The 111,227-nt window shown below is 64.0% G+C and carries 113 protein-coding genes (2 of these 113 only partly in view); 56 read left to right on the forward strand and 57 right to left on the reverse strand.

Translation table 11 applies throughout. The features are described from left to right. From ACLFLU_RS11080 to ACLFLU_RS11105, 6 genes are all read left to right on the forward strand, one after another. Positions 1-286, forward strand: the final stretch of a protein-coding gene (locus tag ACLFLU_RS11080; RefSeq protein WP_426412222.1) for an ABC transporter ATP-binding protein. The gene continues 800 nt to the left of window position 1, outside the view; 286 of the gene's 1,086 nt are visible here — the last part of the coding sequence; its start codon lies off the left edge, out of view; the stop codon is at positions 284-286. After that, entirely contained in the window at positions 286-1,260 is a 975-nt protein-coding gene (locus ACLFLU_RS11085) for a carbohydrate ABC transporter permease (RefSeq protein ID WP_426412223.1), read from the forward strand. The genes ACLFLU_RS11080 and ACLFLU_RS11085 overlap by 1 nt, the downstream gene beginning before the upstream one ends. After that, positions 1,260-2,066: a carbohydrate ABC transporter permease gene (locus ACLFLU_RS11090; RefSeq protein ID WP_426412224.1), complete on the forward strand. Its 807-nt coding sequence runs from the start codon at positions 1,260-1,262 to the stop codon at positions 2,064-2,066. The genes ACLFLU_RS11085 and ACLFLU_RS11090 overlap by 1 nt, the downstream gene beginning before the upstream one ends. A gap of 9 nt (positions 2,067-2,075) precedes the next feature. Next, entirely contained in the window at positions 2,076-2,402 is a 327-nt protein-coding gene (locus ACLFLU_RS11095; protein WP_426412225.1) for a DUF2160 domain-containing protein, read from the forward strand. 70 nt (positions 2,403-2,472) lie between these two features. After that, positions 2,473-4,266 (forward strand): ABC transporter substrate-binding protein, encoded by a 1,794-nt coding sequence (locus ACLFLU_RS11100; protein WP_426412226.1) that lies wholly within the window; start codon positions 2,473-2,475, stop codon positions 4,264-4,266. A 221-nt stretch (positions 4,267-4,487) separates the two neighbouring features. Beyond that, the gene (locus tag ACLFLU_RS11105) at positions 4,488-5,126 is read left to right on the forward strand and encodes a hypothetical protein (protein WP_426412227.1); all 639 of its coding nucleotides are present in this window, start codon (positions 4,488-4,490) and stop codon (positions 5,124-5,126) included. On the opposite strand, the gene ACLFLU_RS11110 is transcribed toward ACLFLU_RS11105, so the two are convergent. The 4 genes from ACLFLU_RS11110 to ACLFLU_RS11125 form a co-directional block, all read right to left on the reverse strand. After that, positions 5,115-5,921: a tetratricopeptide repeat protein gene (locus ACLFLU_RS11110; protein ID WP_426412228.1), complete on the reverse strand. Its 807-nt coding sequence runs from the start codon at positions 5,919-5,921 to the stop codon at positions 5,115-5,117. The two genes, ACLFLU_RS11105 and ACLFLU_RS11110, sit on opposite strands and share 12 nt — an antisense overlap. A 208-nt stretch (positions 5,922-6,129) precedes the next feature. Continuing rightward, positions 6,130-7,230 carry an alkene reductase gene (locus ACLFLU_RS11115; protein WP_426412229.1) on the reverse strand — a complete coding sequence of 367 codons (1,101 nt, stop codon included), beginning with the start codon at positions 7,228-7,230 and terminating at the stop codon, positions 6,130-6,132. 178 nt (positions 7,231-7,408) lie between these two features. Next, on the reverse strand, positions 7,409-7,912 hold the full coding sequence (locus ACLFLU_RS11120) for a DUF1993 domain-containing protein (protein WP_426412230.1): 504 nt from the start codon (positions 7,910-7,912) through the stop codon (positions 7,409-7,411). A 314-nt stretch (positions 7,913-8,226) separates the two neighbouring features. Next, a complete protein-coding gene (locus ACLFLU_RS11125; protein WP_426412231.1) occupies positions 8,227-9,528 on the reverse strand; it encodes a lytic murein transglycosylase in 1,302 nt (433 codons plus the stop codon). Between the two features lie 183 nt (positions 9,529-9,711). Between ACLFLU_RS11125 and htpX the strand changes: the two genes are divergently transcribed. Further along, positions 9,712-10,668: a zinc metalloprotease HtpX gene (htpX, locus tag ACLFLU_RS11130; protein WP_426412232.1), complete on the forward strand. Its 957-nt coding sequence runs from the start codon at positions 9,712-9,714 to the stop codon at positions 10,666-10,668. Positions 10,669-10,802: 134 nt separating this feature from the next. After that, entirely contained in the window at positions 10,803-11,444 is a 642-nt protein-coding gene (locus ACLFLU_RS11135; protein ID WP_426412233.1) for a tetratricopeptide repeat protein, read from the forward strand. A 160-nt stretch (positions 11,445-11,604) separates the two neighbouring features. On the opposite strand, the gene ACLFLU_RS11140 is transcribed toward ACLFLU_RS11135, so the two are convergent. Next, positions 11,605-11,964, reverse strand: a complete 360-nt coding sequence (locus tag ACLFLU_RS11140; RefSeq protein ID WP_426412234.1) for a hypothetical protein — start codon at positions 11,962-11,964, stop codon at positions 11,605-11,607. A gap of 178 nt (positions 11,965-12,142) precedes the next feature. Further along, the gene (locus ACLFLU_RS11145) at positions 12,143-12,955 is read right to left on the reverse strand and encodes a hypothetical protein (protein ID WP_426412235.1); all 813 of its coding nucleotides are present in this window, start codon (positions 12,953-12,955) and stop codon (positions 12,143-12,145) included. A 363-nt stretch (positions 12,956-13,318) separates the two neighbouring features. Between ACLFLU_RS11145 and ACLFLU_RS11150 the strand changes: the two genes are divergently transcribed. After that, entirely contained in the window at positions 13,319-13,612 is a 294-nt protein-coding gene (locus ACLFLU_RS11150) for an antibiotic biosynthesis monooxygenase (protein WP_074120044.1), read from the forward strand. A 98-nt stretch (positions 13,613-13,710) separates the two neighbouring features. Here the strand turns inward: ACLFLU_RS11150 and ACLFLU_RS11155 are convergent, their stop codons facing one another. After that, entirely contained in the window at positions 13,711-15,156 is a 1,446-nt protein-coding gene (locus tag ACLFLU_RS11155; protein WP_426412236.1) for a helix-turn-helix domain-containing protein, read from the reverse strand. A 207-nt stretch (positions 15,157-15,363) separates the two neighbouring features. On the opposite strand from ACLFLU_RS11155, the gene ACLFLU_RS11160 reads away from it, so the two are divergent. The 3 genes from ACLFLU_RS11160 to ACLFLU_RS11170 all read left to right on the forward strand — a co-directional run bounded on the left by ACLFLU_RS11160 (position 15,364) and on the right by ACLFLU_RS11170 (position 17,975). Continuing rightward, positions 15,364-16,998 carry an isocitrate lyase gene (locus ACLFLU_RS11160; protein WP_426412237.1) on the forward strand — a complete coding sequence of 545 codons (1,635 nt, stop codon included), beginning with the start codon at positions 15,364-15,366 and terminating at the stop codon, positions 16,996-16,998. A 23-nt stretch (positions 16,999-17,021) separates the two neighbouring features. Continuing rightward, entirely contained in the window at positions 17,022-17,231 is a 210-nt protein-coding gene (locus tag ACLFLU_RS11165; RefSeq protein ID WP_008137787.1) for a DUF4170 domain-containing protein, read from the forward strand. 189 nt (positions 17,232-17,420) lie between these two features. Further along, a complete protein-coding gene (locus ACLFLU_RS11170; RefSeq protein WP_426412238.1) occupies positions 17,421-17,975 on the forward strand; it encodes a hypothetical protein in 555 nt (184 codons plus the stop codon). 27 nt (positions 17,976-18,002) lie between these two features. On the opposite strand, the gene ACLFLU_RS11175 is transcribed toward ACLFLU_RS11170, so the two are convergent. After that, positions 18,003-18,896: a metallophosphoesterase family protein gene (locus tag ACLFLU_RS11175; RefSeq protein ID WP_426412239.1), complete on the reverse strand. Its 894-nt coding sequence runs from the start codon at positions 18,894-18,896 to the stop codon at positions 18,003-18,005. 92 nt (positions 18,897-18,988) lie between these two features. Here ACLFLU_RS11175 and ACLFLU_RS11180 point away from each other — a divergent pair, with 92 nt between their 5' ends. The 9 genes from ACLFLU_RS11180 (at position 18,989) to ACLFLU_RS11220 (ending at position 27,191) form a co-directional block, all read left to right on the forward strand. Further along, the gene (locus ACLFLU_RS11180) at positions 18,989-19,480 is read left to right on the forward strand and encodes an NUDIX domain-containing protein (protein ID WP_426412240.1); all 492 of its coding nucleotides are present in this window, start codon (positions 18,989-18,991) and stop codon (positions 19,478-19,480) included. 47 nt (positions 19,481-19,527) lie between these two features. Then, complete coding sequence (locus ACLFLU_RS11185) at positions 19,528-20,679, forward strand: hypothetical protein (RefSeq protein WP_426412241.1); 1,152 nt, start codon at positions 19,528-19,530, stop codon at positions 20,677-20,679. After that, on the forward strand, positions 20,676-21,611 hold the full coding sequence (locus ACLFLU_RS11190) for a glycosyltransferase family 2 protein (protein ID WP_426412242.1): 936 nt from the start codon (positions 20,676-20,678) through the stop codon (positions 21,609-21,611). The genes ACLFLU_RS11185 and ACLFLU_RS11190 overlap by 4 nt, the downstream gene beginning before the upstream one ends. A 57-nt stretch (positions 21,612-21,668) precedes the next feature. Next, a complete protein-coding gene (locus ACLFLU_RS11195; RefSeq protein ID WP_426412243.1) occupies positions 21,669-22,184 on the forward strand; it encodes a GNAT family N-acetyltransferase in 516 nt (171 codons plus the stop codon). Positions 22,185-22,234: 50 nt separating this feature from the next. Beyond that, positions 22,235-22,702, forward strand: coding sequence for a hypothetical protein (locus tag ACLFLU_RS11200; protein WP_426412244.1), 468 nt, complete (start codon positions 22,235-22,237; stop codon positions 22,700-22,702). 126 nt (positions 22,703-22,828) lie between these two features. Next, on the forward strand, positions 22,829-23,599 hold the full coding sequence (locus tag ACLFLU_RS11205; protein ID WP_426412245.1) for an IclR family transcriptional regulator: 771 nt from the start codon (positions 22,829-22,831) through the stop codon (positions 23,597-23,599). A gap of 247 nt (positions 23,600-23,846) precedes the next feature. Next, positions 23,847-25,166, forward strand: a complete 1,320-nt coding sequence (locus ACLFLU_RS11210; protein ID WP_426412246.1) for an MFS transporter — start codon at positions 23,847-23,849, stop codon at positions 25,164-25,166. Positions 25,167-25,176: 10 nt separating this feature from the next. Then, positions 25,177-26,787, forward strand: coding sequence for an N-acyl-D-amino-acid deacylase family protein (locus ACLFLU_RS11215; RefSeq protein ID WP_426412247.1), 1,611 nt, complete (start codon positions 25,177-25,179; stop codon positions 26,785-26,787). A gap of 20 nt (positions 26,788-26,807) precedes the next feature. Further along, entirely contained in the window at positions 26,808-27,191 is a 384-nt protein-coding gene (locus ACLFLU_RS11220; RefSeq protein WP_426412248.1) for a RidA family protein, read from the forward strand. A gap of 55 nt (positions 27,192-27,246) precedes the next feature. Here ACLFLU_RS11220 and ACLFLU_RS11225 read toward each other — a convergent pair whose 3' ends face one another. The 6 genes from ACLFLU_RS11225 to ACLFLU_RS11250 form a co-directional block, all read right to left on the reverse strand. Beyond that, positions 27,247-29,514 carry a TonB-dependent receptor gene (locus ACLFLU_RS11225; protein WP_426412249.1) on the reverse strand — a complete coding sequence of 756 codons (2,268 nt, stop codon included), beginning with the start codon at positions 29,512-29,514 and terminating at the stop codon, positions 27,247-27,249. A 149-nt stretch (positions 29,515-29,663) separates the two neighbouring features. After that, positions 29,664-30,074 (reverse strand): DUF2946 domain-containing protein, encoded by a 411-nt coding sequence (locus tag ACLFLU_RS11230; RefSeq protein ID WP_426412250.1) that lies wholly within the window; start codon positions 30,072-30,074, stop codon positions 29,664-29,666. A 139-nt stretch (positions 30,075-30,213) separates the two neighbouring features. Beyond that, a complete protein-coding gene (locus tag ACLFLU_RS11235) occupies positions 30,214-32,277 on the reverse strand; it encodes a hypothetical protein (RefSeq protein ID WP_426412251.1) in 2,064 nt (687 codons plus the stop codon). Positions 32,278-32,284: 7 nt separating this feature from the next. Further along, positions 32,285-35,098, reverse strand: coding sequence for a DUF4159 domain-containing protein (locus ACLFLU_RS11240; protein ID WP_426412252.1), 2,814 nt, complete (start codon positions 35,096-35,098; stop codon positions 32,285-32,287). Beyond that, positions 35,095-36,039 (reverse strand): DUF58 domain-containing protein, encoded by a 945-nt coding sequence (locus ACLFLU_RS11245; protein WP_426412253.1) that lies wholly within the window; start codon positions 36,037-36,039, stop codon positions 35,095-35,097. Before ACLFLU_RS11245 ends, ACLFLU_RS11240 begins: the two co-directional genes overlap by 4 nt. Next, entirely contained in the window at positions 36,039-37,037 is a 999-nt protein-coding gene (locus ACLFLU_RS11250; RefSeq protein ID WP_426412254.1) for an AAA family ATPase, read from the reverse strand. The genes ACLFLU_RS11245 and ACLFLU_RS11250 overlap by 1 nt, the downstream gene beginning before the upstream one ends. Positions 37,038-37,315: 278 nt before the next feature. On the opposite strand from ACLFLU_RS11250, the gene ACLFLU_RS11255 reads away from it, so the two are divergent. From ACLFLU_RS11255 to ACLFLU_RS11280, 6 genes are all read left to right on the forward strand, one after another. Then, complete coding sequence (locus ACLFLU_RS11255; RefSeq protein ID WP_426412255.1) at positions 37,316-37,927, forward strand: DUF1285 domain-containing protein; 612 nt, start codon at positions 37,316-37,318, stop codon at positions 37,925-37,927. Further along, on the forward strand, positions 37,924-38,616 hold the full coding sequence (locus ACLFLU_RS11260; protein ID WP_426412256.1) for a CoA pyrophosphatase: 693 nt from the start codon (positions 37,924-37,926) through the stop codon (positions 38,614-38,616). The genes ACLFLU_RS11255 and ACLFLU_RS11260 overlap by 4 nt, the downstream gene beginning before the upstream one ends. Continuing rightward, a complete protein-coding gene (locus ACLFLU_RS11265) occupies positions 38,613-38,876 on the forward strand; it encodes a DUF6111 family protein (RefSeq protein ID WP_426412257.1) in 264 nt (87 codons plus the stop codon). Before ACLFLU_RS11260 ends, ACLFLU_RS11265 begins: the two co-directional genes overlap by 4 nt. A gap of 22 nt (positions 38,877-38,898) precedes the next feature. After that, positions 38,899-40,155, forward strand: a complete 1,257-nt coding sequence (locus ACLFLU_RS11270; RefSeq protein ID WP_426412258.1) for a CCA tRNA nucleotidyltransferase — start codon at positions 38,899-38,901, stop codon at positions 40,153-40,155. Continuing rightward, positions 40,152-40,922, forward strand: coding sequence for a TSUP family transporter (locus tag ACLFLU_RS11275; protein ID WP_426412259.1), 771 nt, complete (start codon positions 40,152-40,154; stop codon positions 40,920-40,922). The genes ACLFLU_RS11270 and ACLFLU_RS11275 overlap by 4 nt, the downstream gene beginning before the upstream one ends. 318 nt (positions 40,923-41,240) lie before the next feature. Continuing rightward, a complete protein-coding gene (locus ACLFLU_RS11280) occupies positions 41,241-41,504 on the forward strand; it encodes a hypothetical protein (RefSeq protein ID WP_426412260.1) in 264 nt (87 codons plus the stop codon). A 14-nt stretch (positions 41,505-41,518) separates the two neighbouring features. On the opposite strand, the gene ACLFLU_RS11285 is transcribed toward ACLFLU_RS11280, so the two are convergent. Next, positions 41,519-42,340 (reverse strand): outer membrane protein, encoded by an 822-nt coding sequence (locus ACLFLU_RS11285; protein WP_426412261.1) that lies wholly within the window; start codon positions 42,338-42,340, stop codon positions 41,519-41,521. 222 nt (positions 42,341-42,562) lie between these two features. Between ACLFLU_RS11285 and ACLFLU_RS11290 the strand changes: the two genes are divergently transcribed. The 4 genes from ACLFLU_RS11290 (at position 42,563) to ACLFLU_RS11305 (ending at position 46,588) form a co-directional block, all read left to right on the forward strand. Further along, positions 42,563-43,420 (forward strand): tetratricopeptide repeat protein, encoded by an 858-nt coding sequence (locus ACLFLU_RS11290; protein WP_426412262.1) that lies wholly within the window; start codon positions 42,563-42,565, stop codon positions 43,418-43,420. Positions 43,421-44,356: 936 nt separating this feature from the next. After that, positions 44,357-44,542, forward strand: a complete 186-nt coding sequence (locus ACLFLU_RS11295) for a hypothetical protein (RefSeq protein WP_426412263.1) — start codon at positions 44,357-44,359, stop codon at positions 44,540-44,542. Positions 44,543-44,569: 27 nt separating this feature from the next. Then, positions 44,570-45,379: an arylamine N-acetyltransferase family protein gene (locus tag ACLFLU_RS11300; RefSeq protein ID WP_426412264.1), complete on the forward strand. Its 810-nt coding sequence runs from the start codon at positions 44,570-44,572 to the stop codon at positions 45,377-45,379. Between the two features lie 243 nt (positions 45,380-45,622). Further along, positions 45,623-46,588, forward strand: a complete 966-nt coding sequence (locus ACLFLU_RS11305) for a TauD/TfdA family dioxygenase (RefSeq protein ID WP_426413967.1) — start codon at positions 45,623-45,625, stop codon at positions 46,586-46,588. A gap of 633 nt (positions 46,589-47,221) precedes the next feature. Here ACLFLU_RS11305 and ACLFLU_RS11310 read toward each other — a convergent pair. The 3 genes from ACLFLU_RS11310 to ACLFLU_RS11320 all read right to left on the reverse strand — a co-directional run bounded on the left by ACLFLU_RS11310 (position 47,222) and on the right by ACLFLU_RS11320 (position 48,482). Further along, positions 47,222-47,473: a DUF3551 domain-containing protein gene (locus tag ACLFLU_RS11310; protein ID WP_426412265.1), complete on the reverse strand. Its 252-nt coding sequence runs from the start codon at positions 47,471-47,473 to the stop codon at positions 47,222-47,224. A 216-nt stretch (positions 47,474-47,689) separates the two neighbouring features. Beyond that, positions 47,690-47,962 (reverse strand): DUF3551 domain-containing protein, encoded by a 273-nt coding sequence (locus ACLFLU_RS11315; RefSeq protein WP_426412266.1) that lies wholly within the window; start codon positions 47,960-47,962, stop codon positions 47,690-47,692. Positions 47,963-48,125: 163 nt separating this feature from the next. Then, entirely contained in the window at positions 48,126-48,482 is a 357-nt protein-coding gene (locus tag ACLFLU_RS11320) for a hypothetical protein (protein ID WP_426412267.1), read from the reverse strand. A gap of 346 nt (positions 48,483-48,828) precedes the next feature. Between ACLFLU_RS11320 and ACLFLU_RS11325 the strand changes: the two genes are divergently transcribed. Further along, positions 48,829-49,695: a L,D-transpeptidase gene (locus tag ACLFLU_RS11325; RefSeq protein ID WP_426412268.1), complete on the forward strand. Its 867-nt coding sequence runs from the start codon at positions 48,829-48,831 to the stop codon at positions 49,693-49,695. A gap of 150 nt (positions 49,696-49,845) precedes the next feature. Here ACLFLU_RS11325 and ada read toward each other — a convergent pair whose 3' ends face one another. The 6 genes from ada to ACLFLU_RS11355 all read right to left on the reverse strand — a co-directional run bounded on the left by ada (position 49,846) and on the right by ACLFLU_RS11355 (position 53,033). Beyond that, positions 49,846-50,937 carry a bifunctional DNA-binding transcriptional regulator/O6-methylguanine-DNA methyltransferase Ada gene (gene ada, locus ACLFLU_RS11330; RefSeq protein ID WP_426412269.1) on the reverse strand — a complete coding sequence of 364 codons (1,092 nt, stop codon included), beginning with the start codon at positions 50,935-50,937 and terminating at the stop codon, positions 49,846-49,848. A gap of 143 nt (positions 50,938-51,080) precedes the next feature. After that, on the reverse strand, positions 51,081-51,533 hold the full coding sequence (locus ACLFLU_RS11335; RefSeq protein ID WP_426412270.1) for an ester cyclase: 453 nt from the start codon (positions 51,531-51,533) through the stop codon (positions 51,081-51,083). A gap of 136 nt (positions 51,534-51,669) precedes the next feature. Then, complete coding sequence (locus tag ACLFLU_RS11340) at positions 51,670-51,999, reverse strand: GcrA family cell cycle regulator (protein ID WP_426412271.1); 330 nt, start codon at positions 51,997-51,999, stop codon at positions 51,670-51,672. 37 nt (positions 52,000-52,036) lie between these two features. Continuing rightward, entirely contained in the window at positions 52,037-52,213 is a 177-nt protein-coding gene (locus tag ACLFLU_RS11345; RefSeq protein WP_426412272.1) for a hypothetical protein, read from the reverse strand. 143 nt (positions 52,214-52,356) lie between these two features. Further along, entirely contained in the window at positions 52,357-52,674 is a 318-nt protein-coding gene (locus ACLFLU_RS11350; protein WP_426412273.1) for a hypothetical protein, read from the reverse strand. Positions 52,675-52,817: 143 nt separating this feature from the next. Further along, entirely contained in the window at positions 52,818-53,033 is a 216-nt protein-coding gene (locus ACLFLU_RS11355) for a dodecin family protein (RefSeq protein ID WP_426412274.1), read from the reverse strand. Positions 53,034-53,302: 269 nt separating this feature from the next. On the opposite strand from ACLFLU_RS11355, the gene ACLFLU_RS11360 reads away from it, so the two are divergent. Continuing rightward, entirely contained in the window at positions 53,303-53,710 is a 408-nt protein-coding gene (locus ACLFLU_RS11360; protein WP_426412275.1) for a hypothetical protein, read from the forward strand. A 139-nt stretch (positions 53,711-53,849) separates the two neighbouring features. Here the strand turns inward: ACLFLU_RS11360 and ACLFLU_RS11365 are convergent, their stop codons facing one another. From ACLFLU_RS11365 to ACLFLU_RS11380, 4 genes are read right to left on the reverse strand one after another with little or no spacing between them, the layout of a single operon-like run. Beyond that, a complete protein-coding gene (locus tag ACLFLU_RS11365) occupies positions 53,850-54,464 on the reverse strand; it encodes an isochorismatase family cysteine hydrolase (protein ID WP_426412276.1) in 615 nt (204 codons plus the stop codon). 51 nt (positions 54,465-54,515) lie between these two features. Then, positions 54,516-55,193, reverse strand: coding sequence for an alpha/beta fold hydrolase (locus ACLFLU_RS11370; RefSeq protein WP_426412277.1), 678 nt, complete (start codon positions 55,191-55,193; stop codon positions 54,516-54,518). Between the two features lie 23 nt (positions 55,194-55,216). Further along, complete coding sequence (locus tag ACLFLU_RS11375) at positions 55,217-55,912, reverse strand: dienelactone hydrolase family protein (RefSeq protein ID WP_426412278.1); 696 nt, start codon at positions 55,910-55,912, stop codon at positions 55,217-55,219. Between the two features lie 9 nt (positions 55,913-55,921). Further along, positions 55,922-56,725 (reverse strand): enoyl-CoA hydratase/isomerase family protein, encoded by an 804-nt coding sequence (locus ACLFLU_RS11380; RefSeq protein WP_426412279.1) that lies wholly within the window; start codon positions 56,723-56,725, stop codon positions 55,922-55,924. 230 nt (positions 56,726-56,955) lie between these two features. Here ACLFLU_RS11380 and ACLFLU_RS11385 point away from each other — a divergent pair, with 230 nt between their 5' ends. After that, positions 56,956-57,861: a helix-turn-helix domain-containing protein gene (locus ACLFLU_RS11385; RefSeq protein ID WP_426412280.1), complete on the forward strand. Its 906-nt coding sequence runs from the start codon at positions 56,956-56,958 to the stop codon at positions 57,859-57,861. Positions 57,862-58,155: 294 nt separating this feature from the next. On the opposite strand, the gene ACLFLU_RS11390 is transcribed toward ACLFLU_RS11385, so the two are convergent. Beyond that, positions 58,156-59,862 carry an adenylate/guanylate cyclase domain-containing protein gene (locus ACLFLU_RS11390; protein WP_426412281.1) on the reverse strand — a complete coding sequence of 569 codons (1,707 nt, stop codon included), beginning with the start codon at positions 59,860-59,862 and terminating at the stop codon, positions 58,156-58,158. Positions 59,863-60,034: 172 nt separating this feature from the next. Here ACLFLU_RS11390 and ACLFLU_RS11395 point away from each other — a divergent pair, with 172 nt between their 5' ends. Further along, positions 60,035-60,193, forward strand: coding sequence for a hypothetical protein (locus ACLFLU_RS11395; protein ID WP_426412282.1), 159 nt, complete (start codon positions 60,035-60,037; stop codon positions 60,191-60,193). Positions 60,194-60,320: 127 nt separating this feature from the next. Here the strand turns inward: ACLFLU_RS11395 and ACLFLU_RS11400 are convergent, their stop codons facing one another. The 6 genes from ACLFLU_RS11400 to ACLFLU_RS11425 form a co-directional block, all read right to left on the reverse strand. Then, positions 60,321-60,539, reverse strand: coding sequence for a YodC family protein (locus ACLFLU_RS11400; RefSeq protein ID WP_426412283.1), 219 nt, complete (start codon positions 60,537-60,539; stop codon positions 60,321-60,323). Positions 60,540-60,855: 316 nt separating this feature from the next. Further along, the gene (locus tag ACLFLU_RS11405; protein ID WP_426412284.1) at positions 60,856-61,602 is read right to left on the reverse strand and encodes an HAD family hydrolase; all 747 of its coding nucleotides are present in this window, start codon (positions 61,600-61,602) and stop codon (positions 60,856-60,858) included. Continuing rightward, complete coding sequence (gene hemF / locus ACLFLU_RS11410; RefSeq protein WP_426412285.1) at positions 61,599-62,498, reverse strand: oxygen-dependent coproporphyrinogen oxidase; 900 nt, start codon at positions 62,496-62,498, stop codon at positions 61,599-61,601. Before hemF ends, ACLFLU_RS11405 begins: the two co-directional genes overlap by 4 nt. A gap of 4 nt (positions 62,499-62,502) precedes the next feature. After that, the gene (locus tag ACLFLU_RS11415; protein ID WP_426412286.1) at positions 62,503-62,868 is read right to left on the reverse strand and encodes a 6-pyruvoyl trahydropterin synthase family protein; all 366 of its coding nucleotides are present in this window, start codon (positions 62,866-62,868) and stop codon (positions 62,503-62,505) included. Positions 62,869-62,885: 17 nt separating this feature from the next. After that, complete coding sequence (gene queE, locus ACLFLU_RS11420; RefSeq protein ID WP_426412287.1) at positions 62,886-63,518, reverse strand: 7-carboxy-7-deazaguanine synthase; 633 nt, start codon at positions 63,516-63,518, stop codon at positions 62,886-62,888. An 18-nt stretch (positions 63,519-63,536) separates the two neighbouring features. After that, positions 63,537-63,995, reverse strand: coding sequence for a tRNA (cytidine(34)-2'-O)-methyltransferase (locus tag ACLFLU_RS11425; protein ID WP_426412288.1), 459 nt, complete (start codon positions 63,993-63,995; stop codon positions 63,537-63,539). Positions 63,996-64,274: 279 nt separating this feature from the next. Between ACLFLU_RS11425 and petA the strand changes: the two genes are divergently transcribed. The 7 genes from petA to ACLFLU_RS11460 all read left to right on the forward strand — a co-directional run bounded on the left by petA (position 64,275) and on the right by ACLFLU_RS11460 (position 71,252). Next, positions 64,275-64,805 carry a ubiquinol-cytochrome c reductase iron-sulfur subunit gene (gene petA, locus ACLFLU_RS11430; RefSeq protein ID WP_027529194.1) on the forward strand — a complete coding sequence of 177 codons (531 nt, stop codon included), beginning with the start codon at positions 64,275-64,277 and terminating at the stop codon, positions 64,803-64,805. Positions 64,806-64,867: 62 nt separating this feature from the next. Next, complete coding sequence (fbcH, locus tag ACLFLU_RS11435; protein WP_426412289.1) at positions 64,868-66,931, forward strand: cytochrome b/c1; 2,064 nt, start codon at positions 64,868-64,870, stop codon at positions 66,929-66,931. A gap of 149 nt (positions 66,932-67,080) precedes the next feature. Continuing rightward, positions 67,081-67,755, forward strand: a complete 675-nt coding sequence (locus ACLFLU_RS11440; RefSeq protein WP_426412290.1) for a dienelactone hydrolase family protein — start codon at positions 67,081-67,083, stop codon at positions 67,753-67,755. 57 nt (positions 67,756-67,812) lie between these two features. Continuing rightward, positions 67,813-68,028, forward strand: a complete 216-nt coding sequence (locus ACLFLU_RS11445) for a hypothetical protein (protein ID WP_426412291.1) — start codon at positions 67,813-67,815, stop codon at positions 68,026-68,028. After that, positions 68,025-68,318: a type II toxin-antitoxin system RelE/ParE family toxin gene (locus ACLFLU_RS11450; RefSeq protein WP_426412292.1), complete on the forward strand. Its 294-nt coding sequence runs from the start codon at positions 68,025-68,027 to the stop codon at positions 68,316-68,318. The genes ACLFLU_RS11445 and ACLFLU_RS11450 overlap by 4 nt, the downstream gene beginning before the upstream one ends. A 219-nt stretch (positions 68,319-68,537) precedes the next feature. Continuing rightward, positions 68,538-70,703, forward strand: coding sequence for an anthranilate synthase component I (locus tag ACLFLU_RS11455; RefSeq protein WP_426412293.1), 2,166 nt, complete (start codon positions 68,538-68,540; stop codon positions 70,701-70,703). Positions 70,704-70,712: 9 nt separating this feature from the next. Next, the gene (locus tag ACLFLU_RS11460) at positions 70,713-71,252 is read left to right on the forward strand and encodes an adenine phosphoribosyltransferase (RefSeq protein WP_426412294.1); all 540 of its coding nucleotides are present in this window, start codon (positions 70,713-70,715) and stop codon (positions 71,250-71,252) included. Positions 71,253-71,303: 51 nt separating this feature from the next. On the opposite strand, the gene ACLFLU_RS11465 is transcribed toward ACLFLU_RS11460, so the two are convergent. The 12 genes from ACLFLU_RS11465 to ACLFLU_RS11520 form a co-directional block, all read right to left on the reverse strand. Next, entirely contained in the window at positions 71,304-73,304 is a 2,001-nt protein-coding gene (locus tag ACLFLU_RS11465) for a methyl-accepting chemotaxis protein (RefSeq protein WP_426412295.1), read from the reverse strand. A 295-nt stretch (positions 73,305-73,599) separates the two neighbouring features. Continuing rightward, positions 73,600-73,932, reverse strand: coding sequence for a GIY-YIG nuclease family protein (locus tag ACLFLU_RS11470; RefSeq protein WP_426412296.1), 333 nt, complete (start codon positions 73,930-73,932; stop codon positions 73,600-73,602). Between the two features lie 89 nt (positions 73,933-74,021). Next, positions 74,022-74,690: a hypothetical protein gene (locus ACLFLU_RS11475; RefSeq protein WP_426412297.1), complete on the reverse strand. Its 669-nt coding sequence runs from the start codon at positions 74,688-74,690 to the stop codon at positions 74,022-74,024. 60 nt (positions 74,691-74,750) lie between these two features. Continuing rightward, complete coding sequence (locus ACLFLU_RS11480) at positions 74,751-75,503, reverse strand: hypothetical protein (protein WP_426412298.1); 753 nt, start codon at positions 75,501-75,503, stop codon at positions 74,751-74,753. A gap of 196 nt (positions 75,504-75,699) precedes the next feature. Continuing rightward, positions 75,700-76,944, reverse strand: a complete 1,245-nt coding sequence (locus ACLFLU_RS11485) for a M48 family metalloprotease (protein ID WP_426412299.1) — start codon at positions 76,942-76,944, stop codon at positions 75,700-75,702. A gap of 32 nt (positions 76,945-76,976) precedes the next feature. Continuing rightward, entirely contained in the window at positions 76,977-77,537 is a 561-nt protein-coding gene (locus tag ACLFLU_RS11490) for a LemA family protein (protein WP_426412300.1), read from the reverse strand. A gap of 135 nt (positions 77,538-77,672) precedes the next feature. Continuing rightward, on the reverse strand, positions 77,673-78,650 hold the full coding sequence (locus tag ACLFLU_RS11495) for a small ribosomal subunit Rsm22 family protein (RefSeq protein ID WP_426412301.1): 978 nt from the start codon (positions 78,648-78,650) through the stop codon (positions 77,673-77,675). Between the two features lie 57 nt (positions 78,651-78,707). Continuing rightward, positions 78,708-82,172 (reverse strand): chromosome segregation protein SMC, encoded by a 3,465-nt coding sequence (smc, locus tag ACLFLU_RS11500; RefSeq protein WP_426412302.1) that lies wholly within the window; start codon positions 82,170-82,172, stop codon positions 78,708-78,710. Positions 82,173-82,389: 217 nt separating this feature from the next. Further along, positions 82,390-83,061 (reverse strand): DsbA family protein, encoded by a 672-nt coding sequence (locus ACLFLU_RS11505; RefSeq protein WP_426412303.1) that lies wholly within the window; start codon positions 83,059-83,061, stop codon positions 82,390-82,392. A gap of 138 nt (positions 83,062-83,199) precedes the next feature. Further along, complete coding sequence (locus ACLFLU_RS11510) at positions 83,200-83,691, reverse strand: DUF721 domain-containing protein (RefSeq protein ID WP_426412304.1); 492 nt, start codon at positions 83,689-83,691, stop codon at positions 83,200-83,202. 12 nt (positions 83,692-83,703) lie between these two features. After that, the gene (locus ACLFLU_RS11515; protein ID WP_092029072.1) at positions 83,704-84,027 is read right to left on the reverse strand and encodes a HigA family addiction module antitoxin; all 324 of its coding nucleotides are present in this window, start codon (positions 84,025-84,027) and stop codon (positions 83,704-83,706) included. Then, the gene (locus tag ACLFLU_RS11520) at positions 83,999-84,283 is read right to left on the reverse strand and encodes a type II toxin-antitoxin system RelE/ParE family toxin (RefSeq protein ID WP_426412305.1); all 285 of its coding nucleotides are present in this window, start codon (positions 84,281-84,283) and stop codon (positions 83,999-84,001) included. Before ACLFLU_RS11520 ends, ACLFLU_RS11515 begins: the two co-directional genes overlap by 29 nt. 83 nt (positions 84,284-84,366) lie before the next feature. Between ACLFLU_RS11520 and mutY the strand changes: the two genes are divergently transcribed. Continuing rightward, the gene (mutY, locus tag ACLFLU_RS11525; RefSeq protein ID WP_426412306.1) at positions 84,367-85,464 is read left to right on the forward strand and encodes an A/G-specific adenine glycosylase; all 1,098 of its coding nucleotides are present in this window, start codon (positions 84,367-84,369) and stop codon (positions 85,462-85,464) included. A 136-nt stretch (positions 85,465-85,600) separates the two neighbouring features. Next, a complete protein-coding gene (locus tag ACLFLU_RS11530) occupies positions 85,601-86,020 on the forward strand; it encodes a PaaI family thioesterase (RefSeq protein ID WP_426412307.1) in 420 nt (139 codons plus the stop codon). A gap of 212 nt (positions 86,021-86,232) precedes the next feature. Here ACLFLU_RS11530 and ACLFLU_RS11535 read toward each other — a convergent pair whose 3' ends face one another. After that, on the reverse strand, positions 86,233-87,510 hold the full coding sequence (locus tag ACLFLU_RS11535) for a flavin-dependent oxidoreductase (protein WP_426412308.1): 1,278 nt from the start codon (positions 87,508-87,510) through the stop codon (positions 86,233-86,235). Positions 87,511-87,637: 127 nt separating this feature from the next. Between ACLFLU_RS11535 and ACLFLU_RS11540 the strand changes: the two genes are divergently transcribed. Next, positions 87,638-88,258 carry a glutathione S-transferase family protein gene (locus tag ACLFLU_RS11540; RefSeq protein WP_426412309.1) on the forward strand — a complete coding sequence of 207 codons (621 nt, stop codon included), beginning with the start codon at positions 87,638-87,640 and terminating at the stop codon, positions 88,256-88,258. A 41-nt stretch (positions 88,259-88,299) separates the two neighbouring features. On the opposite strand, the gene ACLFLU_RS11545 is transcribed toward ACLFLU_RS11540, so the two are convergent. Both ACLFLU_RS11545 and ACLFLU_RS11550 read right to left on the reverse strand, forming a co-directional pair. Further along, complete coding sequence (locus ACLFLU_RS11545; protein ID WP_426412310.1) at positions 88,300-88,998, reverse strand: FkbM family methyltransferase; 699 nt, start codon at positions 88,996-88,998, stop codon at positions 88,300-88,302. A 91-nt stretch (positions 88,999-89,089) separates the two neighbouring features. Further along, positions 89,090-90,004, reverse strand: coding sequence for a LysR family transcriptional regulator (locus ACLFLU_RS11550; RefSeq protein WP_426412311.1), 915 nt, complete (start codon positions 90,002-90,004; stop codon positions 89,090-89,092). Between the two features lie 91 nt (positions 90,005-90,095). On the opposite strand from ACLFLU_RS11550, the gene ACLFLU_RS11555 reads away from it, so the two are divergent. Both ACLFLU_RS11555 and ACLFLU_RS11560 read left to right on the forward strand, forming a co-directional pair. Further along, on the forward strand, positions 90,096-90,527 hold the full coding sequence (locus ACLFLU_RS11555) for a nuclear transport factor 2 family protein (RefSeq protein ID WP_426412312.1): 432 nt from the start codon (positions 90,096-90,098) through the stop codon (positions 90,525-90,527). Positions 90,528-90,802: 275 nt separating this feature from the next. Beyond that, positions 90,803-92,812 carry a methyl-accepting chemotaxis protein gene (locus ACLFLU_RS11560; protein WP_426412313.1) on the forward strand — a complete coding sequence of 670 codons (2,010 nt, stop codon included), beginning with the start codon at positions 90,803-90,805 and terminating at the stop codon, positions 92,810-92,812. Positions 92,813-92,863: 51 nt separating this feature from the next. On the opposite strand, the gene ACLFLU_RS11565 is transcribed toward ACLFLU_RS11560, so the two are convergent. After that, positions 92,864-93,544, reverse strand: a complete 681-nt coding sequence (locus ACLFLU_RS11565) for a glutathione S-transferase family protein (RefSeq protein WP_426412314.1) — start codon at positions 93,542-93,544, stop codon at positions 92,864-92,866. A 336-nt stretch (positions 93,545-93,880) separates the two neighbouring features. After that, positions 93,881-95,011: a site-specific DNA-methyltransferase gene (locus tag ACLFLU_RS11570; protein WP_426412315.1), complete on the reverse strand. Its 1,131-nt coding sequence runs from the start codon at positions 95,009-95,011 to the stop codon at positions 93,881-93,883. Positions 95,012-95,426: 415 nt separating this feature from the next. On the opposite strand from ACLFLU_RS11570, the gene ypfJ reads away from it, so the two are divergent. Together ypfJ and moaB are read left to right on the forward strand one after the other, a co-directional pair. Further along, positions 95,427-96,374, forward strand: a complete 948-nt coding sequence (ypfJ, locus tag ACLFLU_RS11575; protein WP_426412316.1) for a KPN_02809 family neutral zinc metallopeptidase — start codon at positions 95,427-95,429, stop codon at positions 96,372-96,374. A 155-nt stretch (positions 96,375-96,529) separates the two neighbouring features. Further along, positions 96,530-97,093, forward strand: a complete 564-nt coding sequence (gene moaB, locus ACLFLU_RS11580; RefSeq protein WP_426412317.1) for a molybdenum cofactor biosynthesis protein B — start codon at positions 96,530-96,532, stop codon at positions 97,091-97,093. 200 nt (positions 97,094-97,293) lie between these two features. On the opposite strand, the gene ACLFLU_RS11585 is transcribed toward moaB, so the two are convergent. Further along, positions 97,294-98,223, reverse strand: a complete 930-nt coding sequence (locus ACLFLU_RS11585; RefSeq protein WP_426412318.1) for a bifunctional helix-turn-helix transcriptional regulator/GNAT family N-acetyltransferase — start codon at positions 98,221-98,223, stop codon at positions 97,294-97,296. 62 nt (positions 98,224-98,285) lie between these two features. Next, entirely contained in the window at positions 98,286-98,861 is a 576-nt protein-coding gene (locus ACLFLU_RS11590) for a glycosyl transferase (RefSeq protein ID WP_426412319.1), read from the reverse strand. Positions 98,862-99,164: 303 nt separating this feature from the next. On the opposite strand from ACLFLU_RS11590, the gene ACLFLU_RS11595 reads away from it, so the two are divergent. Continuing rightward, complete coding sequence (locus ACLFLU_RS11595) at positions 99,165-100,004, forward strand: RMD1 family protein (protein WP_426412320.1); 840 nt, start codon at positions 99,165-99,167, stop codon at positions 100,002-100,004. Between the two features lie 165 nt (positions 100,005-100,169). Here the strand turns inward: ACLFLU_RS11595 and ACLFLU_RS11600 are convergent, their stop codons facing one another. Then, positions 100,170-101,369, reverse strand: a complete 1,200-nt coding sequence (locus tag ACLFLU_RS11600; protein WP_426412321.1) for an acetate/propionate family kinase — start codon at positions 101,367-101,369, stop codon at positions 100,170-100,172. A 4-nt stretch (positions 101,370-101,373) separates the two neighbouring features. After that, positions 101,374-103,761, reverse strand: a complete 2,388-nt coding sequence (locus ACLFLU_RS11605) for a phosphoketolase family protein (protein ID WP_426413968.1) — start codon at positions 103,759-103,761, stop codon at positions 101,374-101,376. A 210-nt stretch (positions 103,762-103,971) separates the two neighbouring features. On the opposite strand from ACLFLU_RS11605, the gene ACLFLU_RS11610 reads away from it, so the two are divergent. The 4 genes from ACLFLU_RS11610 to ACLFLU_RS11625 all read left to right on the forward strand — a co-directional run bounded on the left by ACLFLU_RS11610 (position 103,972) and on the right by ACLFLU_RS11625 (position 108,092). Beyond that, positions 103,972-105,135 carry a PA0069 family radical SAM protein gene (locus ACLFLU_RS11610; protein ID WP_426412322.1) on the forward strand — a complete coding sequence of 388 codons (1,164 nt, stop codon included), beginning with the start codon at positions 103,972-103,974 and terminating at the stop codon, positions 105,133-105,135. 24 nt (positions 105,136-105,159) lie between these two features. Further along, a complete protein-coding gene (locus tag ACLFLU_RS11615; RefSeq protein WP_426412323.1) occupies positions 105,160-105,615 on the forward strand; it encodes a VOC family protein in 456 nt (151 codons plus the stop codon). A 77-nt stretch (positions 105,616-105,692) separates the two neighbouring features. Beyond that, positions 105,693-106,484 (forward strand): ribonuclease HII, encoded by a 792-nt coding sequence (locus ACLFLU_RS11620; protein ID WP_426412324.1) that lies wholly within the window; start codon positions 105,693-105,695, stop codon positions 106,482-106,484. Between the two features lie 99 nt (positions 106,485-106,583). Then, entirely contained in the window at positions 106,584-108,092 is a 1,509-nt protein-coding gene (locus tag ACLFLU_RS11625; RefSeq protein WP_426412325.1) for a glycosyltransferase family 39 protein, read from the forward strand. A 129-nt stretch (positions 108,093-108,221) separates the two neighbouring features. Here the strand turns inward: ACLFLU_RS11625 and ACLFLU_RS11630 are convergent, their stop codons facing one another. Further along, a complete protein-coding gene (locus tag ACLFLU_RS11630; protein ID WP_426412326.1) occupies positions 108,222-109,028 on the reverse strand; it encodes a uracil-DNA glycosylase in 807 nt (268 codons plus the stop codon). 136 nt (positions 109,029-109,164) lie between these two features. Between ACLFLU_RS11630 and ACLFLU_RS11635 the strand changes: the two genes are divergently transcribed. Continuing rightward, on the forward strand, positions 109,165-110,826 hold the full coding sequence (locus ACLFLU_RS11635) for an electron transfer flavoprotein-ubiquinone oxidoreductase (RefSeq protein ID WP_426412327.1): 1,662 nt from the start codon (positions 109,165-109,167) through the stop codon (positions 110,824-110,826). 302 nt (positions 110,827-111,128) lie between these two features. Then, positions 111,129-111,227, forward strand: the 5' end (the start) of a protein-coding gene (locus ACLFLU_RS11640; protein ID WP_426412328.1) for a tetratricopeptide repeat protein. Its footprint extends 1,698 nt past the window's final position; the window shows 99 of its 1,797 coding nt (coding positions 1-99); the start codon lies at positions 111,129-111,131; its stop codon lies off the right edge, out of view.

Consider the following 111,227-nt stretch of genomic DNA (forward strand, 5'->3'; position numbering starts at 1 on the left):
CAACCGCAGCTATGACAGTCTTCCGGCCGGCGCCAAGATCGAGATCGGCGTGCGCCCGGAATTTGTCGAGGTCATCGCACCCGCGCCTGGCCTGCTTACCGCGAAGATCGAGCGCATCGACGATCTCGGCCGCATCCGCTTCGCGCGCGCGCGTCTCGGCGACGCCAAGCTCGCGGCGCGGGCGCCTGCGGGCTTCACCAGCTCCGACGGTACCGCCGGGCTGAAATTCGATCCGGCGCACATCCACGTCTATGCCGACAGCCTCCTGGTGGAAGGAGCCGCCTGATGGACAAGACCGTCAACCAAAAAGCCTGGTTCCTGGTACTGCCGGTGTTCCTGGTCGTCGCCTTCTCGGCGGTGCTGCCGCTGATGACGGTGGTGAACTATTCGATGCAGGACACCTTCGGCAACAACCAGTTCTTCTGGAACGGCGTCGGCTGGTTCAAGGAATTGCTCGATCCCTCGACCGACCTCGGCAGCCGCTTCCTGGCATCGCTTGGCCGCAATCTGTTCTTCTCGCTGGTCATCCTCGCCATCGAGGTGCCGCTCGGCATCGTGGTGGCGCTGTCGATGCCGCGACAGGGCTGGACGGTTGCGGCCTGCCTCGTGATCCTGGCACTGCCGCTGCTGATTCCGTGGAACGTGGTCGGCACGATCTGGCAGATCTTTGGCCGGCCCGATATTGGCCTGCTCGGCTACGTGCTGAACGCCATCGGCATCGACTATAATTACGTGTCCAACGACATCGACGCCTGGGTCACGGTCATCGTGATGGACGTCTGGCATTGGACCAGTCTCGTCGCGCTGCTCTGCTATGCCGGCCTGAAGTCGATCCCGGAGGCCTACTACCAGGCCGCCCAGATCGACGGCGCCTCGCGCTGGGCCGTCTTCAAGGCGATCCAGCTGCCGAAGATGAACCGCGTGCTGCTGATCGCCGTGCTGCTGCGCTTCATGGACAGCTTCATGATTTACACCGAGCCGTTCGTCGTTACCGGCGGCGGGCCCGGCAATTCGACCACCTTCGTGTCGATCGAGCTCGTCAAGATCGCGCTCGGCCAGTTCGACCTCGGCAAGGCCGCAGCGCTCTCGCTGGTCTACAATCTGATCATCCTGATCGTCTGCTGGATCTTCTACACCGTCATGACCAACGCCGGCGTCGAGCGCAAAGTCCAAGCGAAGAGCGAGCCGGCGGCGGAGCCTAAGCCTTTGGCCGGGCTCAAGCCTGTGACTGCACTCAAGCCAAAGGAAGGAGTGGCCTGATGCATTCGATCCCCGGCCGCCGCCTCATCATGGGGCTGTTCCTGATCTTCCTGCTGTTGCCGATCTACTGGCTCGTCAACATGAGCTTCAAGTCCAATGCCGAGATCGTCTCGACGATGACGCTGTGGCCGCACACTCCGACGCTCCAGCACTACAAGCGCATCTTCACAGACGAGAGCTGGTACTCCGGCTATATCAACTCGCTGGAATACGTGGTTATCAATACCATTATCTCGATTTCCGTGGCGTTGCCGGCGGCCTACGCGTTTTCGCGCTATCGATTCCTCGGCGACAAGCATCTGTTCTTCTGGCTCTTGTCGAACCGCATGGCGCCGGCGGCGGTCTACGCGCTGCCGTTCTTCAACCTCTATTCGGCGATCGGCCTGTTCGATACGCCGTGGGCGGTCGCGCTCGCGCACTGCATCTTCAACGTTCCGTTGGCGGTGTGGATCCTCGAGGGCTTCGTCTCCGGCGTGCCGCGCGAGATCGACGAGACCGCCTTCCTCGACGGCTATTCCTTCCCGCGCTTCTTCGTCCGGATCCTGGTGCCGCTGATCGCGAGCGGCATCGGCGTCGCCGCGTTCTTCTGCTTCATGTTCTCCTGGGTCGAGCTGCTGCTGGCGCGGACGCTGACCTCGGTCAACGCCAAGCCGATCGCCGCCGTCATGACCCGTACGGTGTCGGCGGCCGGCATGGATTGGGGTCTACTGGCCGCGGCCGGCGTTCTCACCATCATCCCCGGCGCGCTGGTGATCTGGTTTGTCCGCAACTACATTGCGCGCGGTTTTGCGCTCGGCAGGGTGTAGGAGGCTTTCATGGAAAACATCGCATGGATGGCCTGGACGCCGCCGACCGCGATCTTCTTCGTGTTGCTGGCGATGACGCTGGCGGTGATGACGTGGCTCGCCGTCGCCTATCCGGAGGCCGAGCGCGTGGGAATCCTGCAAATTCCGACCACCCGCGGCGACCGGCTGTTTATTTCGCTGATCATGGCCGCCGTGATCCATCTGTTGTGGATCGGTTTCGTCGGCACCGACACGATCGCGACGCTGCCGGTCGGAGAAGGAATTGAATTGTCGAGCCTGTGGCTCGCTACCGTGATTTCGTTTGCCTCTGCCGCCGCAATATTCCGCACGGTCTAGGCGAACGAAAAAGAGCAGATCCGGGGATAACCCGGGCCTGAGAGTCTATCGCTGTAACGGAGGAAACAACATGCGATATTTGGAGCGACGAAAGAGGGGTCCCGTGACCAGGACCCGGTTTTGGATGATGACGAGCGCCGTTGCGTTGACTGCAGCTTCGTTCACTGCGCCGGCCTTTGCGGATGAAGCAGCCGCGAAGAAGTGGATCGACTCGGAGTTTCAACCTTCGACGTTGTCCAAGGAAGACCAGATGAAGGAAATGCAGTGGTTCATCAAGGCCGCCGCTCCCTTCAAGGGCATGGAGATCAACGCGGTCTCCGAAACCCTGACCGTGCACGAATATGAATCGAAGACGCTGGCGAAGGCGTTCGAGGAAATCACCGGCATCAAGGTCAAGCACGACATCATCCAGGAAGGTGACGTCGTCGAGAAGATCCAGACCCAGATGCAGTCCGGCAAGAACGTCTATGACGGCTGGATCAACGACTCCGACTTCATCGGAACTCACTTCCGCTACGGCCAGGCCGTCGACTTGACGGAATGGATGGAAAAGGAAGCCAAGGACGTCACCGACCCGATGCTCGACGTCAACGACTTCATCGGCAAATCGTTCACCACAGCGCCGAACGGGCATCTCTATCAGCTGCCCGACCAGCAGTTCGCGAACCTCTATTGGTTCCGTTACGACTGGTTCTCCAATCCCGACTACAAAGCCAAGTTCAAAGCCAAGTATGGCTATGATCTCGGCGTTCCCGTGAATTGGTCGGCCTATGAGGATATCGCCGAGTTCTTCACCAACGACATCAAGGAGATCAACGGCGTCCGCGTCTATGGCCACATGGACTACGGCAAGAAGGATCCCTCGCTCGGATGGCGCTTTACCGACGCGTGGTTGTCCATGGCCGGTAACGGCGACAAGGGTCTCCCGAACGGCCTTCCGGTCGACGAATGGGGCATCCGCATGGAAGGCTGCCGTCCGGTCGGCTCGTCGGTGGAACGTGGCGGCGACGTCAACGGTCCGGCGGCGGTCTATTCGATCGTCAAGTACCTCGACTGGATGAAGAAATATGCCCCGCCGCAGGCACAGGGCATGACCTTCTCCGAATCTGGTCCGGTGCCGTCGCAAGGCAATATCGCCCAGCAGATCTTCTGGTACACCGCTTTCACCGCCGACATGGTGAAGCCCGGTCTGCCGGTCATGAATGCGGACGGTACGCCGAAATGGCGCATGGCTCCGTCGCCGCACGGCTCCTACTGGAAGGAAGGCATGAAGCTCGGTTACCAGGACGTGGGTTCGGCCACCTTGCTGAAGTCCACTCCGGTCGACCGCCGCAAGGCAGCCTGGCTCTATCTGCAGTTCATCAACTCCAAGACGGTGACCCTGAAGAAGAGCCATGTCGGTCTGACGTTCACGCGTGAGTCCGACATCTGGGACAAGAGCTTCACCGAACGTGCGCCGAAGCTCGGCGGCCTGATCGAGTTCTACCGCTCGCCCGCGCGCGTGCAGTGGACCCCGACCGGCAACAACGTGCCTGACTATCCGAAGCTTGCGCAATTGTGGTGGCAGAACATCGGCGATGCGTCGTCGGGTGCGAAGACGCCGCAGGCAGCGATGGATTCGCTGGCAGCCGCTCAGGATTCCGTCATGGAGCGTCTGGAGAAATCCGGCGTCCAGGGCGCCTGCGGGCCGAAGCTGAACAAGAAGGAAACGGCCGAATACTGGTTCGCCAAGTCGGCCAAGGACGGCAACATCGCTCCGCAGCGCAAGCTGGCGAACGAGAAGCCGAAGGGCGAGACCATCGACTACGACACGCTGATCAAGTCGTGGCCGGCCTCGCCGCCCAAGCGCGCTGAAGCGAAGTAATTCGCAGATATCATGATGGCCGGGTTCGTCCCGGCCATCCAGGAGCAGGAGGCCGGGAGCAATCCCGGCCTTTTGTCTTGTTGGCCACTTGCCTTATCGACGGCCTTGATTTGAATTGGCGAGCCGAGATCCGGAAGCGAGACTTCGCCATGCGCATGACGTTCCGATGTGATCCAAAGCTGACCGATCATCTGGCGCGGCCCTATCCTGCGCGCACGGCCTTGCCCGACTGGCTGCGCGCGATGCCGGCGAAGGCGCACTCGGACATCCACGACCGGGACATCCGCACGGTCAAGCAATGTCCGCCCTTTGTCGATGCGATGGCCTATGGGGTCATGATTCCGCTGCCGTGCGACATCAGGGTTGAGTCTGGACGATTCACTTGGGATTGGGACATTCCCGAGCCGGCGACGTCGGGACATCCGCGCGCGCCTCTGAGCTTTCATCCAGTTGCTCAATTCGCTGCTGCGCCATTTGCGAACGGACGGTCCGCGATCAAGTTCAACAGTTTCTGGACCATCGAGCTCGAGCCCGGCTGGTCGCTGTTCGCGACGCATCCCGTCAATCGCGACGATCTGCCGTTCCGCCTTGTTTCGGGTCTGGTCGACGCCGACCGGTTTCACGACGGCGGCATCAACTTTCCGGCCGTGTGGACGCAACCCGATTTTTCTGGCGTTCTTAAAAAGGGCACGCCGGTCGCGCAGTGTTTTGCCGTGCCGCGCGAGGCGCCCGAGCTCGTGTTCGAAGCCTTTGATGACGCCCACCAGCAAGCTTACGCGAAGGTCGTTGCCGATGTGCTGGCTGCGCCCAACGTCTACCGCAAGCACTTTCGCGCAAAGCGCGGGCGGTTAACTCGCTAACGTGCGCCGCAATTCATCCTCGTCAAGCCAGAGCCGGCCGTGCGACGCCGATGTCAACGCCATCGCAATGGAGCCAAACAGCTGCGGGCGCAAGCGGTAGGCTTGCGCAAAGGCGCGCATGGCGGCGTCGACGTCTCCACCCTCCTGCAAGGCGATGCCAAGATTGAGCGCGGCCTCGGCATGGTCGGGCTTGAGATCGAGCGCCTTGCGATAGGCGTTCGCAGCGCCGGCGTGGTCGCGCAGATCCTGTCGCGCGACGCCAAGATCGAACCATACCGAAGCCGGTGCGGCCGGTACTGCTACTTGTGAGAGCAGGCTTGCGGCGGTGGCGGGATCGCCATCCTCCCACGCCAGCCGGCCGAGTCGTGCCGCGGCCTCTGGGTGGCCGGGGATGACCTTCAGGATCGCTCGCCAGGATTCGCGGGCTTGAGCCCTCAGGCCAGCCTGATCGAGCGTTCTCGCCTTCTCGACGAAGACTTCGCGTTGCGGGCTGGTGGCGATCGCGGAATCGATGTGCGCGAGCGCGACCTCGAAATTGCCTTCGCTGCGCGCAATGCGGGCGGCAAGCAGCCGCGCGGCGGCGTTGTCCGGGCGCTTGGCAAGACTCACGTCGATATGCGCATGAGCTGGGGCGATGACGCCTCTGGAGAACAACACGGCGGCCAGCAGATGATGCAGCACCGGATCGCCGGGTGCTCGCGCAAGGCCCTGTTCGCACAGACGTTGCGCCTCATCCGGCTTGCCGGAATTGAACGCTTCAGTCGCGCGGCGAACGAGTGTTTCGGTATCAACCATCGCCGCATTAGAGCAAGGATACGACGACGCAGCAATACAGGGCGCTCCGCCAAGACAAAGGCCGGGAGTGATCCCGGCCTTTTCTCTCTGTGAGTTCGGCACACTGCCTCAACATCGTCATTGCGAGCGCAGCGAAGCAATCCAGAATCTTTCCACAGAGGCAGTCTGGATTCGCAATGACGAGGGATGGAGCGGCGAGGGAGAAGACCTACTCCGCCGGCTCCGCCGCCAGCGCTGGGTAATCCGTATAGCCCTTGGCGCCGCCGCCGTAGAACGTGTTCTTGTCCCAATCGTTCAGCGCCGCGCCCTTCTTCAGCCGCTCGACCAGGTCGGGGTTGGAGATGAACGGCTTGCCGAAGGCGATCAGGTCGGCCGCGTTTGCGTCGAGCACCTTGGTCGCGAGATCGAAATCGTAGCCATTGTTGGCGATGTAGGCGCCCGAGAAGCGCTTGCGCAGGCTTGCATAGTCGAACGGCGCGAAGTCGCGTGGGCCGCCGGTGGCGCCTTCGACGACGTGGAGGTAGACGAGCTTCAGCGCGCTGAGTCCGTCGGTGATGTAATCGAACAGCGCTTGCGGATTGGAATCGACGATGTCGTTGGCGGGCGTCACCGGCGAGATGCGGATGCCGGTGCGGTCGGCGCCGGCTTCCGCCGCGACGGCCTTGGAGACTTCCAGCATCAGCTTGGCGCGGTTCTCGATGGACCCGCCATAGGCGTCCGTGCGCTTGTTGGCGCCATCCTTGGCGAACTGGTCGAGCAGATAGCCGTTGGCGCCGTGGATCTCGACGCCGTCGAAGCCGGCCTCCAGCGCGTTCTTCGTGGCGCGCTTGAAGTCGTCGATGATGCCTGGAATTTCGGAGAGCTCGAGCGCGCGAGGCTCGGAGACGTCGGCGAAAGTGCCGTTGACGAAAGTCTTGCCCTTGGCGCGGATCGCGCTCGGCGCCACCGGGGCCGCGCCGCCCGCCTGGAGGTCGACATGCGAGATACGGCCGACATGCCAAAGCTGGATGATAATCTTGCCGCCGCGCTCATGCACCTTGTCGGTGACCTTGCGCCAGCCGGCGACCTGGTCCTTCGAATAGATGCCGGGCGTGTCCTGGTAGCCCTGGCCCTGCTGCGAGACCTGGCTCGCTTCGGTGATCAGCAGCCCCGCAGAAGCGCGCTGGCCGTAATAGTCGGCGGCGAGCGGAGACGGGACGAAGGTGCCGGGCGCGGCGCGGTTGCGCGTCAGCGGCGCCATCACGAAACGGTTGGCCAGCGTGATCGGGCCAAGCTTGTAGGTCTCAAACAATTTGGTCGAACGGCTCATCGGGTGCTTCCAGCGGTTAAGAGGTCCGGAACACTTGTGCATTGCGACATCAGGCGCAAGGGATGAGCCATACGGAAAGTGCAGGCGAGCTGCGCGGCAGGCCCCGCGCAGCATAATTCATGTGCATTTTCGACCAAAGCAGGGCGATTTCACTGCGTTGGTCGTGCGAATCCGAAAATCAGTTCGCGCCGAGGAAATCGCGCTTGCCGATCTCGACGCCGTTGTGACGCATGATGCCGTGAGCGGTGGTGGCGTGGAAATAGAAGTTCGGCAGCGAGACCCCGCTGAAGAACTGCTGGCCCTTGAGCGTCATGGTCCGGTCCGGGCCTGCCGGGAAGGTCACGTCCTTGGTGTCAGCGCCTTCGAACTGCTCCGGCTTGTATGACTTCACGTAGTCGATGGTCTTGGCGAGCCGCTGCTTCAGCTCCTCGAACGTCTTTTCCGTATCGGGCATTGAAGGCACCTCGCTGTGGGTCAGCCTGGCGCAGCCCTTGGCGGCGAAATCGCTGGCGAGCTGGATCTGCTTCGACAGCGGCAGCATGTCCGGGAAGAGGCGCGAGCCGAGCATGACGCTCGGGTCGATCTTTTTGGCCGCACAATGCGCCTCGGCTTTGGTGAGCAGGCCGGTCAGGCTGTTCAGCATTTGCAGATACGCGGGAACGACGGCGTCGTGGAAGGACATGTGATGCTCGCTTCAATGGTGAGAAATCTCAGGTGAAAACCTGAGCCACTCACATGGGAGCCTCATGGAATAATACAATCGCCGGAGCGGCTTGTGCGGTGCGAAAATTCTCCACGGCTGTCGTCGCCCGGCCTTATGCGCAATTGCGCATCAGGACCGGGCGATCGAGTACGCCGCGGCAGGCGTCATGATTCTCGACGCCTCTGGAATACTGGATGCCCCGCCTGCCGCCTACGTTAAAGCTTCGGCGCCCCTAGACCTCAACCCCGGCGAAGCCTTGGCGTAGCCGGGTCGCGGGGCATGACAGAGGGGGCTTAGCGGACCGCGCTTGCCGGCTGCGCCTGGGCCGTGCCGCCGCGCATGCGGGCCAATAGCTCAGCCGTTGGCCACGAATCGGCGGGCAGGCCGTATTTGATCTGCATCGCCTTCACGGCGGCGCGGCTCTGCTGGCCCAGCACGCCGTCGACCTTGCCGACATTGAAGCCGGCGCGCACCAGCAATTGCTGCAACTCCTTGAGTTCGTTGAACGGCAGTTGCGCCACTTGTCCTGCAGGCTTGTGCATCGGAGCTGCGCCCGCGATGCGCGTGGCGAGATAGCCCGCGGTGGTCGAATAGATCAGCGAGTTGTTCCATTCGGTGTAGGCCGCGAAATTCGCATACGCCATGAAGGCCGGCCCAAAGCGTCCCATCGGCAGCAGCACGGACGCCGCGAGATTGTCATTCGGCAGCGGCCTTCCGTCGGGATAGGTGACGCCGAACTGCGCCCATTTCGAGCGCGGCAGCTGCACGCTGAGATCGGTCTGATCCCATGGCAGGTTCTGCGGCACCTTGATCTCTTCCAGCCATGGCTCGCCGCGCCGCCACTTCAAGCCGTTGGCGATGTAGTTCGCGGTCGAGCCGATCACATCGTCCTCGCTGCGCAGGAGGTCGCGCCGCCCGTCGCCGTCATAGTCGACGGCGTAGTTGACGTAATGCGTCGGCAGGAACTGAGTCTGGCCGAGCTCGCCCGCCCAGGAGCCGATCATCTCATCGGGCGTGAGATCGCCGCGGTCGATCACCTTGAGCGCGGCGATGGTCTCGTTCACGAACATCTCCGAACGGCGGCAGTCATAGGCGAGCGACACCAGCGATTTCAGCGTCGGCAGATTGCCCATGTTGACGCCGAAATCGCTCTCCAGTCCCCAGAACGCGGCGATCACCGCCGGCGGCACGCCATATTCCTTCTCCGCGCGCGCGAACGCCGCTGCGTGTCGCTTGATGTGCTGCTGCCCGTTCTGCATGCGATAGGGCGCGGCCATGCGGCCGGCGAATTCGGTGAAGAGCTGGCCGAACACGCGCTGGCCGCGGTCGCGATTGACGATGCCCTGATCGTAGACGAGGTAGGGTGAAGCCTCCGATATCGTTCGCTGCGACACGCCGGCCGCAACCGCTTGGCTTTTCACGTCGGTGAGGAAACGATCGAAGTTCTGCCCATTGTGGCACGACGCCGCGCGCGGCGACGGCGCGGTGGCCTTGGGGGCGGCTGGCCTTGCAGGCGGCGGCGCGAATTGGGCGGATGCGGAAGCAGAGAGCGCGAGAAGAGCGGCGGCCGCGATCGCAAATCGGGTCTGAAGCATGAGGTTTCCGGTGGGGAGAGACGCTTGGATTCTTGACGAAGTTTAATGGAATGATCGGGCTCAAACCAGTGCCGCGGCTCCCAGCCGCACCCTGAAACCTTGCACCTGAGCCGGGGGCATCCCTACCTCATGCGTGTCGGCCTGCGCCGCCTCCAGCGGCCAGGGCCGATCCGGGAGACGGCCATGAACTATCTGCGTACCGCAATGCTTCTCGCAGGCCTCACCGCCCTGTTCATGGGCGTGGGCTATCTGATCGGCGGCGCCACCGGCGCGATGATCGCGCTCGTGATTGCGGCGGCGACCAATCTGTTCACCTACTGGAACTCCGACCGCGCGGTGCTCTCGATGTACGGCGCCCATGAGGTCGACCGTCAAAGCGCGCCGGAGCTGGTCGGGCTCGTTGCCGAGCTTGCGGGCCGTGCGGGCCTGCCGATGCCGCGCGTGTTCGTGATGGACGAGGCGCAGCCCAACGCATTTGCGACAGGCCGCAATCCCGAGAACGCCGCGGTCGCCGTCACCGTCGGCCTGATGAACCAGCTCAGCCGCGAGGAGCTTGCCGGGGTGATCGCGCATGAGCTCGCGCACATCAAGAATCACGACACGCTGCTGATGACGATCACTGCGACCATCGCCGGCGCGATCTCCATGCTGGCGCAGTTCGGCATGTTCTTCGGCGGTAATCGCGACAACAACGGCCCCGGCATCGTCGGCTCGATCCTGATGATGATCCTGGCACCGCTCGGAGCCATGCTGGTGCAGATGGCGATCAGCCGCACCCGCGAATACGCGGCCGACAATCTCGGCGCGCGCATCGCCGGCCAGCCGATGTGGCTGGCCTCCGCGTTGGTCAAGATCGAGAATGCGGCGCATCAGGTGCCGAACTATGATGCCGAGCGAAATCCCGCGACCGCGCATATGTTCATTATCAATCCGCTGTCTGGTCATGGTGTCGACAATCTCTTCGCCACCCATCCCTCGACGCAGAACCGCATCGCGGCGCTCCAGCAACTCGCGGCCGAGCTCGGCACGCGAGCCACGCCGTCGGTCGGCGCCAGCGAGAATTATCCACCGCAAGGCCCGTGGGGCCGCTCGTCTTCAGATGGTCCCTCGAATGGTCCTGCACGTGGTCCTTGGGGCTGATGCGGAACCGGTCGAATCTGGCTGGCTTTGTGACCTGGCGCACAGAGGGTAGGCCCGGCCGGTGTTAACACCTGATCGAGAGTGTTCCTTCGAAAGGGGATGCGTGGCCGGCCCTTCGCCTGTCACGGTCGAAGATGACCAGAGCTGCCGTGCCATTATTGATCGTCCTGGGCGTGGCCATTGGCCTGTCCACGCATACGGTCGTGAATTGCGGCGATGAGGACGAGCCCGATATCTGCTCGGCCGTGATCGGCTTCTCGCCGTTTCGTGGCTCCCTGATCGCCTTCGCCTATGAGGGGCGCGGACGGATCGCGCTGCGCAACGGCGACAACGGCCGGGCGATCGTCGATTTCAACGAGGCCATTCACCTCAATCCCAACCGCGCCTCGCTCTATCGCGACCGCGCGCAGGCGTACCGTCTGAACGGCAAGCTGGAGCTTGCGATTGCCGATTATGACGAGGCGATCGCGCTCGATCCCAAGCCCGCCGTGCCCTATCATGAGCGCGGCCTCGCGCTCGCCGCCAAGGGTGATCTCGACCGCGCGATCCTGAGCTACAGCACCGCCGTCCGCCTCGACCCGACCGACGCGCAGGCCCACCTCGACCGCGGCCTTGCGTTCCTCGCTCGCGGCCAGGCCGACGAAGCCCGCGCCGACTTCGAAGCCGCTATTGCGTTGCCGCCCGGCAAGGACAGCCGCACACGCGAGGCCGCGCGCGCAAAACTCGCCGAGCTTGCCCGCGCCGAGCCGACCCAAGTCTCCACGCCGCGGCGGTGAGAGATGTTCTCCCTCGCCCCGTTCTTACGGGGAGAGGGTCGGGGTGAGGGCCTCTCTCCACACGTCAGATCTCTGTGGGACTGTACCCCCTCACCCGGATTGCATCTGCGATGCAATCCGACCTCTCCCCGCAAGCGGGGCGAGGTGAAAAGAGCGCCGCCTACTTCGCCTTCTTGGCTTTGGCCTTCTTGGCCTTCTTCGCCGGCTTGTCCTTCACCGGCTTGTCCTTGGCCGACTTCTCCGTCTTCGTCTCGACCGGCGTGCTGGCGGCTAGCCGCATGGCGCGGGCGTAGCTGTCGGCGACGTTGTCGGCGGACATCTGGAGGCGCCTTGCGGCGGCGGTGGCCTGCTCCATGGTGGCCTTGGCCATCATCTTGAAGCGGGCGCCGGTCTCCTTGCTCTTGGCCTTGGCGGCAAGGCCGCCGAAGCGATCCCGCCGCTCCTTGGCGCGGGTCATCAGGCCCGTCTGCAGCTGTCTGGCCAGTTGCCGGATCACGACATCCAGGTCGGCGTCCGCCATGTCTTCTATCCCCTTCGAAACAGTCCCAATCGATGCGGCGGGACTATGCAGATCGGGCCCCGCCTTGGCAATTCCCGCCCGGGCGTCATCCGCAGCTTCCGGTTACCAAAAACAGAAAAGCCGCGCATGTCGCGCGGCTTTTGGCATTTGGCTTGGCGCGAGGCGCGCCGTGTCGGCCTTACTTCAGCGAGGCGACCGGTCCGGCCGAAGCCGCTGCCGGATCGGGGTCGAAGCCGAACACGCCGACCAGATATTTGTAATAGTCCGGCATCTTCTCCTTGAGCGCTTCGCGGGTCTTGGGATCGTGGAATTCGCTCTTGCCAGCCAGGAAGATGCTGGCGGTCACCGCGAAGAACTCCATGTGGTTCTTCAGCGCATAGGCTTCCTTGGGCAGGAAATCCTTGGACTTGGCATAGGCGTAATAGCCGATCACGCCCTTGTTGGCGTAGCCGTCGGGCAGCAGCCGCGCGTGATAGGCGTGCAGCATCTCGTGGAGCAGCACGGCCTCTTTCTCGTAACGCATCATGTCCGGCCGGACCATGATCACGCCGAGTCCGGAATCGACCGCGAGGTCGACGGCGTTCGGGTTGGTCCAGCGCTGCTTGTCGTGGTCCCACACCGTTAGCGTCCGCGGGGTGGTGCGCTGGATGTCCGGCGTGACCCGGCCGTAGCACGCGGTCGCGGCGCCTTCGTCGAGGCAGGCCAGCTCGCTCGCGATGATCGGGACGGTGCGGAAGAAGCGCAGCACGCGCGGGGAGAACCCGGCGCCTTCGACAACGTCGATCTGCTGCTTCAGATTCTCGGTGAGCTTGTCGACGTCCTTGCGATCGGCATTCTCCGACACGTCGAACATGTAGCCGCGGTAGCTCTGGAAGCCGGGCGGTAGCGCTTTCGCGGCATCGGCGGACGCGACGTCGAGCGAGCCGGCGTTGGACGGATGGGCGAAGAGCGCGCCGACAATGGTCGCGGTCAGCAGCAACGCAATGCGCATGATGAACCCCCTGATGTCACTTCACGCGGCAGGATAGGCTGCCGTTGTTTGCGAAAAGTGAGTGGGGCGAGACTAAGGCACCGATGTTGAGGCGTGCTTAACCGTTGGTTGCAGATCGCGGAAACGGATTAGGGCAGGGTTAACCAAGCGCGTGGACCCATGACCGTCACCCTGAGGTGGCCGCTTCTTCAGCGGCCCTCGAAGGGCGACGGCCCGGCTGCATCGGGGCCGTCCATCCTTCGAGGCTCCCCATGGGACGCGTTGCGTCCCATGCCTCGCACCTCAGGATGACGGGGAGCGTTCTGAGGAGTAGATTCCACAGAAGGGCACCACGCCCCACAGCAATAGCCGGAGGAGGATGCCATGTATGCCGCCATCCGTCAGGCCAAGGCGAAAAGCGGAAGCGCCGAAGAGCTTGCGCGCCGCATCAAGGACGGCGCCGTTCCGATCATCAGCGACGTCGACGGCTTCAGGGCCTATTACGTGGTCTATGCCGGCGACGACACGGTGACCGCGATCTCCATCTTCGACAAGTTCGAGCAGGCCGAGGAAGCGAACAAGCGCGCCATCGCCTGGATCGAAAAGGATCTTGGCTCGCTGCTGGCGGGGCACGCCAGTGCCGCGGCGGGCCCGGTGATCGTGCATACGCTGGCGTAGAAGAGGTTTGCGACGCTCTCTCCCCAATGTCGTCCCGGCCTTCGCCGGGACGACAGCGAGATGTGGCCTGCGCCTTCCGTCAAACACCCAGTCGCCCCTCACAACTCCCGCGCATTCGAGAACGCGAACGAGCTCACCCGCCTTGTCGTCTCGTCCAGGATCAGCGTGCGCGTGATCGGCGGCTCGGCGCGCTGGGCGCAGTTTTCGCGCTCGCAGAGGCGGCAGTTGACGCCGATCGGCGTGCCTTCCGCCTTCTCCAGATCCATGCCGGCGGCATAGACCAGGCGTGACGCGTGACGGATCTCGCACCCCAGTCCGATGGCGAAGCGCGGCTGCGGCAGCGGGTGCGGCGCGACGGGCCGGCGCACCATCTGCGCGATCGAGAAATAGCGCGTGCCGTCGGAAAGCTCGATCACCTGCTTCAACAGGCGATCCGGCGTGTCGAAGGTCGAGTGCACGTTCCACAGCGGACAGGTGCCGCCGAATTTCGAGAACGGGAAGGTGCCGGAGGAAAAGCGCTTCGACACGTTGCCGGCATTGTCGACGCGCAGCAGGAAGAACGGAATGCCGCGCGCGTTCGGCCGTTGCAGCGTGGTGAGGCGATGGCAGACCTGCTCGAAACCGGAATTGAAGCGCTGCGCCAGCACGTGGATGTCGTAGTTGAGCGCTTCGGCCGCCGCGAGGAACGCCGGGTAGGGCATCATCACGGCCGCTGCAAAATAGTTGCCGAGCGTGATGCGGAACAGCCGGCGCGGTGCATCGTCCAGCGGGCCAGCGCGGCCGATGATGGTTTCAAGAGCTTGCGCGCATTCGCCTAAGCCCAGCTGGAAGGCGAGCTGGAAGGCGCGGCCGGGCGGATCGACCAGCTCCGAGATCAGGAGTTGGCGGCGGTGGCGGTCGAAACGGCGGAGCGTCTCGCGCATCACGTCGACCGGCATGATGCGGGTCTGGATCGAATGCTTTTCGCGCAACCGCGCTGCGAGGGCGGCATAGAGCCCTTCGGCCGGGACGTCCAATTCGTCCCGCAGATTTTCGGCCGCCTGCTCGAGCTCCGGGAAATAATTGCGGTTGGCTTCGATCAGCTCGCGCACGCGCTCGACCGGATTGGCCTCGTAGCGCGTGCCGACGTCGCGGTCGGCCATTTGGGCTGCCGCCAGCGTCTCGCCCTGGCGCGCCTCGGCATAGGCCGCGTAGAGCCGTTGCAGCGCATGGGTGACGCCGGGACAGAGCTCGGCGAGGTCGCGCAGCTCCTGCTTGGGGACGTCGATCTGGCGGAACAGCGGATCGGAGAAGATCTCGTTGAGCTCGGCGAAGAAGCGGTCCTCGTCGGCGGTGGCGAGATCGCGCAGATCGAGGTCGTAGGTTTCGGCCAGCCGCAGCAGGATCTGCGCGGTCACCGGGCGCTGGTTCCGCTCGATCAGATTGACATAGCTCGGCGAGATCCCGAGCCCCTCGGCGATCTGGGTCTGGGACAGCCCCAATTGCTGCCGGATCCGCCGGAAGCGCGGACCGACGAACAGCTTTTTCCCGGACTCGGCGGGCATCTTCACGTCTCCACAGCCACTAAGGGCAGTCTTGCTGACCTATATTTTTACAAACTTTACAAAATAACATCTATTACATGTTCTGATGTTACATGACATCACCATTCAAATACAAGGCCTCTATACGAACTTCTCTTTCTCGCGTTTAGCTCATGTCACGCGCTTCGCAATGCACTGTCAAAAATGTCGAGAAGAGAGAGCACGCACATGAACTACCAGCCCCGTGGCATCAGCACCCTTCAGGGCCCGGCCTCGTATCAGAACGAGGTTGAGGCGGCCCAGGCGCTCCTCAAGAACCAGCCGACCTGGAACGGGGTGTCGGCCGAGGCCGTCGCGCGCATGCGCCTGCAAAACCGCTTCAAGACCGGCCTCGATGTCGCCCGCTACACCGCGGCGCTGATGCGGGCCGACATGGCGGCCTATGACAACGATCCGACCAAGTACACCCAGTCGCTGGGCTGCTGGCACGGCTTCATCGCCCAGCAGAAGCTGATCTCGGTCAAGAAGCACTTCGGCGGCAAGACCGATCGCACCTATCTGTACCTGTCGGGCTGGATGATCGCGGCGCTGCGCTCCGAGTTCGGACCGCTGCCCGACCAGTCGATGCACGAGAAGACCTCGGTGCCGGCGCTGATCGAGGAGCTCTACACCTTCCTCCGTCAGGCGGATTCCCGTGAGCTCAACGACATCTTCCGCAGCCTCGACAAGGCGCGCAAGGAAGGCGACAAGACCCGCGAGAAGGAGTTGATCGCGAAGATCGACAATTTCCAGACCCACGTCGTCCCCGTCATCGCCGACATCGACGCCGGCTTCGGCAACGCCGAGGCGACCTATCTGCTCGCCAAGAAGATGATCGAGGCGGGCGCCTGCGCGCTGCAGATCGAGAACCAGGTCTCGGACGAGAAGCAGTGCGGTCACCAGGACGGCAAGGTCACCGTGCCGCATGAGGTGTTCATCGCCAAGATCCGCGCCTGCCGCCACGCCTTCCTCGAGCTCGGCGTCGAGGACGGTGTCATCGTCACCCGCACCGACTCGCTCGGCGCTGGTCTCACCCAGCAGATCGCTGTCAGCCACAAGCCGGGCGACATCGGCGATCAGTACAACAGCTTCCTCGATTGCGAAGAAATCACCGCTGAGAACGCCCGCAATGGCGACGTCATCATCAACCGCAACGGCAAGATGATGCGTCCGAAGCGCCTGCCCAGCAATCTCTACCAGTTCCGCCCCGGTACGGGTGAGGATCGCTGCGTGCTCGACAGCATCACCTCGCTGCAGAACGGTGCGGACCTGCTGTGGATCGAGACCGAGAAGCCGCATATCGAGCAGATCGCCAAGATGGTTGACCGCATCCGCGAGGTCGTTCCGAACGCGAAGCTCGCCTACAACAACTCGCCCTCGTTCAACTGGACCATCAACTTCCGTTGGCAGGTCTACGACGCGATGAAGGAAGCCGGCAAGGATGTCAGCAAGTACAACCGCGCCGAGCTGATGAAGCCGGAATACGACGATACGCCGCTGGCGATTGAAGCCGACGAGCGCATCCGCACCTTCCAGGCGGATTCGGCCAAGCGCGCCGGCATCTTCCACCACTTGATCACGCTGCCGACCTATCACACGGCCGCGCTGTCCACCGACAACCTCGCCCGCGAGTATTTCGGCGAGCAGGGCATGCTCGGCTACGTGAAGAACGTCCAGCGCCAGGAGATCCGTCAGGGCATCGCCTGCGCCAAGCACCAGAACATGGCCGGCTCCGATATCGGCGACGACCACAAGGAGTACTTCGCGGGTGAAGCCGCCCTCAAGGCGGGCGGCGCCCACAACACGATGAACCAGTTCGGCTAACGCCACGCAACAGGAGACTGACAATGACCAAAGGCAGCAATTTCTGGGTGATCGGCGGCGAGTTCGGCTCGATGAACTTCCACAAGCTCGTGGAAGGCTCGGCCCAGGTGCAGGGTCCGTTCAAGACCCGCAAGGAAGCCGAAGATGCCTGGCGCTCGGTTTCGGAAGAGAACCGCCACAAGGCCGGCGTCCGTTTCTCGATCGTGGAAGAGCCGTCGCGGGTCTCGGCCTGACGGCTGCCTGACTATCTAAGAAGACGTCCAAGGACGGAGGGTCCCATCCGGCGCAAGCCGGGTGGGATCGTCTGTTTTTGGCACACATCAATGGCCTGTGGGCACCGTAAGTATCTGGAATTGTGAGGCCTTTGCGGGCGCTGTGGTTGCTGATAGGTTAATGGCGGAAAGTCGAGGACGAGGCCGACAATGTCAGAGCCCGAGACCAGCGGTATCAATCCCAGCCAGCCGCGCCCGGTGCGGCTGCGCGATGCGCTGCTGCGCGCGCGGATCGAGGCCGCCGACCGGACCGGCGTCGTGGTCGATCTCAGGGACGCCGAGGTGGCGCGGCTCGAGATCCTCAACGATGCGCTCGACCCGCTGTTCGCCCAGGTGCCCGAGCAGATCGATTTGTTCGACCGCGGCATCAGCCAGGGCGATACGCCCAGGCTCTGGATCGATGTCGTCACCCACATCATAATGGGGCGCGACAAAAGGATGTACCGCTTCGTCCAGGACACGCGTTTCGGCCGCATCGTGCTCGCCGAATCGCACGACACCGCGGTGATCGTGGACGCCGTGACCGACTACGTCGCCCGCCGCATGATCGAGCGTGAGCATGCGATGGTGGTGCTGCCCGAGCCGAAGCCGGAGGTCGCCGAGCCGCCCCGCCGCTCGCGCGTCTGGCCATTCGTGTTCGGCTTCATCCTTGGCGCCGCCGCGCTGTTCGGCGTCGCCGTGCTCGCGGCGTTGCGGAGCTGGTGAGATTTCGTCATTGCAATGACGAAGAAACTAAACCAGCCGCGTCCGCTTGATCTCCCGCACCTGCATGCCATGATCGATGCTCCGCACGATCTGCTCGCAGCGCCAGCCGGCATTGTCCTTCTCGATTGCGAACAGATTATAGGCGGCCGCCGGATAGCGCCCGTGCGCGAGCGCCGAGGCCGACGGCACGCCAATCGCGGGAATGTTGCCATTGGGGCCGTTGAACCACATCGTCGAGTGGATGTGGTCGTGCCCGTGCAGGACCAGCTCGACACCATGCCGCTTGAGCAGCGCCAGCAGCGCGGCGGAATCCGTCAGCCGCTTCTGGCGTGCGTCGGACTTCAGCGGATGATGCACCAGCAGCACACGGAAGACATCCTCGGCCGCGAGCTGCACGAGCACCTGTTCGAGCGCTGCGAGCTGATCGCGCCCGAGCGTGCCCGTCGCCATCAAGGGCAGCGTCGGCACGGCGCTGGAGAGGCTGATCAGCGCGAGCGGCCCACGCCGGCGTATCCCTGGAAAGCCGGCGCTGCCGTCGTCGCTGGCAAGATAAGGCGCAAAGGTCTCGCCGAAGCGATGGTGCGTGGCGCGGACATAGGCGTCGTGATTGCCGGGAATCGTGGTGACGCGGTCGGGCGGGCCGACCCCGTCGAGCCAGGCGCGGGCAGGTGCGAACTCCGCCTCCATCGCCAGGTTGACGAGATCGCCTGTCACCGCGATGTGGTCGGGCGCCTGCGCCTTGATGTCGGTGACCAGCGCGTCGAGCACCTCGCGGCGCTGGTATTTGTGTCGGTTGCGCGTCCAGTTGACGTAGCCGAGTGCGCGCTTACCGGCGAGCTCGATCAGCCGCGGCTTCGGCAGCGGCGGCAGATGCGGGTCGGACAGATGGGCGAGCGTGAAAGGGGCCGAGAAAGATTTCATGGCGCGCGATTGCCTCGCAATTCGTACGCTGTAATGGCAAGGTCGCGCGCATCGCGCAAGGGAAGCCTGGAAGGGCGCATCACGAGAGACTAATGGGCAAGCGCCTGGACCAAATCCGACGGAGATTCGAGCCGCTGCTGCGGCATGTCTTCCACGCCTATTTCCTGCTGGTCCGCGGCATGACGCTCGGCGTCCGCGCCGTGGTGCTCGATGCCGACAACAAGGTGTTTCTGGTCAAGCACAGCTACGTCTCGGGCTGGTATCTGCCGGGCGGCGGCGTCGACCTTGGCGAGACCATGGAACAGGCGATGCGCCGCGAGCTCAAGGAGGAGGGCGATATCGACCTCACCGGGGAGGCTGTGCTGCACGGCATCTTCCTCAACAGCCACATCTCCCGCCGTGACCATGTCGCAGTCTATGTGGTCAGGCATTTCCGGCAGGACCGGCTGCCGGCGCCCAATCGCGAGATCATCGAATGCGGCTTCTTCGACACCGCCGCGCTGCCGGAGGAGGCGACCCCCGGCACGCGGCTGCGGATCGCGGAAGTGCTTCACGGCAAGCCCCTGATTGCGACGTGGCGCTGAGGGCGGGCTATGCTAGTACCAGTCCGAATGGGCGCCACGGAAACCTGATGAAAGTTGCAAAACTCGCCTTCGGCCTGATCTGCCTCGCGATCCTCGCCAGCAATATTGCGACAATGTCGCGCTGGAGCGAGGCGCGCGGGGTCTATGACGACATCTGCTATCTCCGGCAGGCGCATCTGTTCCAGCGCTTCGGCGCCGGCGGGCTCGACACCAACGCGGTCAGGGACGACGACAGTTATTTCGAAGGCAAGTTGAAGGAGATCGCCTTCGCCGAGTGGAAGGATCCGATCCGCTGGCCCTGCCACAATCCGATGCCGGGCGGCAAGGTCGTGTTGCAATATCCACCGGGCACCGGCTTTCTGCTGGCGCTGTTTCCGCAAGGCAATCAGGTCGTGCCGCTCTACATTGCGGCGAGCCTGATCGTGTGCGGCCTCGCGCTATCAGGCATTGCCATGGCGCGGACGCTGCCGTCGATCCTGGGCGCCGGCGTGTTCGGCGCGCTTGCCATCTACCTCATGATCAATCCGGCGAAGGCGAGCTATTCGGTTGCCCCGACCATGGCGCTGTGCGCGGTCGCGGGCTTCCTGACGGCGCTGTGGCTGGTCAGGGACAAGCGCAGCGTCCTGCTGATCGCGCTGATCGGTCTCTTGATCGGCGCATCCGTCAATTTCAGACTGCCGAATGCCTTGCTTGCGGCCGGCTATTTCCTGTTCCTCGGCATTCCCTTCCTGTGGACGCGCTCGCTTGCGACGTTCGTGCAGGGCCTCGCCTTCGGTGCCGGCGTGCTCGTCGGCATGGCGCCGACGCTGGCCGCCCAGGCCATCAACGCCGGCAGTGCGCTCGCGACGACCTATGGCAGCGCCGACGTAGTTGCGCCGGGGTTGGACTTCGCCGTGCTTGGCCAGTATTTGCGCGACATGCAGATCGTGCTGATCGTGCTCGCGATCGGCGCGACGCTCTCGCTGTTGTGGTCGCGCGAGGGGTATGTGCGGCAGGCGGCCTTCGTCGTTGCCGGCAATCTCGTCGTCAATCTCGGCTTCTTCCTGAGCCATCCCATCTTCACGCCGTATTACGTCGTGCCGATTGCAATGCTGTCGTTGTGGACGCTGTCGTTTGCCCGGTTACTTCAGCCGGCCGAGGTGCGTGAGGCTGCATCGGTCCGGCCCGAGCCGGCCAGTCTGGGAGCGCTGCCGCGATGACATCCGCTGAACCCCGCATCGCCGTGCTGGTGCCCTGCTACAATGAAGAGGCGGCGGTTGCGACTGTCGTCGCCGACTTCCGCAAGGCGCTGCCCGCGGCGGAAATCTATGTCTACGACAACAATTCGCGCGACGGCACCGCTGCGGTCGCGCGCGAAGCCGGCGCGATCGTGCGCAGCGAGCGGCGGCAGGGCAAGGGCCACGTCGTGCGTCGCATGTTCGCCGATGTCGAGGCCGACATCTACGTTCTGGTCGACGGCGACGCCACCTACGATGCGCCGAGCGCCCCGCGCATGATCGGCAAGCTGCTCGACGAGCATCTCGACATGGTGGTCGGGCTCCGCATCGATCAGGTGCAGGCCGCGTACCGTCTTGGCCATCGCACTGGCAATCGCATGCTGACCGGCTTCCTGTCCTCGACCTTTGGACAGGAGTTCAAGGACATCCTGTCCGGCTACCGCGTGTTCTCGCGGCGCTTCGTCAAATCGTTCCCCGTCTTGTCCGATGGCTTCGAGATCGAGACCGAGCTCGCGGTCTACGCGCTGGAGCTGTCGCTGCCGGTCGCCGAGGTCGAGACGCCCTATTACGCGCGGCCTGAAGGCTCGTTCTCGAAGCTCAACACCTGGCGCGACGGCTTTCGCATTCTCGGTACCATCCTGAAGCTGTACCGCTCGGAGCGGCCGCTGCGCTTCTTCACCGTGATCGGTATTCTGCTGGCGTTGGCTGCGATCATCCTTGCGATCCCGATCGTCGTGACATTCATTGAAACCGGCCTCGTGCCGCGCCTGCCGACCGCCGTGCTGTCGATGGGACTGACGATCGTGGCGATGCTGTCGGTCTCGTCGGGCCTCGTGCTCGATACCGTGACGCGGGGACGGCGGGAAATGAAGATGCTGGCCTATCTGTCCCAGCCGGCGCCGAAAAGGACCTGACGTCGGGCGCAGCGCCCATAGACCTCCAGATACGCAGATGCTACTCCGCGAAGCAACATGAACGATCTCTCAATCACCATCAGCCCCGAAGCCCCGGGCGACGCCCAGGCGATCGAGCGGCTGCACGAGCGCACCTTCGGCCCCGGCCGTTTCGTGCTCAGCGCCTACCGCATCCGCGAGCATGTCGACCATCTGCTCGACGTCTCCTTCACGGCCCGCATCGGCACGCTGCTGGTCGGCTCCGTCAGGCAATTGCCGGTCATGATCGGTGAGACGCCGGCGCTGCTGCTCGGGCCGCTCACCGTCGAGCCGCCGTTTCGCAGCCGCGGTATCGGCCGCATGCTGATCGAGCGGGCGCTGAAGGACGCCAGGGACAAAGGCCACGCCATCGTGCTGCTGGTCGGCGACGAACCCTATTACAGCCGCGTCGGTTTCAAGCTCGTCCCCAAGGGACGCGTGACCATGCCGGGCCCGGTCGATGCCGCCCGCGTCCTGGTGTTCGAGCTCGTCGACGGTGCCTTCGAAGGCGTCTCGGGCACGGTCGCTCCCGACTGGAGCAAGGCGCGCGGGTAGCGTAGAATCGCTCGGCGCCGCCAGCGCATCAGGCACCAGTCGAGGCTCACATGTTCCGGGTGACAGCCGACACATTGCAGGCCTATCTCGATTTCGATCCGGAGCGAAAGCGCGATCTGACCGAGTTGCACAAGCTGGTCGTCTCGACTGCGCCGACGCTCAAGCGCTATTTCCATCGAGGAACGCCCGCCGGTGAGGCGGGAATGCGCATGAAGATGATCGGCTATGGAAAATTTCGCTACGCCGTCAAATCGGGAAAAAGCACGGAGTGGCCGGTGATCGGTGTTGCGCTCCAGAAGAACTATATCAGCGTGTACGTGGCGGTGACCAGGCAAGGCGCGCCGGTCGTGTCCCGTTATGCTGGAAAACTCGGCGAACTACGCTTCGGGGGCAACAACTTCAGTTTCGAGCGCTTCGATGATCTCAAGCACGATGCGGTATCGACCCTCTTCGCGGAAGTTGCCGGCATCTTCAAAGCGGATCCTGAAAACCCCGTTCGCTATATGCAGGGTTCCTGACCTGCCGGTGCCCCGACTGTAACTCCAAAGCTTTATTCTGAATGCGAAAAGCCGGACGCGCTGTACCATCGGCGCGGTTTATGCCAAAAACCGCGGGCAGCGCAGCTGACGAAGGACATGTGAAGTTTGGCCGCATCCAAAAAGGGCACCTCGCCCGCGGAACGCCAGAACGGGATTGATCGGACCATCGATCTCCTGGAAGCGCTGCTGCATTTGCGCGAGCCGTCCAAGCTCAGCGACCTCGCCAAGCAAATGGGCGCGCCGCGCTCGACCGTCTATGCCATCGCCAACCGCCTGATCGAGGCGGACCTGCTGGAGAGCGTCGGCGAGGGCGGTCAGGTTTATTTCGGCAAGGCGGTGCATCTCTACGGGCGGGCCTATGCGGAGGCCAATCCCCTGCACCGCCGATGCCGCGAAGCGCTCGACCGGCTGGCGACCCAGCACAGCGCGACCGCACAACTCTGCGCGCTGCGCGGCCGCAAATATGTGGTGGTCGATACGCGGGACGGGTCGGGCCTGTTCCGCATCACGACGGATGTCGGCATCGAGGTGCCGCTGCCATGGACGGCGTCCGGCCGATTGCTGCTGGATCATATGAGCCCGGCAGACATTCGCGCGTTCGTTCCGAAAGAGGATTTTCGCCTTCCGGACGGCCGCGTGCTCGATGTCGATGATTTCATCAGGGACGTCGCACGCGCCAGGCGTGACGGCAAATGCGTGACCACGGCGCTGTCCGATCGGTTCACGTCGTGTCTTGCCGCGCCTGTCCGTGACAAGAAAGGTGTCGCGGTCGCGACCCTTTGCTTCGTCGTTCCCGCGGACTCGGTGAAGGAGCGCAGGACCGCGCTGCTCGACGATTTGGTCGCCACCGCAACCGAACTCTCGGATCGCCACTAAGCCATTGAACTGAACCGAGCGGCAGCGTTGCGACCGATGTAATGCATCGTCGTGCGCCGTCGTCGCGCGTCAAGTAAGGCGGGCCCGCATCTGCAGGCTTGACAGTGCGCCGCCCGAATATCTAACGTGTCGCTATAAGATAATATTGTCCACTATAAGAGACAACGTAATTGCAGGCGCGATGAGGTTCTCCCGTTCCCATGTCGGGGCGAGAGACGCGATCCTGCGTTCCAGGCGAGGATTCAAAATGGCGAATGCAACCCAACAGGTACCCGGGCGACGCTGGCTGATCGGTTGTCTCCTCGGCGTCGGAATTCTCATCAACTACATCGATCGCGTTGGGCTCTCGGCCGCGACGCCCGAGCTGACCAGGGAACTCGGCCTCACCGCGACCGACATCGGGTTGCTCGGCAGCGCGTTCTTCTGGACCTATTCGCTGCTGCAAGTCCCTGGCGGCATGGTGCTCGACCGCTTCGGAGTCACCATGGTCGGCCGCGCCAGCAGCTTCCTCTGGGCGGTTGCCGCCACCATCACCGCGCTCGCCAGCGGACTTTGGGGCATCGCCGGCGCGCGCCTGTTGCTCGGCGTCGCGGAAGCACCGGCCTTTCCGGCAAGCCAGAAGGCTACCGGTCATTGGTTCCCGCTCGACGAACGCGCGCGCTCGACTGCGATCTTCGATTCCGCCGCCAAATTCTCCAACGTGATCGGCGTGCCGCTGGTCGCCTATGTGATCTTTCTCTACGGCTGGCGCTGGGGTTTTGGCGTCACCGCGTTCCTGAGCTTTCTGTATTTCGTCGCCTACTACCTCATCTATCGCAATCCGAGCGAGGATCCGAAGCTCTCCAAGGCGGAGCATGACTACATCGTTGCCGGCGGCGGCACGCCGGAAGGTCCGGCCACGGCGGGGCAGAGCCGCATGCTCGGCTACCTCTTGCGCAACCGTAAGGTCTGGGGACTGACCATCGGGTTCTCCGCCTATGGCTACACCTTCTATCTCTTCCTCACGTGGTTGCCGGGCTATCTCGCGCAGACCATGCATATGAACCTGATGTCGGCCGCGGGTTATTCGACGATCCCCTGGATTTTCGCAACGTTGTCGGACCTCCTGATCGGCGGGTTCCTGGTGGATCATTTGATCGCCCGCGGCTACGACAGCACACGGGTGCGCCAGTCGGTGATCATCGTCGGCATGCTGATGGGGCTCGCCGTGATCGGCGCCGCCTTCACCGTGAAGCCGGGCTGGGCGCTGCTGTGGTTGTCGATCGCGATCTCGGGATTGTCAGCGGCGGCGCCGGTGGGGTCCTCGATCGTGTCGCTGATCGCGCCGAAGGGCGGGGCGGGAACCGTCGGCGGCATTCTGAATTTCACCAACAACATGATGGGTGTGCTCGCACCGATCGTGACTGGTATCGTCGTCGACTGGACTCAATCCTTTGCCGGTGCCTTCATGATCGCCGGTGTCGTGCTGCTGATCGGCATCTTCTTCTATGTCGTGGTGCTCGGCCGGATCGAGTCGATTCCGGATTTCGAAGAGGCGGCGCCTCCAGGCGCCGTGCATGTTCACTGAGGAGAGGGGCATGCCCCAGAATTCCAACAGCAAGGACACGCTCATCCGCAATGCCAGGCTGATCGACGGCACCGGCGCGCCGTGGTTCGAGGCGGATCTGCGCATCAGCAATGGCCGTATCGCGGCGATCGGCGCCTCCCTGCCGGCGGAGCAGGCCGACATCATCGACGCGCGCGGATGCTATCTCGCGCCCGGCTTCATCGACGCCCACTGCCATGACGACCTGATCTGCTTGCGCGAACCCGACAGGCCCGAGAAGGCGTTGCAGGGGGTGACCACGCTCGTGGTCGGCAATTGCTGCTTCTCGCTGTATCCTGCGACCGCAGGCTCCGCCGAGATGCTGCGGCTGCATTTCTCGGGTCTCGCCGGCGAAACCCGGCCGAACGAAGTCTTCGACAGCTTCGACGGCTACCGGCTGGCCCTGGAAGGGCCAGGCGTGGCGCTCAACCTTGTTTCGCTGGTCGGACATGCCGCGATCCGGCTCGCCGTGCTCGGTTACGACCGCCGCACGGCGACGGAGCCGGAGATCGCGGCGATGCAGGCGTTGCTTGCGCAGCAACTCAAGCAGGGCGCTGCCGGCCTGTCGCTCGGGCTCGTCTATCCGCCGAGCGCCTTTGCCGACACCCATGAGCTGTGCGCGCTGGCGGAGACGGTGCGGGCTCACGGCAAGCTGCTCACCGCTCATATCCGCAGCTATGAAGCGGGCCTCCTCAATTCCATCGACGAGTTCATCGCGATCCTGCGCGCCTCCGGAGCGGCAGGGCTGCTGTCGCATTTGCAGTCGGCAGGAAAGCCGAACTGGGGCGCGATCCCCAAGGCGCTCGACCGGCTCGAGGCCGCGCGCGCGGAGGGGATCGATATCTCGTTCGACATGTATCCGTATCCTGCCGGCAGCTCCTACATGCTGCAATTGTTGCCGCCGGCGGCGCTCGAAGGCGGCATCGACGCGCTACGCGCGCGGCTGCGCGATCCGGCCCAGCGCGAGGCGCTGCGCGTGCTGGTGGAGGAGGGCGACCCCGATCCGCATGCCGCGCAGTCCAAGATCGTGCTGATCGGCTGGCACAATGTGCGCATCTCCGGCACCGGCAATCCCGCGCTGAAGCCGCTCGAGGGCAAGTCGATGGTCGATGCCGCGCGCGAGCTCGGCATCTCGCCGTTCGATCTCATGGTCCGGTGCATCGAGGAGGACCAGGGCCAGACCGGCATCATCATGTTCCAGCTCGATGAGGCCGATTTGCGCGCGGCCTTCACCCATCGCCTGCACATGGTCGGCTCCGACGGCATTCCGCGCCCGGGCACCAAGCCGCATCCACGCGCCTATGGCAGTTTCCCGCGCGTCGCCGGCCGCCTGACGCGCGAGCAAGGCTGGTTGACGTTGGAAGATGCCGTGCGGCGCATGACCGCGATGCCCGCCCAGCGCTTCGGCCTGTCCGACCGCGGCATCCTGCGGCCGGGCATGGTCGCGGATCTGACGCTGTTCGACGATACCATCATGGACAAGGCGACGTTCGAGACGCCGACGGAAATGCCCGCTGGCATCCGTTCGGTCTTCGTCGCAGGCGAGGCCGTGGTCACCGACGGACGCAGCACCTTCGCGCGGCCGGGCCGGGCCCTGACATAGTCATCACACAGGACGAGATCATGACGCTGAAACGATATGGCGCGGCCGGCGGCACCGGCACCGGCGGCCAGCACCTTCCTTTTGCCCGCGCGGTCGAGGCCGACGGCTGGCTCTACGTGTCGGGACAGACGCCGATGGAGAACGGCGAGGTGATCGAGGGCGGCATCATCCCCCAATCGCACCAGGCGATCCGCAACCTGCTCGCGATCCTGACTGAAGCCGGCTTTGAGGCCAAGGATGTCGTGCGTTGCGGCGTCTGGCTCGACGATCCCAGAGACTTTCAAAGCTTCAACAAGGTCTTCGCCGAATATTTCGGCGCCAATCCTCCGGCGCGGGCCTGCGTGGTGTCGAGCATGGTGGTGGATTGCAAGGTGGAAATCGACTGCGTCGCCTATCGCAGGTGAACCGCTTCCTGGCTGCGTCGGGGCCCGCAGGCCCCGACGCAGGAAAGCCGCACGGCTAGAACCGCTGCGACATGCCGACGTAGAAGCCGCGCCGCGGTCCGTATTGCGGAGCGAATACGCCGATGCCGGAGCCGTCGCGGATCTGGTAGATCGTGTCGAACGCATTGACCACGTCGAAGCGCACCGTCGTCGGCTTGTTCGGCGCGACGATGTTGAAGTCGTGCGACAGGCCGAAATTGACCTGCGTGTAGCCGGGCAGGTGATCGGTGTTGGCAAAGCCCGAGCGCAGGCCGCTGCCGTAGATCATCGATACGCTGAAGCGCGTGCCCTCCCAGAGATAGGAGGCGCCGGCCGACCCCGACAGCATCTGCGCGTGGTCGGTGTAGATGTAATGGCTCGCGATATAGGCGAGGTCATCGGCGGCGAACAGATACTGATTCGAGACGACGTTGGTTGCGATCTGCTTGGCCCAGGCGAGGTTGGCATAGGCGCTGAAATTGCCGTTCTTGTAGGTCGATTTCAGCTCGACGCCGACATTCTCGCCGCGATCGTAGTTGAAGCCGCTCAGCACATAGGCCGCGCCGAACTGGCCGTCGTCGAGCAGGTCGCGCGCCTTCTTGTAATAGGCGTCGGCGCCGACCTCGAGACCGGGGATCGGATAGACCTTCTGCACCACGCCGATGTCGAACACGTGCGACCGTTCCGGCAGCACCGGGCTGTTCTGCGCGACTTCAGGCGTCTGCGTGTTGGCTGGCGCGCCGGGCGGGGTCACCAGCGCCAGATTGACGGGCGTGGCGATCACTTGCGAGGGCGGGGTGAAGTTGCGGGCATAGCCGGCGTGGAACGTGGTGCCCTCGAACGGCTTCCAGGTCAGGCTGACGCGCGGGCTGAGCTGGTTCGCATCGACAAATTGGTACATCTGGTCGAAGCGCAGGCCGGCGTTCAGGGTCAGGTTGTTGGTGATCTTCCACTCATCTTGGACATATGTCCCGATCAGCCAGCCGGTCTTGGCGCTGGAATCGAACACCGAGAACGGCGCGTCGATCGTTCCCGCGGTCGGGTCGGTGGGATCGGCCAGCGGCAGCACCGTCGTCCCGCTGTTGACCAGCGTTCGCTCCGCGCTCACCGACAGGCCGAACCGCAGTGTGTGCGCATAGCCGATGCGCCAGGCGGTGTCCTGCTGGATGCCGTTGACCACGCTCTGGCGATAGACGTCCGAGGACACGCCGTTGAACACAAGATCGCCGATCGGATCAGGATAGAAATGCAGCAGGCTGGTGCGGTTGAAGTAGGAGGTCTGCGTGTCGAACTCGCCGTTCGAGGTCTGGTAGGAGACGACGTTGAACTGGTTGAACTCGTTCTGGTGCTCGCCCAGCCGGGACGAGTCGAAATCCGAGACGCCGAATGCGGTGTTAGCAGGCGTCTGGCCGGGATTGTTCGGGATCTGGAACGTCGCATTCGACACGCCGCTCATGAAGGTGAGGCGGCTGTTCGGATCGATCATCGTCGAGAGATAGAGAAATCCCTTCTCCTGGTTGGTGCGGTCGTGGATCGCATTGACCGACGGGGTCGGATTTTCGATGCCGAGATTGTTCTGGAGAAAGCGTCCCGACAGAAAATACTGCGTCTGTCCAACCGTCCCGCCATATTCCACATTGGTCGAGATGGTGCCGTGGCTGCCGCCATAGACGCCGACGACGCCGGAATTGTTGAAGGCGTCGGCCTTGGTCTGGATGTCGAGCACGCCGGCGGTGCGCTGGCCGTACTGCGCCGGCAGCGCACCGGTGAGCAGGCTCAGGCTGCCGACGATGCCGGTGTCGAGGATCTGCCCGAACGCGCCGACGCCATCGGGAAGCATCACGCCGTTGATGCGATATTGCAGGTTGGCGTGCTCGTTGCGGATATGAAGATCGCCGCTCGCGGCCGAATCCTGGGTGACGCCTGGAAATTGCAGCAGCACCTTGTCGAGCGAAGCATTGCTGCCCTGCGGCAGCGCCTCGATCGCCTGGTGCGTGAGTGTGTGGGCCGTAGCTCCGCCCGGTGGAAGAATCGATTGGCGCGCGGCGTCGAGCCGTTCGCCCGGACCCTCGACGGCGGCGGGCGCCTCGGTCTGCGGGTGCACCTGCGGCGTTGCGCGCCGCTTGGCGACGGCGACGCGAACCTTGGGGCGGCGCGGCGCCTGCGTCTGCTTGGGCGCATCGACTTCGACAGTCGGCAGCGTCGTGACCGGCGCCGTCGTCTGCGCCATGGCGCTGCCGCCGGGATAGAACAGCGTGAGTGCGGCGAGGCTCGAGCCCGCCAAGATTGCTTTTGAAGACACCATTGTCCTGATTTCCGATCGCGGACCGCCGCACTCATTCGGAGCACTTGCAGGCGGCACGCGCCGTCGACACGCGACGGATCAATTTCGATAGCCCGGCGGGATCGGCTTAGACGCGCGACCGATTCCGTTGGCAGCTCAATCGATGGGGATCAGGAGGCGGGAGGGGCGCGCGGCTGGAACGCGGTGCCGGCCGATTCCAGATGGAGGAATTCGGCATCGGTGGTGCGGTAGAGCAGCTCGACCGCCTGCGGCAGCAACAGCAAAGGAGGCATCGCGAACGTGATCGTGCCGGCCATCGCGACAAGTGCGCAGATCGCGCAATTGTCGTCGCCCGGCTGTTCGCGATCGGGGTTTGTCGGGGACTGCTTCTGGACCGCTACGCGGTCGGCCGACGCGATGCTCTCAACGCTGTTCTTGGCACTGTCGGTCAGTTGGCCTTGCGCGAGGGGCGCTGCCTGCGCGAACCAGTGGCTATGACCGAAGGTCAGCGCGAACTGCACCAGCATCGCGAACAACGCGAGCCGGGCGCCGTGCCTGATATTCGACCGGAACCACTTCATCTCAAAATGCCACCCCGCATCGCGAGGCGCCGACCGGGCGTCGCGATGTTATAATGTAACATCGCAGGAACGTTGAACGGATGTCAACCGCCGCTGCAACGGCCCAAGCGGACCGTTGCTCAATGTGTCGTTCGGGCAACTAGCGCCCTTCGCGCACCCAGGTCGCGGCGAAGGCGCCGAGCAGCAGCAACAGGCCGATCAGGCCGGCGAAGATCGGCAGTACGCCGACGCCCTTGACGACGCTGGCGTCGCGCATCCGCACGCCCATCCAGCCGTCGCCGGCAAACACGCTGGTCGAGCGCACCGGGACGATGCGCGGCAGCTCGACGCTTCCGCCATCCGCGATCCGCACGGCGCTGCCGCCGGTCGCCTGGGTCAGCGGCTTCAATGTCTCGGTGGTGGAGGTGACTTCCGAAAACTCCTTCGGATTGGTCGGGCCGACATTGATCAGCGCCTTCAGCGTGCCGTCAGTCGCCTGCCACAGGCCGAGCTCGCTCGCGGGAAGGCTGGCGCGCCACTCGCCGGGATCGCCGGGGCTGAGCGTCAGATCACGCGAGACGCCGGAGGGCGAGGTCACGCTCACCGGCTGGACGCTGTCCGCCATGGTCTGGCGCACGACGACGAGATCCTTGCCCTGGACCTGGAGGCGCAGCGCTTCCTCGTCGAGATCCGGCTGCTTCATCAGCCAGTGCGACATCCGCCTGAGCAGATCGAGATGCGGACCGCCGCCCTCATAGCCGCGCGCCCACAGCCAGATGTGATCGGACAGCAGCAGCGCCACGCGGCCTTCGCCGAAGCGGGAGAGGAACAGCAACGGCTTGCCGTCCGCGCCCGTCATCACCGGCGGGTTGACCGAATTGCGGGTCTCGACGGTGCGGAAGAAGCGGCTCCAGTGCGGCGGATCGTCGGCCGAGCCCTCCAGCCCGCGCGTGACGGGATGGCGTTTGCCGATGTCGGAGAGATGCGCATAGAACGGCTTCTCGGTGACGCCGACGGGTTCTGCCGGCAGCACGGTGTCGAGCGGCGTGCGCCAGATGCTGGTGTTTGAGGCATAGTCGGGGCCGGCCGATACCAGCACGGCGCCGCCCGCGCGCACATAGCGCGCGATGTTGTCGAAATAGGCGATCGGCAGCACGCCCTGGCGGGCGTAGCGATCGAAGATGATCAGCTGGAATTCGTTGATGTGCTGCTGGAACAGCTCGCGGGTCGGAAACGCGATCAGCGACAATTCGTTGATCGGCGTGCCGTCCTGCTTCTCCGGCGGACGCAGAATGGTGAAATGCACGAGGTCGACGCTGGCGTCGGACTTCAGCAGGTTGCGCCAGGTGCGCTCGCCGGAATGCGGCTCGCCGGACACCAGGAGCACGCGCAGCTTGTCGCGCACGCCGTCGATGGCAACGACGGCGCGATTGTTCACCGGCGTCAATTCTCTCTCGAGCGGCGAGGCCTCGATCTCGACGATGTTCGGACCGGCATGCTTGATCTCGACGTCGACGCTGGCGGTCTGGCCGCTCGAGAGCGTGCGCTCGTTGATGACCTCGCCGTCGCGGCGGACCGTGACCTTGGCGCGCTCGCCGGTGACGCCCTGGTCGTCGAGCTTGTAGGTGATGGTCTGGTTCTGGCCGACGATGCCGAAGCGGGGTGCCGCGGTGATCGCGATGCGGCGATCGCGCTCGTCCTTCTGTCCGGTGATCAGCGCCTGCACCGGCGCCTGGAAGCCGAGCGCGGCGGCGTTGGCGGGGATGTCGTGAACGCGGCCGTCCGTGATCAGGAACGCGCCGGCGACGCGGTCAACCGGCACATCCGACAGCGCGGAGGCCAGCGCGCCGAACAGCTTTGTGCCGTCGGTCTCGCCGTCGGCCTGTCCGGCATCGACGACGCGCACCTCGAGTCCCTTGATCTTCTTCAGGCTGTCGACCAGCGCCTCCTGCGCCTTCGCGGCTTCCTGATTGCGCTTGCCGAAATTCTGGCTCGGGCTCTTGTCGACGACGACGGCGGCAACCGAGGTGAGGGGATCGCGGTCCTCGCGCGTGAAGGAGGGATTGGCGAGCGCCAGCAGGAACAGAGCCAGTGCTGCCACGCGCACCGCCGCGCCGCGCGCCCGCGCAAGCAGCAGCAGAAACGCGATGACCACGATCGCAGCGAGCGCGATCCACAGGACGATCGCGGGAACCAGCGGCGTGAACGCGATGCCGTAATTCATATCGATCCTATTGGCCTAACCGTTCAATCAACGCCGGTGCGTGCACCTGGTCGGCCTTGTAGTTGCCGGTCAGCGTGTACATCACGATGTTGACGCCGGCGCGGTAGGCGAATTCACGCTGGCGCGGTTCGCCGGGCGTGAGCGGCAGCATCGGCTGGCCGTCGGGACGAAGTGCCCAGGCGCCTGCGAGGTCGTTGGAGGTGATGATGATCGGAGAGACGCCGTCGCCGCCGCGTGCTGGGCGCTGCGCGCTCTCGTCGTCGTCCTCGCGCGGCAGTGCTTCCACCCAGGTCTGGCCCGCGTTGAAGCGGCCGGGGAAGTCGCGCAAGAGATAGAAGGTCTTGGTCAGCACATGCTCGCGCGGCACCGGCTCGAGCTCGGGCACGTCGAGCGATGAGAGAATCTCGCGCAGGGCCTGCATGCCCGGCGTCTGCGAAGCGCCATTCTCGCCGGGCAGTGCTTCGACCGCGTCGCGGGTGTCGAAGATCACGGTGCCGCCCTGCTTCATGTAGGCGTCGATCTTGTTGATGGCGTCCTGTGGCGGCTTCGGCGCGCCCGGCACGATCGGCCAGTAGATCAACGGGAAGAACGCGAGCTCGTCGCGTGCGGGATCGACGCCGACGGGATCGCCGGCCTCGAGCGCGGTGCGCTGCGCCAGGAACAGCGTCAGGCCCGACATGCCGGCCTTGACGATGGAGTCGACGTCGGCATTGCCGGTGACGACATAGGCGAGGCGGGTCTGCGACGTCGACTTCATCGCGAACTCGTCCGACGCGCTGTCGGCGTGCGACGGCGTCGGCGTCAGCACCGCGATGCCTGCGAGCACGAAGCCGAGCAGGATCATGGCGGGCGCAGCGCGGCGGCGCAGCAGCGCGGCGAGGCCGCCGCCGAGCAGCGCCACGATGATGGCGTCGACCAGGAACAGGGCGAGCGAGGTCGAGAGCAGCCAGCCGCGCAAGTCGCGCGGTTCGGCATTGGTGTAGGTGGCGTGCCGGGCGCGCAGGCTTGTGGTGTTGAGGGCTGCGATGCGGTCGGCGGCGGCGAGCGTGTTCACGGCGAGCGGTCCTTCTGCCGGACCGTAGAAGCCGGGCGGATGATCCGACGTGGCGCGGTCGCGATAATCAGCCGTCAGTGGCTTGGCGGTCGCCGGCGGCGGGCCGAAGGCGCCGAAGCCGTCGAGCATGTGCAGCGGCGCCAGCGTCTCGGTGCTGGCTTCGCCAGCGACGCCGGGGCCGGGTTTGGACGTGTAGCCGGACATGTCGACGACGCGTCTGAGCATTTCGACGAAGGTGCCCGACATCGGCAGATCCGACCAGCGCATGTCGGCGCTCACGTGGAACAGGCTGACCAGCCCCTTGCCGCGATGCTCGCCGGTGACGAGCGGCGTGCCGTCTTCGAGCGAGGCCCAGCTCTTGGTGGCCAGCACCGCATCGGGCTCGGCCAGCACCTGCCGGTTCACGGTGACATCCTTGGGTACGGCAACGCCGGCAAACGGACCGTCGGCGGCGAACGCGGCGAGATGCTGCGGCTTCTCCCAGGTCAGGCTGCCGCCGAGCGTGCGGCCGCCCTTGCGCAGCTTGACCGGGACGAGATCGTCCTCGGCCTGCGCCAGCCGGGGGCCTGCGAACCGCACCAGCACGCCGCCCTGGTCGATCCAGGCGTTGAGACGCTCGCGCAATTCGGGCGCGACCGTGCCGACATCGGCGAGGATGATCATCGGCAGTTTCTGGTCGAGGAACTGGGTGATGCCCTGCTGCGGCGAGCCCTTGTCGGCGAGCCGCACGTCGGCAAACGGCGCCAGCGCGCGCGTGAGATAGAAAGCCGGCGCCAGCAGCGGCTGAGCGGTCTCGCTGCTTGCGCCCGAGACGATGCCGATGGCGCGCCGCCGCCAGCGCTTGTCGAGCAGCTGTACCGCGCCGGCCGAACGCTCGCCGGAGATCTCGAGCCGCGAGATATCGTTGCGCAGCTCGACCGGCAGGTCGAATGCGGCCTCGGTCTCCTTGTCCTGCAGGCCAAACGTAAAGCGCGCCTCGCCGATCGGCGAGGCCTTCTGGTCCAGCGCCCGCACGGTGCCAGCGGCAATGCCGCTGTCGGTGCGCAGCACCTTCACCGTCATCTTCGCAGCCGCGTTCTCCGCCGCGACCAGCGCCAGCGGGGACGAGGTGCCGCCTTCGAACACCGTCAAGCTGCGATCCCCTAAGGTCTTGCCGAGCCCAGCTACGAACTCGTCGCCGCGGCCGGTGTCGACGCCGTCGGACAGCCAGGCGATTTCGCAGTCGCCGGTCGCTTTCAGGAAGCGATCGATCGCGGTGAGGGTGTCAACGCGCTCGATCGAATAGGGCTTTGGCACGATCTGCCGCAACGCAACGCGCGCCGCGCCCGCCGGCATCAGCGTGATGTCGCGGTTCGGCTCGGACAGCGGTACCAGCGCTATCGCGCGGCGGTCGTTGTCGGCATTCGCGATCAACTCGTCGGCGGCCCGGATCCGCGTGTCCCAGTTCGACGCGGCGCTCCAGCCGTCGTCGAGCATGATCATCAGCGGTGCCTTGCTGGCGGCCAGGCCCGTCTGCGGATTCCAGATCGGGCCGGCGGCGGCGAAGATCACCAGCGCTGCGGCGAGCAGGCGCAGCGCGGTCAGCCACCACGGCGTTCGCGACGGCGTCTCTTCCCGCGGCGCGATGTCGAACAGCAGGCGTGTCGGCGGAAATTCGATGCGGCGCGGCCGCGGCGGCATCACGCGGAGCAGCCACCACAGCATCGGCAGGCTGATAAGGCCGATCAGGAGCAGCGGTTCGGTGAAGGCGAGCGGCAATCCCATCATGCGACCGGCCCCGCCTTGATCGAGGTGATGCGGGCGCCTGACTTGCTCACCTGCAGGCCGGCATGGAGGAACAGCAGCAGCTCGGCGGCCGAGCGGTCGGTCGCATGCGTCGTGAACAGCCAGTCGAGCTTGTTGGTCTCGGCGCGGATCTGGTCGCGGTGCAGCGCCAGCCGCGCGGTGTAATCCTCTGCCCAGCTTTCGGCGCGGCCGGCGGTGATCACGCCAAAACCTTCCGGCTCGACGAACTCGACGCGGCCGGAATAGGGAAACGATTCCTCGGCGGGATCGACGATCTGCACCAGCGTGCCATGTGCGCCGGAGCCGGAGAGCCCCGCGAGCGTGGTCCTGATCTCCGCGATCGGCGACCAGAAGTCCGACAGCACGATGGTTTCGGCCAGCGCGGCAGGGACGAAGGACGGCGGCAGGCTCAGCCGGTCGGCATCGTCATGCAGCATCGCCTGCGCCATCTTGTCGATGACGCTGTGGCTTGCGGTCGGTGCCATCAATCCGGGAATGCCGACGCGCTCGCCGCCCGCGACCAGCAACTCGGCCAGCGCGAAGGCGACGATCAGCGTACGCTCCAATTTGGATTCACGCGCGGTCTTCGAGGCGAACGCCATCGACTGCGAGCGGTCGGGCCAGATCCAGACCGTGTGGGAGGCTTCCCATTCGAGCTCGCGGACATAGAGATGGTCGTCACGCGCCGAGCGGCGCCAGTCGACATTCTGCGACGGCTCGCCCGACACGAAGCGGCGGTATTGCCAGAAATTTTCGCCTGAGCCGGCGCGTCGCCGGCCATGCAGGCCGTGGATGACATTGGCGGCGATGCGGCGGGCCTCGAGCACCAGGCGCGGCAGCGAAGCGGCGAGCGTACGGCTTTCGCCATCGGCACGTCGGATCGCTAGTGTCTCCCTTGCTGTGTGCCCGGTCTCTGCGGCCATCAACCGATCCGTGTCTTCAATTGCCGGATCACGTCCGGAATCGTGCGTCCCTCGGCGCGCGCCTGGAACGTCAGTGCCATGCGGTGCTTCAGAATCGGCTCGGCAAGGTCGAGCACGTCGTCGATCGAGGGCGCGAGGCGTCCGTCGATCAGCGCGCGGGCGCGTACGGCGAGCATGAGGGATTGGCTGGCGCGCGGGCCAGGGCCCCAGGCGATGAACTTGCCGGCCTCGCCGCTGTCCGGACCCGGACGGGCCGAACGCACCAGCGAAAGGATGGCTTCAACCACGGAATCGCCGACCGGCAGGCGCCGCACCAGCCGCTGCGCCGTGATCAGCGCATCCGCCGTCAATGATGCCTTCGCCAGCGTCTCCTCTGCGCCGGTGGTCTCGAACAGGATGCGCCGCTCGGCATCGCGATCGGGATAATCGACGTCGATCTCCATCAGGAAGCGGTCGAGCTGCGCTTCGGGCAGCGGATAGGTGCCTTCCTGCTCCAGCGGGTTTTGCGTCGCCAGCACGTGGAACGGTTTTGGCAGATCGTGGCGCGCGCCGGCGACGGTGATGTGCTGCTCCTGCATCGCCTGCAGCAGCGCCGATTGCGTGCGCGGGCTGGCGCGGTTGATCTCGTCGGCCATCAGCAACTGCGCGAAGACGGGGCCGGAGATGAAGCGGAAGGAGCGTTTTCCCGCGGTGCTCTCGTCGAGCACCTCGGCGCCGAGAATGTCCGACGGCATCAGGTCAGGCGTGAACTGGATGCGCTTGGCATCGAGACCGAGCGTGACGCCGAGCGTCTCGACCAGCTTGGTCTTGGCGAGGCCAGGCACGCCGATCAGGAGCGCATGGCCGCCGGAGAGGATGGTGACCAGCGTGTTCTCGATCACGCGATCCTGGCCGAAGATCACCGATGCGATCGCGTCCTTCGCCGCGCGCACCTGGCTCGACACCTGCTCGGCCGAACGGACGATGCCGTCTTCGAGCTTCTCGACACTTTCCGCCATCCGTTAGCTCCTTAAGCCTGCCACGCGGCTATCTTGCGTCGTCATTTCACGTCGACATTCACGTCGTCTTGGGCCTCATGCTAGACTTGCAGGAAGGCCATGTATTCGTTGAATTAACCTATCCCCACCTTATCGGCTTAGGGTTATGTAGGGCATCACGAAGTGGCGACCTCCACACCGGACTATTCCGGAGTGGAACCGCGCACCGATTTACAACGTAGACCTGCACCAATCGTGCCAAACGACATCCGTGCGAAATGACAAAGTCAGGGCAAACCATGGCGAACCAAGGGCAGAGCGCCGATCGCGGTCTTGAGGGGCTGACTGCCGCCGCCAAAAGTGCTGCCAATGCCGAAGGCGTCAAAAAAGGACTACCTCCGGTGCATCTGTGGAATCCGCCGTTTTGCGGCGATCTCGACATTCGAATCGGCATCGATGGTACATGGTTCTACATGGGCACGCCAATCGGGCGGGTCGCGCTTGTGCGCTTGTTCTCGACCATCCTGAAGCGCGAAGGCGACAAGCATTTCCTCGTCACGCCTGTGGAGAAGGTCGGCATCCGCGTCGACGACGCACCGTTCATGGCGGTCGAGATGCGCAAGGATGGCGAGGACAACCATCGCGTGCTCAGCTTCCGCACCAATGTCGACGACTGGGTCACCTGTGACGCCGCGCACCGGCTCCGGTTCGCGCAGGCCAGGGACGGCGGGTTGACGCCATACCTGCATGTCCGCGCCGACCTCTGGGCCAAGGTCACGCGTGCGCTCTATTACGATCTGGTTGACATGGGCGAGGAGCGGATGGTCGATGGCCAGCCGATGTTTGGCGTCGAGTCGGCCGGCGAGTTCTTCGCCATGGCCGACGCGGAGCAGGTGAGGGCCGCGCTTTGAACAAGCCTATCTCCAGGAGCGAGTCCAAGAGCGAGGAGAGCGAGCCCGTCGCTTTCCGCGCGGCGGATTTCTTTGCCCGCACCAAGGCGAGGCTTGGCTTCGACGTTCCGCCGGGCCTGTTTGATCCGAATATCGTCCCCGCCTCCGGCGATCCCGGCACCGACAAGATGCTCGAGATCGTCGCGCGCGAGCAGCCGGTGCGCCCCGCAGCGGTTCTGATCGCGGTGGTCGACCGTCCCGAGCCGACCATCCTGCTGACGCAGCGCTCGGCGAACCTCAACGATCACGCCGGCCAGATCGCTTTTCCTGGCGGCAAGATCGACGCGACCGATTCCTCACCGCTCGACGCCGCGCTGCGCGAGGCCGAGGAGGAGGTCGGGCTGTCGCGCGATTTCGTCGAGCCGATCGGCTATCTCGATCTGTATGGCACGGCGTTCGGCTTTCGCATCCTGCCGACGGTCGCCAGGGTGCGGCCGGGCTTTCAGCTCACCATCAATCATTCCGAGGTTGATGACGCATTCGAAGTGCCGCTATCCTTCCTGATGAATCCGGCGAACCACCAGGTGCACAGCAAGGAATTCCGCGGCATGGAGCGGTTTTACTATGCGATGCCGTTTGCGGAGCGCTACATCTGGGGTGCGACGGCCGGAATGCTGCGTGTGCTGTATGAGCGGATCTACTCGTCATGATCCGGCCGGTTCTGACCGAGATCGGAATCTTCCTCATCCCCTTTGCCGTCTATGCGCTGTTCCTGGCCGCCACGCGGTCCGGCCTGTTCGTGCAATCGTCCTGGCCGATCACCGTCGTCGCGCGGCTTATCCTGGTGGCGCTGGTGCTTGTCATCGCCGGACTGATTGGCCTTGCGCATTTCTCCGGCGCCGCGCCGAACTCGACTTACGTTCCCGCCCATATCGAGAACGGCAAGCTCGTGCCGGGCAGGGACAGTTGAATGGAAAGATAAGGGCCGGACGATGAGCGCGGAGCCGATACTTGCTGGTGCGCCCTGGCTGACCTCAGGCGGGACGGCGCGCGTCCTGCAACTGCTCAACGCCAATGGCGAGGAAGCGCGCGTGGTCGGCGGCACCGTCCGCAACGCGCTGCTCGGCCTGCCGCCGGGCGATACGGATATCGCGACCACGGCGCGCCCCGACGAGGTGGTGCGGCGTGCGAAAAGCGCCGGCATCAAGAGCGTGCCGACCGGCATTGACCACGGCACCGTCACGCTGGTCATCGACAGCGAGCCTTACGAAGTCACGACGCTGCGCGAGGACACCGAAACCTTCGGCCGCAAGGCCAAGGTCGTATTCGGCCGTGACTGGCTGAAGGACGCCGAGCGGCGCGACTTCACCATGAACGGCCTGTCGGTCGATGCGAACGGCGTGGTCTACGACTATGTCGGCGGCATCGCGGATGCCAGGGCGCGGCGCGTGCGCTTCATCGGCGAGCCCGACCAGCGCATCGCCGAGGATTATTTGCGCATCCTGCGCTTCTTCCGCATCCATGCCGCCTTCGGCGCCGGCGAGCCTGATCGCGACGGCTACCTCGCCTGCATCCGTGGTCGCGCCGGCCTTGCCACGCTGTCTGCCGAGCGCGTGCGCATGGAGATGCTGAAACTGCTGGTTGCCGGCGGCGCATCCGCAGCCGCGCTTGCGATGGCCGATGCCGGCTTGCTGCAGGCGCTGATCGGCGGCGTTGCCTATACCGGGCCGCTGACGGCGATGATCGCGATCGAGCAAGAGCTGCGCTTGCCGGCGAGCAGCACGCGCCGTCTCGCCGCGCTGACGGTGGCCGTCACCGAAGACGCCAAGCGCCTCGCCACCCGCCTGCGGCTGTCGAACGCGGAGGCCAAGGCGCTGGATTCCATGGGCCATCGCTGGTGGCGCTTCGCCATCAAGGACGAGGCCAATGCGCGGCGGCTGGTGTACCGGCTGGGGCCCGAGCGCTATCACGATCGTGTGTTGCTGGCCTGGGCGAGGGCCGGCGGCGACGTAACGTCGTCGCGCTGGCGCGAGCTCGCCGAGCTGCCGCAACGCTGGACCGCGCCGAAATTCCCGCTGAGAGCCGCCGACTTCATCGCGCGCGGAATGGCCGAGGGACCAGCGCTCGGCCATGTGTTGACACTCGCCGAGGACGCTTGGCTGGCGGCGGATTTTCCATTAGAGGAAGCCGCACTCGCTTCCATCGCCGATCAAGCTGCGGCACGCGTCAGCCGCGACGAGAGAACGTGACCATCGTCTCAGGCTTCGCCGACATCTCGATGTTTCAGCTTCTGCTGGTCGCGATGATGGCGTTGTTTGCGTCGATCATCGGTGGTCTCGCCGGCTACGGCACCGGCGCGTTGATGCCGCTGGTGCTGGTGCCGCTGGTCGGTGCCGAGCCGGTGGTGCCGATCATCGCGATCTCCGCCCTCTTCACCAATTCCAGCCGTGCAATTGCCTATCTCCGCTATGCCGACCGCCGCCGCGCGCTGATCGTGCTGGTCTGCGCGGCGCTGACCACCGCGCTCGGCGCCTATGGCTATACGCGGCTCACCAATGCCGGGGCTGCGCTCGTGATCGGCACCATGCTGATCCTCAGCGTGCCGCTCCGCCGCGTGCTGCGCCGCCGCCAGGTCAAGATCGGCGACACCGGCCTTGCGGCGGGATCCGTCGGCTACGGCGTGCTGGTCGGCGGCACCTCAGGCTCCGGCGTGATCCTGCTCTCGCTGCTGATGGCCGCGGGCCTTGAGGGCGCCGCCGTGATCGCAACCGACGCGATGATCTCGCTCGGCACCGGTCTGATCAAGATCTCGATCTTCGGCCTCGCCGGCGCCGTCACCGCGCAGGTGCTCGCCTTCGCACTTCTGATCGGCGGCATCGCCATCCCCGGCGCGTTCCTCGCCAAGGCCTTTGTCGAGCGGATGCCGGTGCACATCCACACCGCGATCCTCGACGTCGCGGTGATCACCGGCGGGCTGGTGATGATCTCAGCGGCGGCGAGGCAGGTGATCGGGTAGGGGGCCTTGGCGTCAGGCGGGGTTGAGGCACCGATGGTCAACGACACAGCGCAAGCAAAAGCTGGTGCGCGATTCGGAACTTTCGGAAAATTCCGAGGTAGATCGGATGGCCAATGGTATGGAGTGCCGCCTGTAGCGCATTCTGACGTTCCTGGTCTGGTGAAAGCCCGTCAGTCCAGCAAATTGGCCTCAGCTCAGCCAGCCCCGAGTTGAGGCCGATTTTTGCTGGCAATTGGCAGTGGGAATGGGCCATCGGGCATGGTGTCAGGAAGGATTTGCCCGGACAAGATTCCAGCGTGAGGCCTGGGAGGACAGCCAATGTTCTGGGTATTTTGGGACACGATGCTCAAGCGCGTCCGTATCCACCACCAGGACTGCGAAGCGTGCCGAAATGGCCAGGGAATGCAGCAGGGACATATCCGCGTTGGCCGCGGCAGCACTTATTTCTGGGAGGAGTTTCCGAGCTATGCAGAGGCCCTCCGGAAAACAGAGCGGCTTCGCCGAGCGGGCATGATTGCTCAAGGCTGTCGCGTCAATTGCAGCCTTTGCCATCCGGAACGTCTAAACAAGGATTCGGCTTAGGGTCTCGTTGATCTCTAGAAGCCGTAATTCAGGCCGACGCGCACCAGATTGCCGTTGTTGTGAAATCTGTACGTGATGGTGTTGTTCGCATCGCCCGGAATCGGGGCGTAATCCAGGGTGAGGTTTCGCGTGCCAAGATCGTAATAGAGGTATTCGACCTTGGCCCTCCAATTGCTCGCAAATGCGTACTCCAGGCCGCCGCCTGCCGTCCACCCGACGCGAACCGCCGACGAGCTGGCGCTGATCAGAAATGGGCCCGCGCCGTTCGGCACGCCAATGGTATAGATGCTGTCATCGACCTGGCCATAGGCGAGGCCACCGGTCGCAAACGCAAGCAACCTGTTGTTCAGGGTCGTAAACCCGAGGCGACCGCGTACGGTCCCAAGCCAGCCCAGCTTCTGGGTCGCGGATTCGGTATTGGCGTCGATCAAGCCGCCGCCGATGAAAGGGGTCACCGGGAACACGCGCGTGTCGGTCTTCTTCAGACCGCTGTAGTTGATGTCGGCTTCAACACCCGCGACCCAATTTGAGCCGAACTGGAAATTGTATCCAGCCTGAGCCCCGCCGGTGAAAGCGGTATCGCGGACATCGAAGCTCGGGAATTGGCCAACGGCCTGGCGTCCGGGAAAGTCAACGCCGGTGGTCGTGAATGACACCGGGTCCGCCCGCCTGTCGTTCCAGATGACGCCCACATTTCCGCCCAGGTAGAACCCGGACCAGCTGTAGGCGACCGGCGCCGCTCCCGCAGGCGCCTTGTACACGGGCGCAAGATCGGCCGCGTTGACCGAACCAGTCATCACGATCGTAGCGATAACAGCAGGAACCCACGCCCTCACAGACCATCTCCCGTTAGCCCGCGGGCTTATCTAACCACAAGTACGCGACGATACCTGTGCACTTCAGGCAACACCCTGTGAAATACTGATGGAAAATCGAAGTTCCACTCGGCCATGGTTAACGAACCAGTCGAGCTGCGCCGCCGACCAAGGAGGCGGGGATCAGTGCCCAGGGGAATGGCAAACGGCTATCATCTCCGTCGACTGCGGAAGCCACATGTGATGCAGACGCGTTCCACACTATGCCGGTCGTTTCCTTGGCTGACCGTGCTGGCTCTCGCCGGCTTGCCCACGGTGGCTGCCGCAGACGATGTGGACATCTGCGCCCGGCAATTGGGCGACGCCGCCATCGCGGCATGCTCCCGCGCTATTGCGTCGGGCCAGTTCAAAGGCGAGGAGCTTGCGAAGATCTACTTGAACCGCGGCGTCGAACATAAAAACAAGAGCGACCTCGACGGCGCCATCGCCGACTACAGCGAGGCGATCCGGGTCGACCCCAAGCGCGTCGCGGCCTACTTCAACCGCGGCAACGCGTGGCAGGCCAAGGGCGAATTCGATCGCGCCGCCGCCGATTACAGCGAGGTCATCCGGATCGATCCTGGCCACGCCAGGGCTTACAACAACCGCGGCGTCGCCTGGTCGAGGAAGGGGACCGCCGACCGCGCCATTGCCGATTACGACGAGGCTATCAGGCTCGATCCGAACTACGTCGAAGCCTACAGCAACCGCGGCAACGCCTGGATGGCCAAGGGCGACCGCGATCGCGCCATCGGCGACTACGATTCTGCGCTCCGCCTCGATCCGACATATGTCGAAGCCTACGACAACCGCGGCGACGCTTTCGTTGCCAAGGGCGACGTCGACAGCGCCATCGCAGACTACAATGAAGCGATCCGGCTCAATCCGAAATTTGCCAAATCCTACTACAACCGCGGCGTGGCGCGGGAGAAGAAGCGCAGCCTGCCGGAGGCCTTGTCCGATTTCGAAGCGTACGCGCAGCTCGTTCCGTCCGACCCGGATGGCCCGAAGTCCGTGGCGCGCGTCAAGACGGAGTTGAGCGCGATGACGGGGCGGCGCTGATAGCTTGATGGCTCGGGTTGGCCGACGCACACGCTGCCGGCACTGTGTCCGACCTGTGCTCATGCCCCGAAGCGAGCATTCCGCATGGCTCGAAACGTTCGAGCCATGCTAACCTATGTTCTGATGTAGCCGCCGGGCGACGTGAACTAGCGGCGGACCGATGGCTTGATTTCGGCGACTCGCTTTTCGCCGGGCAACTTGCCCCCGGCCAGCAGGCTGGTGCAAATCCACCGAGATTCTCTGGGTTGCGCGCCAAGGAAAGCCTTGGTCTCTACGCACTGCGCGTAGGTGTTGTAGCTGAGCGTGTCAGTGCACGTTGGCGAGAAGTTGCTGCTATCATACCCCCCGGCAGCAAGGTTACATCCGATCCAGGGGGCGTTGCCGACCCTGAAACTTGTTTCGCAACCACCGTTGCAGCTACGGGCTTCTCTCTCCAGCTTCGCAAGCCTCCCCAATGTCGAATCCGGGGCGAACTTCGGATTTTGAGCTGATGATGAGCCGGATGTCCGGTGGTGGGACGTCACGGTCGTTGGCCCCTGCCGCGGCACAACAGTCGGTCTTGCCTTTGGCGCTTCGACCGAGACGGCGGGAAGCGAGGCGTTTGGCGTGGGTTGCGACATCGCCGCGCTGCTGCACAGCAAGACAGTTGACAGGGTAACGACGACTGACGGCACGGCGAAGCCTAATGACGATCTCATAAGGTGCCTCCCCAAATCCGGGACGGAACAGCCGTCCCGACAGCTCAGAGTTGTATCATAACATGCCGATACCGGCAATTTGGAGGGCGCTCGGCTCTGGCCCTTCTGTGACATTCCGTGATGTCCGCGAGCGTCCCAGATGTTAGCCAGAGAGGTGTTAGCCAGAGGCTTGCCGCCATCGGCGACAGATTTATTATTGATCCGAGAGGGAGGTCATTCAGGTCCGGCCGAGAGTGGAATGATCGGAACAGCCGAAAACGCGGCGGAAGCCGTGCGCGCTGCAAAAGCGATTGCTGATGTCGGCGGGCACCATTCGCGTCCGGACATTTTCAGACTGATTGTCGAGCGTCGACCGCCCGAGCGAGTGTCGGATGCCCAGGTGGCGGTTGGCATGACGATGGCGCGCTCGCGTGCCGGTCAGTAATCTCTTTGCATCAGGATGTTCAGCAGGATGACGAATACTTTTGATCTCGACGCTTACCTCGGCCGTATCGGTTACACTGGCCCGCGCACACCGGTCTTCGAAACCCTGGCAGGGATCCTCGCGGCCCACGTCGCGAACATCCCCTTCGAAGTCTTTGACGTCTTGCTCGGCCGTCCGATCAGGCTGGATCCCGAAGGATTGCACGCCAAGCTCATCACTGCCCGGCGTGGCGGACATTGCGTCGAACATGCAACGCTCATGTATAACGCCCTGCATGCGATCGGCTTCAACCCGGCCAGGCACTCGTCCCGGGTCGTTTTCTTCAAGCCACGTCATGAGAGCGTGCGGGAGCACATGTTTCTCTCGGTGACGGTTGATGGCGCCGCTTACGTGGTTGATCCCGGCTTCGGTCCCTTTGCTTGCCCTCACCCGATACCCGTTGACGGCACTCCCGTGCCGGTCAGCGCTCCGACTCACAGGCTCGCCCACGAAGGGACCGATTGGATTCTCTTCTGCCTGTTGCGTAACGGCGCGGAGACACGGGGATGGATATCCAAGATGGAGGAGGAGTATCCGGTCGATTTCGAGATGATGCACTACTATCTCGTCAGTCACCCGAATTCCTTCTACACGCACAACCTTGTCGCCAGCGCCGTCACGAAGGAAGGCCGCATCAATATCACGAACCAGGACGTCAACTTCATCCGCGATGGCGCTGCCAAACCCGTTCAACTGACCGACCGCAAGGCGTTGCGCCTGCTCGTCGCGGAGCATTTCGGATTCGATCTTCCTGAACTGGAAACGATGAAAGTCGATGGCGTGCCCGGCTGGCTGTAGCCGATCGCATCGCCCGGGTCGTTGAGCTGTTGAACAGCGCGTTGCGCTTGGCCAAGTTGCAAACATGCTGTCGGCACAATATCGTCGATAGCGCGACGCCGCGTCTGGCGATTAATCTCCTCAGGAATCAAAATCATGAATGCGGTCTCAGCGCCCAGCGGGATCAATCGCCCTCCCGGGAAGATCGACATCCCATCCGCCTGGCTGGGCGCCGAGATGAAAGCCAATCCTGATCGATGGTTGATGTCGCTTACTGCCAGCGAGATCGCGGAGCTTGAGAGCGCGGCAAAATCCTATCTTGGTCGAAGCAGGAAAATCGCCGACATCACCAGGGAAAGCTTTCCGCTTCCGCGCTTCGGCGCGCACCTGGAGCAGCTCAAGGCGACGCTGCTGACTGGGCTCGGCTTCGAAGTGATCCGCGGCCTGCCGGTGGCGAATTACAGCCAGGAGCTTGCGGCGACGATATTTTGCGGGGTGGGCGCGCATCTGGGATCGGCGCGGTCCCAGAATGCGGCGGGTCACATTCTCGGTCACGTCCGTGACATCGGCGCCGATGCCAGGGATCCGAACACCCGGATTTATCAGACGTCGGAACGGCAGACATTCCACACGGATTCGTCCGACGTGGTTGGACTGTTATGCATTCGCGAGGCGATGGAGGGAGGGGATTCCCTCCTTGTCAGCACGTCGACCATCTACAACGAGATGTTTGACCGGCGTCCCGACCTTGCCGCTCTCCTGTTTGATCCCATCGCGACGGACCGCCGCGGTGAGGTGCCGGAGAACGAAAAGCCGTATCTTGAAATCCCGGTGCTGAATTGGCACGCGGGGTTCCTGACCGGGTTCTATCAGCGCCAGTATATCGACAGTGCGCAGCGCTTTTCCGATGCGCCAAGGCTGACGCCGGCTCACGTCGAGGCGCTCGATCTCTTCGACGCGCTCGCAAATGACTCCAGCTTGCATTTTGGCATGCGGCTTCAGCCGGGTGACATGCAGTTCGTCTACAATCACGCTCTGCTGCATGATCGGACCGGATTCCGCGATTGGCCCAACGCAAGCCAAAAGCGTCATTTGCTGCGCCTGTGGCTCAGCATGGCAGGTGACCGGCCGCTGCCCGATTGCTTCAAGCAGCGCTATGGCTCGATCGAGATCGGCAACCGCGGCGGCATTATCACCAAAGGTACCAATCCGAACGTTCCGCTGGATTGATGGTCGAAGTCAGTTCGCCCCGATGGCATCGCCGGCGGGATGGACGTAATGCGCCGGCCGCAAGCGGCTCAAGCGTCTATGGGCCGTGCAAGCTGCCCAGAAATCGCTCCTTTTCGCCAGGCGCATAACCCTGACAAGCGCCGTAATACGCTTCTGGCTGGTCACAGGAGGAGGTGGACCGGGCTTCAGTCGGCGGCCGAGGTGGCGCGTACGCAAAGCTCGAAGCGGAGCCCGGTGCGAACGTGCCCTGATTGGCGCGAACCACAGCGTGCCGGTGGGTGTGGTGCGCCGGCGCTGCGTTCGCAACGCCGCCCAGGGCGATCAAAAGGCTCAAAGCCAAAATGGAACGCATCGCTTTTTCTCCAGCTGTCCCTCGGCTTCTTAGTTAAGGCTCGGCTGCAGAGCCCCAACGGGTGCCGGCTTCACGGCTGGTCACATCCCCGGGATCACGGGCCCGCATGGGGCGAGCGATCGTGCGATTTGGCAAATGTCGCTTGTCGACATCGCAAGCTGGCCGTCGGGCGTATGACCCTCCAGTCCGATCTGGCGCGAGCCTCGCGTGAAAGCGCTCTGGCGCGGACGCCTTGGTCGCTTGAGGCCGGTCGCGCCGAGCGCGTGCCAGCGTTGCTGTGATCAGCGCTTCCGGGGCGGAGGCGGCGGCGGCTGTTGGAACCTCACGCGCGGGTTTATATCGCAATAGGTGTTCCAACGCCCGGATGACGAAGCCAGGCATTGTTCTCGCGTCGAATACATGCATTCGCCGGGATAGCCGAGCTCTCCGCCAAAGACGCACCAGGGATAGTCACGCTCAGCGTGCGCTGCGGGAGCGAGCCCCGCCACCATGAAGACAACCAGCAAGGCGATCCGCATGAGATCCTCCATCATGTCAGCCGAACGGCGGTCGCCGGACGCCAAATATGGCTAACGAATTGTTGCCTCAACGGCAAGCATCAACCCGGCGCTACACGACATCGTTCCTGTCGAATTGCGAAAGCTTGTTATCCGCTCTTGGGAACGTTCGCACGCAGCTTCGCTTGACGCGCACAGACGGTGTCTTCGGATCACTTGGCCCGCTCGCAACTGCTGCCGCTGCAATCGCACCTATCGGAGACGCGGACCGCGGTCTGGAGGAGACGGTGGTTGCGCGGACGGTGGCTGCGCGTAAGGGTTTGCCAGGCACGTGGCGGAAAGACCCGCAGCGGTCGCTCTACACTCCTCCCACGAACTGTACCGGCACGAAATAGAGCTGGCACCGCCCCATTCCCACTTCTGAAGGCAAATCGGATAATTGCCGCCGAACCGTTGAGCCACAGCTGGAGCGGGCGCCGACATTGTGATCCAGATGATCAGGAGAAAGGGAAGCGCGCGCATCATGCGACTCCGAGGATTTGCGGATTCTACGTCCAGTGCACTGCGGACCAAAGAGATTCCGGCTTTCCTGGCACGGCGACAATACTAGGCCGCGCTGCTCCGCAGCCGCAACAGCAAAAGCAATAACGCATGCACGTCGCTGCCTCTGATGGTTCGTTTGCCACGCCTACTCGATCGTTGCATTCACCGTCATGACCGATCTGCCTGAGCCGTATGGACCCTTTCCTTCACCATAGATGGCGAACGTATCGTTGCCCTTGTAACCGGATGCCGCGGTGTACCTGAACGTCGTTACGTTGATCTGTCTGAGCGTCCCGTGCGCAGGCTTCTGGGAAACGCCCGAGCTGTGCATCGCTCCCGGAATTCGCATCGGGAAATTGCACGTTTCGCCCGACCTGACCGCGAAGTAGGCCGTCATGTCGACGCCAAACACGGACGGATGGCCGGTGACTCGGCAATCGGAGACGGCGAAGGCCTTAATCGGCGTCAGGCTCAAGACAGCAGCGACAGCCAAAGTCCGCATGCTCGTCTCCCGTGCGGATGAGAAGTGGCATCCGCGGGCAATTGATCTCAAAGCGTCGGGATAACCATTGATTTGTATCAACATACCGACCTGCGTCGACCTGGCGGATTGGCTACTTCCGCCGTTGGCCCTTGGCGGATATTGCCGTGGGAGTCGATGTCCCCGGTGCCCCGAAGCCGCCGTTAACGAAAGAGCGGAGCCTGTCCGCTCCGCCAGATTTTTATGTTGCCGAACAAGAGTTCGGCGTTAACCACCGCTAACGGTTCCAGTCTGAACGACATCGCTTCGAAGTTTCTTAAATTTTGCTGGGTACCTCTTCCGGACATAGTGATCTGGGGAAAGAGATATGAGCAAGCGGGCCAAACGTGGAAAGGCGGAAGCGCTCGCAGTACCAATGGCCGCGAGAGTTGCAATTGGCGCCGTAGCCGTCGCCGCATTGGGATACGGTTTGCTGTCTCGTCCGGCGAGCGTGCAGCCGATACGAAAGCCGTCCGCACCTCAAGCCCAGGCATCGTCAACGCCGGTTTACGTGGCAACTCCGGTCCATGCATCAGCGCCAGCTCCGGCTCCGATTCCGGCCCCGGCCCCGGCACCTCTGGTCGAACCACCAAAGGCCGCTGACGGTCCCGGAGCATTTGTTCGGCAGGTGGTTGACTACGCCAGCCACCAGGCGCCGGGCACCGTGATCATCGATACCAAGAACACATTCCTTTATTTCGTTCTGAACGAGGCGCAAGCACTGCGCTACGGCATCGGTGTTGGCCGCGAAGGTTTCACATGGTCCGGTGAGCAGACCGTGGCCCGTAAAATAGAATGGCCGGATTGGCGTCCGCCTGCAGAGATGCTCGTGCGTCAGCCTTATCTGCCGCGGTTCATGGCAGGCGGTCCGACCAACCCGCTCGGCGCCCGGGCGATGTATCTCGGCGAGACCGAATATAGAATTCACGGCACCAACAAGCCCGATACGATCGGGAAGCGGGTTTCGTCCGGCTGTATCCGGCTGACCAACGAGGACGTCGCGGACCTTTACGAGCGGGTGAAAGTCGGAGCCAAAGTGATCGTGCTTCCGGCAACCGCTGCCCGCCATCCATCCCAGGGAGCGCCGCCCGACGCCGCTTTCCGATCGCCGGACCCGGCATCGCCGTCGAGCCGCCCCTCGGCAACTAACGCGCAAATACTGTCATCTGGACCGAGGATCGCCGAGGTCCAGTAACTCGGTCCTCCATTCTCGCTCTGCAACTGAGGACGAGGAGGCAATTCAACTCGTCGCCTTTAACTCAGCTTCTGCTCCCTTCTGCGATATCCAGCAATGTCCGCTAGTGCGAAGCAGGCGTAGGCAATAAGCGACCACTTTCCGCGCGGCTCAGGTGGCTCGCGAGGCTTCCTTGTCCAACAGGGCGCGCTTGCGTTCCACGCCCCAGGCATATCCGGAGGTCGACCCGTCATTGCGGATCACGCGGTGACACGGAATCGCGATCGCGATCTTGTTCGCCGCACAAGCGCCCGCGACGGCGCGCACCGCGCTCGGAGACCCGATCCGCTGCGCAAGCTCGGCATAGCCGACCGTCCGACCTGCGGGGATGTCCTGAAGCGCCTGCCAGACTCGCTGCTGGAACGCCGTGCCGCGAATGTCGAGCGGCAGATCGAGACCGATCTCCGGCTCTTCGACAAAACCGACCACGCGGGCGACCATCGCCTCATAGTCGCGGTCAGCGCCGATCAGACGCGCCTTGGGGAATCGATCCTGGAGATCGTGGACAAGCTCCTCCGCGTCATCCCCAAGAAGAATTGCAACCACGCCCTTCTGGCTCGATGCGACCAGAATGGGGCCGAGCGAACTTTGACCGACCGCGAACCTGATCTCCTCGTTCGCTCCTCCGGCGCGATATTGCGATGGCGTCATGCCGAGTATCCCCGTCGACTTTTCGTAGAACCGCCCGCTCGAACTGAAGCCGGCGTCGTACATCGCCTCGGTCACGGAATTGCAGGAGGCCAGCCCTTCACGAAGCTTCTTGGCGCGGAATTCGGCGGCATAGCTCTTCGGTGTGAGCCCGGTGGCGGCCTTGAAGATTCGATGCAGATAACCCGGGCTCAAGCCGGCTGCACCGGCCAGCTCTTCCAGCGAGGGCTGCTCCTCGCTCGTCTCGATGATGCGGCAAACCTTGGCGACCAGCGTGTTATTCCCGGCCTCGACCGAGGGCCCGTCCGGATTGCAACGCCTGCAGGGCCGAAAGCCGGTCGCCCTCGCACTCGCCAGGCTATCGTGAAGCTGGACGTTCTTCGGGTTCGCTGTGCGCGAGGGACAGGATGGCCGGCAATAGACCCCCGTCGTCGAAACCGAATACCAGAACTGGTCATCTGCCGCCTTGTCGCGCGCCAGGACGCGGGCCCATCGCGGATCATCCGCGACCGGCAGGGGCATCTGCTTGCGGAACTGAAGGGTTGCTGCGGTCATAAGTTCTAGTCTCCACGAACCCGGAGGCGTCGCCACCCGATTTCCGACGGCAGAGTCTGGTGCTCCAAAAGCAGACGAGGCCCGCACGGCATGCGAGCCTCGCTCAACGACATCGGCTGTGCCGATGGTGGGACGCGTTCCGATCAGGCCGCCGCCTTGAGCAACCCGAGCTGGGTCAGCGCGGTGACGCCGTCATCGAGACCGATCTCCTCGACGATCTTGCCGTCGATCACCTTGAGCACCGTGGTGCCCGTGAAGCGCATCTTGCGGCCCGTCGCAGCGGGCAGGCCGCCGATCAGGAAATCGCTGAACGCCGGGCCGGTGTGAGTGCCGCCGCCTTCCCATTGACCGACGACATAATCGCCTTCGGCGATCAGGTCCGCGGTGCCCCAGAAGTTGAGATCCGGGAACGCGGCGCGGAAGTCGGTCATGAACGCCTTGATGTCGTCGCGGCCGCGACGCGGTTCATGCAGCGAATATTTGAGCAGCATGTCGGGCGCGGCAATCTCGTCGATGACGCCAAGATTGACGCTCTTGCCCCAGAATTCGGTGAACCAACGACCAACGACGGCCTTGTTCTCATCTTGCTTGCTCATCGAAAAACACCCTTCATTTGCAGGAATCATGGATCGACACTCGATCGCTGCAATGTCTAGGCGTCGGCCCCGCGCATCAAACTCCGGTTCTTGCCCTGAAATTCGAAAATGCCCTGCCCCCTTTCGTGGTTCGCTCTTAGCCAGTGTTCCTGACCGCCTCAGCTAGAATGGTGTACAGCTGCTGCTTGCTGAATTCCTTGGGCTGCTGCCTCTCTGCTGTGCTCCGCGACACCTTCTTTGCTACTCGAGGTGCGCAGGCGGCCGACGATTTCGGCCTTAGCTTCGGAGGCGGCCTGATCTTGGGTCTTGCTGTTGGCGGCTTGCGGCCACGCTTCAAGCCCTGCCGGGTTAGCATCCCGCAGACCGCGTTACGGCTATGCCCGAGACGGCGTGCAATCTGTGCCGCGCTCTGTCCTGCGGCCCAGAGCCTTTCGAGCAGTGCTACGTCTTTCGCATCCCAGCCCATGGGAGATTATAGCGCCGACTGGCCGACACCGGCTAGTCTAGTCTTCATCCGGCTCGCGTACGACTGCCGGTTCGTCGGCTTCATCCTCCTCTTCGTCGTCCTCCTCGTCCTCGTCTTCATCAGGATCTCGGGGCGGCATCGCGGCGTCCATAGCTACGAGCGGCGCCGAGATGACCGCTGTGATGAAAAATGCTTCGAAATCGTGTTGCCTCATGTGTTGTTACTCCTCGAAAAGCATGCGCAATCGAATGTTCCCGACGGACGGCATCCGGATGTCCTGGGCGCGATCGCCCCTACGCGACGGCGATCAGATCGACAGCAGCGGCAAGGGGCGGCGCCCAACACAATTGGCGGCGCTTACGGATACTTTATGCCCGACGACGCATCAGGTTCCATATTCACCAGAACTTCGCCGGCAGTGATTTCGGGATCGCCAAGATCGAGGTCATGCAGACTTGCTTGAATAAACGCCAGTATCTTGGCGTTCGCTGCATTGGCGCTTTCGCGGTCCTCGAATATCATCACAGCCGCACCAACGCCGTCGCCACCGTCGAGCACGTAGTAGGATCTGAATCCGTGCGATTGCCTCAGGATCTGGCCGATGCCGCTCTTGGCGCGGCGAGCAGCGTCCGCAACCGAACGAACCTTGGTGTACTTGCGAATGACGATGTACATGAGGTCACCACGCGTTACAGTTCCCGCCCCACGCATCAAGGCATCCCGAGTCCCGGTTGGACCAGGCACTACGTCCCGGATGGCCGCGCGCGTTTCTCTAGTGAGCTAACCTCGCCCCGCAAGCGGGGGCGAGGTGCTGAGGCTCAGGAACCCTCGAACTTGAACGATACGTTGAGCTTGGCGCGATAGGCCTCTATTTTTCCCTTCTCATCCAGTTGCATATCGAGTTTGACGACCTCTGCAATGCGAAGATCCCGGAGAGATTTTGCCGCTTGCCCGACCGCATTGGCGGCCGCCTTCTCCCATGAGTCGGGGCTGGTACCGATCAGTTCAATGACCTTGTAGACGCTGTCAGCCATGTCGTCCTCCTGTTCGGTCTGAAGCAGGAAGCAGGTGCTCCCCGCCGTCGCGAAATCTAGCATCAGGATATCGGCGCTGATACCACGCGATACGGTCCCGGACGTCGCCCGGGCACCGCTAAGGACAAACCGCATTTGGCGGGGATGGCGGCTGTTGGCCCAGATGCGAAGTGACGGTACGCGTCATTGAAGTCCGCTTAGCGGGGACGAGCCGACTAGATTTGCTCGTGCCGAGTTCTTCGCATTTTGACCCTTAGCTGAATTAACGTTTGGCGATCAGCATGCTCAGCATGGGTTCAGTGCAACCTCCTCGACTGCCCTATTTGGGGCACAACGGTAGAGAACTCGGCCTGATGCTGAGGGGCATGAAGCCTCTTGCCTATTTCCTGAATTTTGTTCCCCGTGAGTTCGACGTCAATATTCGATATTGGCGGATGTTCGACAGACATGTCGCTGCGGGCCGGTTGATACGACGCGAAGTAACTGAACTGCCCCACCGAAGACTGCTCTACGCGTTACCCGACCATGAGTGGCGGATAGACGCCATGCTTGCGCTCCTAAACGAACTCGAAGCATGGTCCGAAGATCACGAACGGCGCTCTTGCGAATTGCTTGGCTACGAGGGCTGGCAGATTGACTATTGGCTGGCGCATCGTCGCTCGCGTGCGGATACTTAGTCCGCTCCTGGCCCGAAGGCGAAGAGGTGCGGAAAGCTGCATAAGTCTGCTACTAGGGGCAGACCGGAAATCGGCGGCGTAGCTCTCGACTGCCGCCTTTGGACCCAAAGCGGAAGTTCCGAATCTGCCGTACAGTCGACTAGGCGGAAAGCTGTGCAAGCAATTCTTCGGTCGTGACTATGGAGTGGGCATAGGTCGGCCCGTTGATAGTGTGTGCGGCGTGCATTGCCTCGGGGCTGAAGGCCGCGGTGGCGTCCTTGACCAGCGTGACGTGATAGCCGAGCTCCATGCCGAAGCGACCGGTCGCCTCGATACAGGTGTTGGCGATCATGCCGATCAGGATCACGCGACGGATGCTATGCTGCTTGAGCTGGAAATCGAGATCGGTATTCGCAAAGCCGCTCGATCCCCAGTGTTCGCCTGCAACGATATCGCCCGGCTGCGGCTCGAAGTCATCGTGGAACGTGCCACCCCAACTGTCCCTGGCAAATACCTGCGCCTTGGCCGAGCCAAGTTGGTACGGCGAAGGATTGTCAAAGGACACATAGTCACCCGGCGTCCAGCGGTGATGCGGTACAAAGACTATCTTCAGCCCACGGGCGCGCGCCGCCGCGACTACCACGCGCAAATGTTCCAGCAGGTTGGTCTCCTCCGCGATCGCCTTGACGCGCGGCCAGAGCTTGCCGCCATCGGCGAGAAAATCGTTATACGGGTCGACCAGCAGGATCGCCGTTGTTGAAGGATCGTAACCCATGACGGTCTCCCGGGGCGGGGCGAGTTCCGGCCTGCGCTCGGCCACAAGATATCACGCCGCCCTCGCAGCTTCGCGGATCACCTCAAGCACGGCTTTCGGTTGAGACAGCATCGGAACATGGCTCGATCTGAGCTCGACGGTCTTCGCACCCATGCGCTTTGCGGCGAAGCGTTCCAGCTCAGGGTTAACGGTGCGGTCCTCCGTTGCCACGATCGACCAGCTCGGCTTCGAGCGCCAGGCGACGCCGTCGAGCTTCTGCGTGAAGAGATCGAGCGCCGGCGCGAAGTGCGTGGCGTAGACGACGCCCTGCTCCTCAGCGGAAAGATCGCCAGCGAAGCAGGACACGCCTTCGGGTTTCACCCAGACGCGCCCATCCGCAACTTCAATGTGACTGAAGACGTCCGTTCTTGGAAACTTGTCTTGTTGGCCCTGCGACGTCTCGGTCTCATCGGGCCCGAGGGCCGCGATGTAGACCAGCGCGGCAACGCGCTTATCCATGCCAGCGTGCGTGATGACGGTGCCGCCATACGAATGGCCGACGAGGACGATAGGCCCTTTCACCCGCCCGAACGTACGGATGGTGGCGTCGACATCGCCCTTTAGCGTGTCGAGGCCATACTGTGCAGCCATCACGTCGTGGCCTTCGGCCCGCAGAGCCGGGATCAGTTTCTGGAAGCAAGAGCCGTCGGCCCAGATTCCGTGAGCGAAGACAATGCTCGGTTTGGCCATTTGCAGTCTCCTGATCTGTCGCGTTATCGCAGGTGTTGGTTGAGAAATTCGCGCGTTCGTCCATTGGCCAGCACAGCCGCAGTGGCGTTGTAGTGTGTCCCATTGTGCCGGGAGAACGCGTGACGCTGACCCGGATAGCTGTAAACGGTCGCGTTCGGCTTCTTTGCCAAGGCAGCCTTGATCTGTGCCTGGGCCGGCTTCGAGATGAACTCATCCTCTTCACCAAGGTGCATGAGCAAGGGAGCCCGCAAGCTACTCACTTCACCAAGGTAATTTTCCGTGTCGCCGCCATGGTAGGCAACGGCGGCGGATACCTCATGGCGGGCGGCCGTGATGAACGCCATCAGCGCACCGAGGCAATAACCTTGCAGGGCAACCTTCGCGGTGGACTCAGGCAAGTTGGCCGCGGCACGAATGGTTTGTGCGATGTCTCGTACCCCGGCGTCGCGATCATATGCGCCGTAGAGCCCTAGGCCGTGCTGCCAGTCAGCTTCCGATCTCACGTCAAGATCGACGTCAGGCTCCTGCCGCCAGAACAGATCCGGAGCGATCGCTATGAAGCCCTGTGCCGCCAGCTCATCGCAAGTCGCCCTGATGTCGGCGTTGACGCCAAACAACTCCTGGAGAACGATCACGACGGGTGCGGGTTGGCTTGCGGGCCGCGAGATGTAAGCTTGGAACGATCCGTCCGGAGATTCGATGAGGAGCTGATTGTCCATGAGCTTGACCTAAAGGTTGCCGATGTGACGTCCGAGGTTCAACTCGAAATCTCCAGCCTGGCCGATTCCCCGCGCGCGCAGCTTCGGGAATCGGTCCTTCGCTCCATTCCATGAGAAGGTCTGGAAGAAGATATCCTGGGTTGCTTTTAGCGCGACCGGATCGGGCAGGCCGGCCTGGTTGACGATCGACTTCGCAGCCTGCAATGCCTGCTGATCGAAGGAGAGAACGCGGCGAACGAAGTCGGCGACAAAGGCATCGAGTTCGGCGTCAGGTAGGGCGCGATTGATCCAGCCATACCGTTCGGCGGTATCGGCGTCGAAGTCGTTGGCGCCCATGATGATCTCGAGGGCACGAGACCGGCCGACAAGGGTCGGCAATCGCTGCAGCGCTCCGCCTCCCGGTATCAATCCGGTACCGACCTCCGGCTGCCCGAAAATCGCCTTCTCGCGGCTGGCAAAACGGATGTCGCACGCAAGTGCAAACTCACTTCCGCCGCCGCGGACTCTTCCCCGTATGACGGCGATGCTCAGCGCACCGCTCTTTGCTAACCGCGTCGCGGCATCAATCCAGGGCGGCACGCCGAAACGGCTGGGCGGTCCCGCCGTGCCGTAATGCGCTATGAAAAAATCGGGATTTGCACTTTCGAAAGTCACGACCTTGACCGCCGCATCGGCCTCGATCTCCCCGACAAGGTCGTAGAACGCATCGTACATGACGTCGTCAATCACATTGACCGGCGGGTTATCCAGCGTGATGCGCCAGTGGCCCGGTGTTGATCTGTCGACCAGCAATGTCTGCTTTGCGCTGCCCATTCGCGTCTCGCCCTTTCGCGCAGACAATACGGCTGCCGGCGCGAACAAAATTGTACGGATTTGACCGCATTGAAAAAATCAGTCGAAAAACCCTGCGAGAGATAATGCTGCCGGCGACATGCCGCTGTTTTTATGATGGCCGACCTATTATCCTGCGCTCGCCGGGATGGTGATGCTCGCGTGGAGGACGCGAGCGCGTTTGTCGCTTTGCAACTGTTATGGAGACAATGATGGCTGCGGATGCAATTGAGGACGACCTTTCCAGGCGCTTCCAGATAGAAAGACCCGCGACCCTTGTCGTGCGCAAATCCTCAAAAGCGCGCATCGTCTTTTCACGCATGCGGAGCAATCATCCGATGCGCGGCCGTTCGCTGGCAGCCACTCCGCAAGAAGCCTTTGCGTTCCACGTGCCACTATCGTTGCCGTTCTTCTCGAATTTGTGGACGGCGGGACGGCGAAGAGAAGTGCCCGATTGGCGTCTCGGCGACGCGCAGCTCGTTGACCTCGGCGACCGTCCGGTCGTCAGCCTGGATACCCCCTTCGATTCGATCCGCTTTGGCATCACGCAGGTCGCGCTTGACGAGATGGCCAACGAAGCGGGAATCTCCCGGGTGAAGGGACTTTACGCGCCGAACTTTGGTGCCCGCGATCCGGTCATGTATGGCCTGGCGCAAGCGCTCGCCGGTGCGATGGAGCAGCCGGGTGAGGGAACCGCGATGTTTGCCGACTGCATCGCGCTGGCTTTTTTCGCTCACATCGTGCGCGCTTACGGCAGCGTCCCGATCGGGGGACGGAACGCCCGCGGCGGGCTTGCGGCGTGGCAACTGAAGCGCGCCCGTGACCTGATCAATGTCAATCTAGCCCACGATCTTTCGATCGCGGAGATCGCGCGCGAGTGCGGGCTCTCCAGCAGCTACTTTACGCGGGCGTTTAAACGGTCGACGGGCGTTCCGCCCAGCCGGTGGTTGACCAAAATGCGCGTCGAGCGCGCCAAGGAACTCTTAAAGGACCCGCGTTGCGAGCTCGCCGAAATTGCCCTGCAGTGCGGCTTCGTCGATCAAAGCCATTTCACGCGTGTGTTTTCCAGGAGCGAGGGTTACAGCCCGGGCCGGTGGCGGCGCCTTTACAGCCTATAACGCTATGGTTCACAAGTGTCGGCTTCTGGCCCCGCAGGCGAACATGGAGGCGACGTTCAGCTCGACCGCGTTGGGGCCAGAGCGGACATCGCAGGCCTGCGGCCAAACCGATGCTTCTGACCCAAGGCGGACATCGGCCTCCCGCGACAGTCGATGGCCAGCTTCAGCCTGTACGCAGGCAGATGTAGGCCGAACCCCAGGCTACGAATCTGGGGCCAGAAGTTGTTCTAGCAGACCCCGGACTCGTCAGGGAAGGACTTGGAGCGGACAAATGGCTGGTTACGGTCCGCTCTCTTATTTCTCAACGTGACGCCAGACACCGTCCCAGTCCGCGGCCGGAGGCGCGTGGCCCAAATGCGCAATTCGTTCCAGAAAGACGCGCGTCGGACCGTCGTCGGGAATCTTGCACAGGCAGCTTTCGAACGCCGTCTGCGCAGCAGACCAGTCTCGGCTGCGATATGCGGCAAGTCCTTGCGCGAACAACACCCGCAATTCGTCCCGCGTGGAGTCGAGCTCGCCGGCGCGACCCATCAACTCATAAATTCGCACCGGTTCGGTTTTTCCGGCGACCGTGATGGTGTCGATTTCGCGCGCTTTAATCGCGCCTTGTGCGAGCCGGAAAGTCTCCTCGCTGATGATGATGAGGGTTCCGTAGATCTTGTTCATGCCCTCAAGGCGCGAGGCAAGGTTTACGCTGTCGCCGATAACGGTGTAGGAACGAACGGAATCCGAGCCAATGGTGCCAATCACGGCTTCGCCGGTGGCAATACCCATCCGGATCACCAGCTCCGGTGGGTTGCGCCGCATTCCAGTGATCTCTGGTACTCGCTCCCGCAGAGCGGCAATCGCGTCCTGCTGCTCCAGCGCCGCTCGGCAAGCATCGCTTGCATGTTCGTCTCCGTTTGAAAACGGCGGCACCCAGAACGCCATGACGGCGTCCCCGATGTATTTGTCGATGATCCCACGATGGCCGTGAATGACATTGGCCACCGCGCCGAAATAATTGTTCAAGAGGTGAACGACGGCGCTGGCGGTTAGCTGCTCGCTGATGCCCGTAAACTGCTTGATGTCGGAAAAGAAGATGGTGAGGCTGCGCCGTTCGGCCTGATCCGCGCCACTGGCAATCAGCCGGCTGACGAGCCTGGGATCGACAAATTTTCCGAAGGTGTCCTTGACGCGGTCTCGCGCGCGCAACTCGTCGACCATCCGGTTGAACGAGAGTGCCAGCTCGCCGACCTCGTCGCGGGTGGCTATCAAAACCGGCTCGGCGTGCGTGCCCAGTTCAAGCGCCTTCGTGCTTACGACAAGCTGGCGCAGACCGGAGACCACGCGTGTCGATCCGATGGCGCTAACGCCGAGACCAATGCCGCATGCCGCAACGAAAAGGGCAAGGCTCAAATAGGTGTTCAACCGCTGCCGCGCGAGAACCCTACGGGCCGACCGGTCGGTCAGGTCGGCAAGCTCACGTCGAATCTGCGAGAGATCGGGGCCGAACGCCTGGGCGAATTTGGCAAAGCCGAGCGAAATGGTCCGGGCCTCGTCGCGACGTCCCTCCGAGATAGCCGCAAGCGTGGCGTCCCCCACGGCGAGGAAGTCTTCCAAACCACGGCTCATGTACTGGAGGACGCCGGCCATGCGAGCCAGGTCGACGCGATCCTCAGTGTTGTAGCCGCGATCGCCGGTTGCTTTGTGGAGTAAGGCGCCACCTGTCTTGATGGTATCGCGCAACTCATCGGCCGTTGCCCGCACTGCGGCCATCGCCGTCCGCTCCGTCCCGGCATCGGCTCGATCGGATATCAGGACGCGCGAGACTTCGAGCTCGTATCTATCGGTAAGGACATCGAATTCAGCAACCATGCGCGATAACGGCAGCTCATATTCGGTGATGTTCCCGAGCTGATCACTGTCGAGCTTTTGCGCGAAGCCGAGAACGCCAACGACGGCGCCGAAAATCGCCAGCAGAATGCCTGCAAGCAGAAAGATTTTCTTACGAATCGTCATGATTAGCCGTCGCCGCCACGGGTGAGCAAAAAGCGAAGACCGGGCGGACATGCAGTCCGCAACTGATCTAACCCTAAGGCAACGCCCTCTGACTACTCAAGGCCCCCTTGAGCTTACAATATGCTAATTTGAGCCGGCACGATCCCCCGTTTTTCAGCCCGGACGTTGCACCGTGACCGATGGTCGTCACCCGGCATGGACCGAGGAAAGCCGCTTTCGCGCTGCCCTCGACGATGTGGTTATCATCCCACTTGTTGTTATCACGCTCGCCACAAACAAGATCGTGCGTTTCGTTCTTTCGATCTTGATGCGCCTTCCCTTTTGCGCATGACTCCGGAAGTGGCCCTTCTGCGACATCCAGCGATGTCCGCTCGTGCGCCGTTGTTGGCAGAGAAGCGGACATCGGGAGCGTCAGAGCGAAACGCTCCGATCTAGCCAGGATGCGGTCTTAGGCGCGCTTACTCCTCGTCCTCGTCGTCTTCTTCCTCGTCGTCCTCATCCTCATCGTGGTCTTCGACTTCCAGACGATCGAGCGCGGCCAGCGGCAGCGTCTCGCGGAACAGATCGCCCTCCGAGCCCATCCAGAGGCAGACGATGTCGTCGCCCTTCACCTCTGCGACGGTCAGCGGCTGGCCGCCGGATTTCAGCATCACGACGTCGCCGGTTTTCAGTTCCATGGATGGTCCTTTCGGGTTGATCGACGAGAGCGGAGGCTAGCAAGCCGTCATGACACGCCGATCACGGGCTGCGTGACCCGTGAATGGCGCCGGCTTGCGTGGACTGCGCGAAACGTCGATGGCAGAGGTTCGAGTGGGAGATCGCTCGATGGTCGCTTCAGGACTATTCCGTCCCAGGCGCGGCGATGATGGCATCATGCGCCTGTTTTGCCCGACGCGTCAAATAATTTCGTAAAATCAGCAGTCGCGTTGCGTTTTGCGGCAAGCTGTTGATTTTGCAGTCACCGCTTACTGTGCATGGGGTTGTTTTCGGGATTTAGCCCGGCACGAGCTCAGTCAGCGAACGGATGATACGGTCGGGCTTGACGGTCGAGCCTTCGGGCAGGCCGTCGCCATGCACGTCGATCCAGATCGCATGGATGCCGAGCCGCTGCGGGGTGACGACTTCCCATTCCAGATTGTCGCCGATCATCCAGGTGTCTTCCGCGGTGACGCCAAGCGCCTCCATCGCGTGCAGATAGGCGCGCTCCTCGGGCTTGCCGAAACCGTGCTCGCCCTCGATCTGGATGTGGTCGAAGCGGTGGGTCAGCTCGAAGCGTTCGACCTTGGCGCGCTGCATGTCGGCGGCGCCGTTGGTGACCAGCGCGAGCTTGACGCCGTGCGCCTTGAATGCGTCGATCGCGTCATGCGCGCCCGGAAAGACGAAGATCGCTTCCTCGCGATAGGTTGTGAAGCGGTCGGCAAGGCGCGCGGCGAGATCGTCCGAGAGAGCGCGATGGCCGTTGGCGGCGAGGGTGGCGAAGCCGCCGCGCACCGTGAGCCGTCGCGCCTCGCCGAGCTTCATCCGCCATGCGGCTTCCGCGGTCGACCAGAACTGCCGCGCATAGGCCAGCACGGCCGCGGCGACTTCTCGCGGCGGCAGCGGCGCGAGCTCTTCGGCGAATTCTTCCGCGATCGTGTTCCAGGCGATCTCGGGCCGGCCATAGGCCGACAGGATGGTGTCGTCCATGTCGATCAACATGGCGCGGGGGAGCGGCTTGATTGCAGGCTTGATCGTCGTCATGGCCATTTCACCTCCGGCGGCAGCGACGACAGGATCGAATCCACATTGCCGCCGGTCTTCAGTCCGAAGATGGTGCCGCGGTCGTAGAGCAGGTTGAACTCGACATAGCGTCCGCGGCGGATCAGCTGCTCCTCGCGATCTTCGGTAGTCCACGCGCTCGCGAAATTGCGCCTGACGATATCTGGATAGATATTCAGGAAAGCGCGACCGACATCCTGCGTGAAGGCGAGGTCGGCGTCCCAGTCGCCGCTGTCGTGCCAGTCGTAGAAGATGCCGCCGATGCCGCGCGCCTCTTTCCGGTGCGGCAGATAGAAATACTCGTCGCACCACTTCTTGTACTTGTCGTAATCGGCAACGCCGTTCGGCCCTGTGCAGGCCTCCTTCATCGCGGCGTGGAAGGCGATTGTGTCCGCGTCCTCCTGCGTGCGCCGGCGGTCGAGCACCGGCGTGAGATCGGCGCCGCCGCCGAACCACGCCTTGGTGGTGACGACGAAGCGCGTGTTCATGTGCGCCGCCGGCACGTACGGATTGCGCATGTGCGCGATCAGCGAGATGCCGGAGGCCCAGAAGCGAGGGTCTTCAGCCGCGCCCGGGATCTGCGCGCGAAACTCGGGCGCGAACTCGCCGTGCACGGTCGAGCAGTGCACGCCGACCTTCTCGAACAGGCGGCCCGACATCAACGACATCACACCGCCGCCGCCGGCAGCCCCGCTGTGATCGGTGCGCTGCCACGGCGTGCGTTGGAAGCGGCCGGCCTCGCCGGGATAGAGGCTTTGCGGCGCGTCGTCCTCCAGCCGCTCGAAGTTTTCGCAGATATCGTCGCGCAAGCGCTCGAACCAGGCGCGGGCGCGGGCCTTGCGGTCTTCGATCAAGCTCGGGTCTAATGTAGATGTCATGCCGTTAGCCCTGCGGACCGTAATAGGTGCAGCTCTCGTTGCAACTGTCGCGGTGGATGCTGACGCGGGTGAGCTTGCCGATCGGCGCGAGCCGCTCCCAGACGAAGCGCGACAGGTTTTCCAGCGTCGGCGTGCCCAGCGCCTCGATCTTGTTGAGGAACTTGTGGTCCAGCGTCAGCCGCACGTCCTCGATGGCGCGCTGGAGCAGGCCGAGATCGACCACCATGCCGGTCGCAGGGTCGGGCGTGCCGCGCACCGTCACCTCGGCGCGGAAGGAGTGGCCGTGGATCTCTTCGCTCGCCGCACCAAAGGTCGTTCCCGACAGCGAATGCGCCGCCTCGAAGCGGAACGATTTCGTCAATTCCCACATCTGTCCGTCAACCCATCCTATCTGATGCCGAGCGATTTATGCGTCTGCACGCTCAGCCGCCATTGCGGATGGCGCAGGCAATAGTCGATCGCGCGCGCGGTGTTCTCTGCGACCTCCGGCCCGTCCATCGGCTGCAGCGAGAAGCGCTCGAAGGCGAGGCTCTCGAAAGTCTCGGGTGCCGCGAGGGCCTGCGGATAGACCAGCTTCAGCTCGTGTCCCTGGCGCAGCACAAGCTCGCTGCCGCCCTTGGGGCTGACGCAGATCCAATCGAGCCCCTCAGGCGGAGTGACCGTGCCGTTGGTCTCGACGCCGATCTCGAAGCCGCGGGCATGCAGCGCCTCGACCAGGGCGTCATCGACCTGCAGCAGCGGCTCGCCGCCGGTCAGCACCACGTAGCGATTGGAGGCCGCTCCAGTCCACTGCGCCGCGATGGTGTCGGCGAGTTCCACGGCCGAGGCGTAACGGCCGCCCAGCGTGCCGTCGGTGCCGACGAAATCCGTGTCGCAGAACTGGCATGTCGCCTCGCTGCGGTCGGCCTCGCGGCCGCTCCAGAGGTTGCAGCCGGCAAAACGGCAGAACACGGATGCGCGCCCGGCATGGGCGCCTTCGCCTTGCAGGGTCAGGAAGATTTCCTTGACCGCGTAACTCACTGGTCTCTCCTCAAACTATCAATCGTGCGGGTTCCGGACCTGCCGGAGCGCTTCGCCTGCGGCCATCGCCGCGGTCATGGCGACATTGAGCGACCGCAGCCCCGGGCTGATCGGGATCACCAGCCGCGCATCCGCCGCCTCGACCACCGCGTCGGTGACGCCGGCGCTCTCGCGCCCGAATAGCAGGATGTCCGACGTCTGGTAATGAAAATCGCGGTAATCCGTGGCGGCCTTGGTGGTGAAGAGTAGCAGCCGGTAGCTTTGTGCCGCCCGCCACTCCTCGAATTTCGACCAGGAATCGTGGCGGGTAATGCTGACATGGTCGAGGTAATCCATTCCCGCCCTGCGGAAATGCCGGTCGGAGACCGGGAAGCCGGCGGGTTCGATGATGTGGGCGGCGATGCCCAGACATGCGCACAGGCGGAGAATCGTGCCGGTGTTCTGGGGGATGTCGGGCTGGAAAAGTGCGATCTGCATGGGCGGTGGTCGGTCGGTTGTGGGCCGGAAATGTCTCAATAAAACATCGTCAGCCGTGGAATTCGTGCATTGCACGCTCCCGCGCCGTTAGCGGGCTTGCGCTCGTCCTGCAAGGGTGCCAATAGAACGATTCTGGACTGCTGTTTTTCGCCTTGTTTTGGTGGAGACAAGCCAAGTTCTGCCGCCGCGGGGGGCCGCGGGCGCCGGCAGACTGTTCCGGGGACCTTGGGGGCTCCTGGAGCGGTTCCGTCGGCAGCATAAGAAGAAAGGGTTGGAATCGTGACGACAGCGTCTTCGGCGGACCATCCGACACGCCGTGATTTCTTATTCGTTGCAACGGGGGCAGCTGCAGCAGTAGGGGGCGCAGCCGCGCTCTGGCCCTTTATCTCCCAAATGAATCCGGACGCCTCGACCATCGCCGCCGGTGCGCCGATCGAGGTCGATCTGAGCCCGGTCGCCGAGGGGCAGGACATCAAGGTGTTCTGGCGCGGCAAGCCGATTTACATCAGCCACCGCACCAAGAAGCAGATCGACGAAGCGCGCGCCGTTCCCGTGGCGAGCCTGCCCGATCCGCAGTCCGACGAGGCCCGGGTCAAAGCGGGCCATGACCAGTGGTTGGTCGTGATCGGCATCTGCACCCATCTCGGCTGCATCCCGATCGCCCATGAAGGCAATTACGACGGGTTCTTCTGCCCCTGCCATGGTTCGCAGTACGATTCGTCCGGCCGCATCCGCCAGGGGCCCGCGCCCGCGAACCTGCCGGTGCCGCCGTACCAGTTCGTTTCCGACACCAAAATTCAGATCGGCTGAGCTTCGGACCCGCGTCCGAAGCCTCGAACCGTCTCGTCGTATTATTTCTTCAGGATCGCATCATGAGCGGACCATCCGACTACCAGCCGAGCAATCCGGCCCTGCAATGGATCGAGCGGCGTCTGCCGATCCTGGGTCTCGTGCACTCTTCATTCATCGTCTATCCCACCCCGCGTAACCTGAACTACTGGTGGACGTTCGGTGCCATCCTCTCCTTCATGCTGGGGATGCAGATCCTGACCGGCGTGATCCTAGCGATGCACTACACGCCGCATGCCGATCTCGCCTTCAAGTCGGTCGAGCTGCTCGTTCGTGACGTCAATTACGGCTGGCTGCTGCGCAACATGCATGCCTGCGGCGCGTCGATGTTCTTCTTCGCGGTCTACGTCCACATGCTGCGCGGCCTCTATTACGGCTCCTACAAGGAGCCGCGCGAGGTGCTCTGGATCCTCGGCGTCATCATCTACCTCCTGATGATGGCGACGGGCTTCATGGGCTACGTGCTGCCGTGGGGCCAGATGAGCTTCTGGGGCGCCACCGTCATCACCAATCTGTTCTCCGCCATTCCCTATGTCGGCGAGAGCATCGTGACGTTGTTGTGGGGCGGCTATTCGGTCGGCAACCCGACGCTGAACCGCTTCTTCTCGCTGCACTACCTGTTGCCGTTCCTGATCGCGGGCGTCGTCGTGCTCCACGTCTGGGCGCTGCACGTCGCCGGCCAGAACAATCCTGACGGCGTCGAGCCGAAGACGGAAAAGGACACGGTGCCGTTCACGCCGCATGCGACCATCAAGGACGGCTTCGGCGTCGCCTGCTTCCTTCTGCTCTACGCCTGGTTCATCTTCTACATGCCGAACTATCTCGGCGACGCCGACAACTACATTCCGGCGAACCCGGGCGTGACGCCGCCGCACATCGTGCCGGAATGGTATTACCTGCCGTTCTACGCGATCCTGCGCTCGATCCCGAACAAGCTCGCAGGCGTGATCGGGATGTTCTCGGCCATCATCGTGCTGGTTTTCCTGCCCTGGCTCGACAGCGCCAAGACCAGGTCGTCGAAGTACCGTCCGCTGGCCAAGCAGTTCTTCTGGATCTTCGTCGCGGTCTGCATCCTGCTCGGCTATCTCGGCGCGCAACCGCCGGAAGGCATCTACGTGATCGCCGGCCGGGTCCTGACGGTCTGCTACTTCGCCTACTTCCTGATCGTGCTGCCGCTGCTCTCGCGCATCGAGACGCCGCGGCCGGTGCCGAACTCGATCTCGGAGGCGATCCTCGCCAAGAGCGGCAAGGCCGTGGCCTCGATCGCGGTCGCGCTCGTCGCGGCGGGTGCGCTGTTCGTCGGCACCTTGCAGGATGCCCGCGCCGAGGAGGGCGGCATCAAGCCGCCGGGCAACAACTGGTCGTTCGCGGGCCCTTTCGGCAAGTATGACCGCGGTGCGCTCCAGCGCGGCCTGAAGGTCTACAAGGAGGTCTGCTCCAACTGTCACGGGCTGTCCTACATTGCCTTCCGCAACCTCGCGGAAGCCGGCGGTCCCGGCTATTCGGTGGCTCAGGCGGCGGCGTTTGCCTCCGACTACAAGGTCAAGGACGGTCCGAACGACGCGGGCGACATGTTCGAGCGCCCGGGCCGGCCGGCTGACTACTTCCCCTCGCCGTTCCCGAACGAGCAGGCGGCCCGTGCGGCGAACGGCGGCGCCGCGCCGCCCGATCTGTCGCTGATCACCAAGGCGCGTTCCTATGGTCGCGGCTTCCCGATGTTCATCATCGACTTCTTCACCCAGTACCAGGAGCAGGGCCCGGACTATGTCGCGGCGGTGCTCCAGGGCTTTGAGGACAAGGTGCCGGCGGGCGTGACCATCCCGGAGGGCTCGTACTACAACAAGTACTTCCCGGGCCACGCCATCAAGATGCCGAAGCCGCTCAGCGACGGCCAGGTGACCTATGACGACGGCTCGCCGGCGACGGTCGCGCAGTACGCGAAGGACGTCACCACGTTCCTGATGTGGACCGCCGAGCCGCACATGGAAGCGCGCAAGCGCATCGGCCTCCAGGTGTTCGTGTTCCTGATCATCTTCGCGTTCCTGATGTACTTCACCAAGAAGAAGGTCTGGGCCGACTCGCACTGAGTGGCGCACGCGAACCGAGAATGAAAGAGCCCCCGCAAGGGGGCTTTTTTGTTGCACACGCGTGTGTGTTGTTCGGCACGATTGCCTATCGCGCGCGCAGCCGCCAAAATACCGCTAGCTGCTCCCCCAGAAACCCATCGGAGGACACCATGGGAACCGCCATCACCTTCAAGCGCCCGGACGGCAAGGACGCCTCGGGCTATCTTGCGAATGCCGCACGCGGCAACGCGCCGGGCGTGGTCGTGATCCAGGAATGGTGGGGCCTGTCCGACCAGATCAAGGGTCTGTGCGACCGCTTTGCGCTCGCCGGCTTCGATGCGCTGGCGCCCGATCTCTACAAGGGCAAGGTGGTGCCGTATCACGACGCGGATGCGGCCGGCAAAGAGATGAACTCGCTCGACTTCATGGACGCCACCACGCAGACCGTGCGCGGCGCCACGCAATATCTGTCGCGCAATGGCGCCAAGGTCGGCCTGACCGGCTTCTGCCTCGGCGGCGCCGTCACCATCATCGGCTCGGTGCATGTGCCGGAGCTCGCCGCCGGCGTCGTGTTCTACGGCATCCCGCCGGAGCAAGCGGCCAAGCCCGCCGACGTCAAGATCCCGCTGCAGGCCCATTTCGCCAACAAGGACGATTGGTGCACGCCGGAGCTGGTCAACGGCTTCGAGAAGGCCATGAAGGCCGCCGGCAAGTCGCTGGAGCTGTTCCGCTATGACGCCGAGCACGCCTTCGTCAACGAGCAGCGCCAGGCCGTCCACGACCGCGAAGCCGCCGAGCTCGCCTGGGGCAGGGCGATGGAGTTTTTCCGGAAGCATTTGGGGTGAGGGGAACGGGTCGTTTTCGGCCTGCGGCTGGTATATATTCCGCCCATGACAAAGGTCTTGGAAGATGTGATCGAGAAGGTGCGAAGGTTGCCGGAAGATCGGCAAGCCTACGTCGCCGAGGTGCTTGAGCAGATCGTCGCCAATGACGGCGATCTGTTCGTTGTGCCTGAAGAGCATCGCGCAGCCGTGCTTGAGGGTCTTGAACAGGCTGAGCGAGGCGAGTTCGCGACCGATCAGGAAATGGCTGCGCTCTGGAAGAAGTGTGGGCTGTGAAGCTTAGGTACGCCCGGCGTGCCCGCACCGACATTGACGGAATTCACGAATATATCGCGCAGCACGACAGGCGTGCTGCCAGCGTAGTTGTGCGACGTATCCGGTCCGCCAGCCAATTGCTTGCGAAATATCCGGGCCTCGGTCGTGCGACTGATATGACCAGCGTTCGGGTGTTTCCGATCGTCCCGTTTCCTTACCTGATTTATTACCGCGTCACTGATGATACGCTGGAGGTCGTCCACGTGCGTCATGGGAGGCGCGATGTGCCGAAACCGGGCGAACTGGTGTGATCCGGCGATCTTAGCCACCCTTGACGCCGTCCCCGCGCCATGGTGAGTATCCGCCCATGAGCACCGCAGCCCGCCCATCCCGTCGTTGGTGGCGCACCTCCTAGGAGGTGGCCGGTGCGATTTCTTTTCCATAAATCGTCGAAGGTCGCCCACGCAGTGCGGCGGCCTGATCGTTTGTCCTGTGTGGCGTTCCCTCGGCAAGTTTCGTAAGAGGACCCCATGAATAGGACAGTCTTTGCCCTCCCGGCCAGAAGCGACTACGTCACCCGCGGCGGTCTCGCGATCACGCGCGTGGCCGAACAGTTTACCGGTGGCGCCAACAGGCTCGACGATCTCGTCAGCCTGCTCGACCGCCGCCGCGGCGTGGTGCTGTCCTCGGGTACGACCGTGCCGGGCCGCTACGAGAGCTTCGACCTCGGCTTCTCCGATCCGCCGCTCAAGCTCGAAACAACCGGCGTTAATTTCAAGCTGGAAGCGCTCAACGCGCGTGGCGAGGTGCTGATCGCCTTCCTCGCCGATGTCCTCCGCGAACCCTGCGTGGTGATCGCTGAGAAAACCCCTTCGCGCCTAGCCGGCCATATCATCCGCGGCGATGCGCCGATCGAGGAAGATCAGCGCACGCGGCGCGCCAGCGTCATGTCGCTGGTGCGCGATCTCGTCGCCGCCTTCTCCGCCAATGATGACGGGCTGCTCGGGCTGTTCGGCGCCTTCGCCTACGACCTCGTGTTCCAGATCGAGGACCTCGTGCAGAAGCGCCGACGCGAGAATGATCAGCGCGACATCGTGCTCTACGTTCCTGATCGCCTGCTCGCCTATGACCGCGCAACGGGTCGGGGCGTCGTGCTCAGCTACGATTTCGCATGGAAGGGCAAGTCGACCGAAGGCCTGCCGCGCGAGACGGCCGAGAGCCCGTATCTGAAGACCGCGCGCCAGGGCTTTGCCGATCACGCCCCCGGCGAATATCGGGCCACGGTCGAGACCGCGCGCGCGGCCTTTGCTCGCGGTGATCTCTTCGAAGCCGTGCCGGGCCAGCTCTTTGCCGAACCGTGCGAGCGCTCACCGGCCGAAGTGTTCCAGCGCCTCTGCGTCATCAACCCGTCGCCTTATGGCGCGCTGATGAATCTCGGCGACGGCGAATTCCTCGTCTCCGCTTCGCCGGAAATGTTCGTGCGCTCCGACGGGCGCCGCGTCGAGACCTGTCCGATTTCGGGCACGATCGCGCGCGGCACCGATGCGATCGGCGATGCCGAGCAGATTCGCCAGCTCCTGAACTCGGAGAAGGACGAGTTCGAGCTCAATATGTGCACCGACGTCGATCGCAACGACAAGGCGCGCGTCTGTGTCCCCGGCACGATCAAGGTGCTGGCGCGCCGGCAGATCGAGACCTATTCAAAACTCTTTCACACCGTTGACCACGTCGAAGGCATGCTGCGTCCCGGCTTCGATGCGCTTGATGCCTTCCTCACCCATGCCTGGGCCGTCACCGTGACCGGCGCGCCGAAGCTCTGGGCGATGCAGTTCGTCGAGGATCACGAACGTTCGCCGCGGCGCTGGTATGCCGGCGCGATCGGCGCGGTGAATTTCGATGGCAGCATCAACACCGGTCTCACCATCCGCACTATCCGCATGAAGGATGGTCTCGCTGAAGTGCGCGTCGGCGCCACCTGTCTTTTCGATTCAGATCCCGCCGCGGAAGATCGCGAATGCCAGGTGAAAGCCGCGGCGCTGTTCCAGGCATTGCGCGGCGATCCGCCGAAGCCGCTGTCGGCCTTTGCCCCCGATGCCACCGGTTCGGGCAAGCGGGTGCTGCTGATCGACCACGACGACAGTTTCGTTCACATGCTCGCCGACTATTTCCGCCAGGTCGGCGCCAGCGTCACCGTGGTCCGCTATGTGCATGCGCTCGACATGCTCAAGCAGAAGAGGTGGGATTTGCTGGTGCTGTCGCCGGGCCCGGGCCGGCCCGAGGATTTCGGGATCAAGACGACCATCGACGCGGCGCTGGAGAACAAGCTGCCGGTGTTCGGCGTCTGCCTTGGCGTTCAGGCAATCGGCGAATATTTCGGCGGCGAGCTCGGCCAGCTCACCCATCCCGCCCACGGCCGGCCCTCGCGGGTGCAGGTGCGCGGCGGGCGCTTGATGCGCAATTTGCCGGACGAGATCGTGATCGGCCGCTATCATTCGCTCTTTGTCGAGCGCGACAGCATGCCCGAAGTTCTGAGTGTCACTGCCAGCACCGAGGACGGCGTTGCCATGGCGCTGGAGCACAAGACCCTGCCGGTCGCCGGCGTGCAATTCCATCCGGAATCGCTGATGTCGCTCGGCAACGAGGTGGGCTTGCGGATTGTCGAGAATGCGTTCCGGCTGGATGCGCCGGTCAATTGAGAGGCACCAATGACCTTTGACCACGATCTGAAGGCGAGCGTCCGCACCATCCCGGACTATCCCAAGCCGGGGATCATGTTCCGCGACATCACGACCTTGCTTGCGGATGCGCGCGCCTTCCGCCGCGCGGTCGACGAACTCGTCAATCCCTGGGCCGGCAACAAGATCGACAAGGTCGCCGGCATGGAAGCGCGTGGCTTCATCATCGGCGGCGCGGTGGCGCATCAGCTCTCGGCCGGCTTCGTGCCGATCCGCAAGAAGGGCAAGCTGCCGCACACCACCGTGCGCATCGCTTACTCCCTCGAATACGGCATCGACGAGATGGAAATGCATGTCGATGCGATTCAGCCCGGTGAGCGCGTCATCCTGGTCGACGATCTCATCGCCACCGGCGGCACCGCGGAAGGCGCAGTGAAGCTGCTGCGCCAGATCGGCGCGAATGTCGTCGCCGCCTGTTTCATCATCGATCTGCCCGAGCTCGGCGGCGCCGCCAAGCTACGCGCCATGGATATTCCGGTGCGCACGCTGATGACGTTCGACGGGCATTGAGCGATTGGCTCATACTCCGAGACCAGCTTGGTGCGATTGCTGGTTCGAAAGCTATGCTGCGCGAATCGTTTCGAGGAAAGCACCCACGTCGAGCTTGAGTTGATTGGAGCCGCCCGAGAGCGACTGCGCGGCCGACAAAACCTGTGCCGAGGCCGTTCTGGTCTCGCTGGCTCCGCGTTGCACGTCGACGATGCTCGAGCTGACCTGTTGTGTCCCCTGAGCCGTGTGCTGAACGTTGCGAGCAATTTCCTGGGTCGCAGCGCCCTGCTGTTCGACCGCAGCGGCGATCGTCGATGCGATTTCGGACATCCGCCCGATCGTGTCGCCGATCGCGTTGATGGCGAGGGCGGACTCCTTGGTCGCACCCTGGATGCCGCTTACCTGCCGGCTGATCTCCTCGGTGGCTTGCGCGGTCTGTTCGGCCAGTGCCTTGACCTCGGAGGCGACCACCGCAAATCCCCGGCCAGCGTTGCCCGCGCGCGCCGCCTCGATCGTCGCATTGAGCGCCAGAAGATTCGTCTGCCTGGCTATGGAGTTGATCAGCTGGACGACTTCCCCGATGCGGCTGGCGGCGTTCAGCAATTCGCTGACCTGCCGGTTGGTATTCTCGGCCTGCTGCACCGCCTCACCGGCAATCCGCGCCGAGTCCTGCACCTGGCGGCTGATCTCCAGCACTGAAGATGACATTTGCTCGGTTGCCGAGGCGACCGACTGGACGTTCGTCGACGCATTCTCGGACGCGAGCGCGACGGCCTTCGTCAGCTGCTGCGAGCGCTCGGCCGTTGTGGTCAGCGAGGTGGCCGCGGTTTCCAGCTCCGTGGAGGCCGTGGTGACGGTCTCGATCATCTGGCCGACGGCATTCTCGAATTCATCCGCGAGCCTTGTCATGTCGGCCTTGCGGGCTTCCCTGGCGACCAACTCCTGCTGCAGTTTCGCCTGGGCTTCCTGCTCGGCCTTCTCTCGTGTCCGAATCTTGAACGTCTCCACCGCCTGCGCCATGTCGCCGACCTCGTCGGCACGGCCCAAGCCTGGAAGCACCACGGAGAAGTCGCCGGCGGCCAGGTTCTGCATTGCCCTTGTCATCCTCGCGATCGTGCTGGCGATGCGCTGACCGAAGAAGACCGCGATCAGGCAGGCCGCGAGCGTGACAATTGAAATTGTCCACCGCAGGATCTCACGCAGTTGCGCTGCTCGCGCCTGTGCTGCGCGATAGCGCTCGTCCGCCGTCTTGACCAGCTTGTCCAGGGCGGGGCGATTGCGTCCGAATACGGTGGCAAGATCGGCAACTTCGTCGTTCAGCGAGCTCTGCGTGACCATGTATCCCAAGAAGCTTTCGCCATAGGATTTGAGCAAGGCCCCCAGTTCGGCGCGCGCAGGGTCGGGAAGTTCGGACGCTTTCAGCGCATCAGCGAACTTGGATTTCTGCTTGTCGAAATCGTCTCCGTACTTTTCCTCGCCGCGCAGCATGAAATCCTTCTCATGACGGCGCATCATCAGCATGATGTTGGTCAGTCCGACCTGGTTGAACTCGCCCAGCTTGCTTTCAAGCTGATGAACGGCCGCACGGAGCTTGCCCTGGAAGCCCTGATTTTCGTTCAGCCCGAGGGTGCGCTGGATCGAGGCAATGTTGTTGAAGCGGGTTTGATACAAGTTCAAGCCAGATCGCAGCACGCTGTCCTGTCTCAGAGGATCGCCCTCGGGAAGCTTGTCAGCGAAGGCTTCGATCGCCGACAGATGCGCCAGTGCCGTTTTCAGCACGCTGCCGTGGGCGTCGATCAGTTTTTCGTCGTGTTGGCGCAGGAATTCGTCCGAGATCTGGCCGGCTTCCAGATAGGTCGCCGAGAGGCCGACGACGTGCTGGGTCAGATTGACCATTTGATCGGATTCGATCTGAGCTTGGGCCTCGAGATGAAGGCCCACCACGCAACTCAGTCCGGTTACGACAACGCCAGCGAGACCCAATAGCGCGATTTGTATCCGCAAGCCCGTGCGCCACCGCGGAACAATTTTGGTGAGACGTTTTGCAGCCTTGAACATGAAACCCGTGGGCATGATTGCGTTGCAGCATGCGATACGGGACTCACGCTAACGAAGGCCTAAGCCACGGAAATAATTATCGGTTCCAAAAAAGTGTCACGATGGAACTCGCATGAACTAACATCGGCCCGCGTCGCGTCGCCGCGTATCAGGATCGCTGCAGGATCAGGCTCAGTTCGAGCTCACGGAAGGCGAGGCAGTTCCGCATCGATCTGCCCGAACTCGGCGGCGCCGCCAAGCTACGTGCCATGGATATTTCCGGTGCGCACGCTGATGACGTTCGACGGGCATTGAGCGATCGCTGCGATCGTCAGATCGCCTCCGCCTTCAGCTCGGCCCGCCAGTGCGCCCCGCGCTCTTTCAGCAGCGCGTTCCGGACGTAGTCCGTCTCCTCATCCTCAAAACGCTCGCATTCGTCGAACGTCAGACCGGCCTCGCCATGCGCGTTGCAGGCGGCCTGGAGGCTGCGGCAGGGGTGGTTGCCCTGGCGCAGGGTGAACCAGATGCGATTCTGGATCGTCTCCAGGTTCGGCGCCTGGCCAACCCAGGCCTCGCCCGAGGCCGTGCAGCGGACCACGAAAATGCCCGCAATGGTCTTCCGCTCCTTGTAGGCGGCGATGGCTGCTTTCCGGTCGATGCTCACGGCTGGGCCCTGGCTGGAGGGGACGTTGATGCCCGCCTCACTAAGCCCAACGCGGCCGGCAGTCAATATTATCCGGGTGTAATTGTGATCTAAGATCGTTGCAGGATCAGGCTGAGCTCGAGCTCGCGGAAGGCGAGGTAATTGCGCCGGGTCCACTGGTGCAGCTCGGTCGACGAGTCCTTCTCCTGGCGCAAATAGCCGGTGAAGGAGAAGCTCAACCGGTCGATATAGGTCTTGAGGAAGCCGGGCAGCGCCGGCAGGCGGAATAGCCGGCCGCCTTCCATCGCGGACGGTAGCTCGCCGCGGATGATGAACTCGTTGTCGACGGTGATCAGGTTCATCCGCGGGATCTGCTGGCGCAGCATCTCATGGGCGCGGGCCGAGACGCGGTCGGTGTCGGCGACGAACAGGATCTGTGGTGCGACATGCCGGCGCGCCGCTTCCTTGAGCAGGCCGATCTCGTCGGTCATCTTGAAGAACTCGTCGAAGGCGTGGAAACCGAGGTCGATGACCTTGGCGAGCCCGTCATCGACGATGACGCGGTCCATCAGCTGCATCTTGCCATAGGTGTCGATCACGTCAGCGGTTTCGGTGATCTTCGGCAGATAGTCGAGCAGCGACGGCTCCTTCAGATTGACGTCGAAGGCCGTGACGTTGCCGTTCTTGAGCAGCAGGAATTCGCTCAATAGCCGCGCCAGCAGCGTCTTGCCGACCTGCGGGCGGGGCGAGCAGATGATGTAGAGGGGCGTCGCGGGCATCACGCTATTATCTGAGCGAACTCACCGCCCAATCCAGCCGTATCCGCCCATACTCTGCAACTATTTTTCGCTGCTGCGGCCGCCGGCTTTGGAGCCGACGATGTCGGTCAGGTGGATGCGGTCGAACTCGCTCCAGACGTTCGCGAGCCAGTGCCGGACATAGCCGCGCAGCACGAACGAATAGTTCGCGGCCTCGTCGTTGATGCCCTTGTTGGCCACGAATTTCAGGAACGGGACGGAGGAGACCTCGACCTGCTCATAGGCCATTTCGTTGAGCTTGGGGATGGTCAGCTCGGTCGCATCCTTGATGCGGTGGAAGTAGGAATTGTAGGTCGACTGGTCCCACTGGAAGAACTGGGTGTCGTTGATGAAGTTCTTGACCAGGAAATATTTGGCGCCAGTCATGAAACCGGCCGTCTCGGCGATCTCGTCCAGCGAGGCGATCGAGGGGCCCAGGATGTGGAACACCGCGAAGGTGATCTGGCCGGCCTTGGCGGCGTCGAGGAAGCCGATGTCGCGCAGCGAGGCCAGAGCCGGCGAGAGCAGGCCGGCGCGGACGTCGATCACGGTCACCGACGGGCTCGTTGCATTGAGCGTATCGAATATCTTCATCTGATCGGCCGTCGTCGTCATGTCGACGATCTCGGTGATGTCGGGGTGGAAGCGCTTCAGCGTTCCGCGCGGTGACTCCGTGTCGAAGGCGCGGGTCGGCACGTTGTTGGCGGAAAAATAATCGAGCAAGGTGCGCGATACCGTGGTCTTGCCGACCCCGCCCTTGTCCGCGCCCACCACAACCACTGCCGGCTTTGCCATTGCTGTCCCCTAACGCGCGCCCCCGATCGCGAGGTCGCAATCGGCCGGGCCCCAAATCGATGTCCCGAGTCTGCTGTTGGGCGCGAACATGGCAGAAACAAGGGAGAATTCAAATCCTCGCCCTCGGTCGCCGCAATTCCCGGAGTTTTTCCCAAACGCAGTGACCGGCTTGAGGCGCGGCAGATCGCACGCACGCTCAGTGGCGGCCCCACGGACCCATGGGATTGCCGATCGGACTGCCCAACGGATTGCCGGCCGTGGTTCCGGAGGGGCTCGGCGCCGGGACGGGCGGCGGCGTGGCCCTGCCGCTTGCATCGTTCCACGGACCCTGCGGCAGTGCCGGCGGGGCGTCCTGCTGATCGGCCTGCGCCTCGGGCTCGTCCGCGGCGGGCTGTTCCTTCTCATCGGTGGGCGGCGGCAGCGGACCGGGATCATGGCCGCCGGCAAACTTGACCAGCGCATCGACCCGGGACTGCACCGAGGGGTGGGTCGCGAACAGATCTGAAAATCCTTCGCGTGGATTGTCGAGGCAAAGCTCCATCACCGCGGAAGTCGCGCCGGGCAGCTCGCCGCGGCCCTCGATCTTGCGCAACGCCGAGATCATGGCATCGGGATTTTTCGTCAGCTCGACCGAGCCGGCGTCGGCCAGATATTCGCGCGACCGCGACAACGCGAGCTTGACTACTTGCGACACCAGCCAGGCCACCACAATCAGCACGACCGCGATGATGATGACCACGATGGCGCCGCCGCCGGAGCTCTTGCTGTCGCTCGACGACGAGGACGACCGCGACGATGAGGAGGAGCCCGACGACCACGAGCCGCCGGAGCTCCAGCTCAAATTCGTGAACAGGCGGAAGAACAATTCGCCGAAGAAGCCGACAACGCCGGCGATGATGACGGCGACCACCATCAGCTGGACGTCGCCGTTCTTGATGTGGGTGAGCTCGTGGCCGAGCACCGCCTCGATCTCTTGGTCGTTCAGCGCCTTCAGGAGACCCGTGGTGACGGTGATTGCATATTGCCGCGGGTTGAGGCCGGTCGCGAACGCGTTCAGCGCCGGGCTCTCCATGATCTTCAGCTTCGGCATGGTGATGCCGCGCGAGATGCAGAGATTTTCGAGCAGATTGTAGAGCCGCGGCTCTTCCTGCCTAGTGACGTTGTGGCCGCCGGTCACCGCGTCGATCATCGACTGGTGGAAGAAATAGGCGATGACGATCCAGGCGATTACGGCAAGCGTCGCGATCGGCGCGGCCTTGAGCAGGTCGGAGAAGGCGTGACTCAGGTAATAGGCGATGGTCTCGTTGCCATTGACGACGACCTCGGCGACCAGCGCGCCGGCATAGACCAGCACATAGACCAGCGCGAACAGGCCGGCGAGCAGCAGCATCGAACGAAACTTGTTCGAGGCGATGTGCGTGTAGAGACCATACGCGGCCATGACGCGTTGCCCTGCCGGCCTATCGGCTCAGATCAGAATTTCACCTGAGGCGTAGCCTCGACCTCGGCGCGGCTCGCACCCAGATCGAAGAAGTCCTTCTTGGTGAAGCCGAACATGCCGGCGAACAGAGCGGCGGGCATCTGCTGGATGCCGGTGTTGTATTCCTGGACCGCGTTGTTGAAGAAGCGGCGGCTCGCCGCGATCTTGTTCTCGAGGTCGGAGAGCTCGCTGGCGAGCTGCTGGAAATTGGCGTTCGCCTTGAGGTCGGGATAGGCCTCCGACAGCGCGATCAGCCGGCCGAGCGCGCCGGAGAGCTGGTTCTCGGCGGCGGACACCTGCGCAGGCCCCTGCGCCGACATCGCCGAATTGCGCGCCTTGATGACGTCGTCGAGTGTGCCGCGCTCATGCGAGGCATAACCCTTCACGGTCTCGACCAGGTTCGGGATCAGGTCATGACGCTGCTTGAGCTGCACGTCGACATCGGCAAAGGCCTGGCCAACGCGCTGGCCCAGCGCCACCAGCCGGTTGTAGGCACTGAACGCCAGGAACACGAGGACGACGATAACGCCGAGAACGATCCAGCCGGTCGACATGGAGAACTCCTGAAGGGAATTGGGACGGACAGCCTAAACTAAAATGGAGCCGGGGGAGAGCCCCGCGCGGAGGGAAGGTAAGACTTGGTCGGATCGGGAGCCATCCGAGTTCAAAGGCAAAAGCGCCGAACGGGGTTAACTTTCGGACAGAACGGCATCACCCCAGCGCCAGCGGCGGGCGCCTGCATAGGCGGCCTTGTCGCGCCGCGCGACCTTGGCGAATTCGACACCGTCCTCCGTGCAGAGCTTGGCCGTGATCTCGGCCTTGCCGACATCCGGCGGCGCCAGCACCCGCGAGGCGCGCGCCGCTGGCGGTGAGCGGGTCAGGGCGACGTAGATAAAGCGTTCGTCCTCGAACGGCACCTCGGCGCCCTTGATCTGGCGATGCGCCTGCGAGCGCGGCAGGCGCTGGTTGAAGTGGCACCAGTCGGGCGCGATGAGCGGGCAGGGCTTTTCGTGCGGGCAGGGTGCGGCGACGTAGGCACCGGCCGCAATCAGTTGCTGGCGCAGCGCGAGGATGCGGGTGGTGCCGGCCGGCGTGCCGGGCTCGATCACGACCAGCGCGTGGCGCGCTTTGGCCCACATTGTCTCGGCGATCTTGCGCTGGTCGCTCTCGCCGAGCTCGCCGATGACATAGCTCGCGACGACGAGATCGGCTTGCGAGACCTCGGCGAGGTTGGCGGCGGCATCGCCCGGCAGATAGCGGCAATCGGAGAGGCGCGAGCTGTCGCGCGCCAGCTCGAGCGCGAGCCGGCTCAGCGTGGCGTTGGTGTCGAGCAGCGTAAAATCTTGCAGCGAGGCGAATGCCTCCGCCGCGGCCCAGCTCGCTGTGCCCGGGCCTGCGCCGACATCGAGCAGCGTTTCCGGAATGAACTCCGGAGCGATCTCGGTGAGCGCATTCAGGCTTGCGGCCACGGCCGCGTAAGTCGCCGGCATGCGCGCCAGCGCATAAGCGAGCGCATCGGCTTCCGACTTGATCGTTCCGGAGCCGCCGCCGGCACGATAGGTGGTCGAGATCTTCTGCGACCGCTGCGCGGCGTCGGTGCGGGAGAAGCCCTGGAGCTTCGCGTCGAGGGCGGCTTTGAGTTCGGGAGGAAGGCTGGGCGAGATCATCTTCCATCATCCGCTTTCGCGGATGATGACGTCAATGGTTGTGGCGCGGCCGCAGCCTCACGCCACGTTCTGGTCGAGAATGTCCACGGCCTCGGACAGGCTCACCGAGACGAGCTGGGAGACGCCGCGCTCGGCCATGGTGACGCCGAACAGACGGTTCATCCGGGCCATCGTGATCGGGTTGTGCGTGATGATGACGAAGCGCGTGTCGGTCGAGCCGGTCATCTCGTGCAGCAGGTTGCAGTACCGTTCGACGTTGTGGTCGTCGAGCGGTGCGTCGACTTCGTCCAGCACGCAGATCGGCGAGGGGTTCGTCAGGAACACCGCGAAGATCAGCGCCATCGCGGTCAGCGCCTGCTCGCCACCCGAGAGCAGCGACAGCGTCTGCGGCTTCTTGCCCGGCGGCTTGGCGATGATTTCGAGACCGGCTTCCAGCGGATCGTCGCTCTCGATCAGGTGCAGCGCCGCTTCGCCGCCGCCGAACAGCTCCACGAACAGGCGCTTGAAGTGGTTGTTGACGACTTCGAACGAGGTCAGGAGCCGCTCGCGCGCTTCCTTGTTGAGGCTCTGGATGCCCTGGCGCAGCCGCTTGATGGCTTCGACCAGGTCGTCGCGCTCGGTGACGAGACCGGTGTGCTGGGTCTCGACCTCGCGCAGCTCTTCCTCGGCGCGCAAATTGACGGCGCCCAGGCGCTCGCGATCGCGGCGCATCTTTTCGAGGTCTTCCTCGATGTCGTGCAGCGGCGGCAGCTCTGCGCCGGGCTCGAGCTCGGCGAGGCCGGCGACGGCCTGCGGCTCGACTTCGAGCATGTCGCGGATCTCGCGCTCGATGTCCTCGAGCCGGCGCCGCGAACCTTCCATCCGCTCCTCGGCACGGGCGGTGGCCTCGCGTGAGCTGGAGAGGGCCTCCAGCGTCAGCTTCGCGGCGCGGTCGGTTTCCGCCATCAGGGTTTCGGCGGTGGCGAGCGCGTCGGCGGCCATGCGGCGGTCGTTCTCGGCGTACTCGATCTCGGTGATCAGCGCGCTGCGCTTCTCGGCGAACAATGCTGGCGCGTTCTCGAGATCGCTGCGCTCGATCGAGACCTCGGTGATGCGGGTCTGGATGGTGTCGATATGGGAGGCCGCGCTCTCCTTGCGGTTCTGCCATTCGGTGCGCTCGGCGAGGATCGCTTGCACGCGGCGGTCGGCGAGCTCAGCTTCGCGCGCCAGTGCCTGCGCCTCGGCGCGGACCTGCGCGGCCATGCGGCGATGGCCTTCGATGTCGCTGCGGACGGCGGCGAGACGGGTCTCGGTGTCCTCGCTCGACGGCAGCTCGCTGATGCCGGCCTCGGCATATTCGTAGGCGGCTTCGGCCTCGGCGCGGTCGGCGGCGAGACGGCTATGCGCTTCCGACAGCGTCGCCTTGCGCGCCGCATGACGGCTGATCTCGCGCTCGGCGGTGGCATGGCGCTCGCGGGCGACGTTCAGCTCGCGCTGCGCGGCACGCCAGGCCTCGCGGCTGGCGCCTTCGGTGCTGGCCGCCATCTGCAATTCGGACTCGGCGTTCTCCAGCGCCTGACGCTTGATCTGCGCGTCGATGCGGGCCTGCTCCAGCTCGTTCTCGATGTCGACGAGGCGGGCGCGCTCCGCGAGACGCCGTGCAGCACCGGTCGGGGCGTGGGCGGCGGCGACAAAGCCGTCCCAGCGCCAGACGTCGCCTTCGGGCGAAACCAGCCGCTGGCCGGTCTTGAGCTGCGACACCAGCTCGGCACCGCGCTCGCGCGGCACCACGCCGATCTGAGCCAGACGGCGCGTCAGCTCGGCCGGCGCCTGCACGTGGTTGGCGAGCGGGGTGACGCCTTCGGGCAATTCCGGATCACCCTCGGTGACGCCGGCATTGGTCCAGCGCATCGGCGCCGACGGATCGACCGGCGCGTCGAGGTCGTCGCCGAGTGCGGCACCGATGGCCTTTTCAAAGCCCTTGTCGACGGTGATGCCGTCGATGATCGGCGGCCACAGATTCTTGGTCTCGCCGTTGACGATTTTTGAGATTGTGCGCGCTTCGGTATCGAGGCGCTGCACGCGCTTGTCGGCCTCATTGAGCGGCGAGCGTGAGGATTCCAGCGTCTGGCGCGCGGCGACATGCGCAGCTTCGCTCGCTTGCGCGGCGGCTTCCGAAGCGGCTAGCGTCTGCTCGGCGGTCTCGACCGTTGCGGTCAGCTCGTCGAGATCACCGAAGCCGCCGGTCTCGGCGGCGAGCTTCTGCTCTTCGGCTGCGACGTTCGCGATCTCCTGGTCGAGACGGGCGAGCTTGTCGCGGTGAGTGCGGACGTTGGCCTCTAACTGATTGCGCTTGGCGGTGAGGTCGGCGAGCGCGGTGGTGAGCTCGGCGAACTGCTGCTCGGTTTCGTTCAGCACCGCCTCGGCTTCGCCGACGCGCTCGTCGACGCCGGAGCGCTTCTCGACGCGCGACTTGATCTCTTCCTTCAGCTCGGCATCTTCGGTGTCGAGCCGTTGCAGCGCGACGTCGGCGTCCATGGTCTGCTGCTGGGCGCGCGCGATGTCGCCTTCGAACTGGGCGAGACGACGCTCGAGCTCGGCGACGCGCTCCTTGGCGCGCTCTTCCTCGCGGTCGAGCAGCTCGCGGGCATTGGTCAGGCGTTGAAGGCCCGCGGCGGCGCGGGCTTCGGCATCGCGCAGCGCCGGCATTTCGGCGGCGCGGATGGCCTGGATGCGGGCGGCTTCGGCCTGGTGCTGGGTGCGCTCGGCCATCTCGCGCACGGCGAGATCATGGGTCTGGCCGGATTCGTTGACGTCGGCGTGAGCGCCGATCCAGCGCAGGTGGAACAGCGTGGCTTCGGCCTTGCGGACCTTGGCCGCGACTTCGCGGTAGCGCACGGCCTGACGGGCCTGCTTCTTCAGGCCTTCCATTTGCCCTGCGAGCTGGCCGATCACGTCCTCGACGCGGGTGAGGTTGGTTTCGGCCGCCTTCAGTCGCAGCTCGGCCTCGTGGCGACGGGCGTGCAGACCGGCGACGCCGGCGGCGTCTTCGAGCACGCGACGGCGCTGCTCGGGCTTGGCCTGAATGATTTCGCCGATCTTGCCCTGGTGGACGAGGGCGGGGGAACGCGCACCGGTGGCGGCGTCCGCAAACAGGATCTGCACGTCGCGGGCGCGGACGTCGCGGCCGTTGATGCGATAGACCGAGCCGGCTTCGCGCTCGATGCGGCGGGAGATTTCGAGCAGCTGGCTGTCGTTCATCGCCGCCGGCGCGGTACGATCGGCATTGTCGATCGTCATCGTCACTTCGGCGTGGTTGCGCGCGGGACGGTTGCCTGAGCCGGCGAAGATCACCGCGTCCATGTCGGCCGCACGCAGCGATTTGTACGAGGTCTCACCCATCGCCCAGCGCAGCGCCTCGACGAGATTCGACTTGCCGCAACCGTTGGGGCCGACCACGCCGGTCAGGCCGGGCTCGATGACGAAGTCCGTGGGCTCAACGAAGGACTTGAATCCGTGTAGGCGCAGGCGGGTGATTTTCATAAGCACGCATCTCTGTTGGCAGGCGCGAATCCCCGTGCCGGGACAATACCATGGAAGGCAATGTCGCTGTCTGGGGCGAGTCGCGCTGGGCGCCTCATGCGGCGGACAATGGCCGCGGTGTGCCGCGAGGGCAACCGGCGAAAGCCGTTTTTCCCAAGGGATTTATGCCGGGAAAGATACGGCTTTCGAGATGCGAATCAGCGTCTTGACGAGCGAATCAGCTCTTCAGCAGCGGATTGATCTTCTTCGCGAACTCTTCGAAAGAAGTCTCGCCCTTGATCTTCTCGCCGTTGATGAAGAACGTCGGCGTCGAATCCACCTTCAAAACGTCGCTGGCATATTTCTGGTCGGCGGCGATCTTGTCGAGCAGCGCCTGGTCCTTCAGGCAGGCTTCCACCTGCTGCTGGGTGAGGCCGGCCTGCTTGCCGATCCGCGTCAGCGTCTCCGTGGTGTTCTTCACCACCCAGTCGTTCTGCTGGCGGAACAGCATGTCGGTGACCGCGAAGTATTTCGGCGCGTCGCCGTTGGCGATGCAGCGCGACAGCATCGAGCCGGCGGCGGCTTTGATGTCGAGCGGGAACTCGCGGAAGATGTAACGGATCTTGCCGGTGTCGATGTATTCCGACTTGATCTTCGGGAACACCTGCTCGTTGAAGGCCGCGCAGTGCGGGCAGGTCATCGAGGCGAATTCGGTGATGGTGACGGCAGCGTCCTTCGGGCCGAGCGCCATGTCGGGCAGCGATACCGGCTTGGCGACGTCGCCGGCGGCCTGCGCCATTGCTTCAGGGATCATGGCCTCGGAGATGAACCGCAGCGGCGAGAGCCCGGAGAGCGCCGCAAGACCGGTCAGCGACAGCATCGTGGTGAAGGCGCGGCGGGTGATGATCAAGGTCGGCTCCCGAATTGGCGTGGTCTTGCGCCCTGAGGATCCTATGAAGGTTCCCGGGCGGCCTGTCGCTAGCTTGAAACGTGGTTTGAGGCAATGGCGAGCGGCAGGGACGGGTCCAGATTGGCCGCGAAATGAGGCTCAATTTCGCTTGATGGCAGCCCCGAGCCGCGCCAGCGCCGTCTTCAATTCTTCATCTTCGATATCCCCCAGGCTCTCCGCCACCTTGGCGACGGCCTTGGGGTCCGGCGGGCCGGGCCGCACCGGGCGCCGGGGGCGCGACAGGGGGGCCTGCCGGAAGGCGAGCTTGCCGACCGCGCTCCAGCCGAAGAAGCGGTTCACCCGCTCCAGGATGACGTCGGCTGAGTGCTGGATCTCCAGCGCCATCGGGCCCTCGACCCGCAGCACCAGCGTCGCCGGCTCCTGCGGCTGGCCCTCGACCGGCCGCGGCCATTGCATCTTGAGCGGCTCGGCATGGGCGGCAATCTCTGGCCCGGCAATCTGCGCCCACCGCGTCACCAGCTCGCGCGCCGCAAATCCCTGCTTGGCATAGGCCTCGGCAAAGACGTCGTTGAGCAGGATCCCGAGCGGCTTGGCGCTGATGGGGCCGGGTTTGGGAGGGAATTTGGCCATGGGCCGTGTCCGCTACGCTGCCGCGCGAGGCCGGATGGCCTTGAGGTCGCGGTCGATCTCGCGCCGTCGCTGCATCAGATCGTAGTCCATCTGGAGCCCCAGGAAAAAGCCCTCCGACAGACCAAAATAGCGGGCAAGCCGCAGGTCGGTGTCGGCCGTGATATCGCGCTTGCCCAGGACGATCTCGTTGATGCGCCGCGGCGGCACGCGCACGGCGCGCGCCAGCGCGTTCTGGCTGAGATCCATCGGCTTCAAGAACTCCTCGAGCAGGATCTCGCCCGGATGAGGATTGCGGAGGAGCCCGTTCCTAGCCGTGGTAGTCGACGATTTCGACATGTTTCGGTCCTCCGTCATCCCAGACAAAACAGATGCGCCACTGATCGTTGATCCGGATCGAATGCTGGCCCTGGCGATCGGCCTTCAAGGCTTCGAGCCGGTTGCCCGGTGGAACCCTGAGATCGGTCAACACCCGCGCTTGATTGAGCAAACGCAGTTTTCGCAAGGCTGTATTCTGAATGTCGGGCGGCAGTTTCCTGCTTCGCCGCCCGGACCAGATCAACTCTGTCTCGGAGTCGGCGAAGCTCTGGATCATGCTTGTGTATAACGCAAGGCGTTATAGCCCGCAACGGTCCGGTCGCGCTGGCCACAGGCGAAATCCTCCTCTAGTAAAGGCGAATGTCCTCCACGACCGCGCGCAAGAAGGAGCGGAGCACCACGGCGACCACGCCGTCGGCTCGCCCTACCTTGCTGCTCGCCTGGTACGACCGCCACCGCCGCAGGCTGCCCTGGCGCGCCGCGCCCGGTGAGACGTCGGATCCCTACCGCGTCTGGCTGTCGGAGATCATGCTGCAGCAGACAACGGTGAAGGCGGTCGGGCCCTATTTCGAAAAATTCGTCGCGCGTTGGCCGGATGTCATGGCGTTGGGGAACGCCTCGCAGGATGACGTGCTGCGGATGTGGGCCGGGCTCGGCTATTATTCACGCGCACGCAATCTCCATGCCTGCGCGGTGGCGGTGACGCGCGAGCATGGCGGCGTGTTTCCGGATACGGAGGAGGGGCTGCGTGCGCTGCCGGGGATCGGGCCCTACACGGCGGCTGCGATTGCGGCGATCGCCTTCGATCGCCATACCATGCCGGTCGACGGCAATATCGAGCGCGTGGTGTCGCGCCTGTATGCGGTCGAGGAAGAGCTGCCGCAGGCCAAGCCGCTGATCCAGCAATTGGCGACGACGCTGTTGGCCAACTCCCGCGCCGGCGATAGCGCGCAGGCGCTGATGGATCTGGGCTCGTCGATCTGCACGCCGAAGAAACCGGCCTGCTCGCTCTGTCCGCTCAACGAGGATTGCACGGCACGCGCGCAGGGAGCGCAGGAGACATTTCCGCGCAAGGCGCCGAAGAAGAGCGGAACGCTGCGGCGTGGTGCCGCCTTCGTCGTCACGCGCGGCGATGAGCTGCTAGTCCGCTCCAGGCCTGAAAAGGGCCTGCTCGGCAGCATGACGGAGGTGCCCGGCTCGGACTGGCTCGCCGGACAGGAGGACGCGACGGCAAAGCAGCAGGCGCCGGACTTGAAAGGGTTGTCGCGCTGGCAGCGCAAGGTGGGCGTCGTCACCCACGTCTTCACGCATTTCCCGCTGGAGCTCGTGGTCTACACGGCGAAGGCCGAGGCCCGCACGCACGCGCCCGCGGGCATGCGCTGGGTGCCGATCGCGACCCTGGCCGACGAGGCGCTGCCCAACGTCATGCGCAAGGTGATCGCGCACGCGCTGGACTGAAATCTCCGGCCGCGCGCGCAGCCCGTTCGCCTTCGGCCGGCATCAGGAAGATGCGCTTTTGGCCTGCGGCGTATCGGCTGCTGACACCGAGCTGTCAGCAGCCCTACGTTATTTGCTGGCGGCAATGGAGGTTCGCATGGTCAAGACCGCGCTCGACAATTTCAAGAGACCGCCCTGCGCCGAGCTGTTGGGATGGCGCTTGCTCGATGCCCGTCCGGAGGAGGGCTGGCTCAAGCTCGGCTTCGAGGGGAAGCCCGAGTTCTGCAATCCTGCCGGCTTCATCCAGGGCGGCATGCTCTCCGCGATGCTGGACGACACGATGGGCCCCGCCGTGCTGGTGATGAGCGAGGGGCGGCTCTACACCACCACCATCAGCATGACCGTGAATTTCCTGGCGCCCGCAAGGCCAGGCCCGATCATCGGCGAGGCACAGGTGACGCAGCTCGGCAAGACCATTGCGTTCGTCGAGGCCAAGCTGATGGCGGAGGATGGCACGGTGCTCGCGACGGCGAGCGCCAGCGAGCGGTTGTTGGAGGCGGCGAGGGTGGTGAAGTAGGGTGAGCACTGCTCTCTCGCTCCCTCGCCCCGCTCTTCGCGGGGCCGCGACGAGCTTCGCTCGCGCTGAGAGAGTGGGGTGAGGGGCCTCTCTCCGCGAGCGAGACTGTCGAGGGACCTGTACCCCCTCACCCGGATTGCATCTCCGATGCAATCCGACCTCTCCCCGCAAGCGGGGCGAGGTGAAGAGGGAGCTCGTGGCTGGCTGAATAGCTAACCCACCCGCTTCGCATCCCCACTCACGATCGGCGGCTTTGCGTTCAGGGCCTCGACCTGGAAGCCCGCGACGCGCTTGTAGTTCGCGGCGATGTCTTCCAGCTCCTTTTGCGACAGCACGTCTGTGACGACCTCAAAGCCATCCGGCGCGCGTTCCTCGACGAGCTGCATCACCTGCTCCGGGCCGTTCTTGCGGTTGAGTAGCACGAGGTCGGTGGTCGCGGGCCGCCGCTCGGCTTCATAGGCGAGCAGCGCCGCGGTCGTCGGACCATGCGCCAAAATCTCGCGCGTGATGGTGCGGGCATCGAGGATGGCCTGCGAGGCGCCGTTCGAGCCGATCGGGTACATCGGATGCGCGGCATCGCCCATCAGCGTGATCTTGCCAAAGGTCCATTGCGAGACCGGGTCACGGTCGACCAGCGGATATTCATAGGCGTGCGGGCAGTTCTTGATCAGGCCGGGCACGTCGAGCCAGTCGAACTGCCAGCTCTCGAACCATGGCAAGAACTCTTCCAGCCGCGCGGTGCGGTTATAGTCCTCGCGCCGCCACTGATAGGTCGGCGGCATGTGGCGCTCGGCGACCCAGTTGATCAGATGATTGCCTGCGGCATCCGGCTCCTTCGAAATGGGATAGCAGACGAATTTCAGAATCTCGTGGCCAGCCATGATCATGGTGCGGCCGGTGAGGAAGGCCTTTGCCGGCGTCACGCCGCGCCAGAGGATGCGGCCGTTCCAGATCGGCGGGCCCTCGTTGGGATAGAGTTTTTCTCGCGCGGCGGAATGGATCCCGTCGGCGGCGATCATGATGGCGCCGTCGTAAGTCCCGGCCGGTTTGCCGGTCGCTCTGTCGATGAACTCGGCGCGAATGCCGTTGGCCGTCTCGGTCCAGCCGGTCAGATGGTGGCTGGTCAAAATGTTGTCGCGGCCGAGCCGCTCGACCGCGGTATCGAGCAGCAGCTGTTGCAATGTGCCGCGATGGATCGAGAACTGTGGCCATTTGTAGCCGGCTTCGAGTCCGCGTGGCTCGCTCCAGATCGGCTTGCCGTGCTTGGAGAAATAGGCGAGCTCACGGGTGCGCACGCCGCTGGCGTCGAGCTTGTCCATCAGCCCGAGCTCGATCAGCTCGCGCACCGCATGCGGCAGCACGTTGATGCCGACGCCGAGCGGCTTCAGTTCCGCGACGCTCTCGAACACTTTCACGGGAACGCCGATTCCGTGCAGGCTGAGCGCAAGCGTCAGCCCGCCGATGCCGCCGCCGGCGATGAGTACCGTCATGACAAGCCCCTCCAATTACAGGCGTCTTGGCACAGGCGGGCGGCGGTGGGCAACTGCGAAGCGAAAGCCGTGCTATAGACCTCGGGGATGACAGCCGTTAATTTCCAATTTTCCCATGAGGTCCGACATGCTCAAGCTCTACTACGCCACCGGCACCTGCGCGCTCGCCACCTACATGACCCTGGAGGAGGCTGGCGCCGACTACACGGCTGAACGGCTGAGCTTCAAGGATAATCAGCAGAACAGCCCGGAATATCTCGCCATTAACCCGAAGGGCCGCGTGCCGGCGCTCGTGACCGATCGTGGCGTCCTCACCGAGACGCCGGCGATGCTGGCCTACATCGCGCAGACCTTCCCCAAGGCGAAGCTCGCGCCGCTCGATGATCCCTTCGACTTTGCGCAAGTGCAGTCGTTCAACTCCTATCTCTGCTCGACCGCGCACATCAACCATGCGCACAAGATGCGCGGCGCGCGCTGGGCGACGCAGGAGAGCTCGTTCGCCGACATGAAGGCGATGGTCCCGAAGACCATGGGCGCCTGCTTCGCCCTGATCGAGCAGAAGATGTTCAAGGGACCCTGGGTGATGGGCGACCAGTTCACGGTCTGCGATCCCTATCTCCACACGCTCTCGCACTGGCTCGAAGGCGACAGCGTCGACATCAATGCCACGCCGAAGATCGCCGATCACTTCAAGCGCATGTCGGACCGCCCGGCCGTGCGCAAGGTGATGGACGCGCAGAAGGCGTGAGGCTTCGCTGGATTGTAGGGCAGCTGACCGGCCTTATGAAGCTAGGTCGGGGTGGCCCATAATTCACGCTCTCCGATCGTCTCGATCCGATAACCATGCTGTTTCAAAATGGCCGGCGCCTGTTCGAAGGCGCCGTCGTGCAGGGCGAGGAAGATCGTGCTCTTGTGCTCGGACAACAGCCGCGCCGCACCCGTGAGAGCCAGCGTCTCCGCGCCCTCGATATCCATCTTGATCAGGTCCGGGGTCGGAAAGTCGTCGAGGCGGACCGTCCTGACCGGCGTTCCGGTGTCTGAAATCTTCCCCATGTAGCCGTATTTGCCGACATCATCGTTGGTACGGAAAAACGTCTCGCCGTCGCGGTCAGTTACGGCCGCTTCGATCACCTCGACATTTTTGACGTCATTGAGATTGAGATGTTTGCGAAGCCTCGCCGCGTTGGCGGCGTTCGCTTCGAACGCAAGGACGCGGCCCTGGGGTCCAACAAGCCTCGAAAGCATCAGGGTGTAATATCCGGCGTGAGCGCCGACATCAAAAACCGTCATGCCCGGTTTCACGCGGGCGGCGATCGCTCTGGCATGATCGCTTTCATATGTTCCGAGCCAGCAACTCTGGTTGCCGGCCCCGACGACCCATTTCAGGCCTCGGTTCGGCCCTGTGAGCACCCGCATGACGGACGATGGCGAAACCAGCTTGAACGGAAGACGGATCAACCATCCAAGTGGTTGGTGCGGGTCCAGCATGCTCTCGATCCCCTTCGGTTCCTATGGCTGGCTCATTAAAGGCACGGAGGCCCCGTTTCAAGTCGAGCGCCTCGCGACGCCGCTGCGGTGCTCATCGCTTGTGCTTTTCCAACTCCCGCCCCGTCTCCAGCATCAGCCGCCGCAGCCAGATCGATCCGGGGTCCATCTGCGCCCGTGTCGGATAGAACATGAACTGCTCGTCGATCCCGGGATCGAGCGGCGGCGTCACCGTGACGAGCCCGAATTGTTTTGAGAGCGCCGCGATCAGCCGGCGCGGCACGAAGGCGACGAGGTCGGTGCGGGCGGCAACGTGCAGCGCTTCGAGATAGCCTGACACCACCAGCGCAATGTGCCGCTCGATGCCTTTGGTGCGGAGCCAGGTGTCGATCAGATCCTCGCTGTTGCCGCGGATGATCACGCCGACATGGCGGGCGGCGAGGAACGCCTCGCGCCGCTTCAGCTTCGCAGCCATGGGATGGCCGCGCCGCACCGCCAGCGCGTCGCTGTCGGTGTAGAGCAGCTGGCGGTGAAAGCCCTTGAATGCGTTGCCGATCGAGATCACGAGATCGATGGTGCGGGCGAACTCGGCGTGGAAGATCGCCGGGCCCCGCCACGGCACGACGTCGATGCGGACATTGGGCGCAAGGCGCGTCACCTTCTCCATCAAGGGCGGCATCAGCAGCTCGACCGCGAGATCCGGCATCATCAGGCGGAACGACCGCTCGCTGCGCGCCGCGTCGAATTCGTCGGGCACGAACAGCCCGCGCACCTGGTCGAGCGCCTGTGCCAGTGGCGCGCGCAGCGCTTGCGCCCGCGGCGTCAGCTCCATCCGCGCGCCGGTGCGCACCAGCAGCGGGTCACCGAAGATGTCGCGCAGGCGTTGCAGCGCGTGGCTCGTGGCCGGCTGCGACAGGCCGATGCGCATGGCGGCCCGGCTGACATTGGCCTCGCGCAGCAGCGCGTCGAGCGCCGTCAATAGATTGAGGTCGAGCGAATTCAAATTCATGAGGTGAATAGATATCATACCCGCTATCGATTTGAAGAATTCTCATCGCGCCGCGATGATCTCCGTGTTGTCACCACAAGGAGATGCCGCCATGAGCGCGAGCGCCAACAAGAAGCTGATGCAGGATATTTTCGCCGCCGCCGCCAACCCCGATCCGGCGGTGCGCGACCGCGCGCTGTTCGCCGCAAGTCTTGCCGACGACGCCAAATGGATCGTCACCGGCCAGTATTCCTGGTCGCGCACCTTCACGGGGAAAGAGGCGATCCTCAACGACCTGCACGGCTATGTGCGCACCCGCCTGCGCGACCGGACGCGCACGGTTGCCGAGCGCTTCATCGCCGATGGAGACATTGTCGTGGTGGAGGCTAAGGGCGACAACGTCACGCCCGAGGGCGTGCGCTACGACAACGACTATTGCCTCGTCTTCCGCCTGGAGGACGGCAGGATCAAGGAGATCCGTGAGTACTGCGACTCGGTCCTGACCGAGAGGGCACTGGGTCCGTTTCCGCAGGCGACCGCCTAGCAAACGTCCATTCCGGCAGCCCATGCAGTGATCTGCATGCGGCTGCGGGAGCTCCGCCAAAACCTTGCGCAACTGCTGATAAAATCAGCAGATTTTGTGCGTGCCGACGCAGCCGCGCGCGAAAAATCGGAAGGTTCAATTAACGAGTGTCCCTCATTGTGTCGCGGTGCAGCGTGGGTCGCCGAGAGGCGACTCGCGGCTGCCGGGGTGGCCGGTGAACGATCGCCGGAGTTGTCGGCCGCTCGAATTCACATGCTTCTGGGTGGACAGTGGGAATGCCGAAGTTTCGTTTGCGGATCAGGGGGCGCCTGTACGCAGGCTTCATGGCGCTGGTCGTGGTTGGTCTCGTGATGGCGGTGGTGGCCGTCTGGAATTTGCGGTCCGTGCAGGACCAGGTCGCCAAGGCCTCGGCATTTTCGGACAGCACGGCGCGGGTGCTGGAGATCTCGACCCATCTCCAGGCAATCCAGCGGGCCAACCTTCGCTATATCTATGACGCCAATGAACCCGCAATGAGGGAGGCCTCGGAACGGGAGGCGGCTGCGACCGAGCTGCTGAAGGTCGGCGCCAAGGGGACGCTGTCCGAGGAGCGGCGAAATCTCTACAACGGCCTCATCGACGACATCGCCAAGATGAAGACCCTGCGCGACAATCTCGGCGACGCCGTCAACGAGGCGCGGACCGGCAAAGCGACGCTGCTGCCGAGCGGCGACGAGCTGACCGTCAAGATGGGCAAGCTGGTCGATGCGGCGCGCGCATCGGCCGACGAAGACACCGCAGCCCTCGTCGCGGACCTCGAATCCAGGCTGCTTCTGGTTCAGATCGCAAACTGGCGTTTCCTGGCCCTGCGCGACACCAAGGGGCCGGCGAATTTCAGGACGAATGCGGACAGGGCGGCGCAACGGCTCGCCGCGCTCGAGAAGAGCCCGCAGGCGACGGAATTGCGCGCCACCATCATGCCAGTGAAAACCTCGCTCGGAATCTACAAATCCGCGTTCGAGACGACATCCGCCGCGATGCTCCAGGCCGACGAGATCTACCACAAGAACCTCGCGCCCCTCATCGTCGAGAGCATCGGCAAGCTCAAGGTTGCCGAGACCGCCCTGAAGAAGGATTACAAGGACTCGCGCAGCCAGGCCGAAGCCGTGATCGACAGCACGACGTCGGTGCAGGAGATCGTGGGCGGGGTGGCCACCCTGTTCGGATTGATCGTGGCTGTCCTGATCGCCCGCAGCATCGTCGGGCCACTGACCTCGATGACGCGGGCGATGGGGCTGCTCGCCGGCGGCGATCTTGCGGTCGAGATCCCCTCGCGCGGCAAGGCCGACGAGATCGGGGACATGGCCAAGGCGATCCAGGTGTTCAAGGACAACATGATCGACACCGAGCGGATGCGTCACGAGCAGACCGAGATCGAGGCGCGGCAGGCCGAGGACCGCAAGAAGGACATGGTCCGGCTCGCCGACCAGTTCGAGCAGGCGGTTGGCGAAATCGTCGACACCGTGTCGTCGGCATCGAACGAGCTGGAGGCCTCCGCCGGCACGCTGACCGCGACCGCGACGCGCGCCCAGGATCTGTCGACGGAGGTCGCCTCCGCGTCGCAGGAAGCCTCCGCCAACGTGCAGGCCGTCGCGTCCGCCACCGAAGAGCTGTCCTCGTCGGTCTCCGAGATCGCGCGTCAGGTGCAGGAATCCGCCCGCATCGCCAGCGAGGCCGTGGGGCAGGCGACGAAGACCAATGCCCGCGTCAGCGAGCTCTCCAAGGCGGCTGCCCGTATCGGCGACGTGGTCGAGCTGATCAGCACCATCGCCGGCCAGACCAATCTGCTGGCGCTGAATGCCACCATCGAGGCGGCGCGGGCAGGCGAAGCCGGTCGCGGCTTTGCCGTGGTTGCTTCCGAGGTCAAGGCGCTGGCCGAGCAGACAGCGAAAGCCACGGGCGAGATCGCCCAGCAGGTCTCCGGCATCCAGGCCGCGACGGAAGAATCGGTCGGCTCCATCAGGGAGATCAGCGGCACCATCGAGCGGCTGTCGGAAATCTCCTCGACCGTTGCCGCCGCCGTGGAAGAGCAGGGCGCCGCCACGCAGGAAATCTCCCGCAACGTCCAGCAGGCCGCGCACGGCACCCAGCGCGTCTCGACCAATATCGGTGACGTCCAGCGCGGCGCCTCCGACACGGGCTCGGCCTCCTCGCAGGTGCTCTCGGCGGCGCGCTCGCTATCATCAGACAGCAACCGCCTGAAGCAGGAAGTCGCCAAATTCCTGAGCTCGGTCCACGCCGCCTAAAAAGCAAAAGGCCACGCGCATGCGCGTGGCCTTTATTGTGGCAAGGTGTGATCAGGCCACCTTCGTCGTCATGTGCCCGAACATATTGCGGCGGGCCTCGTCGTCCATCTCGGCCTTGAAGGTGAACTTGTCCTTCAGCGCGATCGCGCGGCTAGCCGCCGGCCGCGCCGAGATATCGTCGATCAGCCGCTTCACATTGGGGTAGCGCGCAAAGGCGTCGTCGCCGAGCTTGAACGGCACCATCCGTGCCCAGCCCCACAGCGCCATGTCGACGATCGAATAGCTGTCGCCGACCATGTAGCTGCGGCCTTTGAGGTGGCCGTCGAGAATCTTGTAGTGGCGATCGGTCTCGTACTGGTAGCGGTTGTGGGCGTAGTCGTGGTTCTGGTCCTTCGGCGCGAAATGCTTGAAGTGCACGGCCTGCCCCGAATAGGGCCCGACGCCGGTGGCCACGAACATCAGCCAGGACAGCAATTCGGCGCGGTTGGCGGGAAGGAACTTTCCGGTCTTCTCGGCGAGATAGAGCAGGATGGCGTTTGAGTCGAAAACGATCGTCCCATTGTCGTCGATCGCCGGCACCTTGGCGTTCGGATTGATCTTCAGATAGTCCGGCGCGAACTGCTCGCCCTTGCGGGTGTCGATCTTCATCGGCTCGTAGGCCAGGCCAGCCTCTTCGAGGAACAGCGCGACCTTGGTCGGGTTCGGCGATCCGTTGAAATAGAATTTGAGCATCGAGCGTCTCTCCAGTGTTGGTGGCCACAGCGAACGCGGTTAGTCGTCGAGAGCGGACGCAGCATCATTGCCGCGCGGCGGCTTTTTCATGCCTGAACCCTGTCGGGGGATGCAACAGGCGAGATTGCCGTGCGGTATCTGCGCGCCGCGCAGACCGGCCGGCGTAACAAAGGCCGTTCGCCGTCGTATGGGCGATGGCTGCGCGGACGACCCCACGGTCGTCATTCCGGGGCGCGCGCAGCGCGAGCCCGGAATCCATTGGGCAACATGTTCTGTCGTCCGATGGATTCCGGGTTCTCGCTGCGCGAGCCCCGGAATGACGATGGAGATGGAGGACTATTCCGCCGACATACCCGCGCGAATCTCGGCGCGGAGCTCGTCGATCAGCTTCAGACCCTTCTTGGTCTCGACGTGCCAGAAGGTCCAGCCGTTGCAGGCCTGCGCGCCCTGCGCCACCGCACCCATGCGGTGGATCGAGCCGACCTTGTCGCCGAACATGATGGCGCCGTCGGCACGGACCAGCGCGCCAAGCTTCTTCTTGGCGTCGAACAGTTTTGTGCCGGGCATGATCATGCCGCGCTCGATCAGCTCGGAGAACGCCACGCGAGGTGCTTCGCGCGCGGTCATGAACGGGGCGAGGCTCTCTTCCGGCAGCGGCTCGACCGCGGCGATGCGCGCGGCAGCGGCCTTGGCGTAGGTCTTGTCGCGCTCGAAGCCGATATAGGAGCGGCCGAGGCGCTTGGCGACGGCGCCGGTGGTGCCGGTGCCGTTGAAAGGATCGATCACGAGATCGCCGGGCTTCGACGACGACAGCAGCACGCGCGCGAGCAGGCCTTCCGGCTTCTGCGTCGGATGCACTTTCTTGCCGTCGGCGCCCTTGAGCCGTTCCTCGCCGGTGCAGAGCGGGATCAGCCAGTCGGAACGTGCCTGCACGTCCTCGTTGGCCGCCTTCAGCGCTTCGTAGTTGAAGGTGTAGCCCTTTGCCTTTTCATCGCGCGCGGCCCAGATCATGGTCTCGTGCGCGTTGGTGAAGCGGCGGCCGCGGAAATTCGGCATCGGGTTGGTCTTGCGCCAGACGATGTCGTTCAGGAGCCAGAAGCCGAGGTCCTGCATGATCGCGCCGACACGGAAGATGTTGTGATAGGAGCCGATCACCCAGATCGTCGCCGACGGCTTCATCGCGCGGCGTGCGGCCAGCAGCCAGGCGCGGGTGAAATCGTCATAGGCGGAGAATGAATCGAACTTGTCCCAGTCGTCGTTGACGGCATCGACATGGGATTCGTCGGGGCGCTTGAGATCGCCCTTGAGCTGAAGATTGTAGGGCGGATCTGCGAACACCAGATCGACGCTACCTGCCTGAAGCTTCGACATCTCGGCGACGCAATCACCGAGAATGATGCTGTGCGAAGCGGACTCAAAATTTGTGCGGGGCGCCCTTGCAGACGCCCCGCGACGCGACACTACCATGACTCAAGAACTCTGACTCAGGCGACGCTGTCGGCGACGCGGGACCAAACAACCGACTGACCGTTACAATGAAGCCGCAAAGTAAAAATCGACTTAACCCGCTGCTTTTGTGAGCAGACCCGGCATCGCGCGTTGCGCGCGATGAGCTGCGCGCATTTGCCGTGTTTTACAGTGTGTTTCGCGTTTCTTCGCGTTGCGGGACTGGCTGGAGCTGCAAAAGACACCCGATTTCTCTCGGAAAAAAATGCATGGCCCCCGGAAAAAATTGCTTGCGTCGCACGCTGTCGCACTAGGCAATAATTGCCGAGCGGGATATTGATTAACGCAATGGAAATTTTAGGTAATGTGGCGCGTTGAGGTTTTCGCGTTTCCGCGTGCCCACGCCATGCCATCGCCGACCTGAGGGAAGCCCGCCATGCGCTACGATGATTTCCGCCGCAGCGACGACGTCGAGGATCGTCGCGACGACGGTGGTGGAGGATTTGGCGGCGGTGGAGGCGGCGGCGGGTTCGGCCTGCCGATGGGCGGTGGCGGCCTCGGCATCGGCACCATCATCGTGCTCGGCCTGGTCGGCTATGCCTTTGGCATCGATCCGCGCATCCTGATCGGCGGCGCCGAGATACTCAGCGGTGGCGGCCAGGCGCCGAGCTACCAGAGCGACCGTCCGTCTTCCCAGGCCAAGCGCGGCGCGCCGACCGACGAGATGGGTAGCATGATCTCCGGCATCCTCGGAGAGATCGACGATCGCTGGAGCGAGATCTTCCAGGCCAGCGGCCAGTCCTACACCGGCCCGAAGGTCGTGCTGTTCCGCAACGCCACCAATGGCGGCCGCTGCGGCCGGGCCGAGTCGGCAATGGGTCCGTTCTACTGCCCGCCGGACCGCACCATCTTCCTCGACACCGCGTTCTTCCGCGAGGTCGAGACGCGCTTCCGCGGCTGTTCCGGCCAGTCAGCGTGCAACTTCACCACCGCCTACATCATCGCGCATGAGGCCGGCCATCACATCCAGAACCTGCTCGGCATCATTCCGAAGGTGACGCGACTGCAGCAGCAGGCCGGCAGCAAGGCCGAGGCCAATGCGCTTCAGGTGAAGGTCGAATTGCAGGCCGACTGCCTGTCGGGCGTCTGGGTCAATCGCGAAGCGAAGAAGCGCCCGAACTTCCTCGAATCCGGCGACATCGATGCCGCTCTGACCACGGCGAGCGCGATCGGCGACGATACGCTGCAGCGTCAGGCCACGGGGCGTGTCGTGCCTGATTCCTTCACCCACGGCTCGGCCGCGCAACGCAAGCAGTGGTTCATGACCGGCTATCAGCAGGGCACGCTGCAGGCCTGTAACACGTTCGGCGGCGGCGGGCCGTAGCACAGGTCTCGCGCCCCGGACGCAGCGCAGCGCTCTTGCGATGCGCTGCAGAGCCGGGGCCCACCTTGCCGGTCACTCAAGCCTCCAAATGGGTCCCGGCTCTGCGCAGCAGCGTTTCACGCTGCAGCGCGTCCGGGACACGAGAGGAATGAGCAATGGCCTCCATCGACGAAACCAAACAATTCATTCCGCTCAACATCGCGGTGCTCACCGTTTCCGACACGCGCGCGCTCGCCGATGACAAGTCCGGCCAGACGCTCGTCGACCGTCTCACGGCGGCCGGTCATCACCTCGCCGCGCGCGAGATCGTCACCGATGATGTCGAGGCGATCCGCGCCGTCATCCGCCGCTGGGTTGCCGACGCCGGCGTCGACGTCGTCATCACCACCGGCGGCACGGGCTTCACCGGGCGCGACGTCACGCCGGAGGCGATCGAGCCGCTGTTCGAGAAGCGCATGGACGGCTTCTCCATCGCCTTCCACATGCTGAGCCACGCCAAGATCGGCACATCGACGATCCAGAGCCGCGCCACCGCGGGCGTTGCGGGCGCAACCTACATCTTCTGCCTGCCGGGTTCGCCCGGCGCCTGCCGCGACGGTTGGGACGGTATCCTCGCGGCTCAACTCGACTACCGCACGCGGCCCTGTAATTTCGTCGAGATCATGCCGCGGCTGGATGAGCATTTGCGCAGGCCCAAGGCGCAGGGCGCGACGGTGTGACTCCTTTCTTCCCTTCCCCCCTTGCGGGGGAAGGTGGCGCGAAGCGCCGGATGAGGGGTACCTATCGGCACGCATCAATACCTGCGGAGAGATACCCCTCACCCAAGTGAGTTCGCATCTTCCAGCGGAGATGCCCTCTCCCGCAAGGGGAGAGGGCGCATTCATGCGCATCGCTCCGCAATCTGTACCGCATCGCGCAGCTACAGATCCCGCTCCCACGTCTCCCCGACAAGATCGGCACCAAAACTGTGGTGCTTCTCTTCCTTCACCAGCTTGAACCCTGCGCTCTGATAGATGCCGCGCGCGGCCACCAGAATGCTCTGCGTCCATAGCGTCATGCGGCGATAGCCCCGCTCGCGCGCACCCTGGATGCATTGCTCGACCAGCGCGCGGCCGACACCGAGCCCACGCGCCTTCTTCTCCACCTGCAACAGGCGGAGTTTTGCGATCTCGTCCGTGGCCTTGACCAGAAAGATCGAGCCGACAGGCTCGCCACCGACTTCCGCGATCCAACAGTGCTCGCGCGCGGCGTCGTAATTCCTGATGAACTGTGCGCAGATCTCGGCGACCAGCGCCTCGTAGCTGAAATCCCAGTTGTAGTCCGCAGCATAGGCGGCTGCTTGCTTGGAGATGACCCAGCCCATGTCGCCGATGCGATGGCTGCGCAGCACGACGGAAGCGGGCTGGTCTCGACGTTGCTCCAGCACGGCCTCGATGGTTATCATGGCTTGTGTGAGCCGCGTTGCATCGCCGGCGGAAAGCTGAGCGAGCATGGCGGCAACCTCGTTTTGCGAGCTCAGGCTCAGCTTGGCGAAGGCCTGGCGGCCCTTGGCGGTGAGGCTGAGCTGGTATTGCCTGCGATCTGCCGGCAGGGGCGTTCGCGTGATCAGCCCCTTCTCGTCGAAGTTTTGGACGATGCGGCTGAGATAGCCGGGATCGAGACCGAGCTCGTTTCCGATCTCTTTGGCCGCAAGGTCGTCGCGATGCGCGAGCTCATAGAGCACGCGTGCCTCGCTGAGCGAAAACGGGCTGTTTCCCAGATGCTGGTCGAGCACGCCGAGCTTGCGGGTATAGAAGCGGTTGAAGGCGCGAACCGCCGCGATCTGGTCGTCGGTACCGTCGATTGGCATGGGACACCTCAATAATTGCCATTGTCAAATAATTATTTGACTTTGGCAAGTATCAGGTGGCCTCACGCGACCATGACGATCCGGCTGCGGAGCATCGTCCGGGAGGAGCGGCCGAGCCGCCTGAGCAGCCGTGCCTCCGACCGGCGGGCCTGGGGCGGATAGCCGCCGATCCGGTCGTAATGATCACGCGCGATCAAAAGCCCCTGATCGCCGAGGGGGCCGACCAGCTTGCGCGCCACGGACCACAGGACGTCGCGGAAGCCGGTATCGGCGTAAGGCGAGCGGGCATAGCGGAACACGGCCGCACGATCCCGGCCGCTGGCCGCGACGGCCTGGATGAACTGGGTGGTCTCCTCGATCCAGCCGGTGTCCAGCACCGCGCCGGCGGGGAGAAACATCAGCCAGGGCGAACGCGCCTGGAGCGCGCCGGCGGCCAGCGCTGCGCCTTGCGAAGATCCCTCGCAGCCGATGAAGCGGCAGCCGGCGACGTCGGCAACGCGCTCGATGACGCCGTTGCCTGTGCCGTCGACCAGCAGAACTTCCTTGATGATGCCGGCCGCGGCACCGGGGACCAGCGCGGCCAGCGTTGCGACCGCGGTCTGCTCGACGCCTTCGGTCGGAATGATGACGCTCAGCATGATTGAGACTTCGATGTCCGCAATTCGGGAGAAGCGTAGCTCGTTATGATGTTGTCATAAACACGCTGCGGTGCCGAGTGCAACTTTTCGGCGGTGCGTCGGCGTGCGATGGTAAACCGGCGGGCGCCCATCGCAGCCGAATATGTCGTGGTCAGGGTGCTCATCTTGCCGAAAGTTTCGGCGAATTTGGGTGTCATGAGCTTCAAACGGGGCGTTTCTCCGCCGATATCTTTGGGGTGACGGCGCTGTTCCCGTCCGATGGGAAAACGGGCAACCGCCGTTGCGCAGAACGAGATGTGTCCAATGAACGTCGATCAGCTTCCCATTGCCGCGACGCCTGTTTCGCCGAAACCGGACGCTGCGCCGACCTTGCGGATCCGCGCCGTGATGCTGGGCGAGCGCATCAATCCGTCGGGGCTCGAGATCGGTCCAGCGGTCTCCTCCACGCCCGCTGCCTTTCGCGTCCACGCCGGCCTCGTCGTGATCTTTCGTTATGGTGTTGTGGTGTTGATCGGCCTTCTTCCGTCTGAGGAGAAGGTGCTGCTCGACAGCCTGAAGTCCCGCGTGACGGGTGAGCTCAGCCCTCATGAAGAGGAGACGGCCCAGGCACAGCTCTGCAAGGATGAAAACGCCGAGGCGATCCAGCCCGGCGGACCGATCAACCTCTCCAAATTTTCCGACGAACGGCTGCTGCTGATCGCGGACGCACTCGCCAAGAGCACGTCGCTGGCGCGCGACGAGCGGCGCGTCGCTGCGGTCTTCGACGTCATCGAGCCCTTTGCGCGCGAGCTCGCCGAGAAAGGCAGGACGTCGCGGCGGCGCAGGGGCATCCTGCAACTCATCGGCAACGCGCTGCTGGTCCAGCAGCGCGTCGCCGGCCGCGTTGCGGTTGCCGAGAAGCCCGATGCGCTCTGGGAAAAGCCGCAGCTCGACCGGCTCTATGCGCGTCTCGAAGACGAGTACGAGCTGAAGGAGCGCCTCGACACGCTCGAGCGCAAGCTTACGGTCGTCGCGGAGACAGCCGATGCGCTGACCGACATCATCGACACCCAGCGCTCGCTGCGCCTCGAGATCGCGGTGGTGGTGCTGATCGTGATCGAGGTCGTGATTGGCTGCATCCAGATTTTTGCCGGCATTCACTGAGCGCTGAGCTGTTGTTGTGCCCTATTTCTCCGCGAGACCAGTATCGTAGGGTGAGCCAAGGCGGATTTGCGCCGTGCCCACCACCTATCGATCCTAAAACAGAATTGGTGGGCACGCTTCCGCCTTCGCTCTTCGAGCTACGACGGACAAGTCGCTTTGCCCACCCTATGATACTGTCTCCGGAGTTCGCAGCACCGCGGCGCAATGCAACGCGATCGTCAGCTCCTCGTTGGTCGGAATCACGAACACATCGACCGCACTGTCGCCGGCATTGATGCGCTCGCGCGCGGCATCATTTGCGGCAGAATCGATGCGTACGCCGAGCCAGGCGAGCCGCTCGCCGATCGCGCCTCGGATCTCCTTGGCATGCTCGCCGATGCCGCCGGTGAAGACGAGACAGTCCAGTCCGCCCAGCGTGTTCGCCATCACCACGATCTCCTGCGCCGCGCGGAAGGTGAAGAGATCCACGGCCTCCCGCGCCGAAGCCTCACCGCTCGCGAGCAGCGTGCGCATGTCCGCCGAGACGCCGGAAACGCCGAGCAGGCCTGACTCGTGATAAAGCAGGTGCTGCAAATCCTCGACGGTCATTTTCTCGTGCTGCAGCAGGTAGAGCAGCACGCCGGGATCGATGGTGCCGCAGCGCGTACCCATCACGAGACCATCGAGCGGCGTCAGTCCCATCGTGGTGTCGACGCTGCGGCCATCGCGCAATGCGCAGAGGCTCGCGCCATTGCCGAGATGGGCGATGACGGTTCTTTTGGCGGCAAGCTCCGGTGCAATGTGGGCGAGACGATCCGAGACATATTCGAACGACAGTCCGTGAAAGCCGTAACGCCGCAGGCCCTGCGCCTCGTAGCGTCTCGGAACGGCGAAGCGGCTCGCTGGCGGCGAAAGGCCGTGATGGAAGGCGGTGTCGAAACACGCGACCTGAGTCAGTGAGGGACGGAGCGCCGTGATGGCGCGGACCGGTGCCAGGCAACGGGGTTGATGCAACGGCGCTAGGGGTGTGAGTGCCTCCAGCCTCGCATAGACGTCGTCCGTCAGTTCGACCGGGCCTGAATAATCGGGACCGCCGTGCACGATGCGATGGCCTGCGGCGCGCAAGCGCCCTTGGCCAAAGTGGTCCTCGATGAAGCCGAGCACGTCGGCGAACAGATGACCGTCGTCCGCGTCCGACGTCTCCCTCCGCTGCTCGAACAGCGTTTCGCCCGACGGGCTCTTGGCCACCAGCCTTGGCTTCGCCTCGTGCTCGTCGAGCAGGCCCTTGCAGAGCAGGATAGGTTCGGCCGCCGATATCTCGAACAGGCCGAACTTGATGCTCGACGAGCCGGCATTGAGGACGAGGACTGCGTCGGAGGCCGTCATGCGGTCAGCCCGCCTTGCCGGGCCAGACCCAGTCGCGGATCACCGGCATATCCTCGCCATGCTCGCGCACGTAACGCGAATGCTCGATCAGCGCGTCGCGGAACTGCTGCTTCACATGTGCGGCCTTGGTTGCGAGCCCCGGCACGCGCTCGATTGCCTCGATCGCGAGGTGATAGCGGTCGAGTTCGTTGAGCACGACCATGTCGAACGGCGTCGTCGTGGTGCCTTCCTCGGCAAAGCCACGCACATGCATTCCGGCATGGTTGGTGCGGTTATAGGTGAGACGGTGGATGAGGTAAGGATAGCCATGATAGGCGAAGATCACCGGCTTGTCGCGCGTGAACAGGCCGTCGAAGTCGCGATCGCTCAGGCCATGCGGATGCTGCTCCTTCGGTTGCAGTGTCATGAGGTCGACAACGTTGACGACGCGGATCTTGATATCCGGCAGCGCCTTGCGCAGCAGATCGACAGCGGCGAGCGTTTCCAGCGTCGGGACGTCGCCGGCGCAGGCCATCACGACGTCGGGCTCGCCATCGGTCTCCTCGTTGCCGGCCCAGGTCCAGATGCCGATGCCGGCATCGCAATGCGTCGCCGCGTCCTGCATCGACAACCATTGCGGCGCCGGCTGCTTGCCGGCGACGATGACGTTGATGCGATCATAGGTTCGCAGACAGTGATCGGCGATCCACAGCAGCGTGTTGGTGTCCGGCGGGAAATAAATGCGGACGATATCGGCCTTCTTGTTGGCGACGAGGTCGACGAAGCCGGGGTCCTGATGGCTGAAGCCGTTATGGTCCTGCCGCCAGACATGCGAGGTCAGCAAATAGTTCAACGAGGCGATCGGTCGTCGCCATGGCAGGTGCCGCGTCACCTTCAGCCATTTGGCGTGCTGGTTGAACATGGAATCCACGATGTGGATGAAGGCCTCGTAGCACGAGAAGAAGCCGTGTCGTCCGGTGAGCAGGTAACCTTCGAGCCAGCCCTGGCAGAGATGCTCGCTCAAGACCTCCATCACGCGGCCGTCTTGCGCGAGATGCACGTCGTAGGATTCGATCGGCTCCATCCACACCCGTTCGGTGGCCTCGAACACTGCGTCGAGACGGTTTGATGCGGTCTCGTCCGGGCCCATAAGGCGAAAATTGCGCTCTTGCGCGTTGAGGCGGATGACATCGCGCAGGAATTTTCCGAGTTCGCGCGTTGCTTCTCCGGTGACGCCTCCGGGTCGCGGCACCTCGACGGCGAAGCTGCGGAATTCGGGCAGCTTCAGCTCTTTCTTCAACAGCCCGCCATTGGCGTGCGGGTTGGCGCCCATGCGCCTGTTACCTTCGGGCGCGATCGCCCTTAGCTCCGGAATCAGCGCACCGTTCGCGTCGAACAATTTGTCCGGCTCGTAGCTGCGCATCCAGTCCTCAAGAATCTTCAGATGCGCGGGGTTCTCGCGGCAGCTCGCGACCGGAACCTGATGCGCGCGCCAAAATCCTTCGACTTTCTTGCCGTCGACTTCCTTCGGGCCGGTCCAGCCCTTCGGGCTGCGCAGCACGATCATCGGCCAGCGCGGCCGCTCGACGCTTTTGCGTCCGTCGCGGGCGTGCTGCTGGATCGAGCGGATGCTGGCGAACGCAACATCGAGCGCATCGGCCATCGCCCGGTGCATCAATTTGGGATCGTCGCCCTCGACGAACAGCGGCTCGTGGCCGAACCCGCGAAAGAGATCGCGGATCTCGCTGTCCGGCATCCGGCCGAGCACGGTCGGATTGGCGATCTTGTAGCCGTTGAGATGCAGGATCGGCAGCACCGCGCCGTCATGGGCGGGGTTGAGGAACTTGTTGGAGTGCCAGGACGCCGCGAGCGGACCGGTCTCGGCCTCGCCATCGCCGACGACGCACGCGACGATCAGATCGGGATTGTCGAATGCCGCGCCATAGGCGTGCACCAGCGCATAGCCGAGCTCGCCGCCTTCGTGGATCGAGCCCGGCGTTTCCGGCGCCGCATGGCTCGGGATGCCGCCGGGGAAGGAGAACTGCCTGAACAGCTTGCGCAATCCGTCCGCATCGCACGGGATGTCTGGATAGATCTCGCTGTAGCTGCCTTCCAGATAGGTGTTGGCGACCATGCCCGGGCCGCCATGGCCGGGACCGCAGACATAGAGCACGCTGAGATCCTGCGCGCAAATGACGCGGTTGAGGTGGGCGTAGATGAAGTTCAGCCCCGGCGTCGTGCCCCAATGGCCGAGCAGACGCGGCTTGATGTGCTCGGGCCGCAACGGCTCGCGCAGCAGCGGATTGTCGAGGAGATAAATCTGCCCGACGGAGAGATAGTTCGCGGCGCGCCAGTAGCGATCAAGGAGATCGAGGTCGCTGCTCGGAGCAGCCGATTGTTGTTGATTTGTCATATTCATGCCGACCTTCACCCGGGATCGTCATCAACCGAGTTCCGGCGAGATCGATCCTTCAGCCGCATCAAGCGGGATCGGGTTCACGGGGTGTTGCGGGAGGTCAAAGGTCAGCGCGCGAAGTTTGGGCAGCTCTACTGTGCATGGGGTTGTTTTCGCGTTTTTCATTCTTGTTCTTGATTTGTTCCGTTTGCGTGCTATCTTGGCTTCATGAGTCCAGCTTCTTCTTCTGCTCTCAAGCACCCGCCGGTCACGGCGCCCTCCGAGCCGGCGGGTGCGCCTTCTGATTTCCCCGAGCTTGGCGTCGCCATCGACCGCGTGCGCAGGCGAGGGCGTGGCGCACAGTCCAACGCCAGCGGCCGCTTTGAGGCCGAGGCGCGGGTTGCCTTCGACGACGGCTGGCAGAGCCTGGAAGAGCTGCCGCCGTTCAAGACCAGTGTTGCAGTGGACACCTCGCGCAAGGTGATCACCCGCAACGACTCCCCCGACATCGGCTTCGATCGCTCGATCAATCCCTATCGTGGCTGCGAGCACGGTTGCGTCTATTGCTTCGCGCGGCCGACGCACGCCTATCTCGGCCTGTCGCCGGGGCTCGACTTCGAGTCGAAATTGTTCGTCAAGCCCGAGGCGCCTTCACTGCTCGAGAAGGAGCTTGCCGCGCCCGGCTACGAACCGCGGATGATCGCGATCGGCACCAACACCGATCCCTACCAGCCGATCGAGCGCGAGCGCAAAATCATGCGCGGCATTCTCGAGGTGCTGGAGCGCGCCGGCCATCCCGTCGGCATCGTCACCAAGTCCGCGCTTGTCGTGCGCGATATCGACATTCTCGCGCGCATGGCCAAGCGCAATCTCGCCAAGGTCGCGATCTCGGTGACGTCGCTCGACCCAAAACTCGCGCGCACCATGGAGCCGCGCGCCTCGACGCCGCCGAAGCGGCTGGAGGCGCTGAAGCAGCTCTCGGACGCCGGCATTCCGACCACCGTGATGGTCGCGCCCGTGATCCCCGCGCTGAACGATTCCGAGATTGAGCGCATTCTCGATGCGGCTGCCCATGCCGGCGTGAAGGAAGCCTCCTACGTGCTGCTGCGGCTGCCGCTCGAGGTCCGCGATCTCTTCCGCGAATGGCTGATGGCCAATTATCCGGACCGCTATCGGCACGTCTTCACGCTCATCCGCGACATGCGCGGCGGCCGCGACTACGATGCCAAATGGGGCGAGCGGATGAAGGGCACCGGGCCTATGGCCTGGACCATCGGCCGCCGCTTCGAGATCGCCTGCGACCGGCTCGGGCTCAACAAGCGCCGCGCGAAGCTGACCACGGATCATTTTGCCCGGCCGAAACAGAACGGCGAGCAGCTCAGCCTGTTCTAGGGCGCGGAGCGTACGAGATGAGTGATGAGTAGGGAATTGTCGGCTCCAGTACCACGGCTCACGGTGATCACGCTTGGCGTCAGCGACATCCGCGCCAGCATCGCCTTCTACGACGCGCTCGGTTTTTCGCGCCGGCTGAAGGCGACGGGCGAGGCCGTTGCGTTCTTCGACACCGGCGGCCCGGTGCTCGGCCTGTTTCCCTGGGATCAACTCGCAGCCGACGCCAAGCTGCCCGACAGTCCGAGGCCCACAACCTTCCGCGGCGTCACACTCGCTTGGAACTGCGCGACGCGCGAGGAGGTCGACACGGTGCTCGCGTTTGCGCTCGGCAAGGGCGCAACGCTGCTGAAGGCTGCGCACGAGACGGATTACGGCGGCTATTCGGGCTATTTTGCCGATCCCGATGGCCATCCCTGGGAGGTCGTCGTCGCGCCTGGCATCGAGGTCGGCGACGACCGGCGGGTGCATCTGGCGGACTGATCCGGCCTGCCTGAATAACGGGAATTCGCCGGGGTTCCCGGTTGCGCGAGAGCTGCTGCTTGCGCACGATCCCAGCCATGATTCGGGACAAGTCCGCCAAGACACCAGCCAACGACGCGTCAAAGAAGGACGCTGCCAAGAAGGCCACGCCCGCGAAGGCAAGCTTCCGTCGCGAGCGCGTGCTAATCAAGCGCGGCATCTGGCCGATCGCAGGCTGCGACGAGGCCGGCCGCGGACCGCTCGCCGGCCCCGTGGTGGCGGCCGCGGTGATTCTCGATCCCGACCGCATCCCGCGCGGCATCGACGATTCCAAGCGGCTGACGGCGGAGGAGCGCGAAAAACTGTTCGACAAGATCTGCGCGACTGCGCAGGTCTCGGTCGCCGTCGCCTCGCCCGCGCGGATCGACCGCGACAACATCCTGCGCGCCTCGCTCTGGGCGCTGAAGCGCGCGGTGGTCGCGTTGCCCGAGGCGCCGAAGCACGTCTTCGTCGACGGCCGCGACCGGCTCGATACCGCATGCCACTGCGAGGCCGTGATCGGCGGCGACGGCATCGTGCTGTCGATCGCGGCGGCCTCCATCGTCGCCAAGGTGACGCGCGACCGGCTGATGTGCGCGCTGGCGCAGGACTGCCCAGGCTACGGTTTTGAGCAGCACAAGGGCTACGGCGTGCCTGACCATCTCGACGCGCTCAATCGCCTCGGCCCCACCGTCCATCACCGCAGCTTCTTCGCCCCCGTCGCCGCCGCCCGCGCCAAGCACATGCCCTGGACCGTCGAGCCGGTGCGGGACCTGTTCGAGGTCAGCGAGGTCGAGGTGGAGGTGGAGGTAGAGACCACAGTTGAAATCGATGCTTCGGCAGGCCTCTAGCGCAGACTGTCGTTGCCACGACGCGTAGTGCCCTTTATCAAAACAGATGTGAGCGAATAGGGCCGGCTGGACGGGTTGGCTGCATCTTGCGGGCGTTGCATGCGGTTTACCTCTCTGGTCATCGAGCTCATTCGCGCCCGGCCGCGCCTGATCGTCTGGATTGCCGTGCTCTCGCAGGCTGCGATGTGGCTGCTGGTGGCGCTCTTGTTCTATCGCAGCCCGCCCGGCAGCCTTGCGACCCTGCTGGCCTTCGGCCGCGAGTACCAGGTCGGCACTGATCTTGGCCCGCCGCTGTCGGTCTGGCTTGCCGACATCGCCTATCGCGCCGCCGGCGGCCACATGTTCGGTGTCTATGTGCTGGCCGAGCTCTGCGAGATCGCGACCTTCATCACGCTCTATCACCTGGCGCGCGCCGTGGTCGGCACGCAGCAAGCGGTGCTCGCCGTGCTTCTGACCATGACGGTGCTGGCCTTCTCCTCGTCCGCGCTCGACTTCGGCCCCCTGGTGCTGGCGCGGCCGCTCTGGGCGCTGTTGCTGCTGCATTCCTGGCAGATCATCGGCCAGCGCCGCGGCAATGCCTGGTTCGCGTGGTCGATCGAGGCCGGCCTGCTGCTCCTGACCACGCCGGCCGCGATCTTCCTGCTCTCATTGCTCGTCATCTTCGCGCTCGCGACCGCCGGCGGCCGCCGGACGTTGCGCGCGCTCGATCCGCTGTTCGCGCTTGTCGTCGTCGCTGTGCTGGCGTTGCCCTATGTCGTCTGGCTGATGCGCGCCGAGACCCTTGTGCTGCTGCCCCTGCCGCAAATTGCCGACCTCGGTGCCCGCGCGATCCACGGCGCCTGGCTGCTCGGAGGGCTCGTGCTCGGTGCGGTGGCAGTCCCGGTGCTGACCTTCCTCAACACGCCCCTGTTTGCCGGCAAGAGCGAGGAGGCGCCGATCATCTACCGGCCGCCGGTCGAGCCGCTCGCGCGCAACTTCGTCTATTTCTTCGCGCTGGCCCCGTTGATTGGCGCGGTCCTGATCTCCGGCCTGTTCGGGTTAGATACCGTCGTCGGTGGCGCCGGCGTGGTGCTGGTCATGTCCGGCCTCGCCGTGGTCGTGGTGGCCGGCGATCTCATCGCGATGCGCCGCGCCCGCATGCTGCGCACGGTGTGGCTAGCGGCCATCGTGGCGCCCGCCGCCGGCGTCGTGCTGGCCGTGCTGTTCCTGCCCTGGAGCGGCACCGGCGAGATCGCGACATCGATGCCGGCGCGTGCGATCTCGGACTTCTTCGATGACAGCTTTGCCCGCCGCACCAACCATCGCCTGCGCGCGGTCGCAGGTGAAACCGAGCTTGCGAGCCTGATCGCGCTGCACTCCGGCCGGCCGCATCTGTTCATCGACGCCGCACCCGCGCGGACACCGTGGATGTCACAGGCAAAATTCAGCGAGACCGGCGGCGTCGTGGTCTGGCGCGCCGCAGATACCGCCGGCACCCCGCCGCCCGAAATCCTCGCGCGCTTTCCCGGCATCGTGCCGGAAGTGCCGCGCGCCTTCGAGTGGCTGGTGACCGGACGCCAGCAACTCCTGCGCATCGGCTGGGCCATCGTGCGACCGAAGGGGACGTAGCCGTTCGCGTAGCTCTCCCCGTCGTCATTGCGAGGAGCCCTTGCGACGAAGCAATCCAGAATCCCTCCGCAGAAAGATTCTGGATTGCTTCGCTGCGCTCGCAATGACGGGGAGGGAGCGGTCCGCCCCTTACGAGCCCGCCAGCACCTTCGCGATCGACCGCAAGTCCTGCCACGCCAGCCGCTTGTAGGACGGCGAGCGCAAGAGGTAGGCCGGGTGGAAGGTCGGTAGCGCGCGGATGGTGCGCTGGCCGGTGTCGTAATCGAACCAGCGTCCGCGCGTGCGCATAATTCCCTCGCGGGTCGAGAGCAGCGTCTGCGTCGAGGGATTGCCGAGCGTCACCAGCACATCGGGGTTCACCAGCTCAATATGGCGCTGGATGAAGGGCAGGCAGATTTGCGTCTCCTGCGGCGTCGGCGTGCGGTTGCCGGGCGGCCGCCAGGGAATGACGTTGGTAATGTAGGCCGCGGTGCGGTTCAGCCCGATCGCGCCGATCATGAGGTCGAGCAGCTTGCCGCTGCGCCCCACAAACGGCAGTCCCTCGATGTCCTCGTCGCGGCCCGGCGCCTCGCCGACGAACATGATGCGCGCCTGCGGATTGCCGTCGGCGAACACCAGCCGCGTCGCAGTGTGCTTGAGCGCGCAGCCCTCGAAGTTTTGCATGAGCTCGCGCAAGGCCTCGAGCGTTGGTGCGGTGCGCGCGGCCTCGCGGGCCGATGAAATGGCGACGTCGGGCGCCGGTGCGACCTCGCCGCGCATCACCGCAGGCGCGACGACAGGCCGCGGTGCCTCGACCGGCGCCGCGCGCGGCGCCGGCGCCGGCGCGTCCAATTCCGCCAGGCGGTCGACCGGTTCCTCCGCGAGCGCGCAGTCGACTCCGGCCTCCAGATAGAAGGCAAGAAGCTCTCGGACGGTGGGTGCGGGCTCGGGGATCATTTGGAAAGTCAGACTATTAGTTCATCTTAAGGCGCCTTGCATCCCAGCGGAACGCATTTCCGTGGTTGTCCTACCCGGAAAAATCGGAAACAAGGGAGCGCAAATGACGAGGAACCGTCTCAAGGGCTGAGATCAGATGAGCACCGAAGAACTTCCCCCGCGGGAATCGATGGAATTCGACGTCGTCATCGTCGGCGCCGGCCCCTCTGGCCTGGCTGCGGCGATCCGGCTGAAGCAGATCAATGCCGATCTCAACGTCGTCGTGGTGGAGAAGGGCTCCGAGGTCGGTGCGCACATCCTCTCCGGCGCCGTGATCGACCCGGCCGGGCTCGACAAGCTGATCCCGGACTGGCGCGAAGATTCCGATTGCCCGCTGAAGACGCAGGTCAAGGACGACCGCTTCTACTGGATGACGGCGGGTGCCGCGATCAAACTGCCTGGCTTCATGATGCCGCCGCTGATGGACAACCATCACTGCTATATCGGCTCGCTCGGTAATGTCTGCCGCTGGCTGGCGCGCAAGGCCGAGGCGCTCGGCGTCGAGATCTATCCGGGCTTTGCCGCCGCCGAAGTGCTCTATGACGAAAAGGGCGCGGTGAAGGGCATCGCCACCGGCGACATGGGCATCGGCCGCGACGGCAAGCCGAAGGATTCCTTCACCCGCGGCATGGAGTTGCTCGGCAAGTACACGCTGTTCGCCGAAGGCGCACGCGGCAGCCTGACCAAGCAGCTGATCGCCAAGTTCGCGCTCGATGCCAAGAGCGAGCCGGCGAAGTTCGGCATCGGCCTGAAGGAAGTCTGGCAGATCGATCCCGCCAAGCACCAGAAGGGCCTGATCCAGCATTCCTTCGGCTGGCCGCTCGACCTGAAGACCGGCGGTGGTTCGTTCCTCTATCATTACGACGACAACCTCGTCGCCGTCGGCTTCGTCGTGCATCTGAACTACGACGATCCGTACCTGTCGCCATTCGACGAGTTCCAGCGCTTCAAGACTCATCCGTCGATCCGCGGCACTTTCGAAGGTGCCAAGCGGCTTGCCTATGGCGCGCGCGCCATCACCGAGGGCGGCTACCAGTCGGTGCCGAAGCTGAGCTTCCCCGGCGGCGCGCTGATCGGCTGCGCGGCCGGCTTCGTCAACGTTCCCCGCATCAAGGGCGTGCACAACGCGATGGGCACCGGCATGCTCGCCGCTGAACATGTTGCAGCCGCGATCGCGGCCGATCGCGCCAACGACGAGATCGTCGACTACGAGAACGCCTGGCGGTCCTCGCCGGTCGGCAAGGATCTGTTCCTGGTCCGCAACGTCAAGCCGCTGTGGTCGAAGTTCGGCACCGTGCTTGGCGTCGCGCTCGGCGGCTTCGACATGTGGTTCAACACGCTGTTCGGCACCTCGCTGTTCGGCACGCAATCGCATGCCAAGCCCGATCGCGCGACGCTCGATCCGGCCAAGCAACACGCGCCCAAGAACTATCCGAAGCCGGACGGCAAGATCTCGTTCGACAAGCTGTCCTCGGTGTTCCTGTCCAACACCAATCACGAGGAAGATCAGCCGGTCCATCTCCGGGTGGCCGACATGAACCTGCAGAAGATGTCCGAGCATGACGTCTTCGCCGGTCCCTCGAACCGCTATTGCCCGGCCGGCGTCTATGAGTGGGTCGAGGAGGGCGCGAGCCCGCGCTACCAGATCAACGCCCAGAACTGCGTCCACTGCAAAACCTGCGACGTGAAGGACCCCAACGGCAACATCACCTGGGTTCCTCCAGAGGGCGGCGGCGGTCCGAACTACGAGGCGATGTAAGGACGCGGTCACAAAGCGTGAGCTGGCGCACGTTCGCGTGAGGACCCGGCTGCGGCCACCCGCCGCGGCCACGATAAGGCCATAGTAGCAGCGTCTTGGGCTCTCTTGACCGTCACTTGAACGGTTACTTGGCCGATTTGGGGTGTGCGGAGGGGATCGCCCGGTCCGAATCCTTGCGGCGAAGCGCCAAAAGCGGCATTGTCCGGACCCGACGGTTCCGGGTCCCATGTCGCCGGCCGCGTTCGTGTGCGAGACGGCCTTTTGCTTCAAACCCAGGCACTACTAACTCAAGGCGAGCCCTGATGTTTTCAAATCGTTTCAACCGCTGGACTGCTGCTGCCATCGCCCTTGCCGGCTCTGCGATCGTGGCGGTCCCGGGCGGAGTGCTGGCGCAGACGCCG

The organism is Bradyrhizobium ganzhouense, assembly GCF_049949285.1.
In the GTDB taxonomy this organism is placed as follows: Bacteria; Pseudomonadota; Alphaproteobacteria; order Rhizobiales; family Xanthobacteraceae; genus Bradyrhizobium; species Bradyrhizobium ganzhouense.

Bases quoted from the DNA above. Each gene is read 5' to 3' on its own strand.
- ACLFLU_RS11280 (WP_426412260.1), top strand. From the start codon at position 41,241: ATGTTCTGGGTATTTTGGGACACGATGCTCAAGCGCGTCCGTATCCAC.
- ACLFLU_RS11090 (WP_426412224.1), top strand. From the start codon at position 1,260: ATGCATTCGATCCCCGGCCGCCGCCTCATCATGGGGCTGTTCCTGATC.
- ACLFLU_RS11300 (WP_426412264.1), top strand. From the start codon at position 44,570: ATGACGAATACTTTTGATCTCGACGCTTACCTCGGCCGTATCGGTTAC.
- ACLFLU_RS11610 (WP_426412322.1), top strand. From the start codon at position 103,972: ATGAGTCCAGCTTCTTCTTCTGCTCTCAAGCACCCGCCGGTCACGGCG.
- ACLFLU_RS11310 (WP_426412265.1), bottom strand. From the start codon at position 47,473: ATGATGGAGGATCTCATGCGGATCGCCTTGCTGGTTGTCTTCATGGTG.
- ACLFLU_RS11190 (WP_426412242.1), top strand. From the start codon at position 20,676: ATGACATCCGCTGAACCCCGCATCGCCGTGCTGGTGCCCTGCTACAAT.
- ACLFLU_RS11230 (WP_426412250.1), bottom strand. From the start codon at position 30,074: ATGAAGTGGTTCCGGTCGAATATCAGGCACGGCGCCCGGCTCGCGTTG.
- ACLFLU_RS11365 (WP_426412276.1), bottom strand. From the start codon at position 54,464: ATGGGTTACGATCCTTCAACAACGGCGATCCTGCTGGTCGACCCGTAT.
- ACLFLU_RS11390 (WP_426412281.1), bottom strand. From the start codon at position 59,862: ATGACGATTCGTAAGAAAATCTTTCTGCTTGCAGGCATTCTGCTGGCG.
- ACLFLU_RS11225 (WP_426412249.1), bottom strand. From the start codon at position 29,514: ATGGTGTCTTCAAAAGCAATCTTGGCGGGCTCGAGCCTCGCCGCACTC.
- ACLFLU_RS11095 (WP_426412225.1), top strand. From the start codon at position 2,076: ATGGAAAACATCGCATGGATGGCCTGGACGCCGCCGACCGCGATCTTC.
- ACLFLU_RS11415 (WP_426412286.1), bottom strand. From the start codon at position 62,868: ATGTGGGAATTGACGAAATCGTTCCGCTTCGAGGCGGCGCATTCGCTG.
- ACLFLU_RS11200 (WP_426412244.1), top strand. From the start codon at position 22,235: ATGTTCCGGGTGACAGCCGACACATTGCAGGCCTATCTCGATTTCGAT.
- ACLFLU_RS11235 (WP_426412251.1), bottom strand. From the start codon at position 32,277: ATGAATTACGGCATCGCGTTCACGCCGCTGGTTCCCGCGATCGTCCTG.
- ACLFLU_RS11355 (WP_426412274.1), bottom strand. From the start codon at position 53,033: ATGGCTGACAGCGTCTACAAGGTCATTGAACTGATCGGTACCAGCCCC.
- ACLFLU_RS11635 (WP_426412327.1), top strand. From the start codon at position 109,165: ATGAGCACCGAAGAACTTCCCCCGCGGGAATCGATGGAATTCGACGTC.
- moaB (WP_426412317.1), top strand. From the start codon at position 96,530: ATGGCCTCCATCGACGAAACCAAACAATTCATTCCGCTCAACATCGCG.
- ACLFLU_RS11485 (WP_426412299.1), bottom strand. From the start codon at position 76,944: ATGGCCGCGTATGGTCTCTACACGCACATCGCCTCGAACAAGTTTCGT.
- ACLFLU_RS11520 (WP_426412305.1), bottom strand. From the start codon at position 84,283: ATGATCCAGAGCTTCGCCGACTCCGAGACAGAGTTGATCTGGTCCGGG.
- ACLFLU_RS11170 (WP_426412238.1), top strand. From the start codon at position 17,421: ATGTCAGAGCCCGAGACCAGCGGTATCAATCCCAGCCAGCCGCGCCCG.
- ACLFLU_RS11540 (WP_426412309.1), top strand. From the start codon at position 87,638: ATGCTCAAGCTCTACTACGCCACCGGCACCTGCGCGCTCGCCACCTAC.
- mutY (WP_426412306.1), top strand. From the start codon at position 84,367: ATGTCCTCCACGACCGCGCGCAAGAAGGAGCGGAGCACCACGGCGACC.
- ACLFLU_RS11195 (WP_426412243.1), top strand. From the start codon at position 21,669: ATGAACGATCTCTCAATCACCATCAGCCCCGAAGCCCCGGGCGACGCC.
- ACLFLU_RS11515 (WP_092029072.1), bottom strand. From the start codon at position 84,027: ATGTCGAAATCGTCGACTACCACGGCTAGGAACGGGCTCCTCCGCAAT.
- ACLFLU_RS11455 (WP_426412293.1), top strand. From the start codon at position 68,538: ATGAATAGGACAGTCTTTGCCCTCCCGGCCAGAAGCGACTACGTCACC.
- ACLFLU_RS11320 (WP_426412267.1), bottom strand. From the start codon at position 48,482: ATGCGGACTTTGGCTGTCGCTGCTGTCTTGAGCCTGACGCCGATTAAG.
- ACLFLU_RS11590 (WP_426412319.1), bottom strand. From the start codon at position 98,861: ATGCTGAGCGTCATCATTCCGACCGAAGGCGTCGAGCAGACCGCGGTC.
- ACLFLU_RS11145 (WP_426412235.1), bottom strand. From the start codon at position 12,955: ATGCGCATTGCGTTGCTGCTGACCGCGACCATTGTCGGCGCGCTCTTC.
- ACLFLU_RS11605 (WP_426413968.1), bottom strand. From the start codon at position 103,761: ATGACAAATCAACAACAATCGGCTGCTCCGAGCAGCGACCTCGATCTC.
- ACLFLU_RS11380 (WP_426412279.1), bottom strand. From the start codon at position 56,725: ATGGGCAGCGCAAAGCAGACATTGCTGGTCGACAGATCAACACCGGGC.
- ACLFLU_RS11570 (WP_426412315.1), bottom strand. From the start codon at position 95,011: ATGGTAGTGTCGCGTCGCGGGGCGTCTGCAAGGGCGCCCCGCACAAAT.
- ACLFLU_RS11255 (WP_426412255.1), top strand. From the start codon at position 37,316: ATGGCGAACCAAGGGCAGAGCGCCGATCGCGGTCTTGAGGGGCTGACT.
- ACLFLU_RS11125 (WP_426412231.1), bottom strand. From the start codon at position 9,528: ATGCTTCAGACCCGATTTGCGATCGCGGCCGCCGCTCTTCTCGCGCTC.
- ACLFLU_RS11325 (WP_426412268.1), top strand. From the start codon at position 48,829: ATGAGCAAGCGGGCCAAACGTGGAAAGGCGGAAGCGCTCGCAGTACCA.
- ACLFLU_RS11185 (WP_426412241.1), top strand. From the start codon at position 19,528: ATGAAAGTTGCAAAACTCGCCTTCGGCCTGATCTGCCTCGCGATCCTC.
- ACLFLU_RS11615 (WP_426412323.1), top strand. From the start codon at position 105,160: ATGAGTAGGGAATTGTCGGCTCCAGTACCACGGCTCACGGTGATCACG.
- ACLFLU_RS11585 (WP_426412318.1), bottom strand. From the start codon at position 98,223: ATGCCAATCGACGGTACCGACGACCAGATCGCGGCGGTTCGCGCCTTC.
- ACLFLU_RS11425 (WP_426412288.1), bottom strand. From the start codon at position 63,995: ATGCAGATCGCACTTTTCCAGCCCGACATCCCCCAGAACACCGGCACG.
- ACLFLU_RS11345 (WP_426412272.1), bottom strand. From the start codon at position 52,213: ATGAGGCAACACGATTTCGAAGCATTTTTCATCACAGCGGTCATCTCG.
- ypfJ (WP_426412316.1), top strand. From the start codon at position 95,427: ATGCGCTACGATGATTTCCGCCGCAGCGACGACGTCGAGGATCGTCGC.
- ACLFLU_RS11120 (WP_426412230.1), bottom strand. From the start codon at position 7,912: ATGTCCTTCCACGACGCCGTCGTTCCCGCGTATCTGCAAATGCTGAAC.
- ACLFLU_RS11240 (WP_426412252.1), bottom strand. From the start codon at position 35,098: ATGATGGGATTGCCGCTCGCCTTCACCGAACCGCTGCTCCTGATCGGC.
- ACLFLU_RS11135 (WP_426412233.1), top strand. From the start codon at position 10,803: ATGACCAGAGCTGCCGTGCCATTATTGATCGTCCTGGGCGTGGCCATT.
- fbcH (WP_426412289.1), top strand. From the start codon at position 64,868: ATGAGCGGACCATCCGACTACCAGCCGAGCAATCCGGCCCTGCAATGG.
- ACLFLU_RS11305 (WP_426413967.1), top strand. From the start codon at position 45,623: ATGTCGCTTACTGCCAGCGAGATCGCGGAGCTTGAGAGCGCGGCAAAA.
- ACLFLU_RS11150 (WP_074120044.1), top strand. From the start codon at position 13,319: ATGTATGCCGCCATCCGTCAGGCCAAGGCGAAAAGCGGAAGCGCCGAA.
- ACLFLU_RS11400 (WP_426412283.1), bottom strand. From the start codon at position 60,539: ATGGAACTGAAAACCGGCGACGTCGTGATGCTGAAATCCGGCGGCCAG.
- ACLFLU_RS11290 (WP_426412262.1), top strand. From the start codon at position 42,563: ATGCAGACGCGTTCCACACTATGCCGGTCGTTTCCTTGGCTGACCGTG.
- ACLFLU_RS11115 (WP_426412229.1), bottom strand. From the start codon at position 7,230: ATGAGCCGTTCGACCAAATTGTTTGAGACCTACAAGCTTGGCCCGATC.
- ACLFLU_RS11630 (WP_426412326.1), bottom strand. From the start codon at position 109,028: ATGATCCCCGAGCCCGCACCCACCGTCCGAGAGCTTCTTGCCTTCTAT.
- hemF (WP_426412285.1), bottom strand. From the start codon at position 62,498: ATGACATCTACATTAGACCCGAGCTTGATCGAAGACCGCAAGGCCCGC.
- ACLFLU_RS11565 (WP_426412314.1), bottom strand. From the start codon at position 93,544: ATGCTCAAATTCTATTTCAACGGATCGCCGAACCCGACCAAGGTCGCG.
- ACLFLU_RS11385 (WP_426412280.1), top strand. From the start codon at position 56,956: ATGGCTGCGGATGCAATTGAGGACGACCTTTCCAGGCGCTTCCAGATA.
- ACLFLU_RS11510 (WP_426412304.1), bottom strand. From the start codon at position 83,691: ATGGCCAAATTCCCTCCCAAACCCGGCCCCATCAGCGCCAAGCCGCTC.
- ACLFLU_RS11295 (WP_426412263.1), top strand. From the start codon at position 44,357: ATGATCGGAACAGCCGAAAACGCGGCGGAAGCCGTGCGCGCTGCAAAA.
- ACLFLU_RS11140 (WP_426412234.1), bottom strand. From the start codon at position 11,964: ATGGCGGACGCCGACCTGGATGTCGTGATCCGGCAACTGGCCAGACAG.
- ACLFLU_RS11175 (WP_426412239.1), bottom strand. From the start codon at position 18,896: ATGAAATCTTTCTCGGCCCCTTTCACGCTCGCCCATCTGTCCGACCCG.
- ACLFLU_RS11550 (WP_426412311.1), bottom strand. From the start codon at position 90,004: ATGAATTTGAATTCGCTCGACCTCAATCTATTGACGGCGCTCGACGCG.
- ACLFLU_RS11265 (WP_426412257.1), top strand. From the start codon at position 38,613: ATGATCCGGCCGGTTCTGACCGAGATCGGAATCTTCCTCATCCCCTTT.
- ACLFLU_RS11625 (WP_426412325.1), top strand. From the start codon at position 106,584: ATGCGGTTTACCTCTCTGGTCATCGAGCTCATTCGCGCCCGGCCGCGC.
- ACLFLU_RS11535 (WP_426412308.1), bottom strand. From the start codon at position 87,510: ATGACGGTACTCATCGCCGGCGGCGGCATCGGCGGGCTGACGCTTGCG.
- ACLFLU_RS11465 (WP_426412295.1), bottom strand. From the start codon at position 73,304: ATGCCCACGGGTTTCATGTTCAAGGCTGCAAAACGTCTCACCAAAATT.
- ACLFLU_RS11085 (WP_426412223.1), top strand. From the start codon at position 286: ATGGACAAGACCGTCAACCAAAAAGCCTGGTTCCTGGTACTGCCGGTG.
- ACLFLU_RS11315 (WP_426412266.1), bottom strand. From the start codon at position 47,962: ATGATGCGCGCGCTTCCCTTTCTCCTGATCATCTGGATCACAATGTCG.
- ACLFLU_RS11480 (WP_426412298.1), bottom strand. From the start codon at position 75,503: ATGGCAAAGCCGGCAGTGGTTGTGGTGGGCGCGGACAAGGGCGGGGTC.
- ACLFLU_RS11215 (WP_426412247.1), top strand. From the start codon at position 25,177: ATGCCCCAGAATTCCAACAGCAAGGACACGCTCATCCGCAATGCCAGG.
- ACLFLU_RS11100 (WP_426412226.1), top strand. From the start codon at position 2,473: ATGCGATATTTGGAGCGACGAAAGAGGGGTCCCGTGACCAGGACCCGG.
- ACLFLU_RS11600 (WP_426412321.1), bottom strand. From the start codon at position 101,369: ATGACGGCCTCCGACGCAGTCCTCGTCCTCAATGCCGGCTCGTCGAGC.
- ACLFLU_RS11210 (WP_426412246.1), top strand. From the start codon at position 23,847: ATGGCGAATGCAACCCAACAGGTACCCGGGCGACGCTGGCTGATCGGT.
- ACLFLU_RS11110 (WP_426412228.1), bottom strand. From the start codon at position 5,921: ATGGTTGATACCGAAACACTCGTTCGCCGCGCGACTGAAGCGTTCAAT.
- ACLFLU_RS11490 (WP_426412300.1), bottom strand. From the start codon at position 77,537: ATGTCGACCGGCTGGATCGTTCTCGGCGTTATCGTCGTCCTCGTGTTC.
- ACLFLU_RS11350 (WP_426412273.1), bottom strand. From the start codon at position 52,674: ATGTACATCGTCATTCGCAAGTACACCAAGGTTCGTTCGGTTGCGGAC.
- ada (WP_426412269.1), bottom strand. From the start codon at position 50,937: ATGACCGCAGCAACCCTTCAGTTCCGCAAGCAGATGCCCCTGCCGGTC.
- ACLFLU_RS11375 (WP_426412278.1), bottom strand. From the start codon at position 55,912: ATGGACAATCAGCTCCTCATCGAATCTCCGGACGGATCGTTCCAAGCT.
- htpX (WP_426412232.1), top strand. From the start codon at position 9,712: ATGAACTATCTGCGTACCGCAATGCTTCTCGCAGGCCTCACCGCCCTG.
- smc (WP_426412302.1), bottom strand. From the start codon at position 82,172: ATGAAAATCACCCGCCTGCGCCTACACGGATTCAAGTCCTTCGTTGAG.
- ACLFLU_RS11545 (WP_426412310.1), bottom strand. From the start codon at position 88,998: ATGCTGGACCCGCACCAACCACTTGGATGGTTGATCCGTCTTCCGTTC.
- ACLFLU_RS11160 (WP_426412237.1), top strand. From the start codon at position 15,364: ATGAACTACCAGCCCCGTGGCATCAGCACCCTTCAGGGCCCGGCCTCG.
- ACLFLU_RS11595 (WP_426412320.1), top strand. From the start codon at position 99,165: ATGAACGTCGATCAGCTTCCCATTGCCGCGACGCCTGTTTCGCCGAAA.
- ACLFLU_RS11370 (WP_426412277.1), bottom strand. From the start codon at position 55,193: ATGGCCAAACCGAGCATTGTCTTCGCTCACGGAATCTGGGCCGACGGC.
- ACLFLU_RS11340 (WP_426412271.1), bottom strand. From the start codon at position 51,999: ATGGGCTGGGATGCGAAAGACGTAGCACTGCTCGAAAGGCTCTGGGCC.
- ACLFLU_RS11250 (WP_426412254.1), bottom strand. From the start codon at position 37,037: ATGGCGGAAAGTGTCGAGAAGCTCGAAGACGGCATCGTCCGTTCGGCC.
- ACLFLU_RS11245 (WP_426412253.1), bottom strand. From the start codon at position 36,039: ATGGCCGCAGAGACCGGGCACACAGCAAGGGAGACACTAGCGATCCGA.
- ACLFLU_RS11620 (WP_426412324.1), top strand. From the start codon at position 105,693: ATGATTCGGGACAAGTCCGCCAAGACACCAGCCAACGACGCGTCAAAG.
- ACLFLU_RS11220 (WP_426412248.1), top strand. From the start codon at position 26,808: ATGACGCTGAAACGATATGGCGCGGCCGGCGGCACCGGCACCGGCGGC.
- ACLFLU_RS11475 (WP_426412297.1), bottom strand. From the start codon at position 74,690: ATGCCCGCGACGCCCCTCTACATCATCTGCTCGCCCCGCCCGCAGGTC.
- ACLFLU_RS11180 (WP_426412240.1), top strand. From the start codon at position 18,989: ATGGGCAAGCGCCTGGACCAAATCCGACGGAGATTCGAGCCGCTGCTG.
- ACLFLU_RS11335 (WP_426412270.1), bottom strand. From the start codon at position 51,533: ATGAGCAAGCAAGATGAGAACAAGGCCGTCGTTGGTCGTTGGTTCACC.
- ACLFLU_RS11495 (WP_426412301.1), bottom strand. From the start codon at position 78,650: ATGATCTCGCCCAGCCTTCCTCCCGAACTCAAAGCCGCCCTCGACGCG.
- ACLFLU_RS11165 (WP_008137787.1), top strand. From the start codon at position 17,022: ATGACCAAAGGCAGCAATTTCTGGGTGATCGGCGGCGAGTTCGGCTCG.
- ACLFLU_RS11155 (WP_426412236.1), bottom strand. From the start codon at position 15,156: ATGCCCGCCGAGTCCGGGAAAAAGCTGTTCGTCGGTCCGCGCTTCCGG.
- ACLFLU_RS11440 (WP_426412290.1), top strand. From the start codon at position 67,081: ATGGGAACCGCCATCACCTTCAAGCGCCCGGACGGCAAGGACGCCTCG.
- ACLFLU_RS11560 (WP_426412313.1), top strand. From the start codon at position 90,803: ATGCCGAAGTTTCGTTTGCGGATCAGGGGGCGCCTGTACGCAGGCTTC.
- ACLFLU_RS11405 (WP_426412284.1), bottom strand. From the start codon at position 61,602: ATGACGACGATCAAGCCTGCAATCAAGCCGCTCCCCCGCGCCATGTTG.
- ACLFLU_RS11460 (WP_426412294.1), top strand. From the start codon at position 70,713: ATGACCTTTGACCACGATCTGAAGGCGAGCGTCCGCACCATCCCGGAC.
- ACLFLU_RS11555 (WP_426412312.1), top strand. From the start codon at position 90,096: ATGAGCGCGAGCGCCAACAAGAAGCTGATGCAGGATATTTTCGCCGCC.
- ACLFLU_RS11270 (WP_426412258.1), top strand. From the start codon at position 38,899: ATGAGCGCGGAGCCGATACTTGCTGGTGCGCCCTGGCTGACCTCAGGC.
- ACLFLU_RS11530 (WP_426412307.1), top strand. From the start codon at position 85,601: ATGGTCAAGACCGCGCTCGACAATTTCAAGAGACCGCCCTGCGCCGAG.